At 67.8% G+C, this 113,422-nt stretch carries 109 protein-coding genes, 1 tRNA gene and 1 pseudogene (2 of these 111 only partly in view); 50 read left to right on the top strand and 61 right to left on the bottom strand.

The annotated features are described in order from the left end of the window. Positions 1-1,225: the 3' portion of a UDP-glucose dehydrogenase family protein gene (locus NC7_RS03430; protein WP_067978529.1), read on the top strand. 98 nt of this gene lie to the left of the window's left edge; the window shows 1,225 of its 1,323 coding nt (coding positions 99-1,323); the start codon falls outside the window, past its left edge; its stop codon occupies positions 1,223-1,225. A gap of 66 nt (positions 1,226-1,291) precedes the next feature. Continuing rightward, positions 1,292-2,629: a DUF7159 family protein gene (locus tag NC7_RS03425; RefSeq protein WP_067978527.1), complete on the top strand. Its 1,338-nt coding sequence runs from the start codon at positions 1,292-1,294 to the stop codon at positions 2,627-2,629. A gap of 1 nt (position 2,630) precedes the next feature. Here the strand turns inward: NC7_RS03425 and NC7_RS03420 are convergent, their stop codons facing one another. From NC7_RS03420 to NC7_RS03410, 3 genes are all read right to left on the bottom strand, one after another. After that, positions 2,631-3,905 carry a YibE/F family protein gene (locus NC7_RS03420; protein ID WP_067978524.1) on the bottom strand — a complete coding sequence of 425 codons (1,275 nt, stop codon included), beginning with the start codon at positions 3,903-3,905 and terminating at the stop codon, positions 2,631-2,633. Between the two features lie 451 nt (positions 3,906-4,356). After that, positions 4,357-5,610: a pyridoxal phosphate-dependent aminotransferase gene (locus tag NC7_RS03415; RefSeq protein ID WP_067978521.1), complete on the bottom strand. Its 1,254-nt coding sequence runs from the start codon at positions 5,608-5,610 to the stop codon at positions 4,357-4,359. Positions 5,611-5,634: 24 nt separating this feature from the next. Continuing rightward, positions 5,635-6,894, bottom strand: coding sequence for a helix-turn-helix domain-containing protein (locus NC7_RS03410; protein WP_167352397.1), 1,260 nt, complete (start codon positions 6,892-6,894; stop codon positions 5,635-5,637). Positions 6,895-7,096: 202 nt separating this feature from the next. Between NC7_RS03410 and NC7_RS03405 the strand changes: the two genes are divergently transcribed. Continuing rightward, a complete protein-coding gene (locus NC7_RS03405) occupies positions 7,097-7,609 on the top strand; it encodes a hypothetical protein (RefSeq protein ID WP_236573144.1) in 513 nt (170 codons plus the stop codon). Here the strand turns inward: NC7_RS03405 and dcd are convergent. Further along, entirely contained in the window at positions 7,522-8,121 is a 600-nt protein-coding gene (gene dcd, locus NC7_RS03400; RefSeq protein ID WP_067497111.1) for a dCTP deaminase, read from the bottom strand. The genes NC7_RS03405 and dcd overlap by 88 nt on opposite strands. A 98-nt stretch (positions 8,122-8,219) precedes the next feature. Here dcd and NC7_RS03395 point away from each other — a divergent pair. Then, a tRNA-Gly gene (locus NC7_RS03395) sits at positions 8,220-8,290 on the top strand. An 18-nt stretch (positions 8,291-8,308) separates the two neighbouring features. Here NC7_RS03395 and NC7_RS03390 read toward each other — a convergent pair. Next, entirely contained in the window at positions 8,309-8,758 is a 450-nt protein-coding gene (locus tag NC7_RS03390) for a hypothetical protein (protein WP_157101818.1), read from the bottom strand. A 98-nt stretch (positions 8,759-8,856) separates the two neighbouring features. On the opposite strand from NC7_RS03390, the gene NC7_RS03385 reads away from it, so the two are divergent. Next, positions 8,857-9,351 carry a hypothetical protein gene (locus NC7_RS03385; RefSeq protein ID WP_067978514.1) on the top strand — a complete coding sequence of 165 codons (495 nt, stop codon included), beginning with the start codon at positions 8,857-8,859 and terminating at the stop codon, positions 9,349-9,351. Positions 9,352-9,491: 140 nt separating this feature from the next. Here the strand turns inward: NC7_RS03385 and NC7_RS03380 are convergent, their stop codons facing one another. The 4 genes from NC7_RS03380 to NC7_RS03365 form a co-directional block, all read right to left on the bottom strand. After that, positions 9,492-10,961 (bottom strand): DHA2 family efflux MFS transporter permease subunit, encoded by a 1,470-nt coding sequence (locus tag NC7_RS03380; protein WP_236573146.1) that lies wholly within the window; start codon positions 10,959-10,961, stop codon positions 9,492-9,494. 4 nt (positions 10,962-10,965) lie between these two features. After that, a complete protein-coding gene (locus tag NC7_RS03375) occupies positions 10,966-11,583 on the bottom strand; it encodes an NADPH-dependent FMN reductase (RefSeq protein ID WP_067978508.1) in 618 nt (205 codons plus the stop codon). A gap of 168 nt (positions 11,584-11,751) precedes the next feature. Next, on the bottom strand, positions 11,752-12,537 hold the full coding sequence (locus tag NC7_RS03370; RefSeq protein ID WP_157101817.1) for a DUF1963 domain-containing protein: 786 nt from the start codon (positions 12,535-12,537) through the stop codon (positions 11,752-11,754). A gap of 56 nt (positions 12,538-12,593) precedes the next feature. After that, the gene (locus tag NC7_RS03365) at positions 12,594-12,905 is read right to left on the bottom strand and encodes a hypothetical protein (RefSeq protein ID WP_067978503.1); all 312 of its coding nucleotides are present in this window, start codon (positions 12,903-12,905) and stop codon (positions 12,594-12,596) included. Between the two features lie 115 nt (positions 12,906-13,020). Between NC7_RS03365 and NC7_RS03360 the strand changes: the two genes are divergently transcribed. The 3 genes from NC7_RS03360 (at position 13,021) to NC7_RS03350 (ending at position 15,806) form a co-directional block, all read left to right on the top strand. Next, a complete protein-coding gene (locus NC7_RS03360) occupies positions 13,021-13,764 on the top strand; it encodes a crotonase/enoyl-CoA hydratase family protein (RefSeq protein WP_067978499.1) in 744 nt (247 codons plus the stop codon). Between the two features lie 171 nt (positions 13,765-13,935). After that, the gene (locus NC7_RS03355; RefSeq protein ID WP_067978618.1) at positions 13,936-15,015 is read left to right on the top strand and encodes a glycoside hydrolase family 183 protein; all 1,080 of its coding nucleotides are present in this window, start codon (positions 13,936-13,938) and stop codon (positions 15,013-15,015) included. Positions 15,016-15,149: 134 nt separating this feature from the next. Further along, complete coding sequence (locus tag NC7_RS03350; protein ID WP_067978496.1) at positions 15,150-15,806, top strand: class I SAM-dependent methyltransferase; 657 nt, start codon at positions 15,150-15,152, stop codon at positions 15,804-15,806. On the opposite strand, the gene NC7_RS03345 is transcribed toward NC7_RS03350, so the two are convergent. Then, the gene (locus NC7_RS03345; protein ID WP_067978493.1) at positions 15,786-16,250 is read right to left on the bottom strand and encodes a flavodoxin family protein; all 465 of its coding nucleotides are present in this window, start codon (positions 16,248-16,250) and stop codon (positions 15,786-15,788) included. The two genes, NC7_RS03350 and NC7_RS03345, sit on opposite strands and share 21 nt — an antisense overlap. A 37-nt stretch (positions 16,251-16,287) precedes the next feature. Beyond that, entirely contained in the window at positions 16,288-16,881 is a 594-nt protein-coding gene (locus tag NC7_RS03340; protein ID WP_067978490.1) for an alpha/beta hydrolase family protein, read from the bottom strand. A gap of 233 nt (positions 16,882-17,114) precedes the next feature. Between NC7_RS03340 and NC7_RS03335 the strand changes: the two genes are divergently transcribed. Continuing rightward, positions 17,115-18,950: an acyl-CoA dehydrogenase gene (locus NC7_RS03335; RefSeq protein WP_067978488.1), complete on the top strand. Its 1,836-nt coding sequence runs from the start codon at positions 17,115-17,117 to the stop codon at positions 18,948-18,950. A 59-nt stretch (positions 18,951-19,009) separates the two neighbouring features. Here the strand turns inward: NC7_RS03335 and NC7_RS29980 are convergent, their stop codons facing one another. The 3 genes from NC7_RS29980 to NC7_RS03325 all read right to left on the bottom strand — a co-directional run bounded on the left by NC7_RS29980 (position 19,010) and on the right by NC7_RS03325 (position 21,252). Continuing rightward, positions 19,010-19,453 (bottom strand): Fic family protein, encoded by a 444-nt coding sequence (locus NC7_RS29980; RefSeq protein ID WP_236573148.1) that lies wholly within the window; start codon positions 19,451-19,453, stop codon positions 19,010-19,012. A 63-nt stretch (positions 19,454-19,516) separates the two neighbouring features. Continuing rightward, positions 19,517-20,185 (bottom strand): Fic family protein, encoded by a 669-nt coding sequence (locus NC7_RS29975; protein WP_236573149.1) that lies wholly within the window; start codon positions 20,183-20,185, stop codon positions 19,517-19,519. A gap of 155 nt (positions 20,186-20,340) precedes the next feature. After that, positions 20,341-21,252: a LysR family transcriptional regulator gene (locus NC7_RS03325; protein WP_067978485.1), complete on the bottom strand. Its 912-nt coding sequence runs from the start codon at positions 21,250-21,252 to the stop codon at positions 20,341-20,343. A 153-nt stretch (positions 21,253-21,405) separates the two neighbouring features. On the opposite strand from NC7_RS03325, the gene NC7_RS03320 reads away from it, so the two are divergent. The 3 genes from NC7_RS03320 to NC7_RS03310 all read left to right on the top strand — a co-directional run bounded on the left by NC7_RS03320 (position 21,406) and on the right by NC7_RS03310 (position 24,695). Next, the gene (locus tag NC7_RS03320) at positions 21,406-22,590 is read left to right on the top strand and encodes an MFS transporter (RefSeq protein WP_067978482.1); all 1,185 of its coding nucleotides are present in this window, start codon (positions 21,406-21,408) and stop codon (positions 22,588-22,590) included. Between the two features lie 26 nt (positions 22,591-22,616). Then, positions 22,617-23,852 (top strand): SGNH/GDSL hydrolase family protein, encoded by a 1,236-nt coding sequence (locus NC7_RS03315; RefSeq protein WP_201449844.1) that lies wholly within the window; start codon positions 22,617-22,619, stop codon positions 23,850-23,852. 129 nt (positions 23,853-23,981) lie between these two features. Continuing rightward, on the top strand, positions 23,982-24,695 hold the full coding sequence (locus NC7_RS03310; protein WP_067978479.1) for an MmyB family transcriptional regulator: 714 nt from the start codon (positions 23,982-23,984) through the stop codon (positions 24,693-24,695). Positions 24,696-24,969: 274 nt separating this feature from the next. Here NC7_RS03310 and NC7_RS03305 read toward each other — a convergent pair whose 3' ends face one another. From NC7_RS03305 to NC7_RS03300, 3 genes are all read right to left on the bottom strand, one after another. Then, positions 24,970-25,311 (bottom strand): hypothetical protein, encoded by a 342-nt coding sequence (locus tag NC7_RS03305; RefSeq protein WP_067978476.1) that lies wholly within the window; start codon positions 25,309-25,311, stop codon positions 24,970-24,972. Positions 25,312-25,430: 119 nt separating this feature from the next. Continuing rightward, complete coding sequence (locus tag NC7_RS29970) at positions 25,431-25,553, bottom strand: hypothetical protein (protein ID WP_255285036.1); 123 nt, start codon at positions 25,551-25,553, stop codon at positions 25,431-25,433. Between the two features lie 30 nt (positions 25,554-25,583). Continuing rightward, positions 25,584-26,561 (bottom strand): GlxA family transcriptional regulator, encoded by a 978-nt coding sequence (locus tag NC7_RS03300; RefSeq protein WP_067978473.1) that lies wholly within the window; start codon positions 26,559-26,561, stop codon positions 25,584-25,586. Between the two features lie 77 nt (positions 26,562-26,638). On the opposite strand from NC7_RS03300, the gene NC7_RS03295 reads away from it, so the two are divergent. Continuing rightward, positions 26,639-27,223, top strand: a complete 585-nt coding sequence (locus tag NC7_RS03295) for a cysteine hydrolase family protein (protein WP_067978467.1) — start codon at positions 26,639-26,641, stop codon at positions 27,221-27,223. Positions 27,224-27,271: 48 nt separating this feature from the next. Here the strand turns inward: NC7_RS03295 and NC7_RS03290 are convergent, their stop codons facing one another. From NC7_RS03290 to NC7_RS03265, 6 genes are all read right to left on the bottom strand, one after another. After that, positions 27,272-27,694, bottom strand: a complete 423-nt coding sequence (locus NC7_RS03290) for a hypothetical protein (protein WP_067978464.1) — start codon at positions 27,692-27,694, stop codon at positions 27,272-27,274. Between the two features lie 485 nt (positions 27,695-28,179). Then, complete coding sequence (locus NC7_RS03285) at positions 28,180-28,743, bottom strand: hypothetical protein (RefSeq protein ID WP_067978461.1); 564 nt, start codon at positions 28,741-28,743, stop codon at positions 28,180-28,182. A 79-nt stretch (positions 28,744-28,822) separates the two neighbouring features. Further along, complete coding sequence (locus NC7_RS03280) at positions 28,823-29,764, bottom strand: DUF6881 domain-containing protein (RefSeq protein ID WP_157101816.1); 942 nt, start codon at positions 29,762-29,764, stop codon at positions 28,823-28,825. A gap of 73 nt (positions 29,765-29,837) precedes the next feature. Then, the gene (locus NC7_RS03275; RefSeq protein ID WP_067978454.1) at positions 29,838-30,320 is read right to left on the bottom strand and encodes a prolipoprotein diacylglyceryl transferase; all 483 of its coding nucleotides are present in this window, start codon (positions 30,318-30,320) and stop codon (positions 29,838-29,840) included. Between the two features lie 516 nt (positions 30,321-30,836). Next, positions 30,837-31,706, bottom strand: coding sequence for a MaoC family dehydratase (locus tag NC7_RS03270; RefSeq protein WP_067978450.1), 870 nt, complete (start codon positions 31,704-31,706; stop codon positions 30,837-30,839). Then, positions 31,706-33,061 carry a 3-oxoacyl-ACP reductase gene (locus tag NC7_RS03265; protein WP_067978447.1) on the bottom strand — a complete coding sequence of 452 codons (1,356 nt, stop codon included), beginning with the start codon at positions 33,059-33,061 and terminating at the stop codon, positions 31,706-31,708. The genes NC7_RS03270 and NC7_RS03265 overlap by 1 nt, the downstream gene beginning before the upstream one ends. Before the next feature lie 101 nt (positions 33,062-33,162). Here NC7_RS03265 and NC7_RS03260 point away from each other — a divergent pair, with 101 nt between their 5' ends. Beyond that, positions 33,163-34,494: an acetyl-CoA C-acetyltransferase gene (locus tag NC7_RS03260; RefSeq protein ID WP_067978445.1), complete on the top strand. Its 1,332-nt coding sequence runs from the start codon at positions 33,163-33,165 to the stop codon at positions 34,492-34,494. 69 nt (positions 34,495-34,563) lie between these two features. Here NC7_RS03260 and NC7_RS03255 read toward each other — a convergent pair whose 3' ends face one another. The 4 genes from NC7_RS03255 to gnd all read right to left on the bottom strand — a co-directional run bounded on the left by NC7_RS03255 (position 34,564) and on the right by gnd (position 37,843). Further along, positions 34,564-34,782, bottom strand: a complete 219-nt coding sequence (locus NC7_RS03255) for a hypothetical protein (RefSeq protein WP_067978442.1) — start codon at positions 34,780-34,782, stop codon at positions 34,564-34,566. Positions 34,783-34,905: 123 nt separating this feature from the next. Next, positions 34,906-35,856, bottom strand: coding sequence for an alpha/beta hydrolase (locus NC7_RS03250; protein ID WP_236573151.1), 951 nt, complete (start codon positions 35,854-35,856; stop codon positions 34,906-34,908). Positions 35,857-35,888: 32 nt separating this feature from the next. After that, entirely contained in the window at positions 35,889-36,590 is a 702-nt protein-coding gene (locus tag NC7_RS03245; protein ID WP_067978437.1) for a hypothetical protein, read from the bottom strand. Between the two features lie 227 nt (positions 36,591-36,817). Then, complete coding sequence (gnd, locus tag NC7_RS03240; protein ID WP_067978614.1) at positions 36,818-37,843, bottom strand: phosphogluconate dehydrogenase (NAD(+)-dependent, decarboxylating); 1,026 nt, start codon at positions 37,841-37,843, stop codon at positions 36,818-36,820. A 306-nt stretch (positions 37,844-38,149) separates the two neighbouring features. Between gnd and NC7_RS03235 the strand changes: the two genes are divergently transcribed. After that, complete coding sequence (locus NC7_RS03235; RefSeq protein WP_067978434.1) at positions 38,150-39,997, top strand: VanW family protein; 1,848 nt, start codon at positions 38,150-38,152, stop codon at positions 39,995-39,997. A 7-nt stretch (positions 39,998-40,004) separates the two neighbouring features. Here NC7_RS03235 and NC7_RS03230 read toward each other — a convergent pair whose 3' ends face one another. The 3 genes from NC7_RS03230 to NC7_RS03220 all read right to left on the bottom strand — a co-directional run bounded on the left by NC7_RS03230 (position 40,005) and on the right by NC7_RS03220 (position 43,115). Continuing rightward, on the bottom strand, positions 40,005-41,186 hold the full coding sequence (locus NC7_RS03230) for a DUF5685 family protein (RefSeq protein WP_236573219.1): 1,182 nt from the start codon (positions 41,184-41,186) through the stop codon (positions 40,005-40,007). 77 nt (positions 41,187-41,263) lie between these two features. After that, the gene (locus tag NC7_RS03225; protein ID WP_067978428.1) at positions 41,264-41,860 is read right to left on the bottom strand and encodes a TetR/AcrR family transcriptional regulator; all 597 of its coding nucleotides are present in this window, start codon (positions 41,858-41,860) and stop codon (positions 41,264-41,266) included. An 85-nt stretch (positions 41,861-41,945) separates the two neighbouring features. Continuing rightward, positions 41,946-43,115, bottom strand: a complete 1,170-nt coding sequence (locus NC7_RS03220; protein ID WP_067978425.1) for a glycoside hydrolase family 3 N-terminal domain-containing protein — start codon at positions 43,113-43,115, stop codon at positions 41,946-41,948. Between the two features lie 105 nt (positions 43,116-43,220). On the opposite strand from NC7_RS03220, the gene NC7_RS03215 reads away from it, so the two are divergent. From NC7_RS03215 to NC7_RS03205, 4 genes are all read left to right on the top strand, one after another. Beyond that, positions 43,221-43,688, top strand: coding sequence for a universal stress protein (locus NC7_RS03215; RefSeq protein ID WP_067978423.1), 468 nt, complete (start codon positions 43,221-43,223; stop codon positions 43,686-43,688). 57 nt (positions 43,689-43,745) lie between these two features. Next, complete coding sequence (locus NC7_RS03210) at positions 43,746-44,969, top strand: isochorismate synthase (protein ID WP_067978419.1); 1,224 nt, start codon at positions 43,746-43,748, stop codon at positions 44,967-44,969. A gap of 67 nt (positions 44,970-45,036) precedes the next feature. Then, the gene (locus NC7_RS28295; protein WP_022566695.1) at positions 45,037-45,207 is read left to right on the top strand and encodes a DUF2613 domain-containing protein; all 171 of its coding nucleotides are present in this window, start codon (positions 45,037-45,039) and stop codon (positions 45,205-45,207) included. Between the two features lie 34 nt (positions 45,208-45,241). Beyond that, positions 45,242-49,456, top strand: a complete 4,215-nt coding sequence (locus NC7_RS03205) for an alpha-(1->3)-arabinofuranosyltransferase (RefSeq protein WP_067978611.1) — start codon at positions 45,242-45,244, stop codon at positions 49,454-49,456. On the opposite strand, the gene NC7_RS03200 is transcribed toward NC7_RS03205, so the two are convergent. Then, positions 49,369-50,595 carry an acyltransferase family protein gene (locus NC7_RS03200; protein WP_067978416.1) on the bottom strand — a complete coding sequence of 409 codons (1,227 nt, stop codon included), beginning with the start codon at positions 50,593-50,595 and terminating at the stop codon, positions 49,369-49,371. The genes NC7_RS03205 and NC7_RS03200 overlap by 88 nt on opposite strands. Before the next feature lie 109 nt (positions 50,596-50,704). On the opposite strand from NC7_RS03200, the gene pgfA reads away from it, so the two are divergent. Then, positions 50,705-51,895, top strand: a complete 1,191-nt coding sequence (gene pgfA / locus NC7_RS03195; protein ID WP_067978414.1) for a cell envelope lipid trafficking protein PgfA — start codon at positions 50,705-50,707, stop codon at positions 51,893-51,895. A 25-nt stretch (positions 51,896-51,920) separates the two neighbouring features. On the opposite strand, the gene NC7_RS03190 is transcribed toward pgfA, so the two are convergent. Continuing rightward, positions 51,921-53,102: a polysaccharide biosynthesis protein gene (locus tag NC7_RS03190; protein ID WP_236573152.1), complete on the bottom strand. Its 1,182-nt coding sequence runs from the start codon at positions 53,100-53,102 to the stop codon at positions 51,921-51,923. Between the two features lie 274 nt (positions 53,103-53,376). Between NC7_RS03190 and NC7_RS03185 the strand changes: the two genes are divergently transcribed. Both NC7_RS03185 and NC7_RS03180 read left to right on the top strand, forming a co-directional pair. Continuing rightward, on the top strand, positions 53,377-55,431 hold the full coding sequence (locus NC7_RS03185) for an MmpA family trehalose lipid delivery protein (protein WP_084457877.1): 2,055 nt from the start codon (positions 53,377-53,379) through the stop codon (positions 55,429-55,431). A gap of 89 nt (positions 55,432-55,520) precedes the next feature. Beyond that, positions 55,521-56,414 carry a hypothetical protein gene (locus NC7_RS03180; RefSeq protein WP_067978409.1) on the top strand — a complete coding sequence of 298 codons (894 nt, stop codon included), beginning with the start codon at positions 55,521-55,523 and terminating at the stop codon, positions 56,412-56,414. Positions 56,415-56,464: 50 nt separating this feature from the next. Here NC7_RS03180 and NC7_RS03175 read toward each other — a convergent pair whose 3' ends face one another. After that, positions 56,465-57,637, bottom strand: a complete 1,173-nt coding sequence (locus NC7_RS03175; protein WP_067978606.1) for a glycosyltransferase family 4 protein — start codon at positions 57,635-57,637, stop codon at positions 56,465-56,467. Positions 57,638-57,776: 139 nt separating this feature from the next. Here NC7_RS03175 and NC7_RS03170 point away from each other — a divergent pair, with 139 nt between their 5' ends. After that, entirely contained in the window at positions 57,777-58,568 is a 792-nt protein-coding gene (locus NC7_RS03170) for a class I SAM-dependent methyltransferase (RefSeq protein ID WP_067978406.1), read from the top strand. A gap of 1 nt (position 58,569) precedes the next feature. Here NC7_RS03170 and NC7_RS03165 read toward each other — a convergent pair whose 3' ends face one another. Then, a complete protein-coding gene (locus tag NC7_RS03165) occupies positions 58,570-58,866 on the bottom strand; it encodes a hypothetical protein (protein WP_067497182.1) in 297 nt (98 codons plus the stop codon). 211 nt (positions 58,867-59,077) lie between these two features. Between NC7_RS03165 and NC7_RS03160 the strand changes: the two genes are divergently transcribed. Then, the gene (locus tag NC7_RS03160; RefSeq protein WP_067978403.1) at positions 59,078-60,523 is read left to right on the top strand and encodes an aldehyde dehydrogenase; all 1,446 of its coding nucleotides are present in this window, start codon (positions 59,078-59,080) and stop codon (positions 60,521-60,523) included. On the opposite strand, the gene NC7_RS03155 is transcribed toward NC7_RS03160, so the two are convergent. The 4 genes from NC7_RS03155 to NC7_RS03140 all read right to left on the bottom strand — a co-directional run bounded on the left by NC7_RS03155 (position 60,520) and on the right by NC7_RS03140 (position 65,565). Beyond that, positions 60,520-60,699: a hypothetical protein gene (locus NC7_RS03155; RefSeq protein ID WP_067978399.1), complete on the bottom strand. Its 180-nt coding sequence runs from the start codon at positions 60,697-60,699 to the stop codon at positions 60,520-60,522. The genes NC7_RS03160 and NC7_RS03155 overlap by 4 nt on opposite strands. Before the next feature lie 254 nt (positions 60,700-60,953). Further along, entirely contained in the window at positions 60,954-62,783 is a 1,830-nt protein-coding gene (locus NC7_RS03150) for a phosphoenolpyruvate carboxykinase (GTP) (protein ID WP_067978397.1), read from the bottom strand. Between the two features lie 240 nt (positions 62,784-63,023). Further along, complete coding sequence (locus NC7_RS03145) at positions 63,024-64,469, bottom strand: hypothetical protein (protein WP_067978395.1); 1,446 nt, start codon at positions 64,467-64,469, stop codon at positions 63,024-63,026. Further along, entirely contained in the window at positions 64,456-65,565 is a 1,110-nt protein-coding gene (locus tag NC7_RS03140; protein ID WP_067978390.1) for a hypothetical protein, read from the bottom strand. Before NC7_RS03140 ends, NC7_RS03145 begins: the two co-directional genes overlap by 14 nt. Positions 65,566-65,736: 171 nt before the next feature. On the opposite strand from NC7_RS03140, the gene trmB reads away from it, so the two are divergent. The 3 genes and pseudogenes from trmB to NC7_RS30630 form a co-directional block, all read left to right on the top strand. Then, positions 65,737-66,480 (top strand): tRNA (guanosine(46)-N7)-methyltransferase TrmB, encoded by a 744-nt coding sequence (gene trmB / locus NC7_RS03135; RefSeq protein ID WP_236573221.1) that lies wholly within the window; start codon positions 65,737-65,739, stop codon positions 66,478-66,480. Next, entirely contained in the window at positions 66,477-67,199 is a 723-nt protein-coding gene (locus tag NC7_RS03130) for an NYN domain-containing protein (protein WP_067978385.1), read from the top strand. Before trmB ends, NC7_RS03130 begins: the two co-directional genes overlap by 4 nt. Next, a pseudogene (locus NC7_RS30630) lies at positions 67,200-69,365 on the top strand (MMPL family transporter); the annotation flags it as partial. A gap of 2,001 nt (positions 69,366-71,366) precedes the next feature. On the opposite strand, the gene NC7_RS03120 reads toward NC7_RS30630, so the two are convergent. The 5 genes from NC7_RS03120 to NC7_RS03100 form a co-directional block, all read right to left on the bottom strand. Continuing rightward, on the bottom strand, positions 71,367-72,983 hold the full coding sequence (locus NC7_RS03120) for a DUF2339 domain-containing protein (protein WP_236573153.1): 1,617 nt from the start codon (positions 72,981-72,983) through the stop codon (positions 71,367-71,369). A gap of 563 nt (positions 72,984-73,546) precedes the next feature. Then, positions 73,547-74,230 (bottom strand): DUF1707 SHOCT-like domain-containing protein, encoded by a 684-nt coding sequence (locus NC7_RS03115; RefSeq protein ID WP_084457873.1) that lies wholly within the window; start codon positions 74,228-74,230, stop codon positions 73,547-73,549. Between the two features lie 60 nt (positions 74,231-74,290). After that, entirely contained in the window at positions 74,291-74,941 is a 651-nt protein-coding gene (locus NC7_RS03110; RefSeq protein ID WP_067978381.1) for a response regulator, read from the bottom strand. A gap of 8 nt (positions 74,942-74,949) precedes the next feature. Further along, a complete protein-coding gene (gene macS, locus NC7_RS03105; protein ID WP_067978379.1) occupies positions 74,950-76,131 on the bottom strand; it encodes a MacS family sensor histidine kinase in 1,182 nt (393 codons plus the stop codon). Then, positions 76,112-77,359: an AI-2E family transporter gene (locus tag NC7_RS03100; RefSeq protein WP_067978377.1), complete on the bottom strand. Its 1,248-nt coding sequence runs from the start codon at positions 77,357-77,359 to the stop codon at positions 76,112-76,114. Before NC7_RS03100 ends, macS begins: the two co-directional genes overlap by 20 nt. Positions 77,360-77,431: 72 nt before the next feature. Here NC7_RS03100 and NC7_RS03095 point away from each other — a divergent pair, with 72 nt between their 5' ends. Both NC7_RS03095 and NC7_RS03090 read left to right on the top strand, forming a co-directional pair. Then, positions 77,432-78,952 carry an adenylate/guanylate cyclase domain-containing protein gene (locus NC7_RS03095; RefSeq protein ID WP_174550187.1) on the top strand — a complete coding sequence of 507 codons (1,521 nt, stop codon included), beginning with the start codon at positions 77,432-77,434 and terminating at the stop codon, positions 78,950-78,952. Positions 78,953-78,956: 4 nt separating this feature from the next. Continuing rightward, positions 78,957-80,039 (top strand): lysylphosphatidylglycerol synthase transmembrane domain-containing protein, encoded by a 1,083-nt coding sequence (locus NC7_RS03090; protein WP_067978376.1) that lies wholly within the window; start codon positions 78,957-78,959, stop codon positions 80,037-80,039. On the opposite strand, the gene NC7_RS03085 is transcribed toward NC7_RS03090, so the two are convergent. Next, on the bottom strand, positions 80,036-80,392 hold the full coding sequence (locus tag NC7_RS03085) for a DUF3054 domain-containing protein (protein ID WP_067978374.1): 357 nt from the start codon (positions 80,390-80,392) through the stop codon (positions 80,036-80,038). The two genes, NC7_RS03090 and NC7_RS03085, sit on opposite strands and share 4 nt — an antisense overlap. 25 nt (positions 80,393-80,417) lie before the next feature. After that, the gene (locus NC7_RS03080) at positions 80,418-82,004 is read right to left on the bottom strand and encodes an NTF2-like N-terminal transpeptidase domain-containing protein (protein WP_236573154.1); all 1,587 of its coding nucleotides are present in this window, start codon (positions 82,002-82,004) and stop codon (positions 80,418-80,420) included. A 479-nt stretch (positions 82,005-82,483) separates the two neighbouring features. Between NC7_RS03080 and abmR the strand changes: the two genes are divergently transcribed. After that, positions 82,484-83,050: an ATP-binding transcription factor AbmR gene (gene abmR, locus NC7_RS03075; protein ID WP_067978594.1), complete on the top strand. Its 567-nt coding sequence runs from the start codon at positions 82,484-82,486 to the stop codon at positions 83,048-83,050. A 34-nt stretch (positions 83,051-83,084) separates the two neighbouring features. Beyond that, complete coding sequence (gene aroQ / locus NC7_RS03070) at positions 83,085-83,537, top strand: type II 3-dehydroquinate dehydratase (protein WP_067978370.1); 453 nt, start codon at positions 83,085-83,087, stop codon at positions 83,535-83,537. Here aroQ and NC7_RS03065 read toward each other — a convergent pair. After that, positions 83,534-83,983, bottom strand: coding sequence for a nitroreductase/quinone reductase family protein (locus tag NC7_RS03065; protein WP_067978368.1), 450 nt, complete (start codon positions 83,981-83,983; stop codon positions 83,534-83,536). The two genes, aroQ and NC7_RS03065, sit on opposite strands and share 4 nt — an antisense overlap. Positions 83,984-84,115: 132 nt before the next feature. On the opposite strand from NC7_RS03065, the gene NC7_RS03060 reads away from it, so the two are divergent. Genes NC7_RS03060 through NC7_RS03050 form a run of 3 tightly spaced genes read left to right on the top strand, consistent with a single transcriptional unit; the run spans position 84,116 to position 86,098 of the window. Further along, positions 84,116-85,036, top strand: a complete 921-nt coding sequence (locus tag NC7_RS03060; protein WP_067978366.1) for an ABC transporter ATP-binding protein — start codon at positions 84,116-84,118, stop codon at positions 85,034-85,036. Further along, complete coding sequence (locus NC7_RS03055) at positions 85,033-85,872, top strand: ABC transporter permease (RefSeq protein WP_067978365.1); 840 nt, start codon at positions 85,033-85,035, stop codon at positions 85,870-85,872. The genes NC7_RS03060 and NC7_RS03055 overlap by 4 nt, the downstream gene beginning before the upstream one ends. Further along, the gene (locus NC7_RS03050; RefSeq protein WP_067978364.1) at positions 85,862-86,098 is read left to right on the top strand and encodes a helix-turn-helix transcriptional regulator; all 237 of its coding nucleotides are present in this window, start codon (positions 85,862-85,864) and stop codon (positions 86,096-86,098) included. The genes NC7_RS03055 and NC7_RS03050 overlap by 11 nt, the downstream gene beginning before the upstream one ends. Before the next feature lie 49 nt (positions 86,099-86,147). On the opposite strand, the gene NC7_RS03045 is transcribed toward NC7_RS03050, so the two are convergent. After that, complete coding sequence (locus tag NC7_RS03045; RefSeq protein WP_067978592.1) at positions 86,148-87,017, bottom strand: NAD(P)-dependent oxidoreductase; 870 nt, start codon at positions 87,015-87,017, stop codon at positions 86,148-86,150. A gap of 144 nt (positions 87,018-87,161) precedes the next feature. Between NC7_RS03045 and NC7_RS03040 the strand changes: the two genes are divergently transcribed. Further along, positions 87,162-87,488 carry a winged helix-turn-helix transcriptional regulator gene (locus NC7_RS03040; RefSeq protein WP_067978362.1) on the top strand — a complete coding sequence of 109 codons (327 nt, stop codon included), beginning with the start codon at positions 87,162-87,164 and terminating at the stop codon, positions 87,486-87,488. Positions 87,489-87,516: 28 nt separating this feature from the next. Here NC7_RS03040 and NC7_RS03035 read toward each other — a convergent pair whose 3' ends face one another. Further along, positions 87,517-88,641, bottom strand: a complete 1,125-nt coding sequence (locus NC7_RS03035) for a glycerate kinase (protein WP_067978360.1) — start codon at positions 88,639-88,641, stop codon at positions 87,517-87,519. Positions 88,642-88,716: 75 nt separating this feature from the next. Here NC7_RS03035 and NC7_RS03030 point away from each other — a divergent pair, with 75 nt between their 5' ends. Further along, positions 88,717-89,028 carry a GNAT family N-acetyltransferase gene (locus NC7_RS03030; protein ID WP_067978359.1) on the top strand — a complete coding sequence of 104 codons (312 nt, stop codon included), beginning with the start codon at positions 88,717-88,719 and terminating at the stop codon, positions 89,026-89,028. Here NC7_RS03030 and NC7_RS03025 read toward each other — a convergent pair. Further along, on the bottom strand, positions 89,022-89,783 hold the full coding sequence (locus NC7_RS03025) for a lysophospholipid acyltransferase family protein (protein ID WP_067978357.1): 762 nt from the start codon (positions 89,781-89,783) through the stop codon (positions 89,022-89,024). The genes NC7_RS03030 and NC7_RS03025 overlap by 7 nt on opposite strands. Before the next feature lie 105 nt (positions 89,784-89,888). Here NC7_RS03025 and NC7_RS03020 point away from each other — a divergent pair, with 105 nt between their 5' ends. Further along, a complete protein-coding gene (locus NC7_RS03020) occupies positions 89,889-90,527 on the top strand; it encodes a YqgE/AlgH family protein (RefSeq protein ID WP_084457870.1) in 639 nt (212 codons plus the stop codon). A 114-nt stretch (positions 90,528-90,641) separates the two neighbouring features. Here the strand turns inward: NC7_RS03020 and NC7_RS03015 are convergent, their stop codons facing one another. From NC7_RS03015 to NC7_RS03005, 3 genes are all read right to left on the bottom strand, one after another. After that, the gene (locus tag NC7_RS03015) at positions 90,642-91,424 is read right to left on the bottom strand and encodes an ABC transporter permease (protein WP_067978355.1); all 783 of its coding nucleotides are present in this window, start codon (positions 91,422-91,424) and stop codon (positions 90,642-90,644) included. Next, the gene (locus NC7_RS03010) at positions 91,421-92,377 is read right to left on the bottom strand and encodes an ATP-binding cassette domain-containing protein (protein WP_067978354.1); all 957 of its coding nucleotides are present in this window, start codon (positions 92,375-92,377) and stop codon (positions 91,421-91,423) included. Before NC7_RS03010 ends, NC7_RS03015 begins: the two co-directional genes overlap by 4 nt. Before the next feature lie 105 nt (positions 92,378-92,482). Beyond that, on the bottom strand, positions 92,483-93,007 hold the full coding sequence (locus tag NC7_RS03005) for an EXLDI protein (protein WP_067978352.1): 525 nt from the start codon (positions 93,005-93,007) through the stop codon (positions 92,483-92,485). A gap of 140 nt (positions 93,008-93,147) precedes the next feature. On the opposite strand from NC7_RS03005, the gene NC7_RS03000 reads away from it, so the two are divergent. From NC7_RS03000 to NC7_RS02980, 5 genes are read left to right on the top strand one after another with little or no spacing between them, the layout of a single operon-like run. Continuing rightward, complete coding sequence (locus NC7_RS03000; RefSeq protein ID WP_067978350.1) at positions 93,148-94,992, top strand: thiamine pyrophosphate-binding protein; 1,845 nt, start codon at positions 93,148-93,150, stop codon at positions 94,990-94,992. A gap of 17 nt (positions 94,993-95,009) precedes the next feature. Continuing rightward, positions 95,010-95,669 carry a DUF8713 domain-containing protein gene (locus NC7_RS02995; protein WP_067978348.1) on the top strand — a complete coding sequence of 220 codons (660 nt, stop codon included), beginning with the start codon at positions 95,010-95,012 and terminating at the stop codon, positions 95,667-95,669. A gap of 2 nt (positions 95,670-95,671) precedes the next feature. Continuing rightward, a complete protein-coding gene (locus NC7_RS02990) occupies positions 95,672-96,685 on the top strand; it encodes a 3-oxoacyl-ACP synthase III family protein (protein WP_067978346.1) in 1,014 nt (337 codons plus the stop codon). Beyond that, complete coding sequence (locus NC7_RS02985; RefSeq protein ID WP_067978345.1) at positions 96,682-97,731, top strand: aminotransferase class I/II-fold pyridoxal phosphate-dependent enzyme; 1,050 nt, start codon at positions 96,682-96,684, stop codon at positions 97,729-97,731. Before NC7_RS02990 ends, NC7_RS02985 begins: the two co-directional genes overlap by 4 nt. Continuing rightward, positions 97,728-98,111, top strand: a complete 384-nt coding sequence (locus NC7_RS02980; protein ID WP_067978343.1) for a cupin domain-containing protein — start codon at positions 97,728-97,730, stop codon at positions 98,109-98,111. Before NC7_RS02985 ends, NC7_RS02980 begins: the two co-directional genes overlap by 4 nt. A gap of 2 nt (positions 98,112-98,113) precedes the next feature. On the opposite strand, the gene NC7_RS29710 is transcribed toward NC7_RS02980, so the two are convergent. Together NC7_RS29710 and NC7_RS29465 are read right to left on the bottom strand one after the other, a co-directional pair. Beyond that, positions 98,114-98,458, bottom strand: a complete 345-nt coding sequence (locus NC7_RS29710; RefSeq protein ID WP_067978342.1) for a hypothetical protein — start codon at positions 98,456-98,458, stop codon at positions 98,114-98,116. Between the two features lie 90 nt (positions 98,459-98,548). Beyond that, complete coding sequence (locus NC7_RS29465; protein ID WP_174550185.1) at positions 98,549-98,848, bottom strand: hypothetical protein; 300 nt, start codon at positions 98,846-98,848, stop codon at positions 98,549-98,551. 143 nt (positions 98,849-98,991) lie between these two features. On the opposite strand from NC7_RS29465, the gene NC7_RS02965 reads away from it, so the two are divergent. Continuing rightward, complete coding sequence (locus tag NC7_RS02965) at positions 98,992-100,086, top strand: YncE family protein (RefSeq protein ID WP_157101814.1); 1,095 nt, start codon at positions 98,992-98,994, stop codon at positions 100,084-100,086. A 3-nt stretch (positions 100,087-100,089) separates the two neighbouring features. Here the strand turns inward: NC7_RS02965 and NC7_RS02960 are convergent, their stop codons facing one another. Next, on the bottom strand, positions 100,090-100,497 hold the full coding sequence (locus NC7_RS02960; protein WP_067978336.1) for an SdpI family protein: 408 nt from the start codon (positions 100,495-100,497) through the stop codon (positions 100,090-100,092). Between the two features lie 169 nt (positions 100,498-100,666). On the opposite strand from NC7_RS02960, the gene leuS reads away from it, so the two are divergent. Then, entirely contained in the window at positions 100,667-103,510 is a 2,844-nt protein-coding gene (leuS, locus tag NC7_RS02955; protein WP_067978334.1) for a leucine--tRNA ligase, read from the top strand. 154 nt (positions 103,511-103,664) lie between these two features. On the opposite strand, the gene NC7_RS02950 is transcribed toward leuS, so the two are convergent. After that, positions 103,665-104,468: a polysaccharide deacetylase family protein gene (locus NC7_RS02950; RefSeq protein ID WP_067978333.1), complete on the bottom strand. Its 804-nt coding sequence runs from the start codon at positions 104,466-104,468 to the stop codon at positions 103,665-103,667. 171 nt (positions 104,469-104,639) lie between these two features. After that, positions 104,640-105,329, bottom strand: a complete 690-nt coding sequence (locus NC7_RS02945) for an SDR family oxidoreductase (protein WP_067978331.1) — start codon at positions 105,327-105,329, stop codon at positions 104,640-104,642. An 84-nt stretch (positions 105,330-105,413) separates the two neighbouring features. Between NC7_RS02945 and NC7_RS02940 the strand changes: the two genes are divergently transcribed. From NC7_RS02940 to NC7_RS02925, 4 genes are read left to right on the top strand one after another with little or no spacing between them, the layout of a single operon-like run. After that, positions 105,414-105,956: a DUF6069 family protein gene (locus NC7_RS02940; RefSeq protein WP_067978329.1), complete on the top strand. Its 543-nt coding sequence runs from the start codon at positions 105,414-105,416 to the stop codon at positions 105,954-105,956. Positions 105,957-106,010: 54 nt separating this feature from the next. Next, positions 106,011-107,351: a glucosylglycerate hydrolase gene (gene ggh / locus NC7_RS02935; protein ID WP_067978327.1), complete on the top strand. Its 1,341-nt coding sequence runs from the start codon at positions 106,011-106,013 to the stop codon at positions 107,349-107,351. A 36-nt stretch (positions 107,352-107,387) separates the two neighbouring features. Beyond that, positions 107,388-107,672 (top strand): type II toxin-antitoxin system Phd/YefM family antitoxin, encoded by a 285-nt coding sequence (locus NC7_RS02930; RefSeq protein ID WP_236573156.1) that lies wholly within the window; start codon positions 107,388-107,390, stop codon positions 107,670-107,672. Then, positions 107,669-107,938, top strand: coding sequence for a type II toxin-antitoxin system RelE family toxin (locus NC7_RS02925; protein WP_307613591.1), 270 nt, complete (start codon positions 107,669-107,671; stop codon positions 107,936-107,938). The genes NC7_RS02930 and NC7_RS02925 overlap by 4 nt, the downstream gene beginning before the upstream one ends. 12 nt (positions 107,939-107,950) lie before the next feature. On the opposite strand, the gene NC7_RS02920 is transcribed toward NC7_RS02925, so the two are convergent. The 4 genes from NC7_RS02920 to NC7_RS02905 all read right to left on the bottom strand — a co-directional run bounded on the left by NC7_RS02920 (position 107,951) and on the right by NC7_RS02905 (position 111,794). Next, entirely contained in the window at positions 107,951-108,154 is a 204-nt protein-coding gene (locus tag NC7_RS02920) for a hypothetical protein (RefSeq protein WP_067978323.1), read from the bottom strand. A gap of 107 nt (positions 108,155-108,261) precedes the next feature. Then, on the bottom strand, positions 108,262-110,310 hold the full coding sequence (locus tag NC7_RS02915; protein ID WP_067978322.1) for a PhoX family protein: 2,049 nt from the start codon (positions 110,308-110,310) through the stop codon (positions 108,262-108,264). A gap of 123 nt (positions 110,311-110,433) precedes the next feature. Next, entirely contained in the window at positions 110,434-111,234 is an 801-nt protein-coding gene (locus NC7_RS02910) for a hypothetical protein (RefSeq protein WP_067978320.1), read from the bottom strand. Positions 111,235-111,281: 47 nt separating this feature from the next. Next, entirely contained in the window at positions 111,282-111,794 is a 513-nt protein-coding gene (locus tag NC7_RS02905) for a lipoprotein LpqH (protein ID WP_067978318.1), read from the bottom strand. A gap of 127 nt (positions 111,795-111,921) precedes the next feature. On the opposite strand from NC7_RS02905, the gene NC7_RS29965 reads away from it, so the two are divergent. Next, on the top strand, positions 111,922-113,391 hold the full coding sequence (locus NC7_RS29965; RefSeq protein ID WP_236573158.1) for a hypothetical protein: 1,470 nt from the start codon (positions 111,922-111,924) through the stop codon (positions 113,389-113,391). Further along, positions 113,391-113,422: the start of a hypothetical protein gene (locus NC7_RS02895; RefSeq protein ID WP_067978314.1), read on the top strand. 1,057 nt of this gene lie beyond the right edge of the window; the window shows 32 of its 1,089 coding nt (coding positions 1-32); it begins with the start codon at positions 113,391-113,393; its stop codon lies beyond the right edge, outside the window. Before NC7_RS29965 ends, NC7_RS02895 begins: the two co-directional genes overlap by 1 nt.

The raw sequence follows: 113,422 nt of genomic DNA, 5'->3' as shown, positions 1-113,422 counted from the left end.
CGGCAAGGTGGCCAAACTGGCCGACGGCGTGGTTCCCTTCTACGAGCCGGGCCTGGACGAGGTGCTGCAACGCAACCTCGCGGCGGGCAGATTGCGGTTCACCACCGACTACGAGGACGCGGCCGCGCACGCCGACGTCCACTTCCTCGGTGTCGGCACACCGCAGAAGAAGGGCGAGTACGGCGCCGATCTGAAGTACGTGCACGCCGTGGTCGACACGCTCGCACCGATGCTCGAGCGCCCGGCGATGATCGTCGGCAAGTCGACGGTCCCGGTGGGAACTGCTGCGGCACTCGGCATCCGGGCCCGCGCACTCACCGACATCGACGTGGAGGTGGCCTGGAACCCCGAGTTCCTGCGCGAGGGCTTCGCGGTGCAGGACACCTTGCGCCCCGACCGCCTCGTCCTCGGCATCGACCGCACCCGCGAACGTGCCGATTGGGTGGAACAACACATTCGCGACATCTACGCCGATCTGATCGCCGCCGAAATCCCTTTCCTGCTCACCGATTTGGCCACCGCGGAATTGGTGAAAGTTTCGGCAAATGCCTTTCTGGCCACAAAGATTTCGTTCATCAACGCCGTTTCCGAAGTGTGTGAGGCGACGGGCGCCGATGTCACCATGCTCGCCGACGCGCTCGGTTACGACGCGCGCATCGGGCGCCGATTCCTCAATGCGGGACTGGGTTTCGGCGGCGGTTGCCTACCGAAGGACATTCGCGCTTTCATGGCCCGCTCGGGCGAACTCGGCGCCGACCATGCGGTCGCATTCTTGCGTGAGGTCGACAACATCAATATGCGCCGCCGCACCAAGGTGGTCGACATGGCTACCCGCGCCTGCGGCGGCTCCCTGCTCGGCGCGAACGTCGCGGTCCTCGGCGCGGCGTTCAAGCCGGAGTCCGACGACGTGCGCGATTCGCCAGCGCTGAACGTGGCCGGGATGATCCAGTTGCACGGCGCCGTCGTCACCGTGTACGACCCGAAAGCGGTGGAGAATTCGCGTCGTGTCTTCCCCACTCTGAACTACGCGACCTCGGTCGCCGAGGCGTGTGACCGCGCCGATGTCGTACTGATCCTTACCGAATGGAATGAATTCACGGATTTGACGCCCGCCGATCTGGAACCGGTGGTACGTTCCCGTTCGATCATCGACGGTCGCAATTGTCTTGACCGTCATGCCTGGCGCGATGCCGGGTGGGTGTACGCCGGACTCGGCACCCCGTAGAGTTACGTCGGGCGGGGGCTGCCGGTTGTGCAGGCTCCGCATGTCGTGCAACGAGATGGGCAGCTGATGAGTGCGGTTTTGGGAGTTTCCGTCGGAGCGGCGACGGTGCGCCTGGCGCGCCCACAGCCCGGGAGTGCACCGAATTCCTTTCAGGTACATACCCTTCCGGTGCCCGAACAACACGCGGAAGAATCAGCGGCCGACGCGATAGCCGCCACCCTCGCGGCGGGCCCCGAGGTCGCGGCGACCACCGTCACCTTCCGCAGCGAGCCGCAGGCGCGCGCCATCCGCGCCGCGATGGCCCGCAGGCAGCTCACCAACTATCAGCTGATTCCCGAAGCCGTCGCCGCCGTGCATTTCGCGCACGCCACCACCGACCTGCGTGACGTGTCCACCTTGGCTGTCTACGACCTGGGTAGTTCCGGTCTCACGGTGAGCGTTGTCGACGCGCGAACCAGCGATGTGCACCAGTGTGAACGGATCAGCGACATCAGCGGCGACTACCTCGATTCGCTGATCCGGGAGCAGCAGATCGCCTCGGGCCGCATCGCCCACCCGGCGGATCCGGCCGGTCTGGCCGCGCTCGACGCGCTGTGCCGGGCGGCCAAGGAGCAGCTGTCGAGCAGCAATGCGGTGGCGTTGCCCAGCGAGCAGGGCCTGGTGCTGCTCACCCAGGAGAACTTCGAAGCGCTGATGATGCTGGCGATCGAGTCGTCGGCGCGGATGACTCGCGATGTCATCATCCGGGCTCAGCATCCGGTGCAGGCCGTGCTGGTGATCGGCGGTGGCGCCCGGATCCCGCTGATCGCGCGGGTGCTCGAGCGCACGATCGGTGTGCCGGTGATCGTTCCGCTCGAGCCGGAGACCGCGTTGGCGCGCGGTGCCGCGTTGCTCGCCCGGCCCGCGCAGGTCGCCCAGGCGCCGGTCGCGGCGCCCGTGCTGCCGGTGGAGCAGGTCGACGATCCCACGCCCGCGTGGCTCACCGCCCCGACCCGTGGCAGGCGTCCGCTCGCCGCGCTCACCGGTCGGGGGAACAATCGCCGCGAACTGAACGGTGCCGTGCTCACGGTGAGCTCGTTGGCGGTGATCGCGGCGATCGGTATCGGCCTCGGGTACGGCCCGGAGGTGCTGGAGAGCGGCAATTCCAGCGACGGCCCGCAGGCGGTGCCCGCCAGTTCGACACCGCGCCCGACCGTCCCGACCACGGCGCCACCGTCGACCACCGACGCGGTGCACGGCACCGTGGCCGCCCCGCCCGTGCAGCTTCCCGTCGACCCGTCGACGGTCGAACCGGCACCGACGCAGGGCCCGAACACCATCACCGTGGTGCCGGGCCTGCCGCCGATCATCGTGCCGACGTTGCCGCCGGTGGTGCTGCCCGGGCTGCCGCCGCCCGGGCAGTGATTCAGTTCCTGGCGTGCCGCGCGCGCTGGGGTGCGACGGGTGCCGTCCTGGCGCCGAAGGGCCGGGCGAGCAGCACCGCGATGCCGGTGGTCAACGGCACAGACAGGGCGAGTGCGATTCCGCCGACCGCGGATCGGGCGATTTCGATGGCGACCGCGTCACCGGTGAGCACATCGGTGATGGATCGTCCGGCGACGCTGAACAGCAGCAGCAGCGGGAGCGCGCCACCGGCGTAGGCGAGCACGAGGGTGTAGACGGTGCTGGCGATGTGGTCGCGTCCCACCCGCATGGCGGCGGTGAAGATCTCGCGCCGTGAGGCCCCTTCGTCGAGGGCGGCGAGTTCGAAGGCGGCCGAGGCCTGGGTGATGGTCACGTCGTTGAGCACGCCGAGCGAGCCGATGATGAATCCGGCGAGCAGCAGCCCGGTGATGCTGACGTGCTGAATGTAGGTGGCCACGTTGGTGTTCTGTTCTTCGGACAGACCCGTGAGGTGGGTGACCTCCAAGGTCAGCCACGACAGAGCCGCCGCGACGAGCATCGAGGCGAGCGTGCCGAGCAGCGCCGAACTGGTCCGCAGGTTCAGTCCGTGCGCCAGGTAGAGCACCACGTAGAGGATCAGCGCCCCCGAGACGAGCGCGACCGGAATCGCCGGTTTCCCGTCGAGCAGCGCGGGCAGCAGGAAGATCACGACGACGCCGAAGGCGAAGCACAGCCCGACGAGCGCCCGGAACCCACGCCACCGCGCGACGATGCAGATCACCGCGACGAACGCGATGACGATCAACGTCAGCGGCAACCCGCGCGAGTAGTCCTCGAACCCGTAGATGGTCCCGCCGCTCGGGTCGGCCGCCCGCACGATCCGGATCTCGTCGCCCACCCGCAGATCGGGTTGTCCGGGCCCAGGTGCGATTTCGAACAGCGTCTTCTTGCCCTTGTCGGGCCCCGACCGGATGTCGATGATGCTGCGCTGACACGAGTACCCCACCTGCGGCTGCACCGGCTTGTCGGCGAACGCCTTCCCGTGCGAGGGACTCCCACACAGCCCGACATCCTGCATGACGACAGTCCCCGCCTCGGTCTGCACCGCCCCGCCACTGACGGTCCCCATCGGCGCCGGAATATCGATCTCGGGCTTACTCGGCCACAACAGCGCGGTAGCAATCAGCACCGCCACCCCGATAACCGCCAACAGCCCGACAACAACCTTGGCCGCGGTAGCCCCGATAGCAATGGGCCCCGAATGATCGTGGTGGTGATGGTGATGATGATCGCTCACCCGGAGAAGCTTAAAGGAATCCGTTTTCAAGAACGACTCACGCAGCCGACAACCGCGACAACAGATCTCCCAAGAACATGGGTAACTCACCGGGCACGGGCTACCAGCACCAACGAACTCGAGTCTGGCCGCCAACGCAAAGAACCCCGCACCTGAGTCCGGCCCGAATTCGCGGAGAGGCGGAAGGTACAGGGCGGCGGAGAGCAGGGGGTTGTCTCCGCCGCCCGTCAGGCAGGCGCCCAGGGGGGTAGGCGCGCGTACCTAGGGCTCTCGGTCGTCCAGGGGGGGTAGACGACCGGGCCGGGGCGCCGAAGCGCCGATGCCCACTGTACACAAAAGTTGGACTTTTGCGCTAGTGCATCTTCAAAATCCCCAGATTTCCGAACCCTGAGTTGGTTTCTGCCGCTCGAACCCTATGTCGCCCCCGTCAAGACCCCTGACATAGTGACACTCACTGTCGGTAACTGGACAGGAAGTTACCGAACCTTTCGATCGCCACGGCCAGGTCGCGAGCCCACGGCAACGTCACGATGCGCAGGTGGTCGGTGTCGGGCCAGTTGAAGCCCGTGCCCTGCACCATGAGGATCTTCTCCTGCAACAACAGATCGAGCACGAGCTTCCCGTCGTCGTGGATCTCGTGCACGTTCGGATCCAGCCGGGGGAAGGCGTACAGCGCGCCGCGCGGCTTCACACAGGACACGCCGGGGATCATGTTCAGCCGCTCCCAGGCCACATCGCGCTGCTCGAGCAACCGCCCACCGGGCAGGATCAGATCGTCGATGCTCTGATGCCCGCCGAGCGCCACCTGGATGGCGTGCTGAGCGGGCACGTTCGGGCACAATCGCGACGAGGCGAGCAGGTCGATGCCCTCGAGGAATCCGGCGGCGTGGTCCTTGGGTCCGGTGATCGCCAGCCAACCCGAGCGGTACCCGGCCACCCGGTAGGCCTTGGACAGGCCGTTGAAGGTCAGGCACAGCAGGTCGGGGGCCAGCGAGGCCAGCGAGATGTGCTTGGCGTCGTCGTAGAGGATCTTGTCGTAGATCTCGTCGGCGAGCAGCAGCAGCCGGTGCTTGCGCGCCAGGTCGACGATCTGCTGCAGCACCTCCGCCGAGTACACCGCGCCCGTCGGGTTGTTGGGGTTGATCACCAGCAGCGCCTTGGTGCGGTCGGTGATCTTGGCTTCGATATCGGCGATATCGGGCTGCCAGCCGTTCTCCTCGTCGCACAGGTAGTGCACCGGGGTGCCACCGGCGAGACTGGTCATGGCCGTCCACAGCGGGTAGTCCGGCGCCGGGATCAGCACTTCGTCGCCGTTGTCGAGCAGCGCCTGCATGGTGACGGTGATCAGCTCCGACACGCCGTTGCCCAGGTAGACGTCGTCCACATCGAGCTCGGGGAACCCCGGAACCAACTCGTAACGGGTGACGATCGCGCGCCGCGCCGACAGGATGCCCTTGGACTCGGAGTACCCCTGCGCGTACGGCAGCGCCGCGATCATGTCGCGCATGATCACATCGGGCGCCTCGAACCCGAACGGCGCCGGGTTGCCGATGTTGAGTTTGAGGATGCGATGGCCCTCGGCCTCCAGGCGTGCTGCCTGCGCGTGTACCGGCCCACGGATCTCGTAGACCACGTCCTGCAGTTTCTTCGACTGCTCGAGGACGCGCGGGGCGACATGCGGATGCTGTGGACTCACCCAACCCATGTTAGGACGGGTTGCCGACACCGCTCACAGCCGGGGTTTGCCGGTCTGAGCCGCCGTTTCCAGGCAGAACTCCTCGATGCGCTCGTCGAGCCCCCGCGCTTCGACCGCGTTGCGGTAGTTCGGGGCGGCGATCCGACGGCGCAGCCCGACCAGCCGTTCACCGAGCTGAGCGATGCGCCGGTCCTCCGGCAGCCCGAGCACCGGGCGCAGCGCGTCGGCCGCGCCGTCGATGCTCCCGTTGATGAGGTGCGCGGCCGCGTTGTCCACCCGCGCCAGCGACTCGGCACCGTAGGAACGCTGCAGCGGCGGCCCGCTCGAGTACAGCGCGATCGCGCGTTCGGTGGCCGCGAGCGCGTGCTCGGCGCGACCGAGCTGGATGCAGGTGGCACCCGCGTAATAGGCGGCCTTGGCCGACGGGAAACCGAACACCCCGCCGATCTCGTCGTGCAACTCCTCGCGCCGGTCGCCGTCGACGGACTCGGCCGCACGCAGGCACCGGTCCGTCTCGGTGTCGTTGCCCAGCCGCGCCCACACCCGCGCCTCGATATTGAGCAGCCGCACCCGTGCCAGCCCGCCCGGCGCGAACTCCTGTCCGCCACGGGCCAATTGGACCGCGTTGCGGGGACGGTCCGACCAGTTCTCGATCAAAGCGTGCATCCCACGCGTCCACGCGCGTAACCCGTTGTGCCCGCTCAATTCGGCGTAAGCCCAAGCCGCCCTGATCTGTTCACCCGCGGCGTCGAGATAGCCGAGGTCGGTGCTCGCATTGGCGAGTAACCCCGACAGGGTGCCCGCCAGTAAATACAGGTGCGAGGTGTCCACCGGCTTCTGCTGCCCGTCGAGCAGCCGGTACACCCGCCGCCGTACCCGCAGCATCTCCACCATCATGGGAGCCGGTGCGGCATAGACGTATTCGGTGGCGATCCGTCGCACATCGGCGTCGAGCTGGGCCAACGTGGTCGGTCCGACATTGGTGCTCTCCGCGGCGGCCGCGTGTTCGCTGGCCTCGTGCGCAGCCGCCATGATCAACTCCCTCTCCGACATCAACTCGGGCACAGCGCTTTTGCTCACCCCCGCGTCGACGAAGGCGAGCAGGTCGGTCTCGCCCGCCGGGGCGAGCAGCGCCGTGAATCTGGCGCGGACCACCTCGTCGGAGCGGGCCAGCGACGTATCGAGTGCCGCCTGGTTCACCGGCCGCGGCTTCACCCGCGACCCACCGGCTTCCCATTTGGACACCAGCCGTTCGTGCACGCCGAGATGAGCCGCGAACTCCCGGATGCTCATTCGTTTGGCATCGCGAAGAGCTCTGGCCTCTCTCCCTGTCCACTCCCCGACCACGACGTCACCTCATCCGATGGACAACACCTTCCAGAGTACGAGCGCGACAGTGAGACACACCACATGTTCGTCGAATCGGTTTCCTGAGGCAGTGAAAGGGCGGTGCGGGGCAGTGGTCACGAGCCGCCGCGGGGTCGATCCTGGAAGGGTGGAAGCCAGGACTGTCGATGACTGGGTGTATTGCTACCAGCGCGAATTCGGGCTACCCGTGCGCGAACGTGGTGGCTTCGTGATGTTGCCGATCACCGATCGGTTGTGTGTGGTGCATCTGCCGACCGCACGGGCCGAGAAAGTGTTCGCACAGCTGCGCGAGCAACGCACGGAGGGCCCCGTGCTCGCCCGTCAGATCCGTTGGAGCCTGCTCGCGACACCCGACGCCCGCCCCACCGACGACCTAGCCGCCGAACTGTCTGGCCTCGATATCGACGTCCCCGGCATCGGCAGCGCCGTCATGCTGCCGACCAGCCTCGGCCGCTGGAGCCGCGAGGGCTGCCACTGGGTGCGCCCGCCATGCCCCGGCGACGTGTTCCCGCCGCTCACGAACGTGCTGCGGATCGCGCTGGAAGTCGGTCCTCAGCGCGTCTCGACCGCGTTGAGCGAATCGGGCGACAGGGGAAAATTCAGGTACGACCGCGACGGCGTCGGCCCCCGCTGGCCCTGATACTTCGACCCGGCCGCCGCACTCCCGTACGGGTGCTCGGCCGGGCTCGTCAACCGGATCAGGCACAGCTGCCCGATCTTCATCCCCGGCCACAGCGTGATCGGCAGATTCGCCACGTTCGACAGCTCGAGCGTGATGTGCCCACTGAACCCCGGGTCGATGAACCCCGCCGTCGAATGCGTCAGCAACCCGAGCCTGCCCAGACTCGACTTGCCTTCCAACCGCCCGGCCAGGTCGTCGGGCAACGTGCACATCTCCAACGTCGACCCCAGCACGAACTCCCCCGGATGCAGCACGAACGGCTCCCCCGGCTTCGGCTCGACCAGACTGGTCAGCTCGTCCTGCTGCTGCGCCGGATCGATATGGGTGTACCGGCTGTTGTCGAACACCCGGAACAGCCCGTCGAGCCGAACATCGATACTCGACGGCTGAACCATCGACTCGAGCATCGGCTCGACCCCGAGCCGCCCAGCGGCGATCTCGGCGCGAATGTCACGATCGGAGAGCAGCACCGACCCAGTTTAAGCAGGTAAACCCGACCACCCCCGCGACCCCCCGCAAGACTTGCCCCGGCCCCCGCCGCTTCTGATAGAGTCGGCGTCGCACCACTGCCGATGTAGTTCAATGGTAGAACTCCTGCTTCCCAAGCAGGTAGCGCGGGTTCGATTCCCGTCATCGGCTCTTCCGCCTCTCCGCGTACTAGGCCTGACCTGGATGCGGGGAGGCTTTTTTGTGCCGTCCCTGCCACGCGAGCGCTGCGAGCAGACCAGGGAACACACCCCAGACCGTGACCAGCACGAGCCAGAACAACGGCGGTTGCGCGACCGGGCCCGGCTCGGGGTGCTCATAACTCGGCAGCCTGAAAACCCCTGAGGCCCAGACGAGCCAGAGCATGAAGTCGGCGGCGAACAACAAACAACCGCCGAGAATCGCCCACCTCCACCCACTCACAGCCCCGACGAGCAACGCCGCCCCGGCGAGAGCCGCGACGACCAGCTTGGTGACGAGCAGGGCATGACTACCCGCCGAAACGTCCTCGTCGGGCATGCCCTCGACCATCATCAGGAACGAGTAGGCCAAGAACAGAACAGCCGCGACACAGGCCCCGAACCCGGAGAACACACGCGTCCAGACGTTCGATGATGACATGACGGCATGCTAGTCAAGGAAACCTCCCGGTGCCCCGGCGACTGGAACGACCGCACCATCGAAACCTACTGTCCGCCACACAGATCGATACTCCGCACGTGAAAAAGAAGACCCGCCCGCCTCTCCTCCACACCGACCCGGACAACAGACCTCTGCAATCGCTGGCAGCCACTGCGCTTCAGCTCCGGGACGCGATGTCGGCTACGAATCACTCGTTCAGCATCGACCTCGACCCCGTGATCGAGTTGGACGGTGAACTTCTCATCCGCCGAACACCGGTATCTGATCGCATACGCCGCGTCGTAGCGGACCCGGTTGTCGACACGACGGTGATTCAACCCGCTACACGCTGGCCAGAGCACCTCCGAAGCGCGATCCATCGAATGAAGCCGTGGGATCCACCGCAGGTCCACAACGCCGCATTGGACGCGCTGATCGAGGACTTCGCCCGAGACATCGAGAACCTGCTCGGCACCATCCGTTTCGCCGCTCAGGTCGAGACGCGACCGCATGATCAGGCAAATATCTGGGCCGATTTCGTCCTGACCTCCCGCACACACTTGGCCCGCCTGGCTTTGACTGTCGATGATTGACGCCAGTAGCACCGCACAGTCTGTGATCGGAGCAGGCAGGCGGGCTGCCAAATGATCTGCACAACCGCGCACCTGCTTGTTCGTCGAGGCACGAGCTGGTGCGCGACTTGCGCAATCACGCAGGTCGCGGCCGATACTTGTCACGGGCGATGACCACTCCCAGCCGACCTGCGCGGCAGCAGCAGAGCCGGGATCAACGCGAGTGCGATCATGACCGGAGCGATCAGGTAGGTGTGCTGGAACGCTTCGGCGAGGGCGGGAGCGAGTTCGGCGCGCTCGGTCGGACCCATGGCGTGCAGCGCCTGCAGCCCGCCGGTCACCGGGAGCAGCGCGCCCAGGACGACCGAGGAGACCGCGGTACCGATCGCCAGGGCAGTGGTGCTGACCATGTTCAGCACCGTCGAACCCGGGGGCTGGTCCGCTCGGCTCAACGACCTGGTCGCGGTGGTCATGACCGGCATCATGGTGCCGCCACCACCGGCGCCCATGAGCAGCATGCTCGCGCCGAGTGCCCAGTACGGCGCATCGGCGTCCAACTGGACGATGAACAGTGCGAAACCGGTGAGCGCCACCGTGATCGACACGGGCAGATAGCGCCCGGGCGGAATCCGATCGATCAACCGGCCCGCCACCTGCATGGTCAGCCCGGATGCCAGTGCGAACGGGATCCCCAGCGCGCCTGCCACCAAAGCTGATTCACCACGGACGACTTGGAAGTACAGGGGCAGCAACAGCATCGAGCCGAAGTACCCGCTGGCGAACAGGGCAAGCAGCAGCGCGGAAGTGCCGCTGATCCGGTTGCCGAGCACACGCAGATTCAACAGCGGCTGCGCGGTGGTCAGCGACCGGCGCACGAAGGCGGCGATGAGCGCCGCCCCGACCAGCAGGGGGACGAGCACACTCGGTGACGCGAATCCGGCCTGCTCGCCCGCTGCCGTCACCCCGTAGATCACAAGGGCGAGGCCGGGCGACATCAGCAGGAGTCCGGGCAGATCGAGAGCGTGTCGCGGCTCCGGCAGGTCGTCGGGCACGATGCGGGCGGCCAGGATCAGCACCAGCGCACCGATGGGCAGGTTGATGAAGAACATCCACCGCCACGACACCTCATCGATCAGATAACCGCCGATCACGGGCCCGAGCAGCGGGCCGACCAGAATGGCCAGGCCAAGGGTGCTCATCAGCCGTCCGAGTCCATCGGGCCCGGCAGCGCGCAGCAGGATCGTCATCGCGACCGGCATCAGCAGCCCGCCGCCGGCGCCCTGCACCACGCGGAAAGCGATGAGCGACTCCATGTTCCAGGCCAGCCCGGCCAGCACCGAGCCGACAGCGAAGGCGGCGACCGCGGTCAGGTACAGCCGTTTGGCACCGAACCGGCCGACCAGCCACGCCGAGGCGGGCACCACGGCGCCGAGCGCGAGCGAATAGCCGGTCGCCACCCACTGGATGGTGTTCAAGCCCGCGTCGAATTCCGCGGACAATGTATTGATCGAGACATTGACGATGGTCTGGTCCAGCGTGGCCATGATCGTGCCGAGCACCAGCACGAGGGCGATCGTCATCGGATTGCGAGCGGCTACGGGCGACGCGGCAGCCTTTGCGGTGGTGGTCACGACGTCACGCCCCGTACGGGTTGGTGGCACGGGCGGTACGCAATGCCTCACCCCACCAGGTCAATTGCTGCACCATGGTCTTGGAGGCGGTGACCGCGTCGGACGGATCGGCCAGCTCACCCGCGTCATCGAATCGGCGCCACGGGTTGGCGAAACTGACGGTGTCGCGGATGGTGACCGCGTGCAGTTCGGCGAACACCGGCCGCAGATGCTCCACCGCGCGCAGACCACCGGAGATCCCGCCGTAGGAGACGAAACCCACCGGCTTGGCCTGCCATTCGACGTGATGCTCGTCGATCAGGTTCTTCAACGCGCCCGGGTAGCTGTGGTTGTACTCGGGTGTCACGATCACGAAAGCCTCGGCACGGGAAAGCTTTTCCGTGGTCTCCGCCCGTGACGGGTGATCGGTGACCGCGCCGAAGGCGTGCGACAGCGCGACCTGCCTGGTATCGACGATCTCCACGTCGAAGGTGCCGTGGCGCCGGAGCTCACCGACGAACCAGTCCGCGACCGTCGTACCGAACCGACCCTCCCGGGTGCTGCCGACAACCACCGCGACTCGCAGCGGAGCCGTACCCAGGCCGCCTCGCGACCCTTCGGAATCGACGTGCCAGTTGCTCATTGAGGCCCTCCTCAGGACGATCGCACCAGCTTTGGTGCTGCCCACAGCCTCCAACCTCAACTTAAATTCAGGTCAACCCTTGTGATCGAAGCCATATCCGCTCTGGGCCGACCGATACCGCGCTGGACACGAACGCACTGCCAGCAGACGAGCGGGGCGGGCCGAGGATCAGTGGCTCTCCGAATACGCCACTGCCGCACTGAGATTGCCCGACGCCAGATCCTCCGGTGTGATGAAGCAGTAGAACATCCCCATGTCACCGAACCCGATGCCATTGCCGCTGTCGTGGTCGATCTGGACCAGCAACAGCTGCCCCTCCGGCAGCTCCCGGTGGGAGTAGAAGCGCTGCTCCGCCGCGCTTCCGGGCAGAACGCCTCGGTCGTTCTCCCCCTGAATCTGATACGACCAGCCACCGATCTGATGCCAGGGTTCAGTGACAGCGGACCGCGCCGCGTCGAATTTCTCCGCCGCCTCGAACAACACCTCGTCGAACTCGTCTTCCCAATCGTCGAGGGCGTGCAACGGCATTTCGTAGCAAGTGGGCAGCGTGGGGATGATCCGGCAGGTCAACGGTATGCGCGGGTAGGCCCGGCGCTGGTCGACCAGCCGAGACGGAACATCCGCTTCGGTGGTCGCCACCCCGGCGGGGAACCAGCAGGCGATTCCACCGCCGTCGTGGAACAGCGAAATGGTCCCCGCATCAGGCAAATTCAGATCTATCGCTGGGAGCTTGCCCAGATCGATGGTGGCGACGTGCTCGTAGTGATGCCTCTCGGTTCTCGGCCAGTCGAAACCCTCCGGCAACAGCGGTGCACCACCGAGCCACCCGACGATCTCGTCACCGTCCTGCGCATGCCGTAGGCGGATCGCGTCGCGCACGGCGAGCCGATAGTCATCCTGGTACCGCTCCGGGATGTGTTCGCGGATCAAGGCGTACAGATCGAGCTCACTCATGAGCACATCGAATCAGGTACCACCGACAACTACGGGAGCGTCGGACCGCCTCGCCGTCAGCCGCCCAACTTCACGCACTCGGCGGCGATCTTCGCCTGAGCCGCACCTACTTTGGCCGCGTCGTCCTCGTTCAACTCCTTGGCCTGTTCACCGGCCTGACCGTTGGCGACCATCACGCGCAGACCGTCCTGGGACATGCCCGAGTCGAGGAAGACCTGGGCGGCGCAGTCGGCGAGCGACACGTCCTTCAAACCCTTGTCCTGCAGGGACTTCGACAGTTCCGCCTGGGTTACCGCAGGCTCGTCGCTGCCGCAGGCCGACAGTACCGGCAGCGCGAACAGCGCTGCGGCGATCAGACAGATCCGCACTCGTTACGTCCTCTCGGTCCACGCGCATCGGCCGATGCGCGGCCGAGTTGGATCATGCCCGACCGGCGCCGGATGGGCCACACCCCCAGAACTGACTCACGAGTAAGATCGAGGCATGGGAGAGCACATCGATCTGCGGTTCGAGAACGCACGCGCTTATGTCACGTTGAATCGTCCGGACAAACACAATGGGCTGAGTCTGGAAATGTTGCGTGACCTTGTTTCAGCGGCGGCGACAGTGTCCGATGACAAAGAAATTCGGGCAGTTGTCGTGACGGGTAACGGGCCCAGTTTCAGCAGCGGCCTCGATATCGCCGCCGCGACCCGCGACCCGCTCGCCATTGTGCGCGAATTCCTCCCGCGACCGTGGCGCGGCACCAATACTTTTCAGGAAGCCTGCTGGGCGTGGCGTCGTCTCGACGTCCCGGTGATCGCCGCGGTGCACGGCCGCTGCTTCGGTGGTGGCCTGCAACTGGCGCTGGCAGCCGACTTCCGCATCGCCGCGCCGGGCACCGAGTTCTCGGTGATGGAAGCCGCGCACGGCCTCATCCCCGACATGTCGGGAACCGCGACGTTGTCGCAGCTCATCGGCATAGATCAGGCCCTGCTGCTCACCATGACCGCCGATCGCGTCGATGCCGACCACGCGCGAAGGATCGGGCTGGTCACCGATATCGCCGACGATCCGGTGGCCGCGGCCGAGGCCCTCGCCGACCGGATCGCGGCCCGCGACCCCCGCGCGGTCACCGCCGCCAAGCGCCTGTTCGACCGTTCCTGGCATCGCACCGCGCGCGGCAGTTTCGCCGCCGAACGCGCGGCACAAATCCCTTTGCTCCTGCGTAAAGCAATTGTTCGCTGACGCGGACAAACAATCGCAACCATAACTCTGGGTCGCCTCACAGTATTTTCGCTCACGTCCGGCTGTTAGTTTCAGTTCACTGATCCGACGGAATAAGCACATCCCAATCGACCGGGTGTGCTTGTTCCCGTGTGCCCGGAGGCCGACGTGAACGAATCCGGCTCGCTCGCGATGACCGTATTGGCAGGCGCCACAGCATTACTGCTCGTAGGTACGGCACCCGCAACAGCCGACCCGAATGCCATCAACCCGATCCCCGTCCTCAACGGCACCTACGGCCTGCCCGTCCTGCACGGCCGGACGCAGGCGGTGTTCCAGGTGACCGGCATGGCGAGTCCGAACGCCACCCACACCTACAACGTCCTCGGCACCGACCTGGGGATCATGTGGGACAACGGGCACGGCGAGATGCTCACCGCGTTCGGTGACACCGCGGGCCTCGGACTCCCGAATCTGTTGCACGACAGCAAATGGGCGTGGCGTTCCAACATTCTCGCGCGAAGCTTCACCCGCGATCCGGCCGAGGGCATCCATTTCCACAGCGTGGTGCGCGACGGCATCGGTCAGGCCCGCGAGCTCGTGTTCAGCCCGAAGGACGGCGAGGAGATCAGCCGCATCCCCACCGCCGGGGTCTCGGTCGGTGGGGTGCAGTACATGTCGTTGATGTCGGTGCGCAGCTGGGACGCGCCCGGGGCGTGGACCACGAACTATTCGGGGCTGGCCGCCTCGTCGGACAACGGCGAGACCTGGGCCGATCTGGCCCACACTCGTCGGCCGAACACGAATGGCCACACCAAGTTCCAGATGAACGCCTTCCTGAAGGACGGCGGCTACCTGTACGAGTACGGCACCCCGGCGGGCCGCGGCCACGAGGCCTTCGTGGCCCGCGTACCCGAAGGCGAGATCGAGAACCTGGACGCCTACGAGTACTGGGACGGCGGCGGATGGCGGCGTGGTGATGTGAACGCAGCGGCCCCCGTGATGGCAGGCGTCGCCGAACTCTCGGTGATGTACAACGAGCACCTCGGCCAGTTCGTCTCCCTCACCACCGATCCTGGTAACTCCGTGGTGCTGCGCCGCGCCCCGTCGCCGGAAGGCCCGTGGAGCCCACCCGAAGTCCTCATCGACGCCCGCGAACTGCCAACCGCCTACGCCCCGCAGATCTTCCCGTACCAGACCGGACGCGACCTCTATTTCCTCACAACCGTCCACACCCAGTACAACGTCGTCCTCATGCGCACAACCCTCTGAAAGTTCCCCCATCGCAGGCGAGCACATGGGTTACTCACCCCTCACGGGCTACCATGACTGCGACATACCGCCAGCCGCGTCGCAACCGCTGACGCAGCTGAATCTGGCCAGAATTCGCGGGGAGGCGGAACAGCATGGACGCGGCGCAGTGGGACGCACGCTATGCCCGCAGCGAATTGGTGTGGGGCGCACCGCCGAACAGCACGGTCGTCGAATACGTGCACGGCCTCGACCGCAGGCTGCCGCTGCAACCCGACGGCACCGCCGCCCCGATGCGCGCGCTCGACTTGGCCTGCGGCGAGGGCCGCCACGCGCTGTGGTTGGCCACGCACGGCTGGCAGGTGCGGGCCGTCGATTTCGCCCAGGTCGGGATCGACAAGGGCCGGACCGTCGCGGCGCGCCTGTCGCGCTCGGTGCGGTCCCGCGTCGAATGGACCTGCGCCGACATCACCGACCTCGACGCGGCGGGGGTCACCGGCCCGTTCGAACTGATTCTGGTTGTCTTCGTCCACCTGCCGCCCGAGCAGCGCCGATCGTTGCTGCGCGACCTCGCGGGCATGCTCGCCCCCGGTGGCATGCTGCTGGTGCTCGGCCATGCCACCCGCAACATCACCGACGGCTACGGCGGACCCCAGGACGCGACCATCCTGTTCACCCCCGACGACATCCGTGCCGACCTCGACGGCACCGGGGTCACGATCACCACCGCCCGCGAGGTCTTCCGCCCCACCGAGGGCCCCGATGCCATCGACTCCCTGGTCGTGGCGGAGTCAGTCGAACCGACCGCGTAGCTGCTCGGCGAAGGCCCGCGCCGAGGCCAGATCCTCCGTGCTCGGGCGGCCTTTGTTGAGCCCGCCGACCAGCGCGAGCGGCCCCATCGTGTCGAGGCCACGGCAGGAGAACCCACCCACCACCTCGAACCCCTTGTCGCCGAGTCGATCGCCGAGATTGCGCAGGTAGGGGCGCAGTCGCGGTTCGGGCAGGCCGCTGGTGGCGAACACGAAGGCATCGCGGTCCTGCCCGGCGGGCAGCGCGTCGACGAAGGCGCGCAGCCGAGGGTCCAGCGACATCCAGTACACCCCGGAGCCGAAACCGATCAGGTCGTAATCGCCCAGGTCACCGGCGCTGATCTCGGCGGGATCCGCCACTCGCGCGTCGAGCACCGACGCGATGGCGTCGGCGACCTTCCTGGTGTTTCCGAGCGCCTTGGACGTGCAGACGATCAGTGCTTTCATCACTCCCCCTGGCTGGGCCGATGCCTGTGCCGAAAGCCTAACCCCAGCGGGCGAACCAGGGTTGCACTGTCGCCGCGATCACGTCGAATCCCGTGCGGAACGAGTGGGGTTGCTTCGGGATGACACGCACCTCGGCGGCATCGGCCGGATCGGGGATGCCGAACGGGTCGCTGCCGCCGTTGATGACGACCACCTCCGCCTCGCCGACCGACACCAGCTCGTCACGTCGCGATTTCTCGGGTTTTCCGGGCGGGTGCAGCGGAAAAGACAGGGCGATCACCCCGCGTGCCCCCAGCTCGACGGCGGTCCGACAGGCCACCCGCGCACCGTTGCTCCGTCCGCCCTGCACCAGCGACACGCCGGGGACTCGCGCGCGCAACGCCGTGACGACCTCGACCCACGCCTGGTCCTGGACCACCGCGTTACCCGGTGCGCGCCGCCCGGCAACCCGATACGGCTGCACCACTCGGGCTACTGTCGCACCGGCGGCGAGGGCCGAATCACGCACGGTGAGAATGTCTTTCGCATCGACGCCACCACCGGCGCCGTGGGTCATCACCAGCAGAAACGTCGGATTCGCCACCTCGTCGAGCTCGATCTCGGCCGGTCCGACTGACGTCTCGATGCGCACACCTCACGGTAGCCCCGCGATCGCCGCGAGCAACGTCTCGGCACGCGCGCGTGTTTTTCACGTCACATTGCTGACGAACCCCTTTGCCGAGAGCCTTACCCATCGGTAATATGGTGAATAAGTTACCCGCGAGTAGCATGCGGAAAACCGGAGAGCTACCCGGTGGACGACCTGACGGGCGGGAACGGCACACAACCGACCGCACCAGAACTCAACGGAGAGTGAGTACTCACATGGGCCACTACAAGGCAAACGTTCGCGACCTCGAGTTCAACCTCTTCGAGGTTCTCGGCGTCGGCAAGGTGCTCGACGCGGGCGCCTTCGGCGACCTGGACACCGACACCGTCAAGGAAATGCTCTCCGAGGTCCGCCGCCTGGCCGAGGGCCCGCTGGCCGAGTCGTTCGCCGACGCCGACCGCAACCCGCCGGTCTTCGACCCGAACACCCACACCATCGCGATCCCCGAGTCCTTCAAGAAGTCCTACAAGGCGCTCGAGGACGGCGAGTGGGTCAAGGTTCCGCTGCGCGAGGAGCTCGGCGGCCTCGGTGCCCCGTCGGTCATCGGCTGGGCCCTGGCCGAGATGGTGCTCGGCGCCAACCCGCCGATCCAGATGTACGCCGCCGGTGCGGGCTTCGCCCAGGTGTTCTACAACAACGGCACCGACGAGCAGAAGGCGTGGGCGACCAAGATCGCCGAGCGCAACTGGGGCGCCACCATGGTGCTGACCGAGCCCGACGCGGGCTCCGACGTCGGCGCCGGTCGCACCAAGGCGATCAAGCAGGAGGACGGCTCCTGGCACATCGAGGGCGTGAAGCGCTTCATCACCTCGGCCGACTCCGACGACATGTTCGAGAACATCATGCACCTGGTGCTGGCCCGCCCCGAGGGCGCCGGACCGGGCACCAAGGGCCTGTCGCTGTTCTACGTCCCGAAGACCCACTTCGACTTCGAGACCGAGACCTTCGGCGACCGCAACGGCGTGTTCGTCACCAACGTCGAGCACAAGATGGGCATCAAGGCCTCGGCCACCTGTGAGCTCACCTTCGGTGGCCACGGTGTGCCCGCCAAGGGCTGGCTGGTCGGCGAGGTGCACAACGGCATCGCGCAGATGTTCGACGTCATCGAGAACGCCCGCATGATGGTCGGCACCAAGGCCATCGCGACCCTGTCGACCGGTTACCTGAACGCGCTCGAGTACGCCAAGACCCGCGTGCAGGGTGCCGACCTCACCCAGATGACCGACAAGACCGCGCCGCGTGTGACCATCACCCACCACCCGGACGTGCGTCGCGCGCTGGCCCTGCAGAAGGCCTACGCCGAAGGCCTGCGTGCCATCTACCTCTACACCGCCGCGCACCAGAACCCGGAGATCGCCGAGGCCGTCTCGGGTGCCGACTCCGACGTCGCGTTCCGCGTGAACGACCTGCTGCTCCCGATCGTCAAGGGTGTCGGTTCCGAGCGCGCCTACCAGTACCTGACCGATTCGCTGCAGACCTTCGGTGGCTCCGGCTTCCTGCAGGACTACCCGATCGAGCAGTACATCCGCGACGCGAAGATCGACTCGCTGTACGAAGGCACCACCGCCATCCAGGCGCAGGACTTCTTCTTCCGCAAGATCGCCCGCGACCGCGGCGTGGCCCTGGCCCACGTGGCGGGCCAGATCCAGAAGTTCCTGGACGCCGACAACGCCAACGAGCGCCTCAAGGGTGAGCGCAAGCTGCTCGCCACCGCGCTCGAGGACGTGCAGGCCATGGCCGCCACCCTGACCGGCCACCTGATGGGTGCCCAGGAGCAGCCGTCCGAGCTGTACAAGGTCGGCCTGGGTTCGGTCCGCTTCCTGATGGCCGTCGGCGACCTGTTCATCGGCTGGATGCTGCTGAACCAGGCCGAGATCGCCCTGGCCGCCCTGGACAACGGCGCCACCGGCTCCGACGTCCCGTTCTACACCGGCAAGGTCGCCTCGGCGCAGTTCTTCGCCCGCAACGTCCTGCCGGAGCTGACCGCGACCCGCCACATCCTCACCACGCTCGACAACGACATCATGGAGCTGGACGAAGCCGCCTTCTGACGTTGACAGCTTGAAGGAACGGCCCGGAGCGTTTGCTCCGGGCCGTTTGCCGTTTCAGGTCAGTAGTCGAGAGCCTGCAGGACAGCACCACTGGAGAAGATCCGATCGTATCGACCGCTGCCGCGTTGCTTCAGAATTCCGAGTTCGGTCAGTCGCTTTATTGCCTGGTTGGCGGCTTGGTAGCTCACGCCGTACAGCTCGCTGGCAAGCGTGGCGGTAATCATGGGGTAGCCGATCAGGTCGTCGGCGATCCGCAGCGCAACGCCCTTCACACGGGCAGCGACGAGTCGTTGATGGAAGTCCGAGCGGAGCGAGACCAATCGATCGACGCGGCTGACCACCTCGATCGACTCGGCATGCACTGCGGCACAGAAGAATTGGACCCAGTTGTCCCATTCACCGGTGGTGGAGACGCGGAGCAGCTGATCCAAGTATTCCGTGCGGTTTCGTTCCAGCCACGGCGAGATGTTCAGGATGGGATAGCGCAACTCTCGGTACGCCATGAGCTGAAGAACAGCAATCAATCGTCCCAGACGACCGTTTCCATCGTTGAAGGGGTGCAGCGATTAGAATTGATAGTGCGCGGCCGCGATGCGGATCAATGACGGCGTGGAGGACGGCTGCCGAATCCACTGCTCCCAATCGAGCAGACCATCCCGAAGAAGATCGCCCGGGGGCGGAGGAACATACCTAGCCGTAGGAACCCGCCCACGTCCGGCGCCGATGAACACCTGCGTTGTCCGAACGTGACCAGCTTCCGGCCCATCGCTCGGTGTCCCATCGATCAGAACCTGGTGCAATTGCTCGATCATGTTCAGAGTGATGGGTCGACCTTCGGCAAGCCATCCGTAGGCGTGTTCCGCCGCGCTGACGTAGTTCTGCACCTCGCTGACCGAGGCAGACATTTGGCCACGCTCGAGAAAGTCCGCTTCGAAGACATCGCTGAGCGCCGCGTAGGTGCCTTCCAACGCGGAGGTACTCACCGCTTCGCGGCGGGTAGCCGGACGCGCCAGAAGATCAGGATTGGGTAGCAACGACGCCGCCTGATCAGCTCGCGCCGGCGCAGCCGTGGCGTCGACTACAACCGAATAGGTAGCGCCCGACAGGACGAAATCGGCAGGTAGCGGGCTCGGCACAAAGGCGAAGTGCGCGAACTCCTCGTCGAACCGACGGTCGTAGCCACTGATCGGAACGATCTTCCCGATCGGGCTGTTACCTATGCTCTCGATGTCCACCTCGGCACCCTACCCACAATCCTTGAAAAGCAGGGGTGTGATTTCAAGGTTAACGAGGCAACCTTGAAATTGACCTCCATGTTCTCAAGCTTGGCGCGATCGTATGCCCTGTGTACTCCCCGTGCGGTCGGCTGCCGTTTCGCTTCTTGGCTGGTCTATACCCTCGCTCGAGCGAAGTAGTGGTCCGCACCTCGCTGAGCGACTGACTCGAGCAGCATCTGAACGAAGGCCCATAAGCGTGCCGTTTCCGCGCCCGGCATCCATACCGGGCGCCACACGTGTCCCTGTCCATCGCTGAACGGTACGTAGACCGTTCCTCGCCGGGGGTAGTGCCGCTCGGCGTGGGCACCGGCCGGGTGGACCCCGGCGCCGAAAGCGACGGCGGTCAGCACGTCTTCGAAGGTGTGGGCGCCGTTCGAGCCCACCGGGCTGATGTGCCAGGTCTCGTCGAGGTAGCGGTGCCAGTACGCGCCCGCCGGTCCACCGATGGCGATCACCTCGATGCCCGCCGTGGTGCTGTCGATCGAACTTCTGCGGGCGAGAGCGTGATCGCGCGGAACCACCAGGCCAGTGGGTTCGGTCAGCAGAGCAGGCCCGGCGATCAAGTCGTGCTCGCCGATCGGCGAGTGGCTGATGACCAGGTCCAGTTCGTCGCGGCGCAGCGGGCCGAAGACATCGCTCAGGTGGACCTCGCGGGCATGTACCTCGCATTCGGGGTGGCGGTCACGGAAAACCAGGACGGTGTCGACCAGCAGACTCGCCGCCAACCCGCCCAGATAACCCACGCGCAGTGTCCCTTCCACGCTGCGCGCCGCCGCCTCCGCCCGTTCGACGGCCCGATCCAGTTGCGCGCGAATCGGAATCAGGTCGTCGCGCAGCACCCGGCCGACCGGCGTGAGCCGCACCTGGCGACTGGTGCGTTCGAAAAGCTGTGCGCCGAAACGTCGTTCGAGCTTTTTGATCGTCTGGCTCACCCGTGCCTGCGTCAGATACAGACGTTCGGCGGCCCGCCCGAAGTGCAGTTCCTCGCACAGGGCCAGGAAGACCTCGATCTCCTGCCGTTCCATAACTCCCGCTAATCGACCGTGTCGGCGACGGCCGTTGATGCGCGTGAGCGCGACCGGCAGTCTGAAATCACTCCATTCGAAACCGTACGTCCGGGTACCGACACGAATGGACTTAACGGAACACTTTTCCCACTAAGGGAGTTGCACACTCGCATGACCACAACACTGATCCGGGCGGAGACCACCACCCGGCCCACTCTCGCCCTCGGAGCGCTGGCGTTGGGCGCCTTCGGCATCGGCCTCACCGAATTCGTCATCGTCGGCCTGCTCGGCGTGATCGGCGACGACCTCGACATCTCGGTCCCGACCGCGGGCCTGTTGATCTCCGGGTACGCCGCTGGCGTCGCCGTCGGCGCCCCGCTGATGACCGCCCTCGGTTCCCGCGTCCCCCGCAAGACCATGCTCGCCGCGCTGATGGGCCTGTTCATCGCGGGCAACCTGCTGTCGGCCCTCGCACCGACCTACGAACTGTTGCTCACCGGCCGGATCGTCGCCGCGCTCACCCACGGCGCGTTCTTCGGCATCGGTTCGGTGGTCGCGGCGGGCCTGGTGGCGCCCGACCGCCGCGCCGCTGCCATCGCCACCATGTTCACCGGCCTCACCCTGGCCAACGTAGCGGGCGTGCCGCTGGGAACCGCGCTCGGCCAGGCCTTCGGCTGGCGTTCGACATTCTGGGCTGTGACCGTCGTCGGGGTCGTCGCGCTGCTCGCCGTCGTCGCACTGGTCCCGCACCAGTCGCGTGGCGAAAACGTGTCGCTGACACAGCAATTGACGGTGTTCGCCCGCCCACAGGTGTGGTTGGCGCTGTCGATCACCGCGCTCGGCTTCGGCGCCGTCTTCGCGGCGTTCACGTTCTTCGAACCGATCCTGACCGAGGTGACCGGCCTACCCGACGCCGCTGTCCCCTGGCTGCTCGTGGTTTTCGGCGTCGGCCTGTTCGGGGGCAATATCGTCGGCGGCCGGTTGGCCGACCGGGCTCTGCTGCCCACCTTGATCGGCGCGCTGACCGCGCTGACCGTCGTGCTGGTGAGTTTCGCGCTCGTCGCCGGTCATCCGATCGGCGCGGTTGTCAGCGTTCTCGCGCTCGGTGCGACCGGATTCGCCATCGTCCCCGCCGTGCAGATGCGTGTGCTCGACACGGCGGGCGGCGAATCGGCGCTCGGTTCGGCCGCCAACATCTCCGCCTTCAACATCGGTATCGCCGTGGCCTCCTGGCTCGGCGCCGCCGCCATCGACCACGGGTTCGGCCTCACCGCACCCGCTTGGATCGGCGCGGCCCTGGCCGCCGCCGCCCTGCTCACCACCCTGTTCGCCCGCGCGCTCGAACGCCGCGGCTGACCCGACTACCGAGAATCGACGAACCCATGCACGTCTGGAAGAAGATGATGACCACCGCCGTCGCGATCACCGCCACCCTCACCGCGGCCTGCACCAGCACCGAAGCCGCGCCCGTCTCGACCACCGCCTGGTCGGTTCCGATGCAGCAGCCGAGCAGCGGTTTCGAGCCGAACTGGTCGCTCGAGGGCTTCGCGCGGCACACGCTCCGACAGGTCGTCCGGGTCACCACCGGCGGCGACTCCGCCCGAATCACCCTCTCGAACCGGTTCGGCCGCACCGACCTTCGCGTCGCGTCCGCCACGATCGCCCGCACCGAAGCCGGAGCCCGCGTCCACCAGGACACGCTGCGCCCGCTCCGCTTCCACGGCAGCGAAACCGCCACCATCAGCCCCGGCGCCGATCTCACCAGCGACCCCGCCGACCTGCGCCTGGCGCCCTTCGAATCCGCCACCGTGACGCTGTATCTGGACGAACCGACCGGCCCGGCCACATTCCACGCCCAGGGTTATGCCACCTCCTACCGCGCCACCGGCAACCACACCGCCGACACCGACGCGGCCGCGTTCACCGAGACCACACACTCCTGGTACTTCCTGTCGAGCGTGCGGATGAGCGGCGAGGCCGGAGCAGGTGCCGTCGTCGCGTTCGGCGACTCGATCACCGACGGTTTCGGTTCCGACAACGACGGCAACAACCGCTACCCCGACGCCCTGGCCGACCGCCTCGCCGCCGCCGGAACCGCGCGCCCGGTCCTCAACGCTGGCATCGGCGGCAACACCATCGTCAGCGATTCCCCCTGGTACGGCGAGAGCGCGCTGCGCCGATTCGATCGCGACGTCCTCGAGCAGCCGGGTGTCGGCACGGTCGTCATGCTTGGCGGCTTGAACGACATCGGCTTCTCGGAGGTCGACCTGCCGACCTACAAGCCCAACCCGGTCGTCACCGTCGAACAGCTGATCGCCGGCTACCGGGACATGATCGACCGCGCCCACCGAGCCGGGCTGCGCGTCGTCGGCGGAACCCTCCTGCCGATGAAGGGCGCCGAGTACTACACCCCCACCTCCGCCGCCAAACTGCGCGCCCTCAACGAATGGATCCGCACCAGCGGCGAATTCGACGCCGTCGCCGACTTCAACACCGCCCTCGCCGACCCCACCGACCCGGAACGCCTGAACCCCACGTTCGACTCCGGCGACCACAGACACCCGAACGCCGCAGGCTACCGAGCCATGGCCGCCGCAATCGACCTGAACACCCTCTGAACACCGAACGCCCCGGAGCTCGCGAACTCCGGGGCGTCCGCCGAACCACCTGTCGTTTCGTTGTTTGCGGGTGATCTTTGCGGCGTACCCTGGGTTTCACCGTCGTCGGGGTGAGGCTCGGGGGTTGGGATGGCTGAAAGTTCTGCGCTCAGTGTGTATTTGCGCGAGCGGCGGTTGGCGGCGGGGTTGGCGCGGGCGGAGCTGGCGGCGCGGGCGCAGATGGCACCGTTGCTGGTCACCCAGATCGAGACCGGGGCGCTTGTACCCAATACCGCGATGCTGCAACGTCTTTTCGACAGCCTCGATGTGCCGCCGTGGTACCGCAAGCACATCCTCGTGCTCGGCCTACCCGCCGTCGACACCGGCGCCGCGCCGACGGCCCCCTCGACCGAGGACCTCGCCGACCTCGGCAGCCTCACCCATCCGGCCTGCTACCAACGCTTCCCCACCATGGACCTGCTCGCCGCGAACGCCGAGTACCAGCGCGTCTTTCCCGGGACGGGCGCGGGCGTGAATCTGCTCGAATGGATGTTCCTGAACCCGGCCGCCAAGAAGGCCCTGCTCGACTGGACCACCGAAGCCCAAGTGCTCGTGCACGCCTTCCGCATGCTGTCGCCGCTCGCTCCCTCTCAGCGCGTCACCGCGATCACCTCGGCCTGTGCCGTCTCACCCGACTGGGATACGGTCTGGGCCAGTGAGATCCGGCCGCAGGACGTCGCCCGCAGACATGTGCGCGTGCGCGACCGAACCACCGGCGTCGAACGGCGCTATCTGCTCCGCATCTACGACCCGGCCTTCCCGATCCGCCCGTGGTGGCAGTACCGGATGATCCCGTCACGGTGAGACGGTCCGGACACGAAACGGCGCCCGTCGGATTCCGACGGGCGCCGCCTCGAACTCCCTCGATGCTCAGCCTGCCGACCCGGAGGCGAAGGCGGCGAGCAGGGGCAGAATCTGGACCAGGGTGTCGAACATGGTTCTCCTTCTAGACGAATAGTCACTTCTTATCAGCGCCGAATTACGCAGCACATAATTCGGATGAACGTGAGAAGAATTCCTCGTCACCGGCGGCCACTTCCACCGGTGCGTTCGCACCCGATCCAGGATCGACGAGCTGTTACTCGGCAGGCGCCTCGGCGGTGCCGCTGCTCAGCTGCTCGATCAGCGCGGCCAGGTCGAGGCCCTCGGCGGAGCCGGTCGCCGGTTCCTCCGCGACGGTCTCGGACTCGCCCGAGCCGCTGCTCAGCAGCGCGAGCAGGGCCGCCAGGTCGAGGCCCTCGAGCGAGCCCGCGGGCTCCTCGGCGACCGGCTCGGTCTCCGCGGTGCCCGAGGTGAGCCCGCTCAGCAGGTCCGACGACCCGGTAGCCGGTTCCTCGGCCGCCAACGCGGCGCCCGCACCCATCATCGACATGCCCGCCGCCGCGACCATCGCCACACCGAACGCACGAATCTTTGCCATTGTGAACCCCTCATCTTTCAGATTTGCGGCGAATTTCCGCCGCACAAGATGTCTAACAGCGCCACGACGCGCGGGGCAGACACCTGAAAGGGGGGCAAGACAGCGCCCCGCAGACTGGCTCAGGCGCCGGAACCGCTGGTCAGCAGGCGCAACAGGCCCGTCATCGCCCACAGCACCGTCGTCACCGGCCAGGTCGGCCATTCTTCTGCGATCACGAACACCCGAAACCCCTTGTTACTCATCAATTCACCGTAAAGTCCACAGCTTAGTGATCACCCGATGCGGAAACGATTCCGGTACTCCGCGGGCGTGGTGTCGAGTCGTCGGCGAAAAGCACGCGCGAGCGTGTCGACCGTATTGAACCCGCACGTGGTCGCGATGCGCTGCAGCGTTTCATCAGTCGTCTCGAGCCGATGCCGCGCGACCTCCACCCGCGCCGACTCGATATAGACGGCCGGTGTCATCCCGAGTTCGGTCCGGAAGATGCGCGTGAGCTGGCGTTCACTGAGATGCACCTGTTCGGCCAACTCGGTCACCGTGAGCGGACGCGCGATATTGCCCGCGATGTAGTGCCGCAACTCGTCGATCCGGCGGGTGGTGGAAACCGGTTCGAGCGAAACACTGAACTGACTCTGGCCGCTCGGCCGTTTCAGGAACATCACCAGTTGACGGGCGACCCGCAACGCGAGTTCGTCACCGAAATCGTCGGCGACCAAGGCCAGTGTGAGATCGAGGCATGCGGTGAGTCCCGCGCCGGTCCACACATCGCCATCGCGGATATAGATCGGATCGGCGTCGACCGACACCTCCGGGTGCTCGGTGGCGAGTTGCTGCGCGGTGGACCAGTGTGTGGTGGCGCGTTTGCCGTCGAGCAGCCCCGCCGCCGCCAGCACGTGCGCACCGACACACACCGAAGCCACCCGGCGAGCTTCGACCGCCATCGCCGAAACTGCTTCGACCACAACAGGTTTCACCAGCGCGCGAACCTGCCGACGGTCATCGGTCTCGACCGCGCCCGGCACGACGATCGTGTCGATCCGCCGCCCGACGACCTTCTCGAACGTGACGTCGGGCAGCACCCGCACACCGGCCGACGTGGTGACCGGATCCAGCGTTTCGGCAGCCAGCGCCACCTCGTAACCGGTCGGCTCGTCCAGCTCCCGTTGCAACAGCGAGAACACTTCAGGCGGCCCCGTCACATCGAGCAGGTCGACCCCCTCGAACAGCACGACCACGACCAGCCGCTCCATCACCACCTCCGCCGATGTCTGAATCTGCAGGTTACATGACATTGCCGACATGCCCCGACGGCCATAGCGTGAATCCCATGACTTCGACAACGCTTCGCCAGCTCATCGGCCTCGACGAAACCCCCGCCGCCCTCGCCACCTCGACCCTGATCCTGGTCGATTACCAGAACACCTACACCCGCGGCGTCATGGAACTGACCGGCTGGGAGCAGGCGATCGACGCCGCCGCCGACCTCCTCGAGAAGGCCCGACAAGCAGGCACCACCGTCATCCACGTGATGCACAACGGCGGCGAGGGCAGCCCCTACGACATCATCACCGACATCGGCCGGATCCACCCGAAGCTCACCCCCACCGCCGACGAAGCCGTCGTTGTGAAGTCCTTCCCCAACTCCTTCGTCGACACCGAACTCGGCGACCTGGTCGACGCCGCAGGCAACGAATCGGTCATCATCGCTGGCTTCATGACCCACATGTGCGTCACCTTCACCACCGAAGGCGCCTTCCTGCGCGGCAACAAACCCACCGTCGTAGCCAACGCCTGCGCCACCCGCCCCCTCGCCGAAGTCACCGCCCCCCAACTCCACGCAGCCGCCCTCGCCACCGTCGGCGACATCTACGGAGTAGTTGTCCCGACCCCCGCCGACCTCACCACCGACTGACCTGGCGATCCGCCGGACCGCATGGAAGCCTTCGTCATCGTGGATAAACTAATCCTGCCCTGAAGGCTCTTCGCCATATTTCTCCGACCTGATCAGCACACCCCCGGTGATCAGGTTGTCAGCCGGGAGCCTTGTCGTACCAGCCAGGGGAATCTCGGTCATCTTTCCGCCGATCAGCATCCACAACCCGAAGCAACTGTCTTCCTCGTCCCGAATCAAGACCTGCACCGAGTAGGGATCCGCCCACTCCAGACCCTCCAGGAAGCTGAGCAACCCCCACCAGTTCATCCGTGGGAACTGCGCGACCCACATGTAGCAGTCGACGGACCCTGACAGAGTGCCCTCGAAAACAGAATCATCTACGGGCGTAAAGCACTGATGCCATTCGCGCCCGGGATCCGGCTGTGTCAACGGCTCCATCGCCGACCACCCGTCCCGGGCGATCACAATGACCTCGGCAAATCTACTCACTGTTCATCCTTGTACCGGATACCCTGCCTGGAAAGCCAGTCGGTGGTCGGCGTGGGCGGCGATGCGGTCGAGTTCGTCGTCGAGGGCCATGAATACCCCCACCCCTTCCGTTCCCGGGTTCTCTTCACGGCGTTACGAGGCAAAGAGTGAAGTCGTCTGTGGTGTAGACGAACTCCGTCGCTGCGTCAGCGGCACACAGGTAGTCGTTCGCGAAATCCGAATGCCCCTTGCTTCCCCGGACTTTGGCGATCACCCTTCCGGTTGGTCGTCGACACGCCCACCCCCGGTCTCGCCCGAGCCCGCTCGCACGCGGGCAACCGGCGACAGTAGCATCGAGAACGACGGGAGTTGCCCGTAATAGACTGCGGCACAACAACTTTCGCCGTGTACAGAGCCGCATGGCTGCGCATGTCGGCAACACCTCGAGCACGGCTGCTACCAACCCCATAAGCGGGACCGCCTGCGCTACAGGCGGCCGCCGGGTTCTAGTTCAGTGGGGCCGCGCGCCACCAGTTCATGACCTCGTCCGGTGTGCCGTATCCGTCGGTGAACATGAGGAAGGTCGCGCGCTGGGGGTCACCCGAGAAGGTGGTGATGATCTTGTTTCCGTTGTCGGTGTACTGGTGGTTCGTGTACTCGCGGCCGTTATTTACGTCCGTCGTCATCGATGACGGCGGGAGGCCTGCGACCACCGACTGAACGTCGACCGAGGAGTGATAGGCGTAGATTCGATAGAAGGGGTCGTTGCCGTCCCCTCCGCCATAGCACCGCCACTGCCACGCCCAGTTCCCGAATTCCGGATCACCCGCATTGGCGCTGGGGATGTACTCGCGATCGGTCTGCCAGCAAGTCGCACCCCGGTAGCCGACTTCGCCCTCCGCACTCTGCGGAACCAACCGTGGAAACGCGGTGCTGATTGATTCGGCGGTCGGGGTTACGACCTCCGACGACCCGCTCGGCAAACCGGGGACTGCCGAGGCCTGAGCCCCGAACAATGTCAACGCGACGCCCACCGCCACAGCGGCCCCGAGTGTCCTCACCTTGTACACAACCAAATCCTCCGAATGAGTAGTGCATTGGAGCGGGAAGCGACCCGCCCGGCACATCGACGTTGACGCGATCTCCCTATCAGAATCCGTCCACTGTCAACCACTCGGTCTGGAAGTGTTTCGGTGGAATCCGGGAGACTGTGAGTACGTGCCCATCTTCCAGCAATTCCGATGTCACCGGCCACGGATCGTCACGCAATGTCGTGTACGCACCCTCGGACGTGATACTCGCGGTGTCGATGCATCCGTTCGGAAAGATCTCGATTTTTCGGCACTCGAGGCGATCCTCGTCCAGTTCCAGGAAGATGATCACCGGCGAGCCCTCGGAAGCGTATTGGTATGTCACACTGAAATATTCGATTCCCGGCTCCTCCGGAACGAAATCTTCAGCGAGATGTGCGGCAGTTTTTCTATCGATTTTCGGTTTGTACAGATCACTCGGGCCGTATTCCGCCGAGGCTCCTGGTCGATGAGCCGACCGGCGTTCCGAGCCGAATGGCATGCCCGGAAGAACATCCGCCAGCTCCGCGACCATCCACGGGTACCGGAGATCGCGGGAATGCGCCTCCAACCCCGAGGACATCCACGATGGCAGGCGGTCGCGAGGATACGACTCCAACTCTGCGGCCAAGGCGCGGTTCATCTCCTCGCCGACCGCGGGGCGTTCACGGTCGTCGAAGCCGGTCTCGAACGCGCCATCCGACAGCACGGTGCAGACCAGGGTGATCCATGTGCCACGACCAGGTACGTACATCACGCTTTTCAGCCGCCCGAGCATGGGAACAAGGGAATCCGGCAGCGAAGCCACCGGCGTCTTGCCGCTACCGGAGACCGCAACGACACGAGTGAATACACGTTCGCCGATGAGAACAAACGCGGCGTCGATTCGCTCCCAACCGTTCCCTGCACTTCGCGTCAGATCCGACGCCACAGCGTTCAGTAATTCTTGCCGCAGAGCGAGTGCCTCGTCGTTGACCGGGCAATATTCGGCTGACAATAGAAGTACCTGCTTCGAGTACATGAACTGGCAATGGGAGGTATGCCGAATGCCCCGCCGTGCCGACGGGGCATTCCGCTTTTTACTCGCTGGCGAATCAGGGAGTGGTGGTGTCGCCACCGGTGCCCGGGTCGGTCGGGTCTTCGGCGGCAGCCGAACCCGAGGACAAGGCCTCGAGGATCGCGGCCAGGCTGTCCGACGAACCGGTCTCCGGCTCCTCAGCGACCTGCGCGGCGTCCGGAGTGGTGGTGCCACCACCCGTACCCGGGTCGGTCGGGTCTTCGGCGGCAGCCGAACCCGAGGACAAGGCCTCGAGGATCGCGGCCAGGCTGTCCGACGAACCGGTCTCCGGCTCCTCAGCGACCTGCGCGGCGTCCGGAGTGGTGGTGCCACTACCGGTACCCGGGTCGGTCGGGTCCTCCGCAGCAGCCGAACCGCTCGACAGCGCCTCGACGATGGCTGCCAGGCTTTCGGAGGAGCCGGTTGCGGGCTCTTCGGCGGCGGAGGCCACGCCGGTTCCGAACATGGCGATACCGGCCGCGAGGGCGATGCCGAAGCCGAGCGTGCGGATCTTCTTCATGAAGTGAAACCCCTTGGTATTAAGCATGATTGCCGACTGCTTTGCCGACTGGAAAGGTTCTAACACGGACGTCGGACAGAAACGCAGACGCTTGTTTTCGGGGCAGTAGCCTGGATAGTGCTGAACATTTGCCACCAAGGCGGAAGCCCGGGGAGACCGATGCGAGGGTTTCAGAACGATCGTTCGGAATCCGAAACTCGATACCACCTGGAAAAGTTGAAGGTCGCAGTACAGCCACGGGTTCACAGCGTCGCGCCCGTCATAGCCTGCCCACGGGCGCACCCGCGCCGTTTCGTTCCGGCACCGAACTTCATTGGATACCCAGTTAATACCTGGCGTACACCATGATTGATATCACGTCCAAGATCGGTAACAGAACGATCTGCCAGAACGATTGGGGCACAACGTTCGCGATGGACACCGTATAGCTACTGGTTGCCTGTCATATAACCACGAGCACCATCGAAAAAGGCCGCATATCCCGAACGGGATATGCGGCCTTCAGTGCCGACGAACTCAGCGCACAGTGGCGGTGAGGTGGGGAAAACCCTTCTTGGGGTGCAGGATCGACAGATCCCAGCCGGTATCCGCCTTCTCGGCGTAGATGTTCACCGAGGACGGCAGCAGGACCGGCTTACCGAATTTGACCGTATAGGTGGCCTTTTCGGGGATCCGACCCTCGATGGTGCCGAGGATGGTCGCCGCCGACCACATGCCGTGGGCGATCGTGGTGGGGAAACCCATTGCCTTGGCGCCGATTCCGGAGACGTGGATCGGGTTGCGATCGCCCGAGGCGGCGGCGTAGCGGTTGATGATCTTCTGATCGACACGCTGCACGCGCAGCGGCGGCGGGGGCACCTCCTCCGGCGGGGGCGCGGACTTCGGACCGCCGGACAGCGACGTGCGCTGCTGGTGCAGCATGGTCGCCACCTGGCGCCACACCAGTTCGCGGCCGACGCGGATCTCCGTCACCGCGTCCACCAGCAGCCCTTTCGGATGCTCGCGCAGGTTCTCGGTGTGGATGGTGAAGTCCAGCGGCTCGGCCGCCGAGATCTCCCTGGTGCGTTCGATGACGTTCGAGAAGTGCACCGAGCCCACCGCGGTGAACGGGAAGTCCCGGGCCACGAGCAGTTCCATCATCAGCGGGAACGCCAGGACGAACGGGTAGGTGAGCGGGAGGGTGTCGCCGAACCGCAGGCCGGTGGCGTGGCAGTAGGCGGCGAGGTGGTCGGGGTCGACCCGCACACCCTCGATCGTCACCCGACGATCGGGCAGCACGGGCTTGCGGCCCGAGAGCGGCGCTGGCAGCGGGACGGCGCCGAGGGCCGCCTTCGCGTACAGCGCGCCGTTCTTCGGGATCTCGGTGAGCGTGACAGTCTGGGTCATCAGGCGCCGATCAGGCTCTGACCGCAGACGCGAACCACGTTGCCGCTCACCGCGTTCGACGCCGGGCTGGCGAAGTAGGCGATGGTCTCGGCGACGTCGACGGTCTGACCGCCCTGCAGCAGCGAGCTCATCAGGCGGCCCGCCTCGCGGGTGCCCACGGGGATGGCGGCGGTCATGGCGGTTTCGATGAAGCCGGGGGCCACCGCGTTGATGGTGATGCCCTTCTCCGACAGCAGCGGGGCCTCGGCGTCGACCATGCCGATGACGCCTGCCTTGGAGGCGCCGTAGTTGGTCTGGCCGCGGTTGCCCGCGATGCCCGCGATGGAGGACACGTCGATCACGCGGCCGCCTTCCTTGAGCACACCCTTGGCGACGAGGCCGGAGGTGATGCGGTGCGGGGCAGCGAGATTGACGTTGATGACGGAGTTCCAGCGGCCCTCGTCCATGTTGGCGAGCAGCTTGTCGCGGGTGATGCCCGCATTGTGCACAACGATGTCGATGCCGCCGAAACGCTCGGTGGCGAACTCGGCGAGGCGCTCGGCGGCGTCGGGGGCGGTGACGTCGAGGGCAAGGGCGGTGGCGCCGACCTTGTTGGCGGTCTCGGACAGGGCCTCACCGGCGGCGGGGATGTCGGCGACGATCACGGTGGCGCCGTCGCGGGCGAACACCTCGGCGATGGTGGCGCCGATACCGCGCGCGGCGCCGGTGACCACGGCGACCTTGCCCGCGAGGGGCTTGTCCCAGCTGGCGGGGGCGACCGAATCGGCCTTGCCGACGCGGATGACCTGGCCGTCGACGAATGCCGACTTGGCCGAGAGCAGGAAGCGCAGGGTCGATTCGACGCCCGTGGCCGACGCGGCGGCCTCGGGGTGCACGTAGACGAGCTGGGCGGTGGCGCCGCGCAGCAGCTCCTTGGCCACGGACCGGCTGAAGCCCTCGAGCGCGCGCTGCGCGATCTGCTCGTCGACCGAACCGACCAGCTCAGGGGTGGTGCCGAGCACTACGACGCGGCCCGACGGCGCGAGGTTGCGCATGGCGGGCTGGAAGAACTCGAACAGCTGCTCGAGCTTCTCGATGGAGTCGATGCCGGTGGCATCGAAGACCAGCGCGCCGTACTTGGTTCCGGACTCGAGCGAGTCGGCGATGGTGTAATCGGTGAGCAGGGCACGGATCGGCTCGGCGAGGCGACCCTTGCCGCCGAGCAGCACCGGGCCCGGAAGCGCGGGCTCGCCTGCCTTGTAGCGGCGCAGCTCCGCGGGCTGGGGCAGGCCCAGCTTGCTCGCGAGGAACGCGCCGGGGGCGGAGTGGATGAAGGATCCGTAGAGGTTGGGTGCGCCCTTGCTCTTGGCTGCCACTGTTCCTACCTTCACATTCGCGGGTACGGTGTCGACAACGAACTTACTCCAGAGTAAGTTGGATGACAACCGATCACCCGACGAGACCATGGAGAACTCGAGTGACAAGCAAAGCCCGCTCGACGGCGGCCAAGGCAAGCACCGCCAAGACCGCGAAGACGCAGCGCCCGGTCGCGATCGTTGGCGGTAACCGGATCCCGTTCGCGCGTTCCGACAAGGCCTACGCGCACGCGTCGAACCAGGACATGTTCACCGCAACCCTCGACGGGCTGGTGAGCCGCTTCGGCCTGCAGGGCGAACGCCTCGGCATGGTCGTCGGCGGCGCCGTGCTCAAGCGCGTGGGCGAGCACAGCCTGATCCGTGAGAGCGTGCTCGGCTCCAAGCTCTCGCCCTACACCCCCGCACACGACCTGCAGCTCGCCTGTGGCACCGGCCTGCAGGCCGTGGCGACCGTCGGCGACGCGATCGCGATGGGCCGCATCGACGCCGGTATCGGCGGCGGTACCGACACCACCTCCGACGCGCCGATCGGCGTGAGCGAGGACATGCGCGAGTGGATGCTCAACGCCAACCGCGCCAAGACCAACAAGGACCGGCTCAAGCTGGTCGGGCAGCTGCGGCCCTCGATGCTCGGCATCGAGATCCCGCGCAACGCCGAGCCGCGCACCGGGCTGTCGATGGGTGAACACGCCGCCATCACCGCCAAGGAATTCGGCGTCTCCCGCGAGGCACAGGACGAGCTGGCCTACCTCTCGCACAAGAACATGGCCGCCGCCTACGACCGTGGCTTCTTCGACGACCTGATCACCCCGTTCCTCGGCCTGACCCGCGACGACAACCTGCGCCCCGGTTCGACCGTGGAGAAGCTGGCCACGCTGAAGCCGGTGTTCGGCACCAAGCTGGGCGACGCCACCATGACCGCGGGCAACTCCACCCCGCTCACCGATGGCGCGTCGGCAGTGCTGCTGTCCACCGACGAGTGGGCCGCCGAGCGCAAGCTGCCGGTGCTGGCGCACCTGGTGGACTCCGAGGTGGCCTCGGTGGACTACATCCACGGACCCGACGGCCTGCTGATGGCGCCCACTTACGCGGTGCCGCGTCTGCTGGCCCGCAACGGCCTGACCCTGCAGGACTTCGACTACTACGAGATCCACGAGGCCTTCGCCTCCGTGGTGCTGTGCACGCTGGCCGCGTGGGAGTCCGACGCCTACTGCAAGGAGCGTCTGGGTCTCGACGGCGCGCTCGGCTCGATCGACCGCAGCAAGCTCAACGTGAACGGCTCCTCGCTCGCCGCGGGCCACCCGTTCGCCGCGACCGGCGGCCGCATCGTCGCCTCGACCGCGAAGATGCTGGCGGAGAAGGGTTCCGGCCGCGCGCTGGTCTCCATCTGCGCCGCGGGCGGACAGGGCGTCGTCGCCATCATCGAGCGGTAGTCACCCGCTGAAACAGCTGCGGCGGCACCCGGAATCCCGGGGGCCGCCGCAGTAGTTTTCGGGCCGTTGTCAGCGGCACATCGGGTTCGGGTGCGGCTCGGCGGCGCCCCACGGACCGCAGATGATGAGCTTCATGATGCCGAGGGGAAAGTCGATGAGGGCGGAACCGGTGCCCGCGGAACCGGACTCGGCGATCACCGCGGGTTGGGCGGGTGCGGCGAGGGCCGGGGAGGCGGTACCTGCGGCGATGCCCGCGACGGCGGCTGTGGTGACCAGGATTCGGATCATTCGACGGTGCATGGGGAACCTCTCGGATAACTGTGCGGAGCTGACTGTCACATCGGGGGTTTCAGCGAGAGCGTTTCCGAGACTTATGGGGGCTTGACTCACCGAAACTTATTGTGTAGCTGGCTATTCCACGCCGATGGCGGCGGCGATCAGGGGCCAGGAGGCGTGCAGATCCTGCTCCCAGTAGTGCCAGGTGTGGGCGCCTGCGGGCCGGAAGACGGTGTGCGCGGGGATGTTCAACTCGCTCAGACGAGCAGCCAGCCGTCGAGTACAGAAGTTGGCCGCCGCTTCGATCGCGCCGCCGAGCATGATCTGGTTGGCCATGCCGATGGCTTTGCCCGGACTTGCTCCGGGCGGAAGGGTTTCGGCGGGCCCGGGGAGCCCGGAGGCGCTCGACAGGTAGATCGCCTTGCCGCGCAGGCGGTCCGCGTTGAGGTAGGCGTCGTTGGCCCGCCAGGCGGGGTCGTCGGGCGGGCCCCACATGTTGACCGGATCGGCGTCCGCGCGGGCGAGCACCAGGTCGATGAACGTGCGGCTGAGCGGGTCATCGACCGAGGCGCAGCCGCTGAAGGCGCCGACGGCGCGGTAGCGATCGGGCGCGGCGATGGCGAGATTCAGCGCGGCCGTGGCCGACATCGACAGCCCGGCAACGGCGTTCACGCCGGTCGTGTGCAAGGTGGCGTCGATGATGGGCGGTAGTTCCTCGGTGAGGAAGGTCTGCCATTTGTTGCGGCCGAGCTCGGGATCGTCGCGCTGCCAGTCGGTGTAGTAGGAGAAGGCGCCCGCGGCCGGGGTGACGACATTGACGTTCTTGTCGGCGAAGAACTCGACGATGTCGGTCTGGTCGTACCAGTTCGCCACGTCCTCGCCCCCGCCCGCCCCGTTCAGCAGATACAGGGTCGGACGGGGTTCGCCGGTGTCGAAGGGCGTGATGACCCGCAGGGGGATCACCCGGCCCATCGACGCGGAGTACACGTGCAGCGTCTGCTGCCGCTGCCCGGGCCGCTCGACGCTGTCGAGGCGGGAGACATCGGCCCCGGCGGTGCCGATCGTGAGCACGATCGACGCCGACATCGCTGCCACGATCGAACACAGCCGGGCGATCATCAGCTGCCGATCAGGTTGCGCAGGACCTCGGAGAGGATGTCGGTGGCCGAACCGGTGGAGCTCAGCTGTCCGTCGGAGGAACCGAGACCGTTCTCACCGAGGCTGCCGATCACCGTCTCACCCGCATTCGCGCCACGTGCGGTGAAACACGCGGTGAGATTGGGCATTTCGTTGCTCACGCCCACCGTGCCCGCGACGCCGACACCACCGCTGGTCACCTGCTGGCCCGGCTGCAGCGAGGACGGCACCGGATAGGTGATGGTGAGGGTCACCGGGTTGCCCGAGTTCACGAACCAGCCGGTGCTGGTGACCTTCCAGCCGCCCGCGTTCGGTTCGGGGGTCACGTCCTCGGTGACCTGGCCGCCGATGGCGTGGTAGGCGGTGACAGTGGTCTTGACGGGGGCACCGAAGCCGCTGGGCGGGAAGTCGGTGATGGTGTTGACGTACGGGTTGCCGATGCCGGTGGTTCCGACGACCACCTTGTAGGTGACGGTGGTGCCGACGCCGATCTCCTCGGCACTCGCGATCTTGTCGTAGACATGGGTGACGCCGACGGTGCTCGCGTCGCGCTTCTCGGCGTGACCGCGGACCGAACAGCTGGTGTCGGCGGCGGCAGCGCCGGAGCCGAGGGCGACGCCGACGCCAGCGACGACCAGCGCCGTCGTGGCGATTCCCGCGGCGGTGCGCGAAGTCCGGAACATGATTTTCCTCCAGAGCCCCGGTCGGGGCCATCCTCATCGAGTGGTGCTCCCCCTCTGGCGACAAGGTAACGGTGGAACTGGACAGTTGTCCTGGAAAACAAGAACACGTTCCACTATTTGTGGAACATAATCGTTTTACCCTTGAAGGCGGGTTTGACCAGGTAATCTCCGGAGTTTTGGGCCCACACGGCCCGGCCTCCCGCGCTGGCGGGAGGCCGGTGCGGTGTCTACTTCGGCAGCTCGATGTGGCCGCCGAACGCCTTGCGCATGGCCGAGAGCATCTTGTCGGCGTACTCGGCCTCACCGCGCGAGGAGAAGCGCTGGAAGAGCGCCGCGGACAACACCGGAACCGGGACGGCGGTGTCGATGGCGGCGTCGATGGTCCAGCGACCCTCGCCGGAATCGGACACCCGGCCGCTGAAGGAATCGAGGTTCGGGTCGGCGAACAGCGCGCCCGCGGTGAGGTCGAGCAGCCAGGAGGCCACCACCGAGCCACGTCGCCACACCTCGGTGATCTCCGGGATGTCGAGCTTGTACTGGTAGTACTCCGGGTGCTCGAGCGGGGTCTCCTCGGCGGAGTGCTCGCCGCCGTGATCGGCGCCCATATCGGCGTGCTTCAGGATGTTCAGACCCTCGGCGTAGGCGCTCATCGCGCCGTACTCGATGCCGTTGTGCACCATCTTCACGAAGTGACCGGCCCCGGCCGGTCCGCAGTGCAACCAGCCCTGCTCGGACGGGGTCGGCTCACCGGTGCGGCCGGGGGTGCGCGGTGCGGCATCGACACCGGGCGCGATCGACTTGAACAGCGGCTCGAGCCTGCGCACCTGTTCGTCCTCGCCGCCGATCATCAGGCAGAAGCCGCGTTCCAGACCGAACACACCGCCCGAGGTACCGACATCGAGGTAGTGGATGCCCTTGGGAGCCAGCGCCTTCGAGCGCTTGATGTCCTCGTGGTAGCGGCTGTTGCCGCCGTCGATGATGGTGTCGCCGGGCTCGAGCAGGTCGGCGAGCTCGTCGATCGCGGCGCCGGTGGCACCGGCGGGAATCATCACCCACACCACCCGTGGCGCGTCGAGCATCCCGACGAATTCCTTCAGGTCGGTGCTGCCCCGGAAGCTGTCGCCGAGCTCGGCGGCCAGCTCGTCGATGTGGCTTTGGTGGCGCTCGTGCCCGACGGCGCTGTGCCCGTCACGCACGATGCGGCGCACGATATTGGCGCCCATCCGGCCGAGGCCGATCATTCCCAACTGCATCAGTTCTCCCTCGTTGTCCGGTCCCTGGTGGCGAGTCTCACCCCTGATTGTCGCGCGCGGCGCGGCCCCGCTGCCCGGCGGCATCGCGCGCCCGGTCGAAATCGACCGAAAATGGGCTGTAACGCCCCGGTGAGGGCCGCGATAAACAGATCGGCTCCGTGTAGTTGCCAGACCCCCGACCCGGCAACTACACGGGGCCTTTCTGTTGCCTGCCCCACATCGCCGGGCTGCCGAGTCCGCGCCGGGCCGTTACCCTTGGCGGGCACCCGGTAAACCCAACGGGGCCCATGAAACGGAAGGACCTCCGTGCCCAGCGAGTCGACCGCCGGACGACCGGCGGACCGAGGGCGGGGCGAGGTCGGACTACGCAAGCTGCTCGAAGCAAATCGCACTTTCGATGCCGACACCACCGCCCTGCCCACCCAGCCCATCAGCACCATCGCCCGTGGCCACCGCCCGCAGGCGCCCCAGCCGACCCCGCCGGGCGACCAGCTACTGGTCAAGCGGATCGGGATCGCCGTCGGCGCCGTCTTCGCGGTCGGTACCGCCGCCTATCTGGCCGACTTAGCGCTGAACGTGGGCGAGGTGCCGCGCGGTGTCGTCATCGCCGGTGTGGAGGTCGGCGGCATGGACCAGGGCGAGGCCGACGCCAAGCTGCGCAGCGAGCTCGGCCCGCGCGTCGACCAGCCGCTCCCCGTGCGCATCGGCGACGTACAAGCCAGCATGGTGCCCTCGGCCGCCGGTCTCGGCATCGACTGGGACGCCACCTGGGAGGAGGTCGGCGGTCAGCCGCTGAACCCGGTCGGTCGGTTCGTCTCGCTCTTCGGGACGCGCGACGTCCCCGTGTCCAGCACCGTTGACAGCGCGGCGCTCGATCAGCAGCTGAGCACGTTCCGCGCCCACGACAACCCCACCGTCGAAGGCACCGTGCGCTTCGAGAACGGCACACCCGTCGCGGTGCCGCCGGTACCGGGCCGGGTGCTCGACATCGACGGTGCGCGCAGCACCATCACCGAGCGCTGGGCCGAGGTGAGCCTGCTCGACCTGCCCGTCGTCGCGGCGCCGGTCGAGGTGCGTGCCGAGGCGGTGCAGGCGGCGCTGCGCGATATCGCCACGCCCGCCGTAGCCGCCCCGATCACGTTGGTGGCCAAGGATTCCCGGGCGACGCTGTCGCCCGAGCAGATCGCGAGCGTACTGAGTTTCGCGTCCGACGGCCAGGGCGGGCTCGCCCCGCGCATCGACAACGAGGCCGCCATCGCCCTGCTGGCGCCCCAGGTGGTGACCACCGAGACCGAACCGAAGGACGCCACCTTCACCGTCGGCGCCGGGAAGCCGACGGTCGTCCCGGCCGTGGTCGGCGAAAAGGTCGACTGGGCGAAGACACTGGAGAAGCTGCCCGCACTGCTCACGCAGCCGGGCGAGCGAGCCTTCGACGCCGTGTACCAGCGAATCGAGCCGAAGCTCACCACCGAGGCCGCCGAGAAACTCGGCATCAACGAGATGATCGGCGAATTCACCACCGGTGGGTTCAGCGGCCCGTCCGGGGTGAACATCCGGACGGTGGCCACCAAGGTGAACGGTGCCGTCGTGAAGCCGGGAGATACGTTCTCGCTCAACGGTTTCACCGGCCCGCGTACCGCCGCCGAGGGGTATGTCGAGTCCGGCATCATCGACAAGGGCAGGCCGAGCACGGCGGTCGGCGGCGGCATCAGCCAGTTCGCCACCACGCTGTACAACGCCGCCTACTTCGCCGGGATGGAAGACGCCGGGCACACCGAGCACAGCTACTACATCTCGCGCTACCCCGCCGCGCGCGAGGCGACGGTGTTCGACGGCGCCATCGATCTGGCCTTCCGCAACAACTCCGAGCACGGCGTGTTCATCCAGGCCGTCGCCACCGGGTCCGACATCACCGTGCGGCTCTGGGGGACGAAAACCGTCGACGTGGAGTCGATCACGGGCGAGAAGAGCAAGCCGACCGAACCGACCGAGATCACCCTGCCCAAGGGCAAGGACTGCATCGCCTCCGAGGGCGCGCCCGGGTTCACCATCTCCGACACCCGGGTGATCACCGATCGCAAGACGGGGCAGCAGATCTCGCGGCACACACGGACGGTGAAGTACGATCCGATCCCGATCGTGAAGTGCGAGTGAGGGTTTCCTAGCAGTTGCAGTCGCAACAGCAACCGTCGCCGCAGCATTTGCCGCACTCGCCGCAGTTACCGCAGCACTCGCAGGCCTCGCAGCAGTCCTTGCATTTCTTGCGCCAGGCCTTCTTGCGCCTGCCGTCGCAGGGACTGTTGTGGTCGACGCAGCACGCCGCGCCGGTGCAGTAGACGCCGCAGATCTGGCCGATCGCCCGGAACGGGCCGGGGGCGGTCGGCTTCTGCTCCGGTGCGGACGGAAACTGATAGGGCTCGTGATTGGCGGAGACGCGGCAGACATGGCCGGTGAGCAGGCCGAGGCCACGACCCAGATTACGCAGCAGTGCCGCCAGCGGGTCGAGCAGGGCCCAGCGCACCGTCGGTACCTGGTCGAGTTCGGCTTCGGCCGCCGCCCGGCGGATGCTCGCCTCGCTCTCGCGGACCAGTTCGTAAGCGCGCGGCATATCGGTGCCGGTGGCGTCGAGGGGATTGAAGCGGCCACGGGCGCGGTCGCGTTCCAGGTCTTCGATCGCGTCGGCCAGGTGGGCGATGCGGCCGACGTGGCGGCCGATCTCCGCAAGGGCGGCAACGTTTTCCGGCCTGCCCGCCAGGGTGGCGGTGTGGCCGAACAGGGTGGCCGCGCACAGTTGGGTGGGGCCGGTGAGGTCGTCCAAGGTGATGACGTCGACGAGTTGTGCCGGTGGCCGTTCGGCGAGACAGCTTGCCACCGCGCGCTTTTCGAGAGCGGACTGCATGGCGATCGCCGACAGCAACGGGCCGACGTCGAGGCCGATACTGTCGGCCTGGCGTTGTGCGCGAGTCGCCCAGGAATCGGCGACCTTGCGCATCGGCCCGCGCGCCAACGCTACCGCGTCACCGTCGTCGGCGTGGTCGCGAATCTTGGCTGCTCCCAGCAGCAGTGATGCGGTAGCTGCCAGCCGCACACCCGGCGCGTCGGCCGCGACCACCGATGCCCGGCGCATGCCGCGCAACGGGCAGGGCGCGGCGTTCGTGCGCCCGGCCGCGCCCGCCTGCGCCTCGGTGAGCACACTGAGCACGATCGCGTCGGTGTTGGTCGCCGCGCGGGCCAGCTGACCGTGGCCGTCGCGCAGGCCGAGGCACAGCCCGCACATGTGCGCCTGCCACTGGTCCGGATCGATGCCGTACTTCGCCGCACCGTGCGCGCACGGCTTCAACACTCCGAACAACTGGCACCCCCGTCGATCACGAACTTTCCGACAAGCACGATCGCAGGTCGCACCGGCCGGGGCAACCGCTACTCGGGTTTGCGTCCCGCCAGACCACGCCAGGCCAGATCATCGAGCAGATCGACCGCCTCGGCCACCTCGATGCGGCCACCGGCGACGCGGTCGGCGATGGCCTCCCCGGCGCCGATCACAGCGGCGGCGACGACTTCGAAATTGGTGCCGGGCTCGGCGTGCTTGGCGCTGGATTCCAGCAGCTTGGCGGTGAGTTCGATGACGCGCTCGCGGGCGTTCTCGATCTCGGAGGCGAATGCTTGCTGACCGATTGCCTGCCGGTAGAGCACCTGCCAGGACTGACGGTTGCGGTCGACGAAATCCAGGAAGCCCTCGAGCGCCGTACGCACCTGTTCGTGCGGGGTGAGTTTGGGATTGCCCGCAGGCGCCACGGCCTCGATCAGCCGCAGACCCTCGCGCTGGATGCAGGCGCGGAAGAGTTCGTCCTTGGAGCCGTAATACAGGTAGAGCATGGGTTTGGAGATCTTCGCCTCGGCGGCGATCGCGTCCATCGATGTGTCGTGGAAGCCCTTGCGCGCGAATACCTCGACGGCGGCATCGAGCATCTGCTGCTCGCGAACCGCCCGGGGAAGCCGCTTCGTCCCGCCTGCCATCCACTCTCCTACCGCAGGGTGAAACTCCATCTTACTGCAAGGTAAGTTCCACCCGTGCCCATTTGCCGCACAGTCGCCACGGCGCTCAGCAGCCCAGTGCGACACCCTTGTAGCGGGCCATCCGCAGCACCGACGCATCGACTCGATCAGCGGGCAGTTTGCCACTCGACACCGACTGCTCCAAGCGGTCGAGTACCTGCGGCACCGCATCGGTGGTGATCCAGAGCGCGTTGTCGGCCCCCGCGACGAGCGCGGCCTCGACGGCTTCGGCGATCGTCATGCGGTCGGTGATGGCGGCCATGCCACCCAGATCGTCGGTGAAGATCGGGCCGTTGAACGGCGCGGCGCCGTAACCGGTGCCCTCGCGCAGCAGCGACATCACGGCCGGGCTGATACTGGCCGGGGTGTCGGGTTCGGTGAGGCCGGGCACGTCGAGGTGGCCGACCATCACGGCGGCCCCGGAGTTCACCAGATTGCGGAACGGGATCAGATCCTTGTTCTTCAGCTCATCGATCGGCGGCGTACGCACCGCGCCGGTGTGCGAATCGCCGGAACCGGAGCCGTGACCGGGGAAATGCTTGATGACCGAGCCGAGCCCAACCTCGTTGGAGGCGCGGATGTAGGCGTCGGCGTATTCGGTGACCACCTGCGGGTCGTCGCTGTAGGAGCGGTCGCCGATGACGCTGTTGTCGGGCTGGGAGCTCACATCGGTGTCGGGTGCGAAGTCGACCGTGATGCCGAGGTCCTTCAACGCCTTCGACCGGGTGAGCGTGTTCTGGTAGTACTGCTCGGGGGTCTGGGTCCGGGCGACCACCCGGGCCGAGGGCGCCTCACCGATCACGGCCGACGCGCGGGACACCCGCCCGCCCTCCTCGTCGATCGTCACCATCAGAGGTGCCTTGGCGAGGGCTTTCACCGCGTCGAGCTGGGCGCGATCGAGCAGGCCCGGATCGGTCCAGCTACCGACGAAGATGCCGCCGACCTGCTCGGTGGTCACCACATTCGAGGCGTCGTCGGCGCCGGTGATGCCGACGGTGAGCAGCTGGGCCAGCTTCTCACGCTGCGAGAAAGTGCCGAGATAATCGGCACCGCAAGGTTTTTGGGGCGCGGTGGTGGCGACCGGCGCACCGTTCTCCGACGAGGACGCCGCCGCGCCGCTGCTCGCGGCGGTGGTCGTCTCGGTCGACGACCCTCCCGAGCACGCGGTGGCGACGGCGGCGACAACTGCGAACACGACCACAGGCGATTTCCGCATGCACTCCACGGTAGACCCGGACCCGAACCGATGCCCTCGTCAGGTTGGGTTCAAGCGGCAAATAGCCGGGTAACCTGGGGGAAAGACCCTGCGCAGGAGGTCGTCATGCCGTGCGATCGGATGCTCATCGCCTACGACGGTTCCGAACACGCCAAGCGCGCCGTGCAGTACGCGGGCCGGTTCCTCGCCGCCGAACGCGCCATTCTGCTCACCGCCTGGGAACCGATGGTCCGCCAGGCCGCGCGCATCTCCGGGCTCGCCGGGGTGATGCAACCGGAATGGGTGCCCGACGAGGAGATCGAGGACATCGCCTACACCGATGCCCGCAAGATCAATGCCGAGGGCGTGCAGCTGGCCAAGCAGGCGGGTATCGATGCCGAGGCCCGAACCGTCGAGTGCACGACAACCATCTGGAACGCCATCGTGGACTGTGCCGACGAGCTCGATGTTGACATCATCGTCGCAGGTACACGGGGTAATACCGGGTTGCGTGCACTATTGCACAGCAGTGTGGCCGAGGCGGTGCTCAAGCACGGGCACCGGCCGGTGTTCCTGGTGCCGCCCGAGCACTGAGAGTTGCGTCGCTCTCGTGGTTCGGCGGTGGGTACCCGGCGTTATGGTCGAACCACTATGAGCGGATTCCTGTTGGCCCGACCCGACTCGGTGTTGCGCGCCGACGGGGTGCGCACGAACTTCGCGGACCCCCCGGCGGCGGTCGCGGCGCTGCGCGCGTGGCGCGCGGGTGCGGGTGCGGGTGCGGGTGCGGGTGAACGATCCGAGTCGGTGGTCGGCTTGCCCGCACAGCCCGGTACGAGCGGAGAACTCAGTACGGGCGACGAGCTCGACCCGAGCGGACAGCCCGACGAGGCGCCCGAGTTGGTGGTCGGTGCATTGCCGTTCGATCCCCGCGAACCCGCCGCGCTCTGGCGGCCTGAGAAGGCTGTGCACACGGCCGGAGCGTGGCGTCCGGCTGCGCTGCCACCGTTGCCGCAGCTGCGCGTTGTGGCCGAATCACCCAGTGCGGCAGAGCATGTGATACGGGTCCAGAAGCTGGTCGAACGGCTCGCCGATCCGGCCGACGAGTTGCGCAAGGTGGTCGCCGCGCGCAGCGTCGTCGTCGAAGCCGCCGATCAGCTCGATCCCGAGGCGCTCGCGGGGTATCTGCTGACCAGGCATCCCACCGCCAACGTGTACGCGGTCGACCTGTCGGCGGCGGGCCGAGCGGGGCAGACACTGCTCGGCGCCACGCCCGAGGTACTGGTGACGCGCCACGGCGATCGCGTGAGTCTGCATCCACTCGCGGGCACGTTGCCGCGACTGCCCGACGCGGAGGCGGATGCGGCACAGGCCCGTAAATTGTTGTCCAGCAGTAAGAACAACGACGAACACGGATTCGTCATCGAGTGGATCCGGCAGCAGCTCGGGCCCGTGTGCGCGGAACTGCACATCCCCGAGCGGCCCGAACTGCTGAGCACCGAACAGGTCTGGCACCTCGCCACCCCCATCAGCGGGGTATTGCGTGACCCGTCGACCACCGCGCTCGACCTGGCGCTGCTGCTGCACCCGACGCCCGCCGTGAACGGCACCCCCTTCGCCGCGGCGCTCGACGCCGTCACCGCCGACGAACGGCGCGGTTTCTACGGCGGGGCGGTGGGCTGGTGCGACAGTCACGGCGACGGTGAATGGGTGGTCGCCATCCGGGGCGGGGAACTGTCGGCGGACCGGCGCGTCCTGCGGGCGAGCGCGGGTGGCGGGATCGTCGCCGACTCCGATCCGGCCGAGGAACTGGCCGAGACCACCGCCAAATTCCGCACCCTGCTCGCTGCCCTGCGTTGCGAACTGCCCGAACGCTGACCTCGCGGCCCACACCTGCTAGGTTGGCCACCAGACAGGCCCCGACGTCGACGTATTGGAGTGCGCGATGAAGTTTGCTGTTCCGGCTGTTGCCAGCGCGGTCGGCGGCGCCCTGCTGAGCGCGATCGCCGTCTTCGCCATCACGGCAGCGGTGCAGCAGAACACGGCTCCCTCGATCGACCGCAGCGGTGACAAGGACTCCTCGCTGCTCAACGCTCCTGAATACGGCAGCCGCTGACGCGCAGGCCCGTGCGTCGCGCCCCTCGGGGCACCTGAACAAGGCGCCACTGGGCTGGCGCTGGTTCGTCGGCTCGGTCGTAGCCGCCTTCGTCCTGACCTTCGCGCAGGCGCCCGGCCTCACCGTCGCCGACACCAAATACGACCTCGCCCAGAATCCCCTCGGCTTCCTCGCGCGCGCCGCGCACCTGTGGAGCAGCCAGGCACCCATGGGCCAGGTGCAGAATCAGGCCTACGGCTATTTCTTCCCGCACGGCGCCTTCTTCTCCGCAGGTCATCTGCTGCATGTGCCCGCCTGGGTGACCCAGCGCGTCTGGTGGGCGCTGCTGCTGCTCGCCGGGTTCTGGGGCGTCGTCAAGCTGTGCGAAACGCTCGGGATCGGGGCGCGTGGGTCGCGGGTGATCGCGGGTATCGCGTTCGCGTTGTCGCCACGGGTGCTCACCACGCTCGGGTCGATCTCCTCGGAGACGCTGCCGATGATGCTGGCGCCGTGGGTGCTGCTCGCGCCCGCCGCGCTCGGGGTGGCGCTGCGCAGCAGGTCCGGCGCGGCACCGGAAAGAGCCCGCGGCGGGATGCTCTCGCCCGCCGGTAGCGCGTTCGCGCTGGCGTTGATGGGGTCCGTCAACGCTGTCGCGACAGTGGCCGCGTTCCTGCCCGCCGCGCTGTGGTGGGCCTCCTACCGGCCGAATCGGCGGTGGTGGCGGTTCACGCGGGCGTGGATTCCGTTGCTCGTGCTCGCCACGTTCTGGTGGGTGGTGCCGCTGCTGCTGCTCGGGAAGGTGAGTCCGCCGTTCCTCGACTACATCGAGTCCTCGGGCGTGACCACGCAGTGGGCGGCGCTGAGCGAGGTGTTGCGCGGTACCGACAGCTGGACACCGTTCGTGTCGCCCGAGCGCATCGCGGGCGCCGTGCTGGTGACCCAGCCCGCCGCGGTGCTCGCCACCGGGCTGCTCGCGGCGGCGGGAATGGCGGGGCTCGCGCGATCGTCGATGCCGTATCGCGGGCGGTTCGTGCTGATCCTGTGCGTGGGATTGGCAGGGATCTGCGCCGGGTATGTCGGCACGCTCGGCGGGCCGTTCGCGGAATCGGTGCGGATCTTCCTGGACTCCGGTGGTGCGCCGCTGCGCAACGTGCACAAGCTGGAGCCGCTGATCCGGTTGCCGCTCGTAGTCGGGCTCGCGCATCTGCTCGGCCGAGTGCCGCTGCCGGCATCCGTGCCGATGCCGGTGTGGCGCAATGCTTTCGCCCATCCTGAGCGCGATCGTCTCGTGGCCGTCGCGGCGCTCGTGCTCGCCGCCCTCACCCTGGCGACCTCACTGGCGTGGACCGGTCGGCTCGCCCCGCGCGGCGCCTACGACCGGGTGCCCGCCTACTGGACCGACACCGCGCGATGGCTGGCCGACAACGCCGCCGACACCCGTGCCCTCGTCGTCCCCGGCGCGCCTTTCGGCAGCCAGATCTGGGGACTCACCCGCGACGAACCACTCCAAGCGCTGGCGAGTACGCCCTGGGCCGTGCGCGATTCGGTGCCGCTGAACCCACCCGGCACCATCCGCGCCATGGATTCGGTACAGCGGCTCATCGCCGACGGGCGGCCCTCGGCCGGACTCGCCACCACCCTTGCCGACCAGGGCATCGGAATCCTGGTGCTGCGCAACGACCTGGACCCGGAGACCTCCCGTTCCACCCGGCCGATGCTGGCGCACCAGGCTGTCGAGGGGTCACCTGGGCTGCGCAAGGTCGCCGAATTCGGAGCGCCCATCGGGCCGCGCGCCGACGACGCCGGGCTTGTGGTCGACAACGATCTGCTGCCGTCGTACCCGGCCATCGAGATCTATCGCGTCGACCCCACCCCGCCGGGAACACCGACACCGGTGCGCAGCGGTACCGGTGCGCCGGAGTCGATCCCGGGCGCGTACACGGTCGGACTCGACTCGGTTCCGGTCGTGCGCGGCGGACCCGAGGTGCTCGAGCGGGTTCGCCGCGACGGCGCGAGCGGCCCGGTCCTGCTCGAAGCCGACGCCGCCAGGGCCGGACTACCGACAGAGCCGGTGCTGCTGACCGATACACCCATGGACCGGGAATCGGACTTCGGCCGAGTGGACAACCACAACTCGGCGGTGCGCGCACCGGACGACGCTCGGCGAACCCACAACCTCGTTCCCGACTACCCGGTCGAGGGAACCGAACTCGTGCGCGGCCAGTGGTCGGGCGCCGAGGTGACGAGCTCGAGTTCGGCTGCCGACGCCACCCAGATCGGCGGCGCCGCGCCCGGCAGCTCCACCGCCGCCGCCGTGGACGGCGACCCGAGCACCGCATGGATCAGCAACGGCGCGGAATCCGCACTGGGACAGTGGCTTCGGCTCGACCTCGACAAGCCGATCACCAGCGGCTCACTACAGTTCACCACCACCGCCGCCGCGCTCGGCGACCCCGTGAAGTGGGTGGAGGTGCGCACGCCGCGCGGGACCGTGTCGGCCCGGATCACCGAACCCGGTGCACCGGTCACCGTCGCCCTGCCCGCCGGGCGGACGGAGTGGGTGATGATCACCGCCGCGCGCACCGAAACCGGCACCCGTGGTGGTCAATTCGGAATCAGCGAACTCACCCTCGACGACTATTCGGTACGCGACGCACCGGTGCGGGTGGACATCCGGCACCGCGTGGTCCTGCCCGATGTGCCGACCGGAACCACGGTGACGGGCTGGGATCTCGGTCAGGAATTTCCCGGCCGCAGTGCGTGTTTCGACGGGCCGCTGCGCGTGCATTGCAGCAAGGGGCTCGGTCTGCCCGCTGAGGAACCAGGTGTCTTCGGCCGGACATTGTCGGTCCCCGAGCCGATGCGGGTGAGCACCGACCTGACCGTGCGCACCCGGCCGGGACCAGCGCTCGAAGCTTTACTCACCGACCCCACCCGTCCGGTCGCGCGCGGCAAGGCCGATGTGGCCGACCTGCGTGGCGCCGCCTTCGCCGCGACCGACGGCGACCCCCGAACCACCTGGACCGCACCGGAAGCCACCGTCCGTGGCCTCGCGGGCGCCAAACCCACACTCGTCCTGGAACTTCCGGAACCGGCGCTGGTCACCGGCCTCGACGTCACCACCGCGCTCGGCGGCCTGCCCGCCACCGCCACCTCCGTGCTGGTGAACCTCGGCAACGGGCCGCAGCTGCGTGAACTGCCGGAGCGCGACCACGGCGAGCCCGCGCGAATCTCGCTGCACCCCACCGTCACCGATCGCGTCGAGATCAGCATCCAGGGCTGGAACGAAGTGCTCGACCGCACCGCGCTCGGGTTCGTCCTCACCCAACCCGCCGGGCTCGCCGAGGTGGAGGTGTTGGGTCCCGAATACCCGGCGCACGCCCCCGGCGACCGACTCGTCACCATCGGCTGTGAGGCCGGGCCGGTGATCGCCATCGGCGGGCGCGCGGTGCACACAACCGTCACCGCGACCGCCGACGAACTCCGTTCGGGTGCACCGGTTTCCGCCCGCCCCTGCGAATCGGACGCGGCCGATATCGAGTTGCTGCCCGGTAAGCCCGACCTCGCCGTAGTGCCGACGGAACTGTTCACGGTCGACCGAATTCGGCTGCCGCGCACCGATCTCGCGGCCGCTCGGAGTTCCGCCCCCGCTCACGGTACGACCCACGAAGGCCCCTCTGCCCCAGCAGCCGATCCGACGAAGGCACGACTGCTGGTACTGCCGTTGAGCACCAACGTCGGCTGGGAAGCGCACACCGCCGACGGGCAGCTGTTGAAGCCCGTCGTGGTCGACGGCTGGCAGCAGGCTTGGCTTGTTCCGGCGGGGACGAGCGGGGAGATCACCGTGTCGTTCCCGGACGACCGGTGGTACCGGCTGGCGATCTTCGGTGGCCTGCTGCTACTGATTCCACTTGTGCTGCTTGCCATTCCGCGTCGGCGACCGCTTCCCGACCTCGGCCCAGCACCGACCACATGGGGTACCCGCCCAGTTGCCGCGCTCGGACTCACCGCCGCGGTGGCGGTGGTGTCCGGACCGTTCGGGGTGGCGTGCACCGTTGTCGCGATGGCGTGCGGTCACTTCCGGTCCGCTGTGACGAGTCGGGTACTGCCCTGGGTCGCCGGTGTCGGGACGCTGGTCTCGGTGGCGGCGTTGTCGACCGGCACATGGCGGTCGGGTACCACCTATATGGGCGGCTCGATCTGGGCGCAGGCACCCGCGGTCATCGCTGTCGTCGCGGTGGGAGTCGCCGCACTTCCCCGCCGACGCTGAGCGGCGCGCTCGTCCCAGCGCCGGGCCAGTCGGCGCGCGGGTTCCTCGATCAGCGCGTAGCTCGCGGCGGCCAGCGGCAGGGTCAGCGCGGTGGTGAGCACGAGGACGTACAGGAAGCTGCCGCTGAACGGCAACAGACTGAACACCGGGAACACCATCGAGAGCACGACCAGGTGCCACAGGAACACCCCGTAGGACCAGCGGCCGAGCACCGCCGCCGTGCGCGACTCCAGCCATCGATGCGGTGGGGCGTCGGCCGGGCGCAGCACCAACGGCGCCAGCAGGCCGAAGCCGATGATCGCCCCGAGCAGCATCTTCACCGCGTACTGCCACGGTTCGGCACGTTCGAGACCGGCCGGGCCGCCGTACTCCGTCGCCGAGATCAGGAACGCGACCAGCGCGATGCCCCACATCAGCGGCTGGTTCGCCAGCAGCCTCGGCCAACGGGCGTCGTCGCGCAGGCGGTAGATCAGTTCGGCGAGCAACATGCCCGCCGCGAACCACGGGATGTAGGCGGGCAGCCAGTTGTCAGCGTGGATGGCGTCGGGAGTCGGCACCGGCCACAGATTCCACGTCAGACTCACCGCGGCCAGCGCGCACAACACCGGGATCCGCCACCGAGCCGCCGACCCGCGCAGTCGCACGAACAGCAACGCCAGCAGCGGAAGCACCAGGTAGAACGCCACCTCCACCGACAGGCTCCACATCTGGGTGAGCCCCTCGGTGAGTGTCAAGGGGACGAACACCTGCAGCAGGAACAGATTCGACACCCACACCCGCAGGTTCGCCGTCTGCGCGGCGCCGGGCAGCAGTACCAGCACGAACACCACCACGGCCCAGTACGCGGGCATGATCCTGGCGAAACGGTGCAGCAGATAGCGCCCGGTCGACGGTGCCGCGCCCACCCCGTGCGCCGCCGCCGCGTGCGGGCGCCACAGCAGGAAACCCGACAGGGCGAAGAACACCGCCACCGCCATGTCGAAGCGCTCCAACATCGGCCCGATCACCGGTGTCGCTGAGGCCGCGGTCTGGAAAGCCACGTGGGTGACGAGCACGCCGAGGGCCGCCATCCCACGCATTCCCTCCAGGGCGGGGATGAAGCCGCGCGGCGGCGGAACCGGGGTGTGGGTGCTCGTCATCGGGGTCCAGTCTGCCGTGTCGGCGATTTAGCGGGCACAGCGCCGCCTTCCGTCGTCGTGGGCTGTTAGTGTCGGCTCAATCCGTGTTCGAACGACGAGGAGAGTTTGCATGGCACTGAGTGCCGGTACCAGAAGGACGGTCGCCTGCGTGCTCGTGGGTCTGGGCGCGGCATTGCTTGTTGCCGCGCTGATGATCCCCACCTACACCGTGAGCAAGGTGGCCAAGACTCCGCTCGACCTCGAGATCACGACCATCGCGGAGAACCAGCCCGGCGAGGACAGTCTCGTCCTCGACTCCAAGTCGCTGACCTCCGGTGACGGCCCGGCCGTCGTCAACAAGAACGTGCCGCTGATCTCGCAGCGCTTCGTCACCGTCGAGGAGCCCTCCGACGCCGACAAGATGACGCTGCAGGCCGGTCAGACCCTGCGCCGCACCGATGTGCAGGGTGACACGGGCCTGCTCACCGCGGCCATCGACCGCGTCACCATCTCGCGCACCACCGGCATGCCGGTCGACGAGGAGCCCAACGGGTCCATCGCCGTCACCGTCAACAAGGACGGCAGCGTGATGGAACCGGTGCAGCACACCGGCATCGGCTACCGCTTCCCGATCGGCACCGAGAAGAAGACGTACCCGTACTTCGACATCAACGTGCGAAAGTCCTTCGACGCCAACTTCATCGAAGAGACCGAGATCAACAGCACCAAGGTGTACCGGTTCCAGATGATCGCGCCCGTCACCAGCACCTGGGACGTCGTGCAGTCGCCGACCAACCGGCTCACCCTGCCCGCCGCCAAGTGGGGCGTCACCGATGTGCCCGCCGACGCGCCGGTCACCATGACCCGTTACTACACCAACGTGCGTGACCTGTGGGTCGAGCCGCAGACCGGCACCGTCGTCAAGGGTGGTGAGTCGATCCACCTGTTCTACGCGCGCACGGCCGACAAGCCCGAGGTGACCGCGCTCAAGTCGCACATCGTCTTCGACGAGTCGACCGTGGAGTCGCAGCTGGCCATCGCCAAGGAGAACACCGACAAGCTGTCGCTGTTCGGGCGCATCGTGCCGATCGTGCTCGGTGTTCTCGGCGTGATCGCGCTGCTGGCAGGCCTGTTCCTCGGTCTGCGCGGTGGTAGCGCCCCGGCCCACGCCTCGCCGCGTGGCACCCGGCCGACGCCCGCACCGACCGCCGCGGACTCCGGCGCCACCCGCTGGGACGGCGACGAAACGCCGACCACCCAGTTCCCGCGCGGTGACTACGATTCGCCGACCGAACAGATCGACACCAACAAACGCCCCTGAGCGCGACATCTCCGCACGGCCCCGGTCATCGACCGGGGCCGTCGTCGTTTCGGGCGGTGCGCAGCACGACGAGGGCGACGATCGTCGTGGTGACGGCGGCGACGCAGACGGCGATGCCGATGAGCGAACCGATGCTGTCGGCGAAGGCGAGCATCAGGGCGACCTCGACGGCCAACCCCACCCAGGTGACCATCGCCAGACCGGTGCGTTCCACCGCGATGGCCGACAGCAGCGCGCCCTGGAGGACGGCGAGCATGGCGCCGTGCAGCGCGAAAATCCACAGCATGCCCTGGATAGGTGCGTAGTCCTGACCCGCGAACAGGGGCGCGAGCGGGGCGGCCAAGGCGGCGCCGATGACCGCGACGATGCCGATCAGCGACAGCACCGACAGGGCGTCGCGGATGGCGCGGGCCGAATGCGTCGGCTGGGCCATGCGTGGGTACAGCACCACGCCAACCGCCTGCGGGAGCCAGAAGGCGATCTTGGTGGCGATGGTGCCGAGGGAGTAGCGGCTGGCGTCGGCGTCGTCGAGGACGATGCGCACGACGATCAGGTCGGTCGAGGACAGGGCCATCAGCGCGGCCTGCACCTGGACGGCACGCAAGACCGGGAGGACACCGATCGTCTGCTCGCGCGGTTCGACGGTCGCGGCCCGCCCATCGAGCAACATGTCTGCTGAATCGCTCGCGGTCGCCGATCGGACGATGCGGCCCGCGACGAAAGCGGCGGCGACGAGTCCGCCTGCCGCGGCGAGCAGGGCACCCGCGGAGCCGCCGCCGAAGGCGAGCGCGATCAGCGCGGGTGCCACGCGAGCGGTGCCTGCCAGCGCGAGCACCGTCGCCAGGGCACGGAACTGATTGGCGCCCTGGAGGATTCCCTGTTCACCCGACAGGACCACCAGAGCGGGAGCGGCGCCGAGGGCAGCGGCCGCGGCCAGCACACTGACGTGCAGCACCGTCGCGACGACCGGGATCAGCACCACCGCGACCGCCGCGACCAGCGCCGCACACCGCCACTGCATCGCCCGCACCGCACGCAGACCGGCGCCGCGCACCACTTCGCGCGCCACCACGTTCTGCATCGCCAAGGCGGGCACCGCGCACAGCAGCTGGACCGCGAGCAGACTCGCGAACTCGCTGAACCCGGCCACACCCAGCCAGCGCCCGGCCAACATCTGCAGCAGGTAACCGGCGACATTGGCGGTCATCGCGCCAGCCGTGACCCACGTCAGATCGGCAACAACAGGGGGGCGACGGACCGAAGACACGCCCCATCGTCGCACCTCATCGACCCTTCGGTGCGCGATACCCCGAAATGTGAGTCCGAGCGGACTCACCCTGAGCTTCGCCTCTGGAGCGCCAGCGCACTCGGGTAGGGCGTTTCGGGCCCCTGATCTTCCACCCTCCTGGCACTCCTTCGTCGCGCCCTCCGGATCAGGGCGGGCCCCGCTGCGCTCGCCCCAGCATCTAGGGTGCTCTGATGTGACAGGTAGCGCGAGGCTGTGGGTTGCCGCGTACTGCGCGCTCCTCACGGCGGTGATCGTCGGCCCGCTGGCAGGCTCCGGGTATCTGCTGTTGCGCGACGCGGTGAGTACCCCGCGCTCCTATCTGACGGACTCGGCGCTCGGTCTCGGCGCGGCGGCACCCCGCGCGGTGCCCCAGGACGCGCTGCTCGCCGTGCTCTCCCCCGTCGTCGACGGCGGCATCCTCGTCAAGGCGATCCTGATCGTCTCCCTGTGGGCCGCCGGGTACGGCGCCGCGGCCCTCGCCCGTCAGTTCCTCGGCGCGACCACCGGCCCCCAACTCGTCGCCGCCACCCTCGCCCTCTGGAACCCCTTCGTCGCCGAGCGACTGCTCCAAGGGCATTGGAGTCTGCTCGCGGGATATGCGGCGCTGCCATGGGCGGCGTTGGCGGCGGCCCGCCTTCGCGACGCGTCGACCGGCGTCCGCCGCTACGACCACAGCCGCACCGGGGGAAGCTTCGCCGCGAGTACCGGGCGGGATTCGACGGCCCCGACCGGCGCCGACCGCTCGCGGTCGGCGGAGATCCGTGAATCCGATACCGGCCTCGTCAGCTCGACCCCGAGACGCCTCAGCAGCAGGGCCGACTCGGAATGTGCGAGCGGGTCGACTGTCAGCGCACGCAGCGGTGTTCAGGACCAGCGGGTCGGCGTGGGCTCGTGGGCTGCGCTGGTCGCGGCGTTCGCGGCGGCCGGATTGACGCCGACCGGGTCGTTGTTGGCGGCAGTGATCGGGTTGGCGCTGGTCGGGCGGCGGAATTGGGTGCCCGCCGTGGCACTGTGGGTGGCGACTTGCGCGCCGTGGTTGACGGCCACGGCGTTGGGGTCGGGGGCCGAGCCGTCGGATCCGGCCGGAGTTTCGGCGTTCGCGGCGCGGGCGGAACCATGGTTGGGAACGCTGGGCAGTCTGGCCGGGCTCGGCGGGATCTGGAACGGCGAGGCAGTGCCGGGAAGTCGGACGACACCGGTGGCCTTCGTCGGCACGATGTTGCTGCTCGGGATCGTCGCGCTCGGGGTGCCCGCCGTGTGGCGGCGCGGACGCGGGTGCCGGTCGCTGCTGGTTGTCGCGGCGGTGGCCGTGGTCGTGCCCGCGCTCGGCGCGACCAGCGCAGGGATCGCGGTCGGGGAATGGTCGGTCGGGCACGTGCCCGGGGCGGGGTTGTTGCGTGACAGTCAGAAATACGTGGCGCTCGCGATGCCCGCGTATGTGCTGTGCGCGGCGGCTGCCTGCACGACCGTGCTCGCTGTCGTGCGGCGGTTCGCGCGGTCGAGTCCCGACGAATCCGCGAGCCCCGACCTGGCCACTCCGATCGCGAACGGATCACCCAGTTCCGAGCTGGACCCGACCGGGGAACCCGCCGCAACCACACCTCGGGTGTCGGACACCGGATGCCCTCGTCGTTCTGATGCTGGAACAGCGGCTGTCGCAACACTTTTCATCGGCCTGCTCGTTCTCCCGCTGCCCGATCTCGCCTGGGGCGTCGGCGACGAGATGCGTCCCGTCCACTACCCCGCCGGCTGGGCAGAGGTCGTCGCACACGTCGACGGTCCCGGCGACGTGGCAGTCCTGCCCGCAGGCATGTTCCGCCGATTCCCCTACAGCGGAACACCTCCCGTCCTCGACCCAGCACCCCGCATCCTCCCCGCCGACGTCCTCCAGACCGGCGAACTCCGCGTCCGCGGCTACGCCGTAGCAGGCGAGGGGAATCGCGCCCGCACGGTGGAAACCGCCCTGCTCGAAGGAGCCCCCGCCACCGACCTGGCCGCCCTCGGCGTCGGCTGGATCCTCGTGGAACGCACCACCCCCGGCCCCCTCGGCGCCTCCCAGAACACCCTGGCCACAACCCAACTCACCTACGAAGACACCGACCTAGCCCTCTACCGAGTCCCCGACCCCACCCCCACCGACACCGCAACCCCCACCCAACGCCACCTCTCCACCGCCGCCCACCTCCTCTGGGCCACCCTCCTCGCCGTCGCCCTCCTGACCGCCGCCTTCCGCCGAAACCCCCACTGACGGAGTGTCATCCGGCGAGGCGCCGCGCGCCGCCCGACACACCGCATCAATACCCGTGCAGCCCAGCAACGAATCTATGTTCGCTCGCTATGGTCACCGCACAGCACGAGGCTATGCACCGGATCTTCCGGCACGACGCGCGCACCTTCGCCCGCGTCTTCCACGCACTCGACCTTCCCTTCCCCGACCCGATCGAGGTCGAACACATCTCGGTCGACCTCACCGAGATAGAGCCCATCGAACGCCGGGCGGACACGATTCTGCGGATCGTCACGGCAGAGTCCAGCTTCTTGCTGGTTGTCGAGGCACAGAGCAAGAAGGAGCTGAGCCGCCCTCGCGCCTGGACCTACTACCTGGCCTACCTCGAAGCGAAGTATCAGATTCCCGCCGTTCTCGTTGTCGTGTGCCGCAGCGAGGCCATTGCCCGTTGGGCGCAGGGACCTCACAACCTCGGCCATGCGACTTGGCCGTGCATGGTGCTGCGACCACTCGTGCTCGGCCCCCACAACGTCCCGGCCGTCACGACGGCCGAAGCCGCCGCCGCAGACCTGCCGTTGGCAGCCCTATCAGCGATTACGCACGCCACAAGGCCTGAGATCGGTGCGATACTGGAAGCGCTTGCCGCTGCCCTGCGGCTCGCGGGTGACCGAGACGATGCGCAGATCTATGCCGAACTTGTCGAACTGGGCCTCGGTCGAACGCGAGGCGCCCGAATCTGGAGGAAGTTGATGTCGGTAGACCTGTCGTTCTTCCGCTCCGAGACATCGCAGCGGATGCGTGAAGAAGCCCGTGCCGAAGGGCGCGAAGAAGGGCTCGAAAAAGGCGTCTCGGAGAGTGTTCTCCGGATTCTGCGCCGACGTGGAATCAAGGTGTCGTCGGCTGCCGAAGACAAGATCGTGGCGTGTCACGACCGCGCCCAACTCGGCGAATGGCTCGATCGGGCGATCAGCGCCCAGACCGTGGACGACGTGTTCAGCGACTGAGCATCGGCCTGTCGAAGGTGCGACAACCCGATCTTCAGGTCGACGATGGTTCAGCGATTGACGGCTGAGGGGGCTACGAGGCCGGTGGTGTAGGTTCCCCGGGCGGCGGCGGCGAGGACTTCGTAGACGCCGGAACCTGTTTGTTCCCAGGAGAATTCGTGGGCTCGGGCGCGGGCTTTCTCGCCCATCACCGCCCGGGTCTCCGGGTCGGCGAGGAGGTCGGCGGCGGCTCGGGCCAGGGCGGGGGCGTCGTCGACGAGCAGGCCGGTGACGCCGTCGACGATGGAGTCGGTGAGGCCGCGGGAGCTGCGGTAGCCGATGGTCGGGACGCCGTGCTGGGCGGCTTCGATGACGGCCAGACCCCAACCTTCCTTGCGCGAGGGCATCACGTGCACCCACGCGGTGGACAGGATCTCGTGCTTGCGGCGTTCGTCGACGTGGCCGTGGAAGGTGACGGCGTCGGTGATCCCGAGTTCCTCGGCGCAGGCGCGCAGGTTCGGCGCCCACCAGCCGTCACCGATCACGTCCAGGTGTACATCGGGGAAGCGTTCGCGCAGCGCGGCGACGGCGGTGAGGGCGTCCTCGATCTGCTTGTGCGGGACGAGCCGGGACAGCACGGCGACGCGCGGATGGGTCGCACGCGTGCGCTCGCCACCGGGCACGACCTCGGCGGGCACCGGTTCGGCACCGTTGCGGACGACGGCGATGCGTTCGCGATCCACCCCGAGCACCGACAGTTCCTCGGCCGAGGGCAGCGACACCGTGAGGTACTGGTTGTCGCGGTGCACACGCGGCGACAGCTTGGACTCGATCCACCAGCCGATCCGCCCGACCAGCCGCCCGGCGACCGGCCACTGCTCACGATGCCCGTGATGCACGAGCACCACCGACGGCACACCGGTCACGGCGGCGAAGAACGGGATGCCGTTCTGGGTGTCGATCACGACATCGGGCCGGACGCCGCGCAGCGGGCCGACACCGAGCCGACCAGCGAGGATGGCGGCCAGTGCGCGCGGGTACACGGTGAAGCGACCACCGGCGCGGCTGACGTCGATACCGTCGATCCGCTCGCGGCGCGGGGCACCGGGGTACCCGGCCGTACGCAGGGTGACCTTGACCCCACGGGCCGCCAGTTGGGCACCGACCTGCTCCAGGTACCGCTCACTGCCGCCGCCCTGTGGGTGCCCCGTGTCACGCCAGCACAACAGGAGGACTTCACGCACGGTCGGGCTCGCAATCGGATCGGCTTCGGACAAACGTCGGCCACCACCCTAGCGGGTGTGGCCCACGCGACACGGCAATATCACCGCCGAACCCGCACACGGCCGCGATGCGCCGCCGCCGAGCCCCTAAACTCCTGCCGTGCCGACCGCATCCCCGCCGAGAACCGACCAGCCGGGCCGAGCCCCCCGCTTCGCCCGCCGCGCCACGCTGCGCCGCTCGCTCCGTCTGCTGACGAGCTTCCGGTTCGAGCAGTCCGACCCGGCCAGGTTCTACGGCGGCATCGCGACCGACAGCGCCGAGCTGATCGACGACTTCTACGCCGACAACACCGGCCGCGATCTCACCGGGACCGTGGTACTCGACGTCGGTGGCGGCCCCGGCTACTTCGCCGACGAGTTCACCGCACGCGGCGCCCGCTATGTCTCGGTGGAACCCGACCCGTCGGAGATGCACGCCGCGGGCCTGCGGGTGGCCGGTTCGGTGCGCGGCTCGGGCATGGCACTCCCGTTCCGCGACAACGCCTTCGACGTGTGCTTCTCCTCCAACGTCGCCGAACACGTCCCCGAGCCCTGGGCGATGGCCGACGAGATGGTCCGCGTGACCAAGCCCGGCGGCCTCATCGTGTACTCGTACACGGTGTGGCACGGGCCGTTCGGCGGGCACGAGACCGGACTGTGGCATTACCTCGGCGGCGAGTACGCGGCCCGCAGGTACTTCCGAAAGCACGGTCGTGAACCCAAGAACAGATTCGGCAGATCACTGTTCGCCGTCACCGCGGCCGACGGTTTGCGCTGGGCGGCAACGACACCGGCGGACGTGCGAACCGTTTTTCCTCGTTATCACCCGCGTTGGGCGTGGTGGTTGGTTCGGATTCCGGTGATTCGCGAGCTACTCGTGAGCAATCTCGTTGTGGTTGCGACGAAACGGTGACTCAGGCCAGCCAGCTCAGTCGCCGCGTCCGGCGCACCGGCTCGGGTAAAGCGCTGGCCCACGGGGATTCCTGAATCGCGAGGCCGACGGTCTCCAACGTGGTCAGGCCGACCTGATCGGCGAGCGCACCGACCATCGCGACCGCCTCAGCGGCCTGAATGGCGGCAGTTGCCTGCTCGATCGTCAGTGTGCGGCCAGGAAGGAATGACACAACCCATCCTCCACTGCCAACACTCTTCGCTTGATGGTCGGTCTGGTCGCTGGTCATCAACGATCGGCCGATCACTTGCACAGCCATGAGTCGGTCTCCCCAATTCGCTGTTAAGGTCCGATGAATCGAGCGAGCTGATCAGTAGCTAAAGCATCCCCTTTTCACCACGAGAACGCAATAGTGCGTTTCCCCGAAAAGCGAACCGACGGGTTGGAATTCGCGCGCTTCAGAGCCCCTGCGACCAGGCAAAGTAGAACGTGTTGCAGACAATCCGGCCGCGAAACTGTAACGTGTTCTCATGCACTACGACAGTCTGTTCATCGGCGGCAAGTGGACCACCCCGGCCGGTAGTGACCGCATTCCCGTGGTCTCACCGGCCACCGAGGAGACCGTGGGCAGCGTGCCTTCGGTAACGAAGGACGACGTGGACACGGCGGTCGCCGCGGCCCGCGACGCCTTCGACAGCGGACCGTGGCCCAAGAAGGATCCACTGGAACGAGCCGAAGTGCTCGGCAAGGCGGCTCGGCTCATCGAGCAGCGTTCGCCGGAATTGCTCGCCGCGCTCTCGGCGGAGATGGGCGCAACGACGGTAGGCGCCTTGACATTCAATCAAATTCCCGCCGTCGCGGCTCTCGACGCGTTAGTCTCGCTCGCAGAGACCTTCCCTTGGAACGAGACTCGGGTCGGCCCGTTCGGAACTACCCGTGTGTCACGGGAACCGCGCGGGGTCGTCGCCGCTATTACCGCGTGGAATGTTCCGATGTTCCTCGCGGTGAACAAACTCGCGCCCGCATTGCTCGCCGGGTGCACGATCGTGTTGAAACCGTCCCCCCTCACCCCGCTCAGCGCCAATATTCTCGCCGATATCTTCACCGAGGCAGGCGTGCCGGACGGCGTGATCTCGGTGCTGCCCGCCGAAGCAGAGGCAAGTGAATACCTGGCCGGTCATCCCGGCGTCGACAAGGTGACGTTCACCGGAAGTACCGCCGTTGGCCGGAAACTCGCGGCCATCGCCGGTGAACAACTCAAAACCGTTTCCCTCGAATTGGGTGGAAAGTCGGCAGCGATCATCCTCGACGACGTGGATCTGGCCGCCAGCATTCCCGTTCTCGCGTTCTCCGGCCTGATGAACAGCGGACAGGGCTGTGTGGCGCAGACCCGGATCCTCGCGCCGCGCAGCCGTTACGAGGAGATCCTCGACGCGCTCGTCGCCCACGTGAGCACCCTGAAGACCGGTGACCCCACCGATCCGTCGGTGCAGTTCGGCCCGCTCATCAGCGAGCGACAGCGCGAACGCGTGGAGGGCTACATCGCCAAGGGCAAGGCCGAGGGGGCGCGGCTGGTTCTCGGCGGCGGCAGGCCCGCCGGGGTGGATCGCGGCTGGTTCGTCGAGCCGACGATCTTCGCCGACGTGGACAACTCCAGCACCATCGCCCAGGAGGAGATCTTCGGACCAGTGCTGTCGGTGATCCCGTACGACACCGAGGACGAGGCCGTGGCCATCGCCAACGACTCCGTGTACGGACTGGCCGGCTCGGTCTGGACCACCGACATCGAACGCGGCGCGAAGATCGCCGCACGGGTCCGCACGGGCACCTACGCGATCAACTGGTACGCCTTCGACCCCACCGCGCCGTTCGGTGGATACAAGAGCTCCGGCGTCGGCCGCGAGAACGGGCCCGAGGGTCTCGACGCGTTCTGCGAGCAGAAGTCGGTGCTGATGCCGATGGGATGGACCGGCTAGTCCTCGGGCATCACGACCCGCAGTACCGGCTGGGCACGTACCTCGCCGTTGGCGGGCAGGTCGACCACATCGACGCGCCATCCGGGTGGCAGGACACGCTCCAAGCGACCTGCCACCCGGTGCAGTGGCGTGCTCGAGCAGGTGTCGTCCTCGTGGCGGGTCACCAGATCGGTCATGCGTCAACCACCTCTCAGCGTCGATCTCAGCGGAGTTAGCTCGGGGGATGGTGCGACGTTCACAGAAACCTGACTGGGAATATAGGTGACGGCGATTCCCTTGCCCCAGCGACTCTCTGTCATCGAAAGATGTACCCGAAATCAGCGCGGGGAAATCTTCCCAATTTGTGCCCATTAGGAAACTTCGCGCCCGGAAACAGGGGCAACGCAAAACCGCCCGCACCGAAATCGGTGCGGGCGGTTCGACTTCAGTGTCAGCCGAGGCGCTGCTTGAGTGCCTCGAACTCGTCGCGAACGCCCGACGGGAGGCGGTCACCGATGAATTCGAACCACTCCTCGATCGACGGGATCTCCTGACGCCACTCGTCGGCGTTCACCGCGAGGGCCTCCTCGACATCGGTCTGGTCGACATCGAGGCCGTCCAGGTCGAGGTCGGCGGCGGTGGGCACGTGACCGACCGGGGTGGACGACGCGCCGGACGAACCCTCGATCCGGCCGACGATCCACTCGAGCACGCGGGAGTTCTCACCGAATCCGGGCCACAGGAAGCGGCCGTCGGCGCCACGACGGAACCAGTTGACGTAGAAGATCTTCGGCAGCTTGGACGAATCGGCGTTCTTGCCGAGCTCGATCCAGTGGTCGAGGTAGTCGCCCACGTGGTAGCCGAGGAACGGCAGCATCGCCATCGGATCGCGGCGGACGGTGCCGACCTGGCCCTCGGCGGCGGCGGTCTGCTCCGAGCCCATGGTCGCACCCATGAACACGCCGTGCTCCCAGCCGAACGACTCGGTCACCAGCGGAACGGTGGTCTTGCGGCGACCGCCGAACAGGATGGCCGAGATCGGCACACCCTGCGGGTCGTCCCACTCGGGGGCCAGGATGGGGCACTGCGACATCGGGGTGCAGTAGCGCGAGTTCGGGTGCGCGGCATGCGTGCCCGACTCGGGGGTCCAGTCGTTGCCCTTCCAGTCGATCAGGTGCTGCGGGTCGCCTTCCAGGCCCTCCCACCACACATCGTTGTCGTCGGTCTGGGCGACGTTGGTGTAAACGGTGTTGCCCGCGTCGATGGTTGCCATCGCGTTGGGGTTGGAGCTGTGGTTGGTGCCGGGCGCCACGCCGAAGAAGCCGAACTCCGGGTTCACCGCGTACAGGCGACCGTCCTTGCCGAAACGCATCCAGGCGATGTCGTCGCCGAGGGTCTCGGCGCGCCAGCCGGGGATGGTCGGCTGGATCATCGCCAGGTTGGTCTTACCGCAGGCGCTCGGGAACGCGGCGGCGACGTAGTAGTTCTTGTTCTCCGGCGAGATCAGCTTGAGGATGAGCATGTGCTCGGCAAGCCAGCCCTCGTCGTGGGCCATCGCCGAGGCGATCCGCAGCGAGTAGCACTTCTTGCCGAGCAGCGCGTTGCCGCCGTAGCCGGAGCCGTAGGACCAGATCTCGCGGTCCTCGGGGAAGTGGGTGATGTACTTGGTGTCGCTGCACGGCCACGGCACGTCGGCCTGGCCCTCGGCCAGCGGGGCGCCCACGGAGTGCAGGGCCTTCACGAACGGACGATCGGTGCCGAGCTTGTCCAGCGCGGCCTGACCCATGCGGGTCATCACGCGCATCGAAACCACGACGTACTCGGAGTCGGTGATCTCCACGCCCAGCTTGGGGTCCTCGGCGCCGAGCGGGCCCATGCAGAACGGCACCACGTACATGGTGCGGCCCTTCATCGAGCCGCGGTACAGCTCGGTCATGGTGGCGCGCATCTCGGCGGGGTCGACCCAGTTGTTGGTCGGACCGGCGTCGGCCTCGGTCTTGGAGCAGATGTAGGTGCGCGATTCCACGCGGGCCACATCGGAGGGGTCGGACAGGGCGAGGAAGGAGTTCGGTTTCTTCTTCTCGTCGAGCTTCTTGAAGGTGCCCGCCTCGACCAGCTGCGTGGTCAGACGATCCCATTCCGCGTCGGAGCCGTCGGCCCAGACGACACGATCAGGCTGAGTGAGCTCTGCGACTTCCTGTACCCAGGCGAGCAGTTCACTGTGCTCGGTCGGCGCGGTGCCGTCGGATCCACGAAGACCAGGAATGGTCGCTGAGGTCATGAAAACTCTCCTGAGATGGGCGGGGGCGCCACCGTGGCGGGAAGACGTCCGGCAGCGAACCAGCCACCACGCAACCCCAATGGACGGCGTACAGGGCCGCACACGGACGGAGGCCGCGCATCGACTGGCACGGAGCAGGACGCCCAGGTTCCTGCTTAAAGGTTAACGCGATATGACGATCGATAAGGAATCGGGTTCGCCCAACCTAGTACCCATCGGCGGGTGGACCAATCGTTCTCGTCACACCTTGTCGAGGGTTTCGATATCGCGTTCGCAGGCGGAAAGCTGCGCCGGACGCTCCGCCACGAGACGCCGGACGAGCGCGTCCAGCTCGGCGATCCGGCGGTCCACAGCCACCGCCCGCGCCGTGGATTCGCGGACCACATGCTCGGCCAGCTCGGCCTCCACGTCCACCAGCACCGCCGCGACACGCTGCTCGAGCTGGGCTTTCACATTCACCAGCGCCTCGGAGACCCACTGTGACATGTGCCCGCGTTCGGCGAGTTGCCCGCGCGCCCGCACCACCCAGGCCGCCGCACCGGCGCCGAGCAGCAACGCCACCGGCACGCTGGCCACGTCGAGGGTCGGCACCAGCGACAGCGGCGCGACGATCAACCGGCCTAGACCGACACCCGCCGACGCGCCGAGCGCGATCACCAGGTGATCTTCGACACCACGATGCCTCGGCGAGGGTTCCGGACCGACCCGGGGCGCCGCGTCGTAGCGGCGCGGGGCCGGTGCGGCGGTGCCGACACGGCGCGCGGTCTCGAGCACGCGCTCATCGATGACGGCGTCGACCGCCGCCGACAACTCGCCCGCGGCCTGCTGCAATCGCTCGGGGTAGGCGCGCAGTTCGGTGCGATCGCAACGGTCGAGATCGGCGCGCGAGCGCATGTGCAGGGCCCGCACCATGGCCCCCACCTCGGTCGACAGGTCGACGCGCGCCAGTTGCACCTGGCTGCGCACCGCCGCGAGGCCGGTCTGACGGCCACCGTCGCGGTCGGCGAGCAGGGCGACCCGCTCCTCGCGCAGGCGCGCGGCATCGGTGCCCGCGCGCAGGGCGGTGATCTGCTCGGTGATGCGGGCCCTGGTGTCGGCCAGCACGCGGGCGAGCACGGCGGCCCGGCGGCGGGCACCGTCGACCGGGGTCTGCGCGGTGGCCGCGGCGAGAGCTGCGTGCAGGGCGCCGAGACCGGAACGGTCGAGCAGGGCGGAGTCGTCGGCGGCGCGGGCGGCGGCGGCCAGCCGGGCCGAGACGGGGAGGATCTCCAGCTCGGCGGCGCCTCGGTCGGCGAGCAGGGCGAGGCTGCGTTCCCGGATGGCACGCCAGTCCTGGTAGGCGTGGAAGCCGTTCATGGCGAGCAGGATCGGTGCGCCCGCGTCGCGCAGGCGGTCGATGAGGGCGAGCAGGTCGGCGCCGATCACGCTGCCCGCGTCGAACAGGATCAGGGCCGGGGCGGGCTCGGTGATCGGGGTGGCGGGGTCGATCAGGTCGATGTGAGGTTCGAAGCGGGCCAGTTCGGTGCGCAGCAGGGTGGTGTTGGCGTCGTCGGGGGCGTGGAACAACACGCTCGCGGCGGCGCCGGAACCGGCCATCGCCCGCAGCAGGGCCTTGCCCTGCGGATTCCACCGCTCGATGACGGCGTCGACGTCGGCCGTCAGGGCGGCCGCGTCAGAGTCCGGCACTGCTCATCCGCTCCCAGGCTCGGACGTATCCGTTGTGCACGCGCAGGGCGGCGCGGCGGGCCGAGGGCGGCATGTCGCTCGAGACGACGGCCCGCCAGCGGGTGGCGCGCGAGAGCGCCTCGTCGGCGTCACCCGGCGCGGGCGAGGGATACCCGGCGGCCAGATGCGCGACCTGCGGACAGGCCAGACCCGCGCACAGCCCGATCCACAGCGCCTCGTCACCGACCAGGTACTGCTCGATCAGCGCGCGGGCGCGACCACCGTCACCGGGGACGGCCCGCGCGGCCAGCCGGACCAGCTCGTCGAGCAGCTCGCCGCCGCGCACGGCTTCGACCTGCTCGTAGCGACGGTGGACCAGCCGGTGCAGCGGGTCGATGCCGCCTGCCGAGTGCAGGATCTGGATCAGCGCGGCCGAGGTGAGATCCGGGTCGGCGCGCAGGGCGGTGAGCGCGCAGTCCACGCCGTAGAGATCCCAGTTCTCGATCAGGCGCCTGCGCGCGTCCTGGTCGGAACCCGCGCCGATGAACAGCTCCGCCGCCAGCACCGACGGCACATCCGGGCCGACCGCGAGCCTGCGCAACTCGCTGAGGTCGGCCGCGCCGACGCTGCCCGCACGGGTGCGCGCCGCCAGCGACGCGACCACCGGAACCACCGGCAACCGCAGCTCACGGGCGAACCGTTCGGCGGCGGCCACGGCATCGCCCCAGCGTGAACCCATGGCGTCGGCCTTGTTCAGCACCACGATGCTGCGGTCCCTCGGCAACGTTTCCAGCACCCGCAGATCGGCCGCCTGCGGGGCACCCGCCAGCACGTACACCACCAGGTCGCCGTCGAGCACCGGATCGGGCAGCCCCGGCTGGTCGACCGGCTCGGTTTCCTGGGCCGACAGCAGGGCCAGCGCCGCGAGGACCGTTGTCCGACCGCTCAGCGCTCGCCCCGCCACCTGGATTCGCAGCGGCCTGCGCCTGCGCCGCACCGCCTCCACGAGCCGTTCGGCGATCGCCGGGTCGGTTCCCCCACCTGCGCCGAGATCCGAGATCAGCTGATCGAGCTGGTCGGATGGCCGTGTCTGTGCGGTCGTGGTCGCTGTCGGCATGTGCGCGCACCCCCTTTTCGGAGGGCATTCTGTCAGATCCGGCGTGAGGCGGCTGCGACGTAACTCCGCGCATGCTGGACAATGGACGACGTGAACGACGCCGCCAACCACCCTGTCGAGTCGGTTCCCGGGCCGCCGTCCACTGCCCCGGAGCACCTGAAGCTCTCGGAGATGCCGAACGAAGCGGGCCGCCGCTCGACCACCGGCTCCCGCCTCTACCCCCGCGTGACGAGCTTCCGCTCCCGCCGAGGGGCATTGACACCCAACCAGCAGGCCTCCTGGGAACGCACCTGGCCGGTGATCGGCCGGGACGTGTCCAACGAGCCCGTCGACGCCGACGCCTGGTTCGGGCGCAGCGCCCCGCTGGTCATCGAGATCGGCTGCGGAACCGGCACCGCGACCGCCGCCATGGCGAAAGCCGAACCCCACCTCAACCTCATCGGCATCGAGGTCTACAAACCGGGCCTGGCCCAGCTGGTCCAGCAGGTGGAACGCGAGGAGATCGGCAACATCCGGTTGCTGCGCGGTGACGCCGTCGACGTGTTGGAGAACATGGTTGCCCCGGAGTCGCTGACCGGTGTGCGCGTGTTCTTCCCCGACCCGTGGCCCAAGGCCCGCCACCACAAGCGCCGACTGTTGCAGGCACCGACCTTCGCGTTGATCGCCAGCAGATTGCGGCCGGGCGGCGTGCTGCACGTGGCGACCGACCACGCCGACTACGCCGAACACATCCTCGAAGTAGGCTCGGCCGAACCGCTGCTCACCGGCCTGAACGACACCACAGGTGGCGACAGCGCGGCCAACCGCCACACCGCGCCGATCGGGTTCGACCGGCCGGTCACGAAGTTCGAGGGCAAAGGTCTGCGTGCCGGAAGCGTCATCAACGAGTTCATATGGGGGAAGATCGAGAGATGAGCGTGAGTGAGATCGCCCCCGAGATGCCGGAACTCGACCAGTCAGGTGCCGGCGCCGAGGCGTTGAGCGGTTCCGGGCCCGATGTCCGGCGTGTCCTGCTCGTCTGGGACGCGCCGAACCTCGATATGGGACTCGGCGCCATCCTCGGTGGACGTCCCACGGCCGCCTATCGTCCCCGCTTCGACGCGCTCGGCCGCTGGCTGCTGGCGCGCACCGCCGAGCTGTCGGTCGGTTCCAAGACCCGCATCGAAGCCGAAGCAACTGTCTTCACCAATATCGCCCCCGGCACCGCCGACGTGGTCCGGCCGTGGGTCGAGGCCTTACGCAATGTGGGTTTCGCGGTCTTCGCCAAGCCGAAGATCGACGAGGACTCCGACGTCGACGCCGACATGCTCGCCCACATCGCCCTGCGGGCACGCCACGGCGGGCTCGCCGGAATCATGGTGGCCTCCGCCGACGGTCAGGCCTTTCGTGAACCGCTAGAGGCCATCGCCGCCAAGGGAACCCCAGCTCAGGTACTCGGATTCCGTGAGCACGCGAGTTGGGCTGTCACTTCCGATACTCTCGAGTTCGTCGACCTCGAGGACATCCCGGGAGTTTTCCGGGAACCGCTACCGCGGGTGAGCCTCGATTCGCTGCCCGACGAGGGCGCATGGTTGCAGCCCTTCCGGCCGCTTTCTGCGCTACTCACATCTCGCCCTGGTCAAGGAGTCGCTTAAGTGTTCACCCGCTGGGGCGATCTGGTCTATCGGTTCCGATTCGCCGTCATCGGTGTGGTCGGGGCCGCGTTGTTGGCGCTCGGTGGTTTCGGCTTCGGGCTGGAAGACCACCTCAGTTCCAGCGGGTTGGACGATCCGAATTCGGAATCCTCGCAGGCCGCGCGGATTTCCGATGGCGCGTGGGGTCGTAACCACGATTCCGACATCGTCGTCATGTACAACGCCCCCGAGGGCAAAACGATCGATGACCCGGAATTCAGCCAGAAGATCGTCGAGAATCTGGCCGGTCTGACGGCGAAATATCCGGATTCGATCGACAGCATCGTCGGTGCGTATTGGCGTATCGACGGCAAGGTCCCGACCGTGCCGTCGACGTTCGGGTCCAAGGACAAGAAGCACGCCTTCACGGCGATCCGGCTCAAGGGCAGCAACGATACCGAGACCCTGCGCAGCTACCGCGCGACCAAGGGCGCCTTCGAAGTTCCGGGCGTCGATACCGAGGTGTCCGGCCTGCAGGGCATGGCGGGCACGCTCAACGACACCATGGCGCACGACACCAAACGCATGGAATTGTTGGCGATTCCGGCCGTCGGTGTGCTGTTGTTCTTCATCTTCGGCGGTATCGTCGCGGCCGCTCTACCGCTCATCATCGGCGGGCTCACTGTGATAGGTGCCAACGGCATCATCATGGCGTTGACACATTTCACCGAGGTCAATTCCTTTGTCAGTGGTGTCGTGTCGATGATCGGTCTCGGGCTGGCGATCGATTACGGCCTGTTCATAGTCAGCCGTTTCCGCGAGGAATTGGCCGAGGGATACGACACCCATGCCGCCGTGCGCCGTTCGGTGATGACCGCCGGACGCACTGTCGTGTTCTCCGCGACGATGATCGTGGCCAGCCTCGGCGGCATTCTGCTGTTCCCACAGGGCTTCCTGCGTTCCATCGCCTACGGCACCATTGCGACGGTCAGCCTCGCCGCGCTCACCGCCATCACGATTCTGCCCGCGATGTTGGCGATTCTCGGCCCGCGGGTGGACATGCTCGGGCTGAAGTGGTTCCGCAAGGACAAGACCGCTGACGAGATCGAGAACGGTTTCTGGGGCAACCTGACGCGCTGGGTGATGAAGCACCCGCTCAAGATCGCTATTCCGATCACCATCGGCTTGTTGCTCCTCATCATCCCGGTGAAGGACCTGGCCTTCGGCGGCATCAACGAGAAGTACCTGCCGCCGGACAACGAGACGCGCCTCGCGCTCGAACACTTCTACGAAGTGTTCCCGATGAAGAAGACCGACCCGATCGAGATCGTCTTCGTCGGTGAGGACACCAATGCGATCGGCGCCGCGTGGAAGGCCGCCAATCAGGCGCCTGGCCTCGTCGGCCCCTTCGGCGTCCCGTCCACGGCCCCGACCGACAAGACGATCTATCGCACATCGGCGACCCTCGTGAGTTCCGACGACGCCGATCAGACCATCGACTATCTCCGGGCCATCGAAACGCCCGACAACGTGCAGATGTATGTGGGCGGCCAGCCCGCGATCATGAAGGACAGCATCGACGCGCTGCTCAACCGCATGCCGTTGATGATCGCGCTGGTGCTGCTGGTGACCACGATCCTGATGTTCCTGACGTTCGGATCCCTGGTGCTGCCGATCAAGGCCGCGGTGATGAGCGCGCTCGGCCTCGGCTCCACGCTCGGCATCCTGACCTGGATATTCATCGACGGTCATGGTTCCGGGATCCTGAACTTCACGCCACAACCGATCAGTGCGCCGGTGCTCGTGTTGATCATCGCGATCATCTACGGCCTGTCGACCGACTACGAGGTCTTCCTGCTGTCCCGCATGGTCGAAGCGCGTGCACAGGGTGCGTCCACCACCGAGGCGGTGCGCATCGGTACCGCCCAGACCGGGCGCATCATCACCGCCGCCGCGCTCATCCTGCTGGTGGTCACCGGTGCGTTCGCGTTCTCCGATCTGGTGATGATGCAGTACATCGCCTACGGCATGATCGCGGCGCTGTTCATCGACGCGACCATTCTGCGCATGCTGCTCGTGCCAGCGATCATGAAGCTGCTCGGCGACGACTGCTGGTGGGCGCCCAAGTGGATGAAGCGGATCCAGGAGAAGATCGGGCTGGGCGAACCCATCCTCGACGACGAACGCCCGGACAAGGGCGCAGTCGTCGACCTGGTCAAAACCACCCCGATCACCGACCCGCCGACCATGCAGATGGTCTCGGTGCCCGACGCGAAACTGGCCAAGACTCCGCGTCGTCCGCGTACGGTCGCCGAGATCGAGGCCGAGGCGCCGACCCAGCGGATCGACAAGGTCACCGAGTCCGCCGAACCGGCGCGTCCGAGGTTGCCGATGTCGCCGGATCCGACTCGGCCGCGTGCGTCGATGCTTTCGGGTGAGCCCACCCGGGTGCTGCCGGTCGTGCAGCCCGGTGGAGCGAAACCGGCTGACGCCGATGATCAGCCGACTCAGATGCTGCCCGCGGTGAAGCCGAATTCGCCCGCACCCGACGCCGGGTCCGGTGCCGGGTCTCATGCGAACGGTCGGGGTGCGGGCGCGGATGCCGCGCCGGTGGACCCGGCGACCGGGCGTCGTCCCGTCCTACCCGATTCCAGCGCACCGGGTTCGGCTCCCGGTGGGCCGCGTAGAGGTGAGGGCACTTCCGAGCCAGGGGCCGATGGTGTGATCGGCACCGCGCCTGCCGTCGATGGTGTGAACGGCGGTCTCGATCTGCCCGACGTGCGGAGCAGCGAGCCCGCACCGCGTGGTTCCGAGCGGGTTCAGCCGCCTGCGGGTTACGGCCCGTCGACGCCGCGAGTTTCGACGCCCGGCAGCCCTGTCGGTGGCGAAACCCCCAGGGACGCAGCTGAATCCCGCCCGAGTATCGTGACGCCCGCTCGCCCGCGCCGCGTCGACACGCCCCCGGCGACCACGCCGCCGAGCATCGTGAATCCGCCGACACCCCGTCCAGGGTCCCGCGGGTCCGACTTCCCGGCAAGCGGAACCTTCAACGGATTCACCCCACTCCCGCGCAACGGTGTGGACGACTCGGCCAACATCTCCGACGACGCACCGAACACTGATCGGTCAAGTCAGCAGGCATCGGAAGATGTTGCGCGCGAATCGAACTCGCAGGGGTTCATGCCGCCCCAGGCCGATCTGACGGCGACTCCCGGTGCGCACCGTGCCGACGCGCAACCGGCCGCCGAACCCGTATCCGACCTCCCGGAATTCCCCGACCTGCCGATGCGCCGCCCCGCCCCCGAGGAACGCGACGCGCAGCCGGAGAACCCCGCCCAGAACGTTTTCGGCACTCCGGTGCCGGTCGAGCCGCAGACCTCGTGGACCGACGGTGGTGCGGAGGGCGCGCCGACCACGGAGGCTGCGGAACCGCCCATGTCGGCGGGTGCGTCGTCGATGTGGGCGTCGATCGACAGTGCGCGGCGGTCCGCGCAGCTGGGTGCCGCCGACAACGCGCAGCCGAACCCTGTCGACCGGGCTTCATCCGCACGGGAACAGGGTGCCGCGCAATCGGATCCTGTTCGCACGCCGAATGTCGGGCCGCAGCAGGTCGCGCCGCCGGGATTCACCCCGGTGCCCGCGCCGGAATCGGCCCGGCCCGGTCCCGGCACCCCGGCGGAGGAACCCGAAACGGCCCCCTTCACCGCCGGTGCGCACCTGCCCGGTGAGGGCGATGCGGCGGACGCCGATCAGGGCGTCCCCGGTGTCCACCCGAACGGCGAGAACGCAGGTGGCTGGCAGGCGCCGCCCGGATTCACGCCGATTCCGAATTCCGATGCGGCGGTGGCACCGTCGCCGTCCGCCCCCGTCTCGGAGAACGGATCAGCGGCGACCACCGAGGACGACCCGCAGGCGGAAACCCGCACGGAGATCGAGAATTGGATGGCGCAACTGCGTTCGTCGCGCCGGGGCAGTGATCCGGTCGACGAGGGTCGTCACCACGGTGACGACGAGCGCACGGTGAGTGTCAACGAACTCCTGCGCCGTCGCAACGACGAAACCTCGTAAAGCGCACTCCACCTGAGACTCCGGCCACGGCTCCGTAGGAAACCGTGGCCGGAGTTCTGTCGTCGGGCCGACACCACCCGTAGCGAGGCGTGAGGCGGCTCCGCTTGGACTACCGCACGATCAGGATGTCGAATCGTCCCGGTCAGGGCTGGCGAAGGCTTGCGCGTAGCGGGTTCCGGTGAGGAGCAGGAGGGTACCGACCGCCAGGAAGGCTGCTACCCGCACCAAGCCGGACAGGGTGGCCAGGTCGAAGAGGAAGAGTTTGGCCAGGGCCGCCGCGACCACCACCAGACCGGAGACCAGATACACCTTGGCGACGGCGGGCGCGGTCCGCAGCATGCGGAGTCCGACGAAGAGGGCGGCGGTCGCGGCGACCATCCAGATGATGGTCGCGACGCCGTGGCCGACGAGGAAACCCTCTGTCCCGCCGAGGGTTACGCCCGTCGACACCGCCACCACGAGGACGAAGTAGAGACCAGCGACGCTGACGATGATCCACGTGCCGGTGCTGAGCGCGTCGGTTCCACCGCGCAGCCGCCGCACGGTCCAACCGACCAGTGCCGCGGTAGCGAGACCGAGGAGCGCGGCCGCTGCTGTGGAACCGGTCAGATGCCGGATCGCAAGGCTCTGTGCCGCAAGGATTTCCGGGTTGGCGATCGCGAAGAGGACCAGTCCACCGAGCAGGGCGAAGGCGACGCCGAGACCGGCGCAGACCCTGGTTCGCGTGGCCGCGGCGACGCCGAGGAACGCGAGCCCGACCGTGAACAGCGCGGTCGGCAGCAGCCGCGACTCGCCGCCGGTCGCCATCGTGCAGGTCTGCAGCAGCGCGACCGCGCCGGTGAGCGCCGCGACCAGACTCGTATGACCCGGGATGCGCAGGCGAGCAGCGACTTTCGGACGAAGTGCGGTCGCGCCCACCGTGAGCAGCGCTGCGGCAAGGACGCCGGTGATGCACGCGGAGATCGCTCGATCGAACAGGAGGGCGGCGGCAAGCACCGGCAGCGCGGTGAGGGCGACGGTGACGCCGGCCGTGATGTCGTCACCCCGACGTCGCACCGTGAGCAGGGCACCGGTGATCCCGACCACCGCACACGCGATCGCCGCGACCAGCAGCCCTTGCCGCTGCGCCACCTCCTCCCCGGAGATTCCCGCTTCGAAGCCGTGGATCGCGATCAATCCGAGCGCCGTCAGGACCACCGGCAGCGTGCGCGCCACGTGCAGCACCGGCCAGTCCCGCCGCATCTGCACCGGCACTCCCGCAGCCTGCAACACCACGAGAAACGCGAGCAACATCAACCCACTCGCCACCGCGGGCGACAACACCGCCGCCCCGACGACGACCCCCACCGCCAACGGCTGCGACTGCCACCGCATCGCCAACCCGACGCCCGCCAGCGCGACGAGCAACGCCACCGCGAGCCCCACCCCACCCGGCACCCAGCGGTAGAACCCGGTCACCGCGACAACATCCAGATAGACCCCCGCGATACCGGTCGAAACCAGCGCCAATCCGCCGACCCGTCCCCCGGCCCGCCCCATCACCCGACAGCCCGCCGCCACGAGCGCGACCGAAATCGCCCCACCCGCGACAACTCTCGCCACCGGCCCGAAGAACCCGGCTTGCGCCGCCAGCACCAGCAACATCAACACCCCGATCAAGGTGACGCCCGCCCCGGCCACCGCCAGCACCCGCGCGATCACCCCTTCCCGCTGCCACCACGCAACCCGAGGTTCCACCCCGCCCCGCCCCCACCCACCAGCCCCGCCAGCCCAGGCACCGCGCGGCGGCGGCACATACGCCCCCGTCGGCATATGCGCCCCCGCCACCGATGCGCCCCCCGGCACCGTCGACTCGAACATCCCAGGATCCGACGAAACGAATTCAGCTCCCATCGCCCCCGGACTCGACTGGCCTTGCGCCGCAGAACCTTCGACGGCGTCCCGCTGTCTCCCATGGGCTCGATCGACCGGGTGACCCATCGCAGCCCGATCGCCAGAAGTCCGGAGATCACCACGAACGGCGGCCACACGCGCCTGGGCAAGCAACCACCCGGCAGATTCGTGTCCCGCGCCCGGCGTTCCTACCGATCGCTGCGCGGTCAACGACCGCTCGACCAACTGTTCGCGCAGCACCCCCAGATCCGCACCGACACGACCCAGCCGGGCCCCGAGGGTCGTCAATTCTTCGGAAAGGCGTCCGACCAGCGCGGGATCAATGGCATTCATGACCTCATGGTCCGCGCATCCCGGTCGCCGAGCATGAGTAGAACCACCCGGGTCGGGTGGTTCTTCCTACGCGATCACTGCCCGAGGAAGCGCCGCCACTGCACCAGGAGGGGGTACTTGGCGGTGACCGAGCCGAAACGGACGCGACCGTGGACCACCAGGTGCAGTGGGCCGATGGGCGGACCGGTGCGGACGCGGTTGTTGGCGCTGGAGCCGACGAGGGTGAGGCCGTTGAGGTCGACGGTCGCGGCGGCGGGCACGAGCAGGGTGAGGCTGGTGCAGTAGTCGTCGACCTGGATCTCCACGACCTGGGTCTGCATCACCGCCGAGGTGAAGTCGAGGGTGACCCCGGACATCAGACCGTTGAGGTGCAGTCGCGGCGGCACCTGCCAGGGCCCGCGCCGCTGCACACTCGACATCCTGCTGCGGATGACCCCCGGATTGCTGCCACCGGGCACGGGCGTGTGGCGGGGTTTGGGCATGGCGGCCGGTTGGGGGGCGCCCGCGATACGCATGCCGGGCAGGTCGACAAGGACGGCGTTCAGTTCGCCGCGCGTCTTGGCCGCGAGCGCGGTGTCCATCCGCTCGGTGAACTCGCCGAGCGACAACATGCCGAGGCCGACGGCGCGCTGGAGCAGCTGGCCGACGTGCTCACGTTCGGAATCGGAGACGCGCAGGTCGCGATCGCCGACCGGGGCCGCCGTCGGCGTACCTGGAACGAAGGCGCTGGGAGCGAAGAGGGAATCGGGACCACCCATGTTTCGAGGCTAGCCAGGAACCCCGCACCGCGCATCAGGGCAAACCCCCAATTCCGTGTCCTACTCGAGGCCCTGTTCGATGGCGTAGCGGGTGAGTTCGACCCGGTTGGCGAGCTGAAGTTTGCGCAGCGTGGCCTGCACATGGTTTTCGACGGTGCGATGCGAGAGGTTGAGCCGCGCGGCGATCTGTTTGGCCGACAGCCCCTTGGCGACCATCCGCAGCACCTCGGTCTCGCGCTCGGTCAGCGAGGGCCGGTGCGGTTGATCGGGGGCGGCGGGCGCGGTGGCCATGCGCCGGTATTCGCCGAGCACCACCCCGGCCAGCCCGGGCGTGAACACCGGCTGACCGGCGGCGGTCGCGCGCACCGCGTCGATCAGTTCGGCCGCCGACGCGCTCTTCACAAGGTACCCGCTGGCCCCGGCTTTGATCGCCTCGAGGACGTCGTCGCGTTCGTCCGACGCCGAGAGCACGAGTACGCGACTGTCCGGCGAGACACGGAGCACCTCGGCGGTCGCGGTCGCGCCGTTGCCGTCGGTGAGCTGCATGTCCATCAGCACCACGTCGGGGCGGACGGCGGCGGCGCGGCGGGTGGCGGTGCCGACGCCGTCGGCGGTCGCGGCCACGGTGAACCCGGCCTCGGTGAGGTCGCGCGACACGCCTTCGCGCCACATCGGATGGTCGTCGACCACCATCACGCTGATGTCACCCATCGCTGCTCCTAGCTCGCTCGGTGCGCCGGGTGGCGCGGGATCCGGAATTCCCATTCGGTGCCGAAGTCCTCGCTCAACAGTTCGGCGGTGCCGCCGAGTTCGGCGATGCGGCCGACGATCGATCGCGAAACACCCATCCGCCCTTCGGCAACGGCCTCGGCCAATCGGCCCGACGCGATGCCGACGCCGTCGTCGCGCACGCTCACCACCAGCATGTCACCGGTGTCCTCCAGCAGCACATAGGCTTTCGCCGCCGCACCGGCATGCAGTTCCACATTCGACAGCGCCGTCGCCACTGCGGCCGAAATCTCTTGGGCGACAAACCGTCCGACGAGTACCGGATCACCGGGCGTGGCCACCGAGACCGTGGGTGTGGCGCGCGCCGTGAGCAACGGCCGCAGGTCGACCTCGGCCGCGCCGGAATCCGCTCGATCACCCTGTTCGGAGAGCAGCACCCGCAGCGCCACCTCCTGCTCGGCGGCGCGCTGGGCGAGTTCCGTTGCCGCCCCGCCGATCTCACCTCCGCGACGTTTGATGTAGGCGAGCACCTGCAACACCCCGTCGTGCACCTCACGGGCCAGGCGCTCGCGTTCCTGCGCGGCGGCGGTGATCCGCAACGCCCGTTCCAGTTGCCCTTGCGCGCGGCGCGCGGTGTTGGCGGCCAAGCCGAGCGCCAACCCCACCGACACCAGCACGGGCGCGGTCGCGTCGCCCCACACGTCCTGGCCCCACTGGTCACGCACCGTCACCACCACGGCCGACATCGCCAGCCCGGCGACGACTCCCGCCACCGGCCCGCGCAGAATCGCCATCGAGATCACCGAGTTGGCGATCCACAGGGTGGTCGGCAGGGTCTGATGACCGTGGTACCAGTCGTAGTCGGCGACCAGCCGGGTCGAGGCGATCAGCAGCACCGTCACCACCTGGTCGCCGATCACGACCCACCCGCGGATCCGGCTGGTCGCCTCCGGGAAGTACCACTGCGACAGCAACAGCGCCGAGGTGCCCGACCAGATCGCCATGAGCGCGATCAGCACCCAGCTGAGCCGGGGGTGCTGGTAGTAGGGCGCCGACGCGATCTGCTGACCGATCGCGTACAGCAACGTGACCAGCCGGAACGCCTGGGCGGCCCGCCACAGGGGCGCGGTCGCGGCGTCGGCGGAGCTCAGCTCAGCTGTGTGGGTCCGCATCGCCGGACTCGTTCGTCGCCGCCTCGGCCTTGCGCAGTCGCGCGGTCACGTCGAACCGACCGGGCTCGGGTTTGTCGGGTTCGGCGTCGAACAGGCCGCCGTCCCGCGCACCGGCGAGCTCGCCGTACGCCTCCTCGGGCGTGTCCGCCAACAGGTAGCGAATCGCGGTGTTGCCCACCGCGATCAGCGGCACGGCCAGCAGCGCGCCCGCGATGCCGCCGACGACCAGGCCCGCGGTGATCGCGAGCACCACGGCCAGCGGGTGGATGCTCACCGCGCGCCCGAGCAGCAACGGTTGCAGCACATGCCCTTCCAACTGCATCACCGCGATGATGATGCCGAGCACGATCAGCGCGGTGACGAAACCCTTGGTGACCAGGGCGATGAACACCGCGACGAACCCGGCGACCACCGCGCCGATGATCGGGATGAACGCGCTGATGAACACCAGCGAGGCCAGCGGCAACGCCAGCGGAACGTGCAGGATCGCCAATCCCGCGCCGATACCGATCGCGTCGACACCCGCGACGACCACGGTGGCGCGGACGAAGCCGACGAGCGTGCCGAACCCGAGTTCGCCTGCCGTGCGCACCTTTTCGCGGTGCGGTGTCGGCACCACCCGGGTGATGAAGTTCCAGATCTGATCGCCGCCGTAGAGGAAGAAGATCAGGATGAACAGGATCAGGAACGCGCCGGTGAGGATGTGTCCGATGGTCGTCGCGGTGGTGAGTGCCCCGCTGGTCAGGCTTTCGCGGTTGTCCTGGATCGTGCGCACGATGGTGTCACCCGCGCTGCGGATCTGCTGATCGCTCAGGTGCGCCGGGCCGTTGATGAGCCAGTCCTGCACCTTGTGCACGCTGTTGGTGACCTCGTTGGACAACGCGGGCACACCGTCGACGAACTGCTCGACGACGAAGGTCATGATCCCCGCGAGCAACCCGATCGACCCGATCAGCGCGACCGACACGCCGATCGCCCGAGGAATACCGACCCGCTGCATCCAGTCGACGAGGGGCGCGAGCAGCGCCGCCGCCAGCAGCGCGATGGCCAGCGGGATCACGACCGTCGCGAACTTCTGCACGAGCATCCCGAGCGCGATCAGCGTGGCGAAGATGATCAGCAGCCGCCAGCACCACGCCGCCGTTTTCCGGACCAGCGGATGTACTGCCTCGGCATCGGAACGCCACGGCGCGGACGCGGACCCGGAATCTGGCTTCTGGACGGTCACCCGAGAGAGCCTATCGGTCACAACGCTAGATTGGTTGTCGTGTCGGCGCCTCTGGAAGCGGTCAAACAGACCATGCGAACGCGCTGGCCGCTGTACCTGACCTCAGTACTGCTGGCCAATGCGTTCGGTGCGGTGCTGGTGTGGGCGTTCATCCAGTATGGTCTGCCGGTTCCCGAGGGTCGTCAGGGCGGGGTGCGGGAGGCGGGTCTGCTCGCGCCGGTCGTCGTGTTCGGTGCCGCCGCCGTGCTCAGCATCATCGCGGCCGCCATCATGTTGCGTCCGGTGATGCGGTGGCAGATGCGCGGTGGTCCGCCGAGCAGGCGCGAGCAGATGGCCGCGCTGCACGTGCCGTTGCGGCAGTCGATCGTGCACCTGGTGCTGTGGATCATCGGCGGTGCCATCCTGGCCGCGCTCATCATCGCCGAGTCGCCGGAGTTGGCGGGGGCGGTGATCGTCACCGAGTGTATGGCCGCGACCATCGTGTTCGGGTTCACCTACATGCTCGGCGAACGCATTCTGCGCCCGGTGGCGGCCGAGGCGCTCACCGAGGGCACCTTCGACCACACCCTCACCCCCGGCGTCGGCACGCGCATGGCGATGACCTGGGGAATGGGCACCTTCGCGCCGACCATCGCGATCGTGCTGCTGTGCGTCACCCAGATCTCCTCGGATGTGAAGTTCTCGGCGAAATCGCTGGCGATCTCCATCCTGCTGCTGTGTGGTGTGGTGATCCTGCAGGCACTGGCGCTGTCGATGCTCACCGGCTCGTCGATCTCCGACCCGGTTCGTCAGCTGTCCCAAGCCATCAACAGGGTGCAGGCGGGCGCGCGCGATGTGCAGGTCGAGGTGTACGACGGCAGCGAGATCGGCCTGCTGCAGGTCGGTTTCAACCGAATGATGGAGGAGGCGGCCAAACGCCGCAAACTGCAGGAACTGTTCGGTCAGCACGTCGGTGAGGAAGTCGCGCAGCGCGCGCTGGACTACGGGACCGAGCTGGGCGGTGAGACGCGCTTCGTCGCGGTGCTTTTCGTCGACATGGTCGGCTCGACCGCCGCCGCGGCCGAACGCCCGCCCACCGAGGTGGTGAGCCTGCTCAACGAGTTCTTCCGGGTGGTGGTCGACGTGATCGACCGCCACCACGGCTTCGTCAACAAGTTCGTCGGCGACGCCGCCCTCGCCATCTTCGGCGCGCCGCTGGACCGCCCCGACGCACCGGCCGCCGCCCTGGCCGCCGCCCGCGAGCTGCGCGAGGCGCTGCGCGAGGTGACCACCCTCGATGTCGGGATCGGCGTGTCTGCGGGGCTGGCGGTCGCGGGCAATATCGGCGCGGCGAATCGTTTCGAATACACCGTGATCGGCGACCCCGTCAACGAGGCGTCGCGGCTCACCGAACTGGCCAAAGAGCACCCCGGCCGCGTTCTCGCTTCGGGTAGCGCGCTGTACTTCGCCTCGGAAAGCGAGCAAGACCATTGGGAGACCGGCGACGAGGTCCAGCTGCGTGGCAGACGCAGGAAAACCCGCCTGGCCTGGCCGAAACCGGTGGCGCACCCGCCCGGCGCGGACCAGGGAGAACAGGCGCGTTCGCTAGGCTGACACGGTGACGGCCGACGGCGACCTAGCAGGCGATTCCGCCGCGCATCCCGTCGTGCGCCGACCGAACCGTTTCCGGTGGGTGAAATGGGTGCTCGGCGCGATCCTGCTCGCCCTGCTGATCGGTGAGGGCGTGTATCTGTGGCCCCGCCTGCACGAATCGTGGCGCACGCTCACCGAGATCCACTGGGGCTGGGTGGTGCTGTGCGTATTCGCCCAGGCCGTGTCGATGAGCGGATTCGGGCGGGTGCAGAAGCAGCTGCTGCACGCGGGTGGGGTCGACGTGAGTCAGGGCAAGTCGGTGTCGGTGGTGTACGGCGCCACCGCCATGTCGTTGACATTGCCCGCGGGTCAGGTGTTCTCCACCGCCTTCACCTACCGGCAGACCCGGCGCTGGGGCGCCAGCCCGATCGTGGCGTCCTGGCAACTGGTGTTCTCCGGTGTGGTCGCCGCCGCCGGGCTCGCGCTGCTCGGTATCGCCGGTGCCGCTCTCGTCGGCCAGGGCATCGGGGTGAAGCTGATCGCCACCCTGGTGCTGCTCGCTCTGGTGCTGGTCGCGGGCAACTATCTGGCCCGGCATCCCGGCACGCTCGAGGCGATGCTGCGCCGGGTGCTCGCCCTGGTGAACCGATTACGGAAGAAGCCCGCCGATCACGGCATCGCCACCCTGGCCGAGATCCGGGCGCAGCTGGAATCGGTGGACCTGGGCAAACGCGACGGTGCGCTGGTCGGGGTGTGGGCCCTGGTGCACCGGTTCGCCGACGTGGCCTGTCTCGGCGCGGCTTGTTACGCCATTGGTGCCGATCCCAAATTGTCCGGCCTGCTCATCGCGTTCGCGGCCGGTAAGGCGGTCGGTTCGATCCCGTTCGCGCCGGGCGGCATCGTCTATGTGGACGCCACCCTCATCTACGGCCTCACCGCGGGCGCGGGACTGCCCGCCGCGCAGGCGGTGGCGGCCGCGTTCGTGTACCGGTTCGTGAGTTTCATCCTGGTCGCGATCGTCGGATGGATCGTTTTCGCGTTCCTCTTCCGCACCAAGCAGGCCGACGACGACGAGTACGAGGCCGAGTTCAAACAGCGCCGGATCTAGCGCAGTACGCGCACAGCCGCCCGCCAGCCGAGCAGAAACAGCGCGAGCACCGTGGCCGCAACGATCATGAAGCTCACCGCGGTCCCCTGCCCGCTCACGGCCCGCAACACCATCCCACCGACGAGCGTCGAGGCCCAGATCACGATCCCGCTCGGCCACAACGCCACCGGCTCGAACCGCTTCCCCCGCGCGATCACCCAGGTGATCCCCCAGCCGACGAGCAGCCCGACCACGAACGGCCACGCGGTTCTCGGCAGACCTGCCAGCACGGATTCGTCATGGCTGATCAACCCGAGCGCGGAAAAAATGATGACGAGCAGGGCGTCGACAACGGCAGGCGCAAACCTCTTCACACCGAGCAGCCTAGTTGTGGGCCGTTCAGGCTTCGGGGGTGGCCAGAGACTTCAGGAGGACGGCGGCCAGGCGGGAGGTGGCGTCGCCGCTGTCGACGTCGGCGATGTGGACCGCGAAGGCGAGGTCGCCCATCGTGGCGAGCAGCCAGCCGTCGCTACCGCCGGTCGCGGCGAACGCGGTGACATCGCGGAAGCCGCGCAGCGCGGCGGTTTCCGGCTTGCCGATGCCCTCGTGCATCATCGCCCGCAACCGGTCGACGGCGGGTTGGGGCAGGGCCGGGATCGGGTTGTCGACCGTGCCGGGTCTGCCCGCTTCGATCATCGGCGCGGCCACCTCACCGCGGGCGATCGCGGCGGCGGCCAGCGCCATGCCGAACGGGCTGGCAAGTACCGCGTCCGAACCCGCGCCCTGGCGGACCTGTTCGGTGCTGCGCCCGGGCGCGGCGATTCGTCCGGTGACCTCGTCGAGCCCGGCCACCTTGAAGTCGACGCCTACGCCGAGCGCTGCGGCGGCTTCCGACATCTCCTGCACCGACACATCCTGGGGCGCTTTGTTCTTCGCCGCGGCGGCCACGGCCCGGAACAACTCCATGGTGCCGCCCGCCGGGAACAGCCCGGTGAACGCGATGGGCCCCTTCTCGGTGGCGTAACTGTTCTGCGCGACCGCGACGACCGCACCGGTCGACGGCTGGATCGCCACCACCGAGGCGGGCGTGCCGACGCTGACCACCGCGTCCTCGGCGGCGCGTTGCAGGCGCTGGTCCATGGTCGCGGCGATATCGGGACCGGCGGGCCCCTGGTACCCGGCCACCTGGTTGACGAACCGTCCGTCGGCCTCGAAGATCTGCACACCCCAGCCCGCGGTGGCCTCCAGGCTGGCCTTCCACACCTCGCGCAGCGAGTCGAGCATCGGCGACCAGGTGCGGCGGTCGGCGGAGATCAGTTTCGGCTGCTTCTCCATCACCACGCCCGGCACCTTGGCCATTCTCGGTTCGAGGATGGCGAAGTCGCCTTCGCGCAGGTTCACCGCGACCACCGGCTTGCCCTGCGATGCCGCCAACTGGTCCATCAGGTAAGGGCCGGTGATGAGGGGGGCGACGGGTTCGATGGCGTCGGCGAGCGCGTTGGTCGAGGCGACGAGGTCACCGGTGCGCGCGGGGTCGATCTTGATGACATTGATGGTCTGCTCGGTCATCAACGGCTCACCAGCCAGGTCGACCACCCGAGGCGGCGGTTCGGCGGTGGTCCGGACGAGTTTCACGGTCCGGTTACCGGCCAACTGCGGCATCACCACCGAGGGATCCCAGGTGATCCGCCAACCGATGGCGAGCTTGCGGACCGTGCCCTGCAGCGTGTAGCTCCAGTCCTTGTTCTCGCCGAAGTTCCAGGCCACATCCATGCTGAAGATGGCCGACTGCGCGTCGAGATCGATGACCTGGGTCTTCTCGTAGTCGACGGTGCCGGACCGCAGCCCCTCGAACATTTGCTTGATGGTTGCCGAAGCGGCAGCGGGGTACGAGGTCAGATCGGCGGCTTTGGTGTAGTTCTGCTCGTCGAGCAGATCGGTGAACCGCTGCACCACGGTCTCCGACTCGCTCGTCTTCCCACCCACGCCACACGAGCACAGAGCCATTGCGAGGGTCGCAACCCCCGCGATCGCCATTGCGCCCCGGACGCGAAAGCGGCGGGATCCCCACACATCCATATCGCCCACTCTTCACTCTTGCCACTCCGGTAACAAAACAACCGTACCGGAAGTTGACCCGTCTCCGATGCCCCGGTAAACGGGACGCTACCCGACCTCAGCACCTCGATTGTGCCCGAACTCCGACCCCGTGAGGGGGTGATTTCGAACCTCGCCCTGCCAGTGGCAACAACTGGCGGGCTTACCGTACCGGGCGGCCCGCACACTTGCGTGTATCTCGCATCGTCTGGCGATTCACAGCGAGAGTACCCACCCCCGCCGACAACCAATCGCCCGCCACCGGACGCCCGATTTCCCGTTCACCCTCGGCGCAATCGCGAATGAGTATTTCGGCGTAATCTTGTAATCACCGCAATACATGCGCTCTCCGACAGCAGGTGATCATCATGCGCAACGCCCATCGCGAACGTGGATTCGGCCGCCCCGGCGGCTGGCAACAGGCCGACCTTCCCGACGCGGCCGACGCCGCCGACTGGTTCGCCGGGCGATTGCCCGCCGACTGGTTCACCGGCCCACCCGAACTCGAGATCGACCGCGACGAGATCGTCGTCGTCGGCGAACTCCCCGATCCCGGCGACGGGGAGGCACCCGCCTCGGCTGCCACTCGCGAAGGGGCGCTCGCCCGCTTCCGCGAGTCGACGCGCCCGGCGCGCATGCGCATCGCCGACGAGGCGCAGCACCGGTACCGGCGCAGCGTGGCCTGGGGCGTGCGGGTCAACGGTGAACGAATCCTGTTCACCCACTTGGCCGTTCCAGTGATGACGCGCCTGCGTCAGCCCGAACGCCAAGTGCTCGACACGCTGATCGATGCCGGTGTCGCCCGTTCCCGCGCCGACGCGCTGGCCTGGACGGTGAAGTTGGCGGGCAAGCACGCCGAGAGCTGGTTGGCCGAATTGCGCGAAGCCATGCGCAAAGTGGACGACCTGCGCGCCGAAGGCCCAACCGGCCTCTAGGTCGGTGGGCGCGGCGACGGGCTAGGCTCGGGCCATGGAGACGTCCGTGCAGGCCACCGGTCCGATTCTCGTGCTGAACGGGCCGAACCTGAACATGCTCGGCACCCGTCAACCGCAGATCTACGGCTCCGACACCCTCGACGACGTGGTCGCCCTCTGCGAACGCACGGCGGCCCGGTTCGGGCGCGAGGTGGTGGCATTCCAGTCCAATCACGAAGGCGCGCTGATCGATCGGATCCACCAGGCGCGTGGTGTGGCGTCGGCCATCGTGGTCAATCCCGGTGGCCTCACCCACACCTCGGTCGCCCTGCGCGACGCCCTGGTGATCCCCGAGGTGCCGATCGTCGAGGTGCACATCAGCAATGTGCACGCTCGCGAGGAGTTCCGGCACCACTCCTTCGTCTCCCCCATCGCCACCGCGGTCATCGCGGGCCTCGGCATCCAGGGTTACGCGGCGGCGATCGAGTACCTCGGTACGCGGGTCTAGGCGAGGCGGAAGACGGGGAAGCCCGGCGCGATCGCGGCGAGCTCCTCGTCGGTGGAGTCCTTGCCGACACCCTCGAAGAAGGCGCCGACCTCCCAGCCGAATTTCTTCAGGTACAGGCGCAGCACCGGCACTTTGTCCGCGTCGGGAACCTCGGTGGCCGTGAAGGTTTCGACCTTGCGACCGAGCCGCAGTTCGCCCCCGCCCGCGACGCGCATGTTGCGCACCCACTGGGTGTGCCCGCGCGGGGCGACCAGATAGCGGGTGCCGTCGGTGCCGGTGAGCACGTTCACCATCGTGGTGCGCCACTCGCCGCTGGTGCGGCCGCGCACGGCCAGCAGCCGCGAGCCCATGATGCTGATGCCGAGTTTCGGCAACCAATTGACGACTCCGAGCAGTTTTGCCTCGATGCCCGAGGGCGCCAGATAGCGGCGACTCGCGTTCTCCATGCCCTCAGCATCTCAGCCGTCGAGCCACCGCGAACACCGAGATCCTTTTTGACCGATTTCGCGAAAGCATTGCCGCGATGAGATGTAGTACATATGCTACATATCATCGAAGGTTGATGACTGGGAGGAATCATGACTTCGGGCAACGGCGTCGTTCTCGACGTTCAGCAGCTGCGGATGCGCTACGACGAGGCAGATGTGCTGCACGACGTGACATTTCAGGCAGCGCGTGGGGAGGTGCTCGTGATGCTCGGGCCGAACGGCGCGGGCAAAACCACCACGATCGAGATCCTCGAGGGGTTCCGCAGGAGGTCGGCCGGTCGGGTCGAGGTGCTGGGGACTGATCCCGAACATGGTGACGAGCACTGGCGGTCCCGCGTTGGCGTGGTGTTGCAGTCCTGGCGCGACCACGCCAAATGGCGTGTGCGCGAGCTACTTCAGCACCTGGGCACCTACTACCGCCCCTATGCCACGGCGAAGATCCAACGGCCGTGGGACACCGACGAACTCATCGAACTCGTCGGCCTCACCGAACAGGCGGGCGCGAAGATCGCCACCCTCTCGGGTGGGCAGCGACGCAGGCTCGACGTGGCCATCGGCATCGTCGGCAGGCCGGAACTGCTGTTCATGGACGAGCCGACCGCCGGGTTCGACCCCGCCGCGCGCCGCGATTTCCACGATCTGGTGCACCGACTGGCCGACCTGGAGGACACGACGGTCCTGCTCACCACCCACGATCTGGACGAGGCGGAGAAGCTGGCCGACCGCATCCTGATCCTGGCGGGCGGGCGGGTGATCGCCGACGGGTCACCCGACGCGCTGGCCCGCTCCATCGCGGGGGAAGCACAGGTGAGCTGGACCGTCGACGAGCAGCGGTTCGTCCACACCACCACCGAGTCGACCAAGTTCGTGCACGAGCTGTTCACCCAGCACGGCACCGACATCGCCGACCTCGAGGTGCGCCGCGCCTCGCTGGAAGACACGTATATGACCCTGGTCCGGCGCGCCGAGTCGGGCGAGGCCGTCCACACCCTCACGGAGGTGACCCGATGAACACCGCCCTGCGCGCCGGTTTCACCCGCGGCCTGATCGAACTGCGTCAGGTCTACACCAACGCTCCCGACCTCGTCGGCCAATTCCTCACCCCGGCAATCACTCTCGGTGTGCTGTTCCTGCTGCGCGAGCGCGACTACGGCGACACCGGGCTCGGCATCGCGGCACTCGCGGTGCCCGGCCTGCTCGGCAGCATCATCGCGTTCAACGGGATGTACGCCATCCTCAATGTGCTCGTGCTCGACCGCGAGGACGGCACGCTGCTGCGCGCCAAGGCGGTGCCAAAGGGGATGGTCGGCTACTTCGTCGGCAAAATCGTGAGCACAACGGGGGCGGTGGTGGCCCAGGTGGTTATCGTGCTCGGTGTGGGAATGGCGATCATCGGCGGCTCCTCGTTGAGCGGACCCGGTGCGGTGGCGACCTTCGTGTGGGTGCTGGCGCTGGGTCTGCTCGCCGTGCTGCCGTTGGGGGCGATCCTCGGCAGTGTGCTCGACACCCGGTCGGCGTTTCTGCTGACCATGCCGCTGATGGGCCTCATCGCGATCTCGGGGATCTTCTACCCGATCACCGCCCTGCCGGGCTGGTTGCAGGTGGTCGGCCAACTGTTCCCGATGTACTGGCTCGGCCTCGGCATGCGCTCGGCGCTGCTGCCGGGTGAGGCGGTCACCATCGAACTCGACCAGTCCTGGCGGCATCTGGAAACCGTTGGCGTACTGGGTGTCTGGGCGGTCGTCGGGCTGGCCCTCGCGCCACTGGTACTGCGCCGGATGGCCGCGCACGAATCGGGCGCGACCATGGCGACGCGACGGGAAAAGGCGATGCAGCGTGCCTTCTGAGGTCATCTACAACCGCATCGCGATGCTGCGCGCCGAGCGTGGCATCTCGCGGCGGGACCTCGCCGAGGCGCTCGGCGTGCACTACCAGACCATCGGCTACCTCGAACGCGGTGAGTACAGCCCGAGTCTGCACCTCGCGCTGCGTATCGCGGCCTATTTCGAGGTGGCGGTCGAGGTGGTCTTCGCCGTCGAGCCCTTCCCGCGACTCGGCGCCGAAACCGGTTAGTACGAGGCGAAACCGTCCGGCAGCGCGCCGGACGGTTTCCGCTGCTGTGTCAGGAGTTCGCGCCGCGCATCAACTCATAGGTCGACACCGGCTTGCCCGCGGCCTCGCTGGCGGCGACGGCCTTGCGCCAGAACGACTGTGCCAGGTGCGAGAACCCCGCGTCGACACCGACCTCCTCGCTGGCATCGATGATGTGCTGCGCGCCCGCGTCCATCATCTTCAGGCTGGCCAGGTCGGCCCAACCACCGTTCTGGTTGGCCACCGAGAACTGCTCCATGAAGTACGGGAAGGCCTCGCTGGCGCGCACCGCGAACGGAACGAACTCGGCGATGTCGTGGCCGGACTTCGCGATCACCGCGGTGGCCTGGTCGAAGGCCAGCAGCCAGGGGTGGAAGATCACGAGCAACGCCTGGTAGAAGACCTGCGCGAGGCCGTCGTCGGCGCCGAGGTACTCCTGCGGGCTCAGCGGACGCAGCAGTTCGGCGTGTGCCTGGAACACCGCCTCGGGCCCGCTGTAGAAGATGTAGGACGCGGGATGGGCGATATTGTCACCTGCCGACATCACGCCGCCCGAGAAGAATTCGGCGCCACGCTCGCGCACCCACTTCGCGCCCGCCCGTGCCTTCTCCGGCGAATCGGAGGACAGGTTGGCGATCACCTTGCCGGGCAGGTGGTCGACGGCCTGGCCGAGCACGTCGTACATGGCGTCGTAGTGGGTGAGACTGAGCACCGACACCTCGTTGGCGTCGAGCGCCTCGGCGACGGTCTCGGCTCGCTTGGCGCCGAGCGCGACCATGGCGTCGACCTTGGCGGTGCTGCGGTTCCACACCGTCACCTCGATGTCGGCCGCCAGGAAGGCCTTGACCATGGACTGACCCATCGGGCCGAGGCCGAGAACGGAAACTGATCGGGTACTCATGGTGTAGCCCTTCGCTTTGTCGAGACTGATTGGTTCGGCGCCGGTTTCCATGGTGTCGGTGTCGACGACGTGCGGGAAGACCGCACGTGGCGGTGCGGTTGCTTACCTAGAGGTTCGAAATACGGTCAGAAGGGCGCGCGAACGATGAGTAGTGACGTAGATCACCAGGTGTGTGGCATGAGCCTGGCCATCGACGTGGTCGGCGGCAAATGGAAACTGCACCTGATGTGGGTTCTCGGCGAGGGGCCGCAGCGGTTCGGCAACATCCGGCGGCTGCTCGCGGGGGTGAGCGAGAAGGTGCTCACCGAGAACCTGCGCCATCTCGAGGCTGCCGGGGTGGTGCGGCGCGAGATCTTCCCGGAGATCCCGCCGCGCGTCGAATACTCGCTGACCCCCCTCGGCGAGACCCTGCGCGACGCACTCGCCCCGCTGGAGGCCTGGGGCGACCGGCATCGCGCCGTGCTGGTGTGACGCCGAGGGCAGGTGGCGCGGGGTTCGGCTACAGGTGTTCGCGGGCGATGCGCTCGCCGATGCGCTCGAGCAGTTCCCCGGCGGTCAGCATCGACCGCGCCGCGTCCGGTTCCAGCTCGCTGAGCGGGTAGCAGGCGGCGAACCCCGCCGCGTGGATCTCGCCCGGCGACAGCATCGTTCGGCCCACCGCCGCCACCACCGGCACCCGCGCCGCCTTGGCCGCCGCCGCGACGCCGACGGGCGCCTTGCCGCGCATGCTCTGGTGATCGAGCGACCCCTCACCCGTCACCACCAGCGTCGCCCCCTCGACCAGCGCGGTGAACTCGAGCAGCTCGAGCAGCACGTCGATGCCGCTGCGTACCTCGGCGCCGAGGACCGCGAGCGCACCGAAACCGGTGCCGCCCGCCGCTCCGGCCCCACCGATCTCGGCGTAGCCGGTGCCGAGAACGGCGGCCCAATTGGTGAGTGCCGCTTCGAGTTCCACCATCATGCGCCGGTCGGCGCCCTTCTGCGGCGAATACACCGCCACCGCACCGGCCGGTCCGAGCAGCGGGTTGTCGACATCGCAGGCCAGGGTGAACCGGGCCCGCGCGACGGCCGGATGCAACCGCGACCGGTCGACCGCCTGCACCCGGTTCAGCAGGGCGACGACATCCATCGCGGTGCCGTCCAATTCGTCGTCGTGCTCGTCGAGCAGGCGCAGACCGAGCGCGCGCAGGAACCCCGATCCGCCATCGGTCGACGCACTCCCGCCGAGCCCGAGCACGATCTCGCGGGCGCCCGCGTCCAGCGCGTGCGCCACCACCACGCCGAGTCCGAAGGTGTCGGCCCGCAGGGGCTCGGGCCTGCCGCCGGGAAGTTTCACCAGCCCGACCGCCGCCGCCAACTCCACCACCGCGGTCTCGTCGCGCATCGCGTACACCGCCCGCGAGGGCTCACCCGTCGGCCCCGGCGCGTCGATCTCCACCCGTTGCCACCCGGCCGTCGCGAAGGCCTCGACCATGCCGTCCCCACCGTCGGCCACCGGCACCGCCCGCACATCGGCGCCCGGCGCCCGCCGCCTGATCCCCGCTCCCAGCGCGGCAGCCACCTCGGGCGCGGTCAACGAGCCCTTGAACTTGTCAGGGGCGAGCACCACACGAGGACCACTCATCCCGACATTCTCCGGCCGATCGCCCGAACCCGCCAGAAGTGTTTTCGGAGTCGGCCGACCCTGTAGCTTCTACACATGGTGACCGAGGTCCGCGAAAATACCGCGCTGGAGCGGTTCGAACTCCTCTCCGACGGGACCCCCGCCGGGTATATCGAATACCAGGACACCGGTGCCGAACGCGCGCTCGTCCACACCGAGATCTTCCCGCGGTTCCAGGGGCGCGGGCTGGCGAACACATTGGTCGAGGCCGCGCTGGACACCAGCCGTAAGGCGGGGTTCGAGGTGCTGCCGATGTGTTCGATGGTTCAGCATTTCATCACCGAGAATCCCCGCTACATCGCCCTGGTCCCGCAGCAGTCCAGGGCGATGTTCGGCCTGCCTCAATAGGCGGCGACGGCGCCGTCCACGGCCGCTTGCAGTTCGTCTTTGACCAGGCGCGCGATGTCGCCGGGTCGCGGGGGTAGCTCCAGCACGGGCTGGCGGAAGTAGAAGCTCGACGACACCACCTCGTCGACGCCGGGTTCGATCGCGTCGGCGGGACGTGGGCCGTAGCTCAGGCCGATGGCGACCAGCACCGGCGGCGCGTCCAGTTTGGCGGCACGGAAGGCGATGTGCCCGATCCCGCTGCCGACCGGTTGCACCGTCGTGTGGTCGACCAGGTTGCAGGTGCCCTCGGGGAAGACCGCCAGGTGGTCACCGTCGGCCAGGCGCTGAGCGCACACGTCCATCATGCGCTGACCGGCCGCGTTCACCGCGCGGATGCCGTGGTCCTTGCCTCGGAACACCGGAATGCCGCCCATCATGTCGACCTTGCGGCGCTGTTCGGGGTCGACGAACAGTTCGTCCTTGGCCAGCACCCGCACCCGACCGATCTTGGCGCGCAGCGGGGATCGCCAGGCCGCGGCGGCGACGGTGTACGGGTCGCTCGTGGACAGGTGGTTGATGGCGTAGATGATCGGCCGCTTGCCGCGCACCAGCGCGGCGACCTGCGCCTTGGCGCCCTCGGCGTAGCTGATCCTCGGCCGGAACCGCCGGGCGAGCACCGCGTAGGAGGCCAGCGCCTTCCACCGGTTCTGCCGATGTCGCAGGTAGTAGTCGTACACGGCGTCGCTGTCGTCGAGCAGGACTTCGGGCGTGTGCATGCCGCGACCCTACCGGCCTTCACTCGGCCGGTCGGGGGAAGAAATTTCCGGTGCCCGCCCGATCGAGGGGAGCGCAAGACACCGATCCAATGCGATGATGGGCCGGTGGCACGCGGAGACGACCCGGACGAACGCCGGACTCGCGACGGGCACGGCGACGACCGGCGGCGCGGACAGCTCGGTGCCCGCATCCGTGCCGGTAACCTGCTGGTGTCCGCGATCGACCTGGTAGAACCCACTTTTCGACGGACAGTCGTGTACGTCATCGAACACAACGACGCGGGCAGCCTCGGCGTGGTGCTGAACCGCCCCAGCGAGACCCCGGTGCGCGATGTGCTGCCGCTGTGGGCGGATCTGGTCGCCGAGCCGACGGAGCTCTACATCGGCGGACCCGTGAAACGCGACGCCGCGCTGTGCCTCGGCGTGCTGCGTATCGGCGCCGAGATCGGCGAGGTACGCGGGCTGCGCCGGGTGGACGGACGGGTGGTGCTGGTCGATCTGGACGCCGATCCCGACGAGGTGGCGCCCCTGGTGGAGAGCATCCGCGTGTTCGCCGGGTACGCGGGCTGGTCGATGGGTCAGCTCGAGGGCGAACTCGACAACGACGACTGGGTGGTGGTGTCGGCCTTGCCGTCGGACCCGATCGCCACCGATCGCCACGACCTGTGGGCGGCGGTGTTGCGGCGTCAGCCGTTGCCGTTGTCCCTGCTGGCCACCCACCCGATCGAACTCGAACGCAACTGACCCCGTCCGCCGCACCGACGCAGACCGGCACCCCTCCCGCACCGGGCAGCCGGTCCTGGTCGCGGACACGTGGAAGTCCGGCCGCCCTGGGTGAGCGGCCGGACCTCGCACGACTCAGCGAGTCTGCTTGCGGAAGATGGACTTCGACCAGAGGAAGCCGCCGCCCGCGATGACGGCACACCAGGCCAGCGACACCCAACCGTTCACCCCGATCTCGGTGCCCATCAGCAGCCCCCGCAGGGTCTCGGTGATGGGCGTGAAAGGCTGGTACTCGGCGAACTGACGCAGGCCGACCGGCATGGTGTCGGTGGCGACGAGACCGCTGCCGAGAAACGGCATCATGACGATGGGAAACGGTGCGTTGCTTGCGCTTTCGGCATTCGGCGACAGCAGGCCGAGGGCGATGGCGAGCCAGACGAAAGCGAAGGTCACCAAGGCGAGCAAGCCGAAGGCCGCCACCCACTCCACCACGTCGGCGTCGGGCCGGAAGCCGATGAGCAGAGCGACACCGGTCATCACCGTGATTCCCGCCATCGCCTGGATGAGCGCGCCAAGCACATGCCCGGTGAGCATGGAGGACTGCGAAATCGCCATCACCCGAAAGCGGTTCACGATGCCCTTACTCGCGTCGGTGGCTATCGACACCGCCACCGACACGGTCATGTAGGCGGGCAGCAACAACAGCATGCCGGGCGCGAGATAGTCGATGTACTCACCGCCGGAGGACTTTTCGAGCGCGCCACCGAAGACGTAGTTGAACACCAGCAGCAGCACGATCGGCATGATGATGATGCTGAAGGTCATGCTCGGGTAGCGCTTGGCATGAGTGATGTTGCGGCGCAACATCGTCATGGTGTCGGCGAACGAATGATCGCGCCGAACAGTCTTGGTGGTCATCGCACGGTCTCCTGGGTGGTCGGCTTGCCGGTGAGGGTGAGGAATACGTCGTCGAGATTCGGCGTGTGCACCGAGATACCACCCGCCTCGATGCGATGGGCGTCGAGGACGTCGAGCACGGCGCGCAGCGACCGCACACCACCGTCTCCCGGCACGGCGAGGGTGAGGCCGTCGCTGCCTTCGAGCACCTGCGCCGAGGACCCGAGGGCGGACCGGGCGGCGTCGAGGCGCGCGTGGTCGGCGAAGTCGATGCGGATGTGTCCGCCGGGGATGAGCCGTTTGAGTTCGGCCGCGGTGCCCTCGGCGACGATGCGGCCCTGGTCGAGCACCGCGATGCGGTCGGCGAGCTGATCGGCTTCCTCCAGATACTGGGTGGTGAGGAAGACGGTGACGCCGAGATCGTCGACGAGTGTGCGGATGATGTCCCAGATCGACCGGCGGCTGCGCGGATCGAGGCCGGTGGTCGGCTCGTCCAGGAAGATGACGCGCGGGTCGCCGACAAGGGTCATGGCCAGGTCGAGCCTGCGGGTCATGCCGCCGGAGTAGGTGCTCGCGGGCTTGTCACCGGCCTCGACGAGATCGAAGCGTTCCAGCAGCTCCGTGGCCAGAGCGCGGATCTCCTTCTTCGGGAGATGGTTGAGGGCGCCCATGAGCTCGAGGTTCTCGCGGCCGGTGAGCAGTTCGTCGACGGCGGCGAACTGTCCGGTGACGCCGATGAGTTCGCGTACGTCGTCCACCTCGGCGCTCGCGTCGTGGCCGCCGACCCTGATCTCCCCGGCATCGGCGCCGATCAGCGTGGTGAGGATCTGCACGGTAGTGGTCTTGCCCGCGCCGTTGGGGCCGAGCAGCGAGAAGATCGTGCCCTCGGCGACGGTGAGGTCGATGCCGTCGAGAACCGCGTGGTCGCCGTAGGCCTTGCGCAGGCCGCGGGCGGTGATGGCCGGATGGACCATGGTCGTCCCTTTCCAGAGAATAGCATTCATTGGTGCGAATAAGTGCATGTTTTAGCCACACCACCCCCTCGGGGCCGCGGTGTCGGTGAGAGTTGTTGCCGGGCGCTAGATGTCGAGGTCTTCGATGCGCGGGTGCGCGGTGACCTCTTCGACCTTGCGGTACAGATTGTCGGGAATGCGGTCCCGCAGATCCTTCAGGTCGTCGAGGATCTCGTACTCGTAGTCGCCCCAGTCGGTGGCCTGGTCGCCGATGCCGAGCAGGCGCCGCCAGTTCTTCCAGTCCTTGAGGTCACCGAGGTCGTCGGCGGGGTAGTCCTTCCAGTTCGCGGTATGGGTGGCGAGCACGAACTTGCCCTTGCGGCTGCGATACACCTGCTGGCGCAGCGACCGCTTGTCGGTCATGTCGCGCCATTCACCCAGCAGCACGCCCTGGAAACGCACCTGCCGCACGCCGTCACGACCCACCCGGAGGACGATCTCGTCGAATCCGGCCAGCCGCCCCTCCTCCGTTTCGATGAGCTTGCGCAGCGCGCCGACCACCGTGCTGGAGAGGTTGCCGCCGACGAGCTCCTGCGCCCGCTGGAAGACCGGCAGATCGTCGTCGGCTACGTAGATCGTCTTGTTGGGCATGAACTCAATATACATAGATGTATACGTACACACAAGGGCTGGTATTCACCCACCCTCTGAACTCGGCTTCGGCACGCCTCGTAATCCCAGGTGACGGCGGTGATCACCGCCGTGGATCGCGTGGGGACAAGGAGTTGCCGATGCCGGAGCGAGTGGTGGACTACCTGGTGCGGGCGGTGGCCGACCGGGGCATCGGGCAGATCTTCGGCGTCGACGGCGCCAATATCGAAGACCTCTACGACGCGATCTTCGACGCGGGCGGCCGTCCGGCGGGGATCATCGCCAAACACGAGTTCTCGGCGGCGACCATGGCCGACGGGTACGCGCGCAGCACCGGTGGACTCGGGGTCGTCGCGGCCACGTCGGGCGGCGGGGCGCTGAATCTCGTTGCCGGGCTCGCCGAATCGTTCACGTCACGGGTGCCGGTGCTCGCGTTGGTCGGTCAGCCGCCGACGACTCTCGACGGCCTCGGCGCGTTCCAGGATTCGAGCGGGCTGGCCGAATCGCTCGACGCCGCGGCCTTGTTCGCGACCGTCAGCCGGTATTGCGCCCGGGTCACCGATCCGGCCGAAGTACCAGGACAGTTCGCCGACGCCGTCGCGGCGGCCGAACGTGGTGGGCCCGCGGTATTGCTGCTGCCCAAGGACATTCAGCAGCAGGCGATGCCGGAGTGGTGCGCGACAGGTCGGGTCGATCCCGGTCGAGCTGGCGATGCCCACACCATGGCCGCTCCGCGCCCCGACAGTCGCGGGTTGCCGAGCGCCGCCGCGACCCCCCAGGTCGACCGGCCCGACGAGCTCGCCGAGCCTCCGGCCGACCCCACCGAGACCGCCGAGCTCACCGAGCTCACCGCTGAACTTGCCGCCGCCCGCCGGACCGGGAAGGTCGTCGTGATCGCTGGCGATCAGGTCGCCCGGGACAATGCCCGGACCGAACTCGCGACCCTGGTCGCGGCCCTCGACGCCTCGATCGGCGTGGCGCCCGACGCGAAGGACGTGTACGCCGACACCGGCCCCGGCTTCTGCGGCGTCGCGGGCAGCATGGGTCACGCCGACCTGCGCGAGGCGCTGGAATCGGCGAGTGCCTGCCTGCTGGTCGGCACCCGCCTCCCGGTCACCGCCCGCGCGGGCCTCGACCACGCCCTCGCCGGGCTACCCCTGCTCAGCGTCGGCGCACTGCCCCCCTACCTGCCCGCTACGCACGCGACGAGCACCGACCTCGCGACCGCGCTGACTGTCCTGCGGTCCGAGCACCCCGGGGTCGGCCAGGGGTACACGTCCGAACCCCGCAACACCGACCTCGCGACCTTCCTGGCCCGACAGCCCGAGCAACCGACGGTCGGCCAGGGTTCCGCACACCCCGAACCGCACAACACCGACCTCACCTTCATGTCCGTCCCGGCCGCCGACGGGCCGGGCTTGCGTTACCGCACGGTCGTGGAGGCGATTCAGCGTGAATTGCCCGACGGCGCCGACATTTTCGCCGACGCGGGTAACACCGGCGCCTCGGTGGTGCATTACCTCCGGGTGCCCGAGGGTGGACGATTCGTCGTCGCGCTCGGCATGGGTGGCATGGGTTACGCGTTCGGTGCCGGAATCGGTTCCGCGTTCGCCCGCGGCGCCGCCAACCGCACCGTTGTGATCGCCGGTGACGGGTCGTTCTTCATGCACGGCATGGAGATCCACACCGCCGTCGAATACGACCTGCCGATCACCTTCGTGGTGTTCAACAACAACGCGCACGCCATGTGCGTCACCCGTGAACAGATCTATTACCGAGATCGATACAGCTTCAACCGATTCCGCCCCACCCACCTCGGTGCCGGTATCGCCGCCATGTTCCCCGGACTACCCGCGTACACCGTCGACGACCCCGCCGAACTCGACACCACCCTGGGGCACTGCCTGACCACCGACGGACCGTCGTTCGTCGAAATCCTCTGCGACCCCGACGAAATCCCGCCGTTCCTGCCCTTCCTTTCCTGAACATCGAGGAGAACACCGTGACAACAAGTGCCCTGCCCGCCCTGAGCGACATTCCCGACCAGGTGGTGCCCGGCGTGCTGCGCATCGAGAATTCCGATCGCGAGGCCACTACGCCGATCATCATGGACATGCTGCGTTCGGTGTACCCGCACGAGCAGATCTTCGGCGACTACTGCCCGGTCCAGACCTATATCGACGCGCCGCCGCGCGCGGTCTACGAATATCTCGCCGACACCCGCTCGCTCGAGGAATGGACCTACAGCCTGCGCGGTTTCACCGAGACCGACGAGCCGGGGCTGTGGCTGTCCTACGACCGGCTCGGCGACGCGACCAAGTGTTTCACCCGCACCGTCGCCCATCCCGACGCCATGACCGTCGACTATCACTGCGCGTGGGACCAGTCAGAACACCTGTGGATGATCTACCTGATGCGGGTGGTCGACGCGCAGGTCGTGTTCGACAAGCCCGGTTCGGTGGTGCTGTGGGTGAACTGCAAGCACCCCTTCTACGACGAGAACGGTTATCCCGAGACCGCGCCGCCGAAACGACCGGTGTGGGTCGGGGATTTCTGGGAGATGTTCTCCGCCGGTCACCAGCTGGAGCTGGACAACCTCAAAGCCATTTGTGAATACCGCGCGGCCAACGGGCTGCCGATCAAGCCGGAGTGGATGCAGTGAACATGCCGTCTGTGAGTCTGGTCGACGTCGCGAGTTACCTGCCCGGTGACCCGGTGCCCACCGAATACTTCACCCAGTTCTCCCGTTCGGAGCGGATGGCCAAGAACGTGATGTTCCGTTCGCCCTCGGGCCGCCACCATGTCGGACGCGACGAAACCGCCGTCGACATGGCCGAACGCGCCTTCGACGTGCTGCGCGAGCGCCACGGCGCCGACCTCGCCGCCGAGATCGACATCATCATCACCCACACCCAACTGCCCGACAATCCGGTGCTCGGAGCCGCCCCCGAGCTGGCCCGCAGGCTCGGAGCGCGCCCGGCGCAGGTGCTCGACGTGCACAACAGCGGCTGCGCGGCCTTCGTGCAGATGATGGCCATGGCGCGAATGATGATGGCGACCAGTGACGCGAAGACGGCGCTGATCGTCGCGGTGCAGAATTGCGCGGGCCCGGTGTTCACCCAGCCCGATATCCGCAAGCTCGCCCAGGCACCCGTGCCCGGCGACGGGTGCGGAATCGGTCTGCTGCGCAAGGATGATTCGGCGCCGATCCTGGATATCGAATGCCGCACCTACCCCGAGTTCGCCGGTGACATGGACTTCACAACCAACGGCACCCGCAAATACTGGGAACCCGGCGAGGGCCAGGGATGCGTGAGCTTCTCCGAATCGAAGATCACCAAGGTGTTCGCGCGGGGAAACCGGCTCGTCCCGGAAGTGGCACTCACGGTGTGTGATCGGATCGGGGTGAAGGGTCGCGATATCGACGCCTTCGTCACCAATCAGCCCAATCGGCTGTTCCTGCGCAATTGGCACGATGCGCTGGAATTGCCCGCCGACCGTCATCCGGACACGTTCGACCGGTGCGGAAACCTTTTCGCCGCAGGCATTCCGGTGACACTCGATGTGGAGAACCAGGCCGGACGACTGCGCAACGGGTCGGTGGTTCTGCTGTCGGCATTCGCGCACGCGGGTGATTTCGCCGGGGCCGCGGCGGTGCGGTGGGGTGCGGGGCGATGAGTGTGCGGCTGGTCGAGCCGACCCTTCCCTCGCAACGGTTTCGCGCCGAACCGGCGCCGACCGTCTTCGACCTCGGCCTCAGTGAGAATCCTTTCCCACCGCTGCCTTCCGTGCTCACCGCCGTGAACGCGACTCTGCGCGAGGCGAATCGGTACCCCGAGTTCCTGCCACAGGAACTGCCACGGATCATCGCCACCCATCTCGGGGTCTCCTCCGCCGACGTGGTGGTCGGCGCCGGGGCCACCGGGGTCGCCCTGCAGGTGATGCGTGCCCTCGGCAGCGGTGAACTCGTCACGAGCACACCGACATTCGACGGCTATCCGATCATGGCGGACATGGCCGGGATGACGGTCGTCCCGGTGCCGCTCGACCCGTCCGGCAACCAGGACCTCAGCGCCATGCGGCGCGCCGTGAACCGGCGGACCGCCCTCGTGGTGCTGTGCCGACCGCACAATCCGACCGGGACGGTGCTCGAGGCGGGCGCGGTGCGCAAATTCGTCGCGGCGCTGCCGCAGCGGGTGCCGGTGCTGCTCGACGAGGCCTACGTCGAATTCCTCGCGGCGGGCGACCGGCTCGACCCGCACATGCTGCTGGTCCGGCATCCGAATCTGCTCATCCTTCGCACCTTCTCCAAGGCGTACGGACTGGCGGGATTGCGTATCGGCTACTGCGTCGGGCGCGGCGCGCTCATCGAGCGGGTGCGCGCGCAGCAGTTGCCGTTCGGGGTGGCCACCGCCTCGGTCGCCGCCGTGCGGGCCGCCTACGCGGCCGGTGATGAGCTGAATGAACGGGTCGACCGCATCAACCGCGAGCGCGAGGTGCTGCGGCTGTCGTTGCGGGCGTGCGGGTTCGACATCCCGGAGAGTCACGCGAATTTCCTGTACGTGCCCGGCCCCGGCGTGGCGACCGCGCTGCGCCGGGCCGGGATCGCTGCCAAGGCCTACGCCGACGGCAGTGCCCGCATCGCGGTGGGTGATCCGGTGGCGGGACGCGCCGTGCACGCCGCCCTGGCGGGTTTGCGCGGAGGTGGTTTCATGACGGCATGACCCGCAGGTGCACCCGAGAGTTCGTCCCCAACCCGGCTCCGGCGGTCGGCACCGCCAGCCGCACGCTGCTGCGCCTGCGGTTGGCGGGCCGCGACATCGTCGTCCGCCGCACCCGCATCGTTCCCGGCGGGACCAGCGGCTGGCATTTCCACGACGGGACACTGTTCGTGCTGGTCACCCGGGGTGTGCTCGATCACCCCTACATTGCTCGCGGGCACGCCGAGTACCGCCGGTTCCGGGTGTTCCGGGAGCCGAGCGGGCCGGACAACGCGCACGTCGCCCGCAACAACGGCACCTCCGAGGTCCGTATCCTCGTGCTCTATGTGAACCCGACGGGTGCGCCGCTGTCGCGCCGGGTGCCGCCCCCACCCGGCGCGTGACATCAGCAGCCGCTGCCCCCGCCGCAGCTGCTACTGCTGCCCCCGCCGCAACCACTCGACGAGCTCGACCCCGAATCGCAGCCGCTGCTCCCGGACGAACCACCGTCCGACCAGCCGCCGCTCGAATAGCCGCTGTTGTAAGTCCAGTCGCTACCACTGGACCACGGGTTGTGCCGGTTCCCACGCTGCCGAGGGTCCGGACGGTAGCCCCCGTAGGTCGGCCTCGAGTCGGTGATCGCGCGCACGACAGCGACCAGGATGACGCTCGGCACGACGAACACCATCGCGATGCCGAGCAACGCGATCACGAACGCCAGCACGCCACCGACGATATCGACGAAACTCATGGCTCCTCCTGGTCCGGGATCTGCCTGTCGATCCCGAATCTAGGGGCGCGGCCTTGTGATTCGCTTACCGCGACCTAGCAGCGCCGGTCTTCAGCTGCCACCACCGCAGCCGCCACCACCGCCGCCGCATCCACCGCCGCCACCACCGCCGTCACCGGAGCTACCGCCGTCACCACCCCAGACGAAGAACCCTCCGGCCGACCACCCGCCGCCAGCAGTGCCCGCCGCACCGGCCCGACGTACCGGCGACTTCTTCATCAAGACCTGCTCACGCCGCGACTGAACGATGCCGACGACCAACAGCACCGCCGCGATCACGAACAAGACGATGCCGAGCAGCGGAATGAAGCCGACCGCGACCACCCCGGCGAACGCTACGAGAACAACCACTCCGAAAATCATCATGAACCCCCCGGTAGTACCTACTTCCGTTGTACCGGAAGCACACCCTCGGCGCACATAGACAAACCTCGACCGCTGTCCCACGCGCTAGGTTGATCTCTCGCCGGGCCATCTTCATCCAGGGGGACGACATGGGTACACAGCAGCCTCGCCATCGGCGGCTACGCGCGATCAGCGGACTGCTGGCCGTGGCAGCCGTCAGCATGTCCACCCCGTCTTGCGCGGACGTCGAGGGTCACGGTGTGCTGCCGACCATTCCGGTCGCCGACGGTGTCTTCTTCGGTGTGCTGGCGATCGACCCGGCCGCACGCATCTTGTATGCCGCGACGACCGAGCACGCGAACGGCGACTCGGACGCCTACGTGCACCAACTGATGGTCATCGATCTGTCGACCCACACGATCACCGCGACGATTCCGCTCCCCCATTCCGCTACCGACATCGCCGTCGACCCGGGCGCGCGCACGGTCCATCTGGTCAGCCCGCTCGATCGGCAACTCGACCACGGCGTGCTCACGGTGGTCGACGGCTCGACCAACACCATCCGATCGCAGATCGAGGTCGGTTCCTACGCAGCGCGAGTAGCGGTCGACGAAAGCACCCACACCGCATACGTTCTCGGCGACAGAAGACACATCGAGGATGCGCGGGGGCATCGCTACAGCTCGGTCATCGGGGTGGTGCCACAGGGCGCCGATGCGGTGAGTTCCACCGTGCCCGCCTCGGTGTTTTCCCCGAACGACATCGCGGTCGACCCGGTCACGAAGCTCCTCTATCTGGCGGGGCCGTCACTGGAATCCATCGATCCGGTGACGCAGGAGCGGAAAGAGCTGCTCGAATGGTCGACGACGGAACTGGTGCAGGCCGACTTCGACAAGGATCGGCGGACACTGCGGGTGCTCGACGCCCAGGGTGGAGTCGACATCCTCGATACCGCTACCGGCGAGCTGCACGCTCACAACGGGTCCGCCACGCCGCCGGATCCCGGCCTACCACGGCCGACCTATGAGGCGGCTTTCGACACTGCCACGAACAGGGCCTACATCATGCGAGACGCCGCCACAGGCGCGGATCAGATGATGTCCGTCGATCTGTCGACCGACGAGATCCGCGCGACCCGCTCGCTCACCGAACCCCGCGACATGGTCATGGACCCGGTCACCCGCACGATCTACGTGTTGGAGAAGGGCAAGGTGACGATTCTGCCCGCTGCCGCCCTGGGATGACGCTCAGTTGGCGGGAGCGCAGGTGTCGCGCAGGGAGCAGCTGCCGCAGGAGGAGCCGCAGCCGCCGACGGGGGCGGGGGGCAGGAGGGGTTCGACGGTGCGGGCGGCGGCGTTCGCGCCCGCGCCGAGGGTGAAGATCGCGATCACGGCGACGGCGGCGGCCACGCCGAGGGCGGCGAAACCGCCCGCGACCAGGACCACGAGGCCACCGGCGAAGAGCAGGGCGCCCGCGCCGACGGAGGTGGGGGCGGCGATGCGGTTGGCGATGCGGAAGTTGTCGTCGCTGTGCAGGGCCGCCTCGGTGGTGACACCGAGGAAACGATTGCGGGGCAACTTGCCGAGCAGCCCGAGCACACCGGTCGTGACGGCGACCGCGGCCAGCGCGAAGAGCAGGAGAGCGACGACGACCATTCATGCAGGCTAGCGCACCCGTGCACGCCACATATCCGGCGCTCCCCGTGCGGGTGACCCGTCACACAGCGCGCCTCGCCACCCGGCCCTTCGGAAATGAACTCGCCACGACGTTCTACCCTGTTAGACGATGTTTACCCCTGATCGGCGAGAACAAGAAGGCGGGACCGTGCAGGACACTCGTGCGACCGAGAGTGACGTACCTCAGCACCGGTACAACGCCGAGCTCGCGGGGCGGATCGAACAGCGCTGGCAGCGCACCTGGGCCGAGCGCGGCACCTTCAACGCCCCCAACCCGGTCGGGCCGCTCGCGGGTGACACCCCCGACGACAAGCTGTTCATCCAGGACATGTTCCCGTTCCCCTCGGGCGCCGGTCTGCATGTGGGCCACCCGCTGGGTTACATCGCCACCGACGTGTTCGGCCGCTACCACCGCATGCGCGGACGCAATGTGCTGCACGCGCTCGGCTACGACGCCTTCGGCCTGCCCGCCGAGCAGTACGCCGTGCAGACCGGTGCGCACCCGCGCGTCACCACCGAGTCGAACATCGCGACGATGCAGCGTCAGCTGGACCGCCTCGGCCTGGGCCACGACCCGCGTCGCTCCTTCGCCACCACCGATCCCGAGTACTACCGGTGGACCCAGTGGATCTTCCTGCGCATCTACAACGCCTGGTACGACCAGGAGGTCGGTCGCGCCCGGCCGATCGCCGAGCTGGAAGAGCAGTTCGCCAGCGGCGTGCGTCCGGTGCCCGAGGGCGACTGGGCCTCGATGGGCACCGCCGAACGTGCGGCGCTGCTGGATTCGTATCGTCTTGTCTACCAGTCGGACTCGATCGTGAACTGGTGCCCCGGCCTGGGCACGGTGCTGTCGAACGAAGAGGTCACCGCCGACGGGCGCAGTGAACGCGGCAACTTCCCCGTGTTCCGTAAGCGCATGTGGCAGTGGATGATGCGGATCACCGCCTACGCGGACCGCCTCGTCGACGATCTGGACGAGCTGGACTGGCCCGACAACGTGAAGTCCATGCAGCGCAACTGGATCGGGCGTTCGCGCGGTGCGCAGGTGCGTTTCGCCGCGCCCGAGGGTGAGACCATCGAGGTGTTCACCACCCGGCCCGACACCCTGTTCGGCGCCACCTATGTGGTGCTCGCGCCGGAGCACGAGCTGGTCGACACGCTGACCGCCGCCGCCTGGCCCGCCGACACCGACACCCGCTGGACCAACGACAGTGCCACCCCGGCGGAAGCCGTTGCGGCGTACCGGAAGTCGATCGCGGCCAAGTCGGATCTGGAGCGACAGGAGAACAAGGAGAAGACCGGCGTCTTCCTCGGCTCCTACGCCACCAACCCCGCCGACGGCCGTCAGGTGCCGATCTTCATCGCCGACTACGTGCTGAGTGGTTACGGCACCGGCGCCATCATGGCCGTGCCCGGCCACGATCAGCGCGACTGGGACTTCGCCACCACCCTCGGCCTGCCGATCGCGGAGGTGATCTCCGGCGGCGACCTCACCGAGGCGGCCTGGTCCGGCGCGGGCGAGCTGGTGAATTCCGGCTTCCTGAACGGACTCTCGGTCGACGAGGCGAAGGCGGCCATGATCGGTCGCCTGGAGGCCGAGGGCCACGGCACCGGAAAGATCCAGTACAAGTTGCGCGACTGGCTGTTCGCGCGGCAGCGGTACTGGGGCGAACCGTTCCCCATCGTCTACGACGCCGACGGTGTCGCGCACGCCCTGCCGGAATCCATGCTGCCCGTGGAACTTCCGGAGATGGAGGACTTCGCGCCGGTCACCTTCGACCCCGATGACGCGAATTCCGAGCCGTCCCCGCCACTGGCCAAGGCCACCGACTGGGTGAACGTGGAACTCGACCTGGGCGACGGACCCAAGCGGTACCGCCGCGACACCAACGTCATGCCCAACTGGGCGGGCAGCTCCTGGTACCAGCTGCGCTACGCCGACCCGACCAACACCGAGACGTTCTGCGCCGAGGAGAACGAGAAGTACTGGCTGGGTCCGCGCACCGACAAGCACGGCCCGAACGACCCCGGTGGTGTCGACCTGTACGTGGGCGGCGTGGAGCACGCGGTGCTGCACCTGCTCTACGCGCGCTTCTGGCAGAAGGTGCTGTTCGACCTGGGCGATGTGTCGGGCAGCGAGCCCTACCGCCGCCTGTACAACCAGGGTTACGTGCAGGGTTACGCCTACACCGACGAACGTGGCGCTTACGTGCCCGCTGCCGAGGTGGTCGAGCGGGACGCGAAGTTCTTCTGGACCGGTCCCGACGGCGTCGAGATCGAGGTGGCCCAGGAGTACGGCAAGATCGGCAAGTCGCTCAAGAACGCCATCTCCCCCGACGAGATGTGCGACCTGTACGGCGCCGACACCTTCCGCTTCTACGAGATGTCGATGGGACCGCTGGACACCTCGCGTCCGTGGGCGACCAAGGACGTCGTCGGCGCGCACCGCTTCCTGCAGCGCGTGTGGCGACTGGTCGTCGACGAGGAGACCGGCGCGGTGAAGGCCACCGACGCCGCACCGTCCGACGAGACGCTGCGGCTGGTGCACCGCACCATCGCCGGTGTCGACGAGGATCTGGCCGCCCTGCGCGACAACACGGCGGGCGCGAAACTGATCGAGCTCACCAACCACCTGACCAAGAACTACCCCGACGGCGCACCGCGTGCCGCCGTGGAACCGCTGGTCCTGATGCTCGCTCCGCTGGCACCCCACATCGCCGAGGAACTGTGGGAACGGTTGGGCCACACCGCTTCCCTGGCCCACGGCCCGTTCCCGACCGCCGATCCGGCGCTGCTCGTGGCGGATTCGGTGGAGTACCCGATCCAGGTGAAGGGCAAGGTGCGCAGCCGGATCCAGGTTCCCGCCGATGCCGACCCGGCCGCGATCGAAGCGGCGGCACTGGCCGACGAGAAGGTGGTCGCGCTGCTCGAGGGCGCCGCACCCCGCAAGGTGATCGTCGTGCCCGGCAAGATGGTCAACATCGTGCCGTAACCGCCGCGGACCGACCCGCCTCCCCGTGCCTTTCGGCCAGACTCGGGTGCGGGGAGAGTTGGGGACGCGGCAAGCTTTTGCGCGGTGGGTGGGTCAGCTGGTACCCGACGAGTTACCCATGTTCGTGCGAAACCAGGTCACCGGAATACGACCGTCAGCTGCGGACCTCCAGCACGTCGTTCAGGGTGACCAGCGACAGGTTGCGTTCGCGGATGATGTCCACGAGTTGCCCGTAGCAGTGGGTGACCGGCGGGAAGTTGGCGTGGCCGATGATGATGGTCTGGGCGGCGAAATACTTTCGGGCGCATTCCATCAGGTACTCCTCGGTGATGAGACCCGAGTCCGACAGCGAGCCGTACCACATGGTCGGCACGGTGTAGCCGAGGTCGGCGGCGATCTTGTCGACCGTGGCGTTGTGGTAGCCGAAGGGCGGGCGGTAGTACGGTGTTCCGTCCACGCCGAAGTTGTTGTGCAAGAACGTTTTCGTGCGGCTCAACTGGTCGACGACACCGTCGGTGCCGATCTTGGTGAGCGCCGCGTGCGACCAGGTGTGGTTGCCGAGCTGGATCTGGCCCGAGTCGACCAGCGGGCGCAGGGCATCGCGGTGGATGGTCCAGGCTTCGAACGAACCGGTGACGAAGAAGGTGAAGCGGGCGCCGGTGTCCTCCGCCCACTTGATGTAGGCGCCGACCACCTCCGGGCTGGCGCCGTCGTCGACGGTGAGTGCCATGCTCGAGCCCTGGCCGGGCAGGGCGGTGATCGTCTCGGCGCCGATGATCGACTTCGGACCACTCGGCGGCGGAGGCAGCACCGGTTGCTTCGGCGTCGGTGCGGGCGGCGGTGGGACCGGCACGACCGCCTCGCCGACGGGCGCGGTCTCGCCGCCCGCGCTGGCACAACCGGCCAGCGCCCCGACCGTCCCCGCGGCGAGCAAGGTCAGCATTCGACGTCTGTCCATCCACTCCTCCTCACTGTGACATAGCGGCTGGCGCCGCGGTTCTCGGCGCTTGACTCCGCGAACACGATCGGCTGCGTAGGGTGTTCGTCCTCGAGTAACCCCTGGTCAGTCTGTTGCAGAGCGAGCTGCGGCGCCACTGTGGCACAGCGAACCACAGGGCTGGCGCCAATATCACCGAGGACGGAGCACAATTTCGGTCGGGTGGGCGTCGCGCGGTGTGTCGACGGCATTTCGCACCGCCCGTGCCACCGTTTCAGCGGTCAGGAACTCCTCCGGCCGATACTCCCGCCCCTCCTCGGCCACGATCGCCTGCTGCATATCGGTATCGATGCGACCGGGGAATACCGAAGTGACGCGCAACTGCGGCTCCTCCAGGCGCAATGCGTCCGCGAAGGCCCGCAACCCGAACTTGCTCGCCGCGTACGAACCCCACCCCGCATTGGCCCGCAGCCCCGCGCCCGAATTGATCAGCACCACATGCCCGTTCGCGGCGCGCAGCGCGGGAAGCAGCAGCCTGGTGAGTTCGGCGACGGCGATCAGATTCACCTCGAGGGTGTTGCGCCACTGGTCGAGCGAGGATTCGGCGACGGTGCCGAGGTCGGCGATACCCGCGTTGTGCACGAGCACGTCGAGCCGCTCGATGTGCGCGGCGGCTTCGGCGACAGCCGGATAGTCGGTGAGCGGCACCGGCCAGCCGGTCGCGTCCGGCAGTTCGGTCAGGATCGGGGTGAGCGCGTCGGCGGAGCGGGCGCCGAGCAGCAACTCGTAGGTCGGCGCGAGCTCACGGGCGATGGCGGCGCCCAGGCCGCGGCTCGCGCCGGTGATGAGGGCGTTCGGGGCTGGAGTACTTGTCACCGTCATGTGTCCCACGCTAAACCGGTGCGGACGGACCGACACCTGGGCGTTCCTCGGGCGGATGTCGGCGCGCACTAGTACCGTCGCACTATGACCGATCCCCGGTACAACTACGGACCCTCGGACCCGCAGTATCCGCAGCAGGGCCAGCCGCACTACGGCCAGGGCCAGTACGCCCCGCAGCCGGGTGAACCGCAGGAGCCCAAGGTCAATGTGGGCAAGCTGTGGGCGGGTGGCATCGGGACGGCCGTGGTGGCCGCGCTGCTGGCGGTCGTCGCGATCATGCTCGTGCGCGGTGTGCTCGGTATCGCGATCCTCTCCCCGGAGGGCGCGGGCGCCTACGGCACCGTCTCGACCACCTCGTATGCCGTCGCCGCCGCCGGTGCCGCCCTGCTGGCCACCGCGCTGCTGATGGTGCTGCTGCTGGCGATGCCGAGCCCGATGACGTTCTTCACCTGGATCTGCCTGCTGCTCACGGCCGTGGCGGTGATCCTGCCGTTCACCTTCGTCGCCGATATCGAGGCCAAGATCGCGACCGCGGTGATCAACCTGGTGCTCGGGTTGTGCATCACCACCATGCTCAGCTCGGTCGGTACAGCGTCGCAGAATGCCACCCGCGACACCGGGTACTGATCGTCACAGTCATGTCGAGATGCCGTCGGTGCTGCTCCGCCGCAGAATAGGGAGATGACCGACCCGGGTTTCACGCCGACGCAGCTCGCGGCACGCGCCGCCTACCTCCTGCGCGGCAACGACCTGGGCACCATGACCAGTGCCGCGCCGCGCCTGTATCCGCACATGTGGAGCTGGGACGCGGCGTTCGTCGCGGTCGGGCTCGCGCCGTTGAGCGTGGAACGGGCGGTCGTCGAGCTCGACACGCTGCTGTCGGCGCAGTGGAAGAACGGGATGATCCCGCACATCGTGTTCGCCAACGGTGTCGACGGGTATTTCCCGGGGCCCGCACGCTGGGAATGTCGCAAACTGGCCGCCAACGCGCCCGAGGGGCCCGACACCTCCGGTATCACCCAGCCGCCGGTGCATGCCATCGCCGTGCAGCGCATTCTCGACCATTCGCGCAGGCACGGGCGTTCGACGCGGGCGGTGGCGCAGGAGTTCCTGAATCGGCGCTGGCCGGATCTGGTGCGCTGGCATCGGTGGCTGGCCCATGCACGCGACCCCAAGGAGAACGGGCGGATCACGCTGTACCACGGGTGGGAGTCCGGCATGGACAACTCGCCGCGCTGGGACCGCGCCTACGCCAATGTCGTTCCCGGCCTTGATCTTCCGCCCTACCGTCGCGCGGATACGGCGATCATCTCCGATCCGACGCAGCGCCCGAGCGATCGCGAGTACGACCGGTACCTGTGGTTGGTCGAACAGATGCGCCGCGCCAACTACGACGACTTCCAGCTCACCTCGGTGATGAGTTTCGCCGTGGAGGACGTGTTCGTCTCGGCGATCTTCGCACTGGCCTGCGAGGTGCTCGCCGATATCGGCGAGGAGTACAAGCAGCCGCATTCGGATGTGCGCGAACTACACGGCTGGGCCGCACGTTTCCGCAAGGGTGTGGTAGCCACCGCCGACGAACGAACCGGTGCCGCACGGGATTACGATGTGCGCTTGGGCCGCTGGATCAGCACCGAGACACTGGCGATGTTCGCGCCGCTGATCTCGGGCGGCCTCCCCCGCCCGGCAGAACGCGCCCTGCTCAACATCTTCGAGGGCCCCCGCTTCTGCGGTCACCCCGACCTGCGCTACGCCCTGCCACCCTCGACGTCCCCCGTCGCGAAGGACTTCCGCCCCCGCGAATACTGGCGCGGCCCCGTCTGGCCGGTCATGAGCTGGCTGTTCTCCTGGGCCTTCGCCCGCCGAGGCTGGGCCGAACGCGCCTACCTCCTGCGCGCCGAAGGCCTCCGCCAAGCCGCCGACGGCTCCTTCGCCGAGTACTACGAACCCTTCACCGGCGCCCCGCTCGGCAGCATGCAACAGTCCTGGACGGCCGCCTCCGTCCTCGACTGGCTGGGCTAGCTTGCATCGACGCGGATTATGGTCATACTTGTGACTATGAAGCTGGCTGAAGCGAAGGCAACGCTCTCAGAGCTGGTCGCTCGGGTTCGCGGCCAGCACGAACGGGTGACGATCACTGTGCACGGCGAGCCCGCAGCAGTGTTGATGGCCGTCGAAGACCTCGCGTCGATGGAGGAAACGATCGAGATTCTGTCCGACCCGGAAACGGTCGGGCGCTTGATTGCCTCCGACGCGGAGCTGGCGCGCGGCGAGATCGTGACCGCCGACGAGCTGGCCGAGGCGATGGCGGTGCGACGCGCGATGTCACATCGCAGCGCGTGAGCGAATACACGCTCGAGACGACGCCGACGGTCCGGCGGATGCTGACCGAACGGCTGCCCGAGACGGTGGCCGCAGCCGTCTTCGAGTTCCTGACCGGCCCCCTGCTCGACAACCCATATCGGGTCGGCAAGCGGCTTCAGGCACCCTTGGACGATCGGTTCTCCGCGCGCCGCGGCACGTACCGTGTGATCTACCGCGTCGACGACAAACGCAAGGTTGTCACGGTTGTCGACGTGAACCATCGGCGCGACATCTACCGAACATGACGTGAACCGCCGTCAAACGCCGAGTTCCTTATCGATCTCCTCAGCGGACAAGGGATCGTTACTGCGATATCCCCCGATCGTTGGTTTCGGCCGGGCGTCCGCCGCATCGATCAACACGTCGATCGCCTGTGCTGCCGTGAGCCCGCGAGCAACCGCGAACGCCCGCAACTTGTCACAGACCGCCTTGGGAACCTCGATCGTCGTCACCTCAGACATACCGCAAGTATTTCGGGTCTGCCCAACGCCCTCGCCGATGACATGACAAAGCCGCTACCCGCCCAGTCGGGTAGCGGCTTCGTCAGCAGATCGGGTGTCGGCGTGGGTCAGACGCCGATGCGACCGCCGTTCTTCTTCCAGACCACCGCGACCGAGGGGCGGGGTTGGGTGGTGCCGCCGTCGGGCCAGTTCGACAGGGGCTTGTCGACCGTGGCGTCGTCGGACTCGCCGGGGTGCTGGACGGACACGATGACCTGCTTCTCGGTGATGATCGGGCCACAGGTCTCGCCGCCGCGCGGCACGGTGAGGAACTGCTTGGTCTCACCGCGGTTGGGGCCGTCGAGGATCACGGCGAACAGGCCGTCGTTGGACTTCAGGGCATTGCCGTCGGTGGAGATCCACAGGTTGCCGTACGGATCGAAGGCCAGGTTGTCGGGGCAGGAGATGGGGCTGACCTTGGACTTGTCGAAGCCGCTGAAGTAGGTGTCGGCGGCGGCGGGGTCACCGCAGACCAGCAGCAACGTCCAGGTGAACTCGGTGCCGGTGTGGTTGTCGGTGAGCTCGAGGACCTGGCCGTTCTTGTTCAGCTTGCGCGGGTTGGCCTCGTCGGGGCCCGGCTTGCCGTCCTCACCGCGCTTGGTGTTGTTGGTCAGGGCCACGTACACCTTGCCGGTCTTCGGGTTGGTCTCGAAGTCCTCGGGGCGGTCCATCTTGGTCGCGCCGACCTTGTCACCGGCCAGGCGGGTGAACACGGCGACCTCTTCGGCCGACATGCCGTCGACGAACGACTTGCCCTTGCCGTCGGCACCGGTCTCCAGCAGGCGGATCCACTCGCCCTTGCCGGTGAAACCGCCGGTGGGGACCTTGCCGGAGCCGTCGATCTCGGCGGCGTGGTCGCCGGTGAGCTTGGCGACGTAGAGGGTGCCCTCGTCGAGGATGGTCATGTTGTGGCGCATGCTCGACGCGCCGACGCCCGGCTGCACCTTCTTGGCGGAGACGAACTTGTACATGTAGTCGAAGCGCTCGTCGTCACCGCTGTAGGCGACGACGCTGCCGTCGGCGGTGACGTGGATGGTGGCGGCCTCGTGCTTGAAGCGGCCGAGCGCGGTGTGCTTCACCGGCGCCGAGGACGCGTCCCACGGGTTCACCTCCACGACGTAACCGAAGCGGTTCACCTCGTTGAGTTCCTGGGTGAGATCGAAACGCGGGTCGAAGGTCTCCCAGCGGCGCTCGGACGCACCGCCCTCGATGCCGTAGCGCTCGAGCTTCTTGACGACATCGGCGTCGGTCACCTTCTCGGCGTTGCCGAAGTACTGGTTGAAGTTCTCTTCACCGGAAAGCACCGTGCCCCAAGGGGTTACACCGCCGGAACAGTTGTTCAGGGTGCCGAGTACCTTGGTGCCGGTCGGATCGGCCTTGGTCTTCAGCAGCGCACTACCGGCGGCCGGACCACGCACCTCGAACTCGGTGGTCGCGGTGATACGACGGTTGTACTTGCCGAACACCGGCTTCAGCTGACCCGATCCGGCCTGCCCGTGCACCTCGACAACGCTCAAACCGTGTGAGGCGAGCGCGATTTCGAACTGTTCGCGGGTCGGGGCGTCCTTGTTGTAGCCGCGGAACATCATCGGCTCGGTGCTGTACTCGTGGCTCACGACGAGCACGTACTTGTCGGCCTCACCCTCGATGGGCAGCAGACCGGCGAAGTCGCAGTTGTAGCCGAACTGCTGTGCGGCGGCGGCCGGAGTCTGCTTCTCGAAATCGAAGGCGGGCGCGCCCTCGATCACCGCGTCACCCCAGCGGATCAGCACCGACTGCTCGTAGCCCTCGGGCACGACGACGGCGTCTTCCTTGTTGGGGGCGACCGGGGTGAAGCCGGTGCCGGTGCCGGGCGAACCGGCCGAACCGGTCTCGGAGCTGTCGTCGCCACAGGCGGCAAGCATGCTCGCCGCGCCGACGGCGAGCACCGCGGCGGCACCGCCCTTGATGAGTCCTCGACGGTTCAGCCGGGCGACGATATCGCCGAAGTACTCGCCGTCGGAGGTGTTGGGGACCTCGTGGAAGCAGGCGTTGCCGCACTTGTATTCGCAGGTGATGGCCGAGCGTGACGACTGACCGTCGTGGGTGACGAAAAGGGCGAGCGGTTTCAGACTCACGGTTACTCCTGATTAGTGCGGTTTCCGGCACGGTAGGCAGCGCAGGCGAGCCGTCGGGAACGTGAAGGTGAACGCACGACCAAAACTCGGCGCGTGGGCAGCACGCGCCGAGTCGGGAGTGGGTCAGGCGTTGATGGGCAGTGAGATCACCACCTCCTGTTCGTTGCTCGGCAGGTAGTGGACGCCGATGATGCGTCCCACCTGCACCGATCCGATCGCCGTCGGCGGCAGGTACTTCTCCGCGGTCGTCTGGAAGGTGCTGCCGTCGGGCCGGGTGACCACCAGTCCGAGCACCACCTCGGTGTAGCCGCCACGGATGCGACCGGGCACATCGAGACCGCGGACCACTGCCTGGGCGGCGACGCCACGCTCGGCGATGTCGAGCTTGTCGCGGGTGGTGATGCCCTTGCGGATGAGCGACTCGTTCATGGCGCGCTGGGCGGCGGCCGCGTCGCCGGAACGGTCGACCTCCACCTTGTCGGTGCGGCCGGGCAGGTACCGCACCGGCAGCACCACACCGGGCCGCAGCAGTGCGAGTTCGGTGAGCGGCACGATCATCTTCGCGTGCGAGTCGAAGGTCTTACCGTCGGCGCCTTCGACCCGGAATTCGATCCTGACCTGCGGTTGGTCGTTCAGCAGCACCCCGGTCTGCCGGAACGCGGTGATGGTGCCGATCCCGATCTCGCCGTCCCGGAAGGGCGAGCTGTTGTGGCCGGTGAAGGCCTCGAAGATGCCGTCGCCGGTGAAGGCGAAGACCATCGGGACGATGGTCAGCGCGATGATGGGCAACGCCATCTGCGGGCCGACCCAGCCGAGCATGCTGCCGGTGAATTCGTCGGGGGTGTAGGTGAGGCCGTAGTACAGGTAGTAGCCGATGGACAGGACACCGAAGGCGACCGCGGCCGCACGCAGCTTGGATTTCATGATTCTCCTCGGAATGGATGCGACCGGATCGCGTTCGGGTGGTCGGGTCAGCCGACGATGGTCGAGCAGGCGAAGGTGATGTCGAACTTCACCGTCGACGGGCCCGCCAGCGGGTTGGTCAGGTCGGGGGCGCCGACGCCCTCGCCGGTGATGCGGTAGGTGTTGCCGTCCTTGGCGAGGGTGGCCGAGCCGCCCGGCTGGCCGTTGCCGTAGCCGACGGCGTACGGCATGCCGTTGGACCCGCCCTGGCTGCCCGCGATGGCCACGGCCTGCACCGTTTCGCCCTCGAGCGTGGCGCTCACCGACAGGTTGCCGTAGGTGCCGTTGGCCATGTCGGTGAGCGCCAGCGCCAGGGTTCCGGCCTGCTTGGCGCAGGTGGTGTCGAACTTGGCGGTCAGTTCCTTGCCGTCGACGCTGGCGGTGGACTTGCCTGCGGCCGGGGCGGGGGCGGCGGTGCTCGACGGGGTGCTGGTGGCGCTCCCGGTGTCGCCGCAGCCGGTGACGAACAGGGCGGTCGCGGCGGAGGCGGCGGCGAGGGTGGCGATCAGCTTCGTGTTCATGGTGTTTCCGTTCTCTCGGTGTGAGCGGGTCGGTGAACCCGTTGCGAGAAAGGTAGAAATCGTTCGCCGCCTACCGATCCCAACTTTTCCCTCGGACACTCGGCTGACCTGCGGTTACCCTGGTCGAATGCGAAGACCCCGCGCCATGGTGCTCGACGAGGTGTGGCGCGGGCTCGACGGTGTCGACGCCCTGAGCGGCCCACAGGGCGCGCCCCTGCGCCGCACCGTGAAACTGATCCTCGATCCGCTGGTCATCCGGCCGGTGCAGCATCCGTTGTGCGCGGGCAGCGTCCTCGACGCCGACGGCGTCACCTTGCTGACCGCGCTGGTGCTGGCCCGTTCCGACGCGCTACGGGCGTGCGCGAGCTGGTTCACCGTGCTCAAGCAGGCGCGCCGCGCCTTGCGGATCACCGAGGGGAACGCGCAGGATCTGTACTTCCAGCGGTGCTTCGAGCTGGCGACGCTGCACGGTGAACCGGGGGCGGATGCCCGCGAGCGCGCCGTCGCGGTGCTGCGCGAGGTCCACGAGGGGACGGGCGGTCGCACCACCACAGCGCTGAAGAATCTGGTGACCGATCCCGATCGACTCGCCGAGCTGACCTCGCTCATCGAGTCCGCCTGGCGCGGACGCCCACTGGCGAACTTCGGTGCGCGCGAACTCGCCGCCGCGCTGACCGAACTACTCGACGCGAGCACACTGGCCCGCGAAGGCGACCCCGCCGACGCCGGTCCACTGCTCGACGAGCTGATCGAAAACAGAGTGGGCACCCACCGGGGTATCGCGCTGTGGCGCGCGCATCCCGTGCACGGGGCCGATGACCTCGGCCTGACCGTGCACGAGTGCCCACCAAGCCCCGCCGTTGGCGCCACCGCGTCGACCGCCACGCTCGCGCTCCCGTTCGACCGGACCATCTACGAACGTGTCTTCACCGTTCTGCAGGGCAGCATCGACCGGACCGATCTGCCCGACCTGCCGACGTTGGTGAGCACCGAGGTGGCCCGGAGCTGTTCGCCGTGGGGGTTGCTCGACGAGTCGCTTCGTGTGACAGCGGCGGCGGGTTCTGAACTGGCCCTCGGCCTTTCACCGTTGGGGGCGGTATCTGTGGCGGCGGACCTGGTCGCGACAGATCTGTCCGGCGCTCGTGGGGAATGGTCCGCGGTACCGGGGCAGGATGGGCCAGAAGCGCGAGTACCCGCCGGAGCCGCGCATCGGGACTCGAGCGGGCAGCGAGCGGACGTCGCGGGTTCGGCTGAGCCCGGCTTCGGTTCGCGGGCACACGCGGTGGTGAACGCGCGATGGCGGCGGGAAGCGTATGTCCTGCAAGCGCGGCGCTACTCGGTGCACCTCGGTGCGGCGGTGGGTGGACCGCTGGCTGCGGTCGCCGCTGAACTGCGGACACCGTGGCAGCCCTACCTGCGCAGGCTGTGGGTTCGGTTGCACGGGCGTGACGTTCGGGAGCTGGCGGTGTTCGACCCCGTCGAGCTGTGGGATCTGCTCGACGGGGTCGCGCGATCGGTGATGCTCGATCATCGGGCTCGGGTGAAGCAGGCGCTCACGGTCGGCACGGTCGATATCGAGGAAGCGAGGGCCAGTTGATGATTCGGCTCGATCGCGCGGATGGTGTGCT

The organism is Nocardia caishijiensis NBRC 108228 (assembly GCF_001612825.1).
Taxonomy (GTDB): domain Bacteria; phylum Actinomycetota; class Actinomycetes; order Mycobacteriales; family Mycobacteriaceae; genus Nocardia; species Nocardia caishijiensis.
Note: the sequence above shows the minus strand (reverse complement) of the source record. Positions and strands in the feature narration are given on the sequence as shown.

What these genes read in the sequence shown, in the direction of transcription:
- NC7_RS03210 (WP_067978419.1), top strand. Translation starts at nt 43,746, where the DNA reads ATGAGCGGATTCCTGTTGGCCCGACCCGACTCGGTGTTGCGCGCCGAC.
- pgfA (WP_067978414.1), top strand. Translation starts at nt 50,705, where the DNA reads ATGGCACTGAGTGCCGGTACCAGAAGGACGGTCGCCTGCGTGCTCGTG.
- NC7_RS03160 (WP_067978403.1), top strand. Translation starts at nt 59,078, where the DNA reads ATGCACTACGACAGTCTGTTCATCGGCGGCAAGTGGACCACCCCGGCC.
- ggh (WP_067978327.1), top strand. Translation starts at nt 106,011, where the DNA reads ATGACCGACCCGGGTTTCACGCCGACGCAGCTCGCGGCACGCGCCGCC.
- NC7_RS03150 (WP_067978397.1), bottom strand. Translation starts at nt 62,783, where the DNA reads ATGACCTCAGCGACCATTCCTGGTCTTCGTGGATCCGACGGCACCGCG.
- NC7_RS02920 (WP_067978323.1), bottom strand. Translation starts at nt 108,154, where the DNA reads ATGTCTGAGGTGACGACGATCGAGGTTCCCAAGGCGGTCTGTGACAAG.
- NC7_RS03025 (WP_067978357.1), bottom strand. Translation starts at nt 89,783, where the DNA reads ATGCACACGCCCGAAGTCCTGCTCGACGACAGCGACGCCGTGTACGAC.
- gnd (WP_067978614.1), bottom strand. Translation starts at nt 37,843, where the DNA reads ATGCAGTTGGGAATGATCGGCCTCGGCCGGATGGGCGCCAATATCGTG.
- NC7_RS02940 (WP_067978329.1), top strand. Translation starts at nt 105,414, where the DNA reads ATGACCGATCCCCGGTACAACTACGGACCCTCGGACCCGCAGTATCCG.
- NC7_RS02950 (WP_067978333.1), bottom strand. Translation starts at nt 104,468, where the DNA reads ATGGACAGACGTCGAATGCTGACCTTGCTCGCCGCGGGGACGGTCGGG.
- NC7_RS02945 (WP_067978331.1), bottom strand. Translation starts at nt 105,329, where the DNA reads ATGACGGTGACAAGTACTCCAGCCCCGAACGCCCTCATCACCGGCGCG.
- abmR (WP_067978594.1), top strand. Translation starts at nt 82,484, where the DNA reads ATGCGCAACGCCCATCGCGAACGTGGATTCGGCCGCCCCGGCGGCTGG.
- NC7_RS03005 (WP_067978352.1), bottom strand. Translation starts at nt 93,007, where the DNA reads ATGCCCAACAAGACGATCTACGTAGCCGACGACGATCTGCCGGTCTTC.
- NC7_RS29710 (WP_067978342.1), bottom strand. Translation starts at nt 98,458, where the DNA reads ATGAGTTTCGTCGATATCGTCGGTGGCGTGCTGGCGTTCGTGATCGCG.
- NC7_RS03035 (WP_067978360.1), bottom strand. Translation starts at nt 88,641, where the DNA reads ATGAGTGGTCCTCGTGTGGTGCTCGCCCCTGACAAGTTCAAGGGCTCG.
- NC7_RS03255 (WP_067978442.1), bottom strand. Translation starts at nt 34,782, where the DNA reads ATGATCCGAATCCTGGTCACCACAGCCGCCGTCGCGGGCATCGCCGCA.
- macS (WP_067978379.1), bottom strand. Translation starts at nt 76,131, where the DNA reads ATGCGGACCCACACAGCTGAGCTGAGCTCCGCCGACGCCGCGACCGCG.
- NC7_RS02960 (WP_067978336.1), bottom strand. Translation starts at nt 100,497, where the DNA reads ATGGTCGTCGTCGCTCTCCTGCTCTTCGCGCTGGCCGCGGTCGCCGTC.
- NC7_RS03305 (WP_067978476.1), bottom strand. Translation starts at nt 25,311, where the DNA reads ATGGCAAAGATTCGTGCGTTCGGTGTGGCGATGGTCGCGGCGGCGGGC.
- NC7_RS03270 (WP_067978450.1), bottom strand. Translation starts at nt 31,706, where the DNA reads ATGACCCAGACTGTCACGCTCACCGAGATCCCGAAGAACGGCGCGCTG.
- NC7_RS03130 (WP_067978385.1), top strand. Translation starts at nt 66,477, where the DNA reads ATGAGCGTGAGTGAGATCGCCCCCGAGATGCCGGAACTCGACCAGTCA.
- NC7_RS03190 (WP_236573152.1), bottom strand. Translation starts at nt 53,102, where the DNA reads ATGACCGCCAATGTCGCCGGTTACCTGCTGCAGATGTTGGCCGGGCGC.
- NC7_RS28295 (WP_022566695.1), top strand. Translation starts at nt 45,037, where the DNA reads ATGAAGTTTGCTGTTCCGGCTGTTGCCAGCGCGGTCGGCGGCGCCCTG.
- NC7_RS02905 (WP_067978318.1), bottom strand. Translation starts at nt 111,794, where the DNA reads ATGAACACGAAGCTGATCGCCACCCTCGCCGCCGCCTCCGCCGCGACC.
- NC7_RS02910 (WP_067978320.1), bottom strand. Translation starts at nt 111,234, where the DNA reads ATGAAATCCAAGCTGCGTGCGGCCGCGGTCGCCTTCGGTGTCCTGTCC.
- NC7_RS03345 (WP_067978493.1), bottom strand. Translation starts at nt 16,250, where the DNA reads ATGAAAGCACTGATCGTCTGCACGTCCAAGGCGCTCGGAAACACCAGG.
- NC7_RS03245 (WP_067978437.1), bottom strand. Translation starts at nt 36,590, where the DNA reads ATGTTCCGGACTTCGCGCACCGCCGCGGGAATCGCCACGACGGCGCTG.
- NC7_RS03425 (WP_067978527.1), top strand. Translation starts at nt 1,292, where the DNA reads ATGAGTGCGGTTTTGGGAGTTTCCGTCGGAGCGGCGACGGTGCGCCTG.
- NC7_RS03180 (WP_067978409.1), top strand. Translation starts at nt 55,521, where the DNA reads ATGGTCACCGCACAGCACGAGGCTATGCACCGGATCTTCCGGCACGAC.
- NC7_RS02980 (WP_067978343.1), top strand. Translation starts at nt 97,728, where the DNA reads ATGACCCGCAGGTGCACCCGAGAGTTCGTCCCCAACCCGGCTCCGGCG.
- NC7_RS03040 (WP_067978362.1), top strand. Translation starts at nt 87,162, where the DNA reads ATGAGTAGTGACGTAGATCACCAGGTGTGTGGCATGAGCCTGGCCATC.
- NC7_RS03350 (WP_067978496.1), top strand. Translation starts at nt 15,150, where the DNA reads ATGGACGCGGCGCAGTGGGACGCACGCTATGCCCGCAGCGAATTGGTG.
- NC7_RS03115 (WP_084457873.1), bottom strand. Translation starts at nt 74,230, where the DNA reads ATGGGTGGTCCCGATTCCCTCTTCGCTCCCAGCGCCTTCGTTCCAGGT.
- NC7_RS03295 (WP_067978467.1), top strand. Translation starts at nt 26,639, where the DNA reads ATGACTTCGACAACGCTTCGCCAGCTCATCGGCCTCGACGAAACCCCC.
- NC7_RS03325 (WP_067978485.1), bottom strand. Translation starts at nt 21,252, where the DNA reads ATGGAACGGCAGGAGATCGAGGTCTTCCTGGCCCTGTGCGAGGAACTG.
- trmB (WP_236573221.1), top strand. Translation starts at nt 65,737, where the DNA reads ATGCCGAACGAAGCGGGCCGCCGCTCGACCACCGGCTCCCGCCTCTAC.
- NC7_RS03390 (WP_157101818.1), bottom strand. Translation starts at nt 8,758, where the DNA reads ATGTCATCATCGAACGTCTGGACGCGTGTGTTCTCCGGGTTCGGGGCC.
- NC7_RS03360 (WP_067978499.1), top strand. Translation starts at nt 13,021, where the DNA reads ATGGGAGAGCACATCGATCTGCGGTTCGAGAACGCACGCGCTTATGTC.
- NC7_RS03225 (WP_067978428.1), bottom strand. Translation starts at nt 41,860, where the DNA reads ATGGCAGGCGGGACGAAGCGGCTTCCCCGGGCGGTTCGCGAGCAGCAG.
- NC7_RS03055 (WP_067978365.1), top strand. Translation starts at nt 85,033, where the DNA reads ATGAACACCGCCCTGCGCGCCGGTTTCACCCGCGGCCTGATCGAACTG.
- NC7_RS03355 (WP_067978618.1), top strand. Translation starts at nt 13,936, where the DNA reads ATGACCGTATTGGCAGGCGCCACAGCATTACTGCTCGTAGGTACGGCA.
- NC7_RS03310 (WP_067978479.1), top strand. Translation starts at nt 23,982, where the DNA reads ATGGCTGAAAGTTCTGCGCTCAGTGTGTATTTGCGCGAGCGGCGGTTG.
- NC7_RS03060 (WP_067978366.1), top strand. Translation starts at nt 84,116, where the DNA reads ATGACTTCGGGCAACGGCGTCGTTCTCGACGTTCAGCAGCTGCGGATG.
- NC7_RS02985 (WP_067978345.1), top strand. Translation starts at nt 96,682, where the DNA reads ATGAGTGTGCGGCTGGTCGAGCCGACCCTTCCCTCGCAACGGTTTCGC.
- NC7_RS03280 (WP_157101816.1), bottom strand. Translation starts at nt 29,764, where the DNA reads ATGTACTCGAAGCAGGTACTTCTATTGTCAGCCGAATATTGCCCGGTC.
- NC7_RS29965 (WP_236573158.1), top strand. Translation starts at nt 111,922, where the DNA reads ATGCGAAGACCCCGCGCCATGGTGCTCGACGAGGTGTGGCGCGGGCTC.
- NC7_RS03250 (WP_236573151.1), bottom strand. Translation starts at nt 35,856, where the DNA reads ATGTCGGCGTCGATCGTGCTCACGATCGGCACCGCCGGGGCCGATGTC.
- NC7_RS03215 (WP_067978423.1), top strand. Translation starts at nt 43,221, where the DNA reads ATGCCGTGCGATCGGATGCTCATCGCCTACGACGGTTCCGAACACGCC.
- NC7_RS02965 (WP_157101814.1), top strand. Translation starts at nt 98,992, where the DNA reads ATGGGTACACAGCAGCCTCGCCATCGGCGGCTACGCGCGATCAGCGGA.
- NC7_RS03200 (WP_067978416.1), bottom strand. Translation starts at nt 50,595, where the DNA reads ATGACGAGCACCCACACCCCGGTTCCGCCGCCGCGCGGCTTCATCCCC.
- NC7_RS03300 (WP_067978473.1), bottom strand. Translation starts at nt 26,561, where the DNA reads ATGGAGCGGCTGGTCGTGGTCGTGCTGTTCGAGGGGGTCGACCTGCTC.
- NC7_RS02930 (WP_236573156.1), top strand. Translation starts at nt 107,388, where the DNA reads ATGAAGCTGGCTGAAGCGAAGGCAACGCTCTCAGAGCTGGTCGCTCGG.
- NC7_RS03165 (WP_067497182.1), bottom strand. Translation starts at nt 58,866, where the DNA reads ATGGCTGTGCAAGTGATCGGCCGATCGTTGATGACCAGCGACCAGACC.
- NC7_RS03415 (WP_067978521.1), bottom strand. Translation starts at nt 5,610, where the DNA reads ATGGGTTGGGTGAGTCCACAGCATCCGCATGTCGCCCCGCGCGTCCTC.
- NC7_RS03095 (WP_174550187.1), top strand. Translation starts at nt 77,432, where the DNA reads ATGCGAACGCGCTGGCCGCTGTACCTGACCTCAGTACTGCTGGCCAAT.
- NC7_RS29970 (WP_255285036.1), bottom strand. Translation starts at nt 25,553, where the DNA reads ATGAGTAACAAGGGGTTTCGGGTGTTCGTGATCGCAGAAGAATGGCCG.
- NC7_RS03315 (WP_201449844.1), top strand. Translation starts at nt 22,617, where the DNA reads ATGCACGTCTGGAAGAAGATGATGACCACCGCCGTCGCGATCACCGCC.
- NC7_RS03030 (WP_067978359.1), top strand. Translation starts at nt 88,717, where the DNA reads ATGGTGACCGAGGTCCGCGAAAATACCGCGCTGGAGCGGTTCGAACTC.
- NC7_RS03000 (WP_067978350.1), top strand. Translation starts at nt 93,148, where the DNA reads ATGCCGGAGCGAGTGGTGGACTACCTGGTGCGGGCGGTGGCCGACCGG.
- NC7_RS03140 (WP_067978390.1), bottom strand. Translation starts at nt 65,565, where the DNA reads ATGCCGACAGCGACCACGACCGCACAGACACGGCCATCCGACCAGCTC.
- NC7_RS02990 (WP_067978346.1), top strand. Translation starts at nt 95,672, where the DNA reads ATGCCGTCTGTGAGTCTGGTCGACGTCGCGAGTTACCTGCCCGGTGAC.
- NC7_RS03045 (WP_067978592.1), bottom strand. Translation starts at nt 87,017, where the DNA reads ATGAGTACCCGATCAGTTTCCGTTCTCGGCCTCGGCCCGATGGGTCAG.
- NC7_RS03220 (WP_067978425.1), bottom strand. Translation starts at nt 43,115, where the DNA reads ATGCGGAAATCGCCTGTGGTCGTGTTCGCAGTTGTCGCCGCCGTCGCC.
- NC7_RS03410 (WP_167352397.1), bottom strand. Translation starts at nt 6,894, where the DNA reads ATGAGCATCCGGGAGTTCGCGGCTCATCTCGGCGTGCACGAACGGCTG.
- NC7_RS03375 (WP_067978508.1), bottom strand. Translation starts at nt 11,583, where the DNA reads ATGAGCAACTGGCACGTCGATTCCGAAGGGTCGCGAGGCGGCCTGGGT.
- aroQ (WP_067978370.1), top strand. Translation starts at nt 83,085, where the DNA reads ATGGAGACGTCCGTGCAGGCCACCGGTCCGATTCTCGTGCTGAACGGG.
- NC7_RS03275 (WP_067978454.1), bottom strand. Translation starts at nt 30,320, where the DNA reads ATGAAGAAGATCCGCACGCTCGGCTTCGGCATCGCCCTCGCGGCCGGT.
- NC7_RS03320 (WP_067978482.1), top strand. Translation starts at nt 21,406, where the DNA reads ATGACCACAACACTGATCCGGGCGGAGACCACCACCCGGCCCACTCTC.
- NC7_RS03110 (WP_067978381.1), bottom strand. Translation starts at nt 74,941, where the DNA reads ATGGGTGACATCAGCGTGATGGTGGTCGACGACCATCCGATGTGGCGC.
- NC7_RS03010 (WP_067978354.1), bottom strand. Translation starts at nt 92,377, where the DNA reads ATGGTCCATCCGGCCATCACCGCCCGCGGCCTGCGCAAGGCCTACGGC.
- NC7_RS03370 (WP_157101817.1), bottom strand. Translation starts at nt 12,537, where the DNA reads ATGAGTGAGCTCGATCTGTACGCCTTGATCCGCGAACACATCCCGGAG.
- NC7_RS03065 (WP_067978368.1), bottom strand. Translation starts at nt 83,983, where the DNA reads ATGGAGAACGCGAGTCGCCGCTATCTGGCGCCCTCGGGCATCGAGGCA.
- NC7_RS03015 (WP_067978355.1), bottom strand. Translation starts at nt 91,424, where the DNA reads ATGACCACCAAGACTGTTCGGCGCGATCATTCGTTCGCCGACACCATG.
- NC7_RS03155 (WP_067978399.1), bottom strand. Translation starts at nt 60,699, where the DNA reads ATGACCGATCTGGTGACCCGCCACGAGGACGACACCTGCTCGAGCACG.
- NC7_RS29980 (WP_236573148.1), bottom strand. Translation starts at nt 19,453, where the DNA reads ATGGCGTACCGAGAGTTGCGCTATCCCATCCTGAACATCTCGCCGTGG.
- NC7_RS03335 (WP_067978488.1), top strand. Translation starts at nt 17,115, where the DNA reads ATGGGCCACTACAAGGCAAACGTTCGCGACCTCGAGTTCAACCTCTTC.